The sequence below is a fragment of the Endozoicomonas sp. ALB115 genome (assembly GCF_049310245.1).
Classification (GTDB): domain Bacteria; phylum Pseudomonadota; class Gammaproteobacteria; order Pseudomonadales; family Endozoicomonadaceae; genus Endozoicomonas.
This window is the reverse complement of sequence record NZ_JBLYZG010000001.1, coordinates 172400-254394: the sequence shown is the minus strand read 5'-3', so window position 1 is coordinate 254394 and position 81995 is coordinate 172400. Positions and strand designations below refer to the sequence as shown.

General features: G+C 49.8%; 45 protein-coding genes (1 of these 45 cut by a window edge). 5 read left to right on the top strand and 40 right to left on the bottom strand.

The window, feature by feature from the left end:
* The 25 genes from ACO6VE_RS01020 to ACO6VE_RS00900 all read right to left on the bottom strand — a co-directional run.
* The coding region (locus ACO6VE_RS01020; protein WP_422459252.1) for a DUF1601 domain-containing protein at positions 1-2079 on the bottom strand (2079 nt) is incomplete at its 3' end.
* Positions 2080-2235: 156 nt separating this feature from the next.
* Positions 2236-4827: a DUF1601 domain-containing protein gene (locus ACO6VE_RS01015; RefSeq protein ID WP_422459250.1), complete on the bottom strand. Its 2592-nt coding sequence runs from the start codon at positions 4825-4827 to the stop codon at positions 2236-2238.
* 59 nt (positions 4828-4886) lie between these two features.
* Positions 4887-8447, bottom strand: coding sequence for a DUF1601 domain-containing protein (locus tag ACO6VE_RS01010; RefSeq protein ID WP_422459248.1), 3561 nt, complete (start codon positions 8445-8447; stop codon positions 4887-4889).
* Between the two features lie 85 nt (positions 8448-8532).
* Complete coding sequence (locus tag ACO6VE_RS01005) at positions 8533-11661, bottom strand: DUF1601 domain-containing protein (protein ID WP_422459246.1); 3129 nt, start codon at positions 11659-11661, stop codon at positions 8533-8535.
* Positions 11662-11766: 105 nt separating this feature from the next.
* On the bottom strand, positions 11767-14877 hold the full coding sequence (locus ACO6VE_RS01000) for a DUF1601 domain-containing protein (protein ID WP_422459244.1): 3111 nt from the start codon (positions 14875-14877) through the stop codon (positions 11767-11769).
* An 85-nt stretch (positions 14878-14962) separates the two neighbouring features.
* Positions 14963-16510 carry an RAP domain-containing protein gene (locus ACO6VE_RS00995; protein WP_422459242.1) on the bottom strand — a complete coding sequence of 516 codons (1548 nt, stop codon included), beginning with the start codon at positions 16508-16510 and terminating at the stop codon, positions 14963-14965.
* Positions 16511-16552: 42 nt separating this feature from the next.
* The gene (locus ACO6VE_RS00990) at positions 16553-19432 is read right to left on the bottom strand and encodes a DUF1601 domain-containing protein (RefSeq protein ID WP_422459240.1); all 2880 of its coding nucleotides are present in this window, start codon (positions 19430-19432) and stop codon (positions 16553-16555) included.
* Between the two features lie 101 nt (positions 19433-19533).
* Positions 19534-22260, bottom strand: coding sequence for a DUF1601 domain-containing protein (locus tag ACO6VE_RS00985; protein ID WP_422459238.1), 2727 nt, complete (start codon positions 22258-22260; stop codon positions 19534-19536).
* A 49-nt stretch (positions 22261-22309) separates the two neighbouring features.
* Entirely contained in the window at positions 22310-25579 is a 3270-nt protein-coding gene (locus tag ACO6VE_RS00980; protein ID WP_422459236.1) for a DUF1601 domain-containing protein, read from the bottom strand.
* Between the two features lie 234 nt (positions 25580-25813).
* Entirely contained in the window at positions 25814-28087 is a 2274-nt protein-coding gene (locus tag ACO6VE_RS00975; protein WP_422459234.1) for a DUF1601 domain-containing protein, read from the bottom strand.
* Positions 28009-28986, bottom strand: a complete 978-nt coding sequence (locus ACO6VE_RS00970) for a hypothetical protein (RefSeq protein ID WP_422459232.1) — start codon at positions 28984-28986, stop codon at positions 28009-28011. The genes ACO6VE_RS00975 and ACO6VE_RS00970 overlap by 79 nt, the downstream gene beginning before the upstream one ends.
* Before the next feature lie 145 nt (positions 28987-29131).
* A complete protein-coding gene (locus ACO6VE_RS00965) occupies positions 29132-30370 on the bottom strand; it encodes a hypothetical protein (RefSeq protein ID WP_422459230.1) in 1239 nt (412 codons plus the stop codon).
* 221 nt (positions 30371-30591) lie between these two features.
* Entirely contained in the window at positions 30592-33588 is a 2997-nt protein-coding gene (locus ACO6VE_RS00960; RefSeq protein WP_422459228.1) for a DUF1601 domain-containing protein, read from the bottom strand.
* A 112-nt stretch (positions 33589-33700) separates the two neighbouring features.
* On the bottom strand, positions 33701-36595 hold the full coding sequence (locus tag ACO6VE_RS00955; protein ID WP_422459226.1) for a DUF1601 domain-containing protein: 2895 nt from the start codon (positions 36593-36595) through the stop codon (positions 33701-33703).
* A gap of 242 nt (positions 36596-36837) precedes the next feature.
* On the bottom strand, positions 36838-37143 hold the full coding sequence (locus ACO6VE_RS00950; protein WP_422459224.1) for an RAP domain-containing protein: 306 nt from the start codon (positions 37141-37143) through the stop codon (positions 36838-36840).
* Positions 37133-38554, bottom strand: coding sequence for a hypothetical protein (locus tag ACO6VE_RS00945; protein ID WP_422459222.1), 1422 nt, complete (start codon positions 38552-38554; stop codon positions 37133-37135). Before ACO6VE_RS00945 ends, ACO6VE_RS00950 begins: the two co-directional genes overlap by 11 nt.
* A 112-nt stretch (positions 38555-38666) precedes the next feature.
* Positions 38667-42353, bottom strand: coding sequence for a DUF1601 domain-containing protein (locus ACO6VE_RS00940; RefSeq protein ID WP_422459220.1), 3687 nt, complete (start codon positions 42351-42353; stop codon positions 38667-38669).
* A gap of 237 nt (positions 42354-42590) precedes the next feature.
* Positions 42591-46013 (bottom strand): DUF1601 domain-containing protein, encoded by a 3423-nt coding sequence (locus ACO6VE_RS00935; protein WP_422459218.1) that lies wholly within the window; start codon positions 46011-46013, stop codon positions 42591-42593.
* A 226-nt stretch (positions 46014-46239) separates the two neighbouring features.
* The gene (locus tag ACO6VE_RS00930) at positions 46240-46404 is read right to left on the bottom strand and encodes a hypothetical protein (protein WP_422459216.1); all 165 of its coding nucleotides are present in this window, start codon (positions 46402-46404) and stop codon (positions 46240-46242) included.
* A gap of 186 nt (positions 46405-46590) precedes the next feature.
* Positions 46591-49479 (bottom strand): DUF1601 domain-containing protein, encoded by a 2889-nt coding sequence (locus ACO6VE_RS00925; protein ID WP_422444807.1) that lies wholly within the window; start codon positions 49477-49479, stop codon positions 46591-46593.
* A 115-nt stretch (positions 49480-49594) separates the two neighbouring features.
* Positions 49595-50728, bottom strand: a complete 1134-nt coding sequence (locus ACO6VE_RS00920; RefSeq protein WP_422444809.1) for an RAP domain-containing protein — start codon at positions 50726-50728, stop codon at positions 49595-49597.
* A gap of 39 nt (positions 50729-50767) precedes the next feature.
* Complete coding sequence (locus ACO6VE_RS00915; protein WP_422444811.1) at positions 50768-51562, bottom strand: hypothetical protein; 795 nt, start codon at positions 51560-51562, stop codon at positions 50768-50770.
* Positions 51563-51697: 135 nt separating this feature from the next.
* A complete protein-coding gene (locus ACO6VE_RS00910) occupies positions 51698-54292 on the bottom strand; it encodes a DUF1601 domain-containing protein (RefSeq protein ID WP_422444813.1) in 2595 nt (864 codons plus the stop codon).
* A 163-nt stretch (positions 54293-54455) separates the two neighbouring features.
* Positions 54456-55625: a DUF1601 domain-containing protein gene (locus ACO6VE_RS00905; RefSeq protein WP_422459214.1), complete on the bottom strand. Its 1170-nt coding sequence runs from the start codon at positions 55623-55625 to the stop codon at positions 54456-54458.
* A 163-nt stretch (positions 55626-55788) separates the two neighbouring features.
* Positions 55789-58956: a DUF1601 domain-containing protein gene (locus ACO6VE_RS00900; protein ID WP_422444847.1), complete on the bottom strand. Its 3168-nt coding sequence runs from the start codon at positions 58954-58956 to the stop codon at positions 55789-55791.
* Positions 58957-59203: 247 nt separating this feature from the next.
* Here ACO6VE_RS00900 and ACO6VE_RS00895 point away from each other — a divergent pair, with 247 nt between their 5' ends.
* Complete coding sequence (locus tag ACO6VE_RS00895) at positions 59204-59515, top strand: RNA recognition motif domain-containing protein (protein WP_269674327.1); 312 nt, start codon at positions 59204-59206, stop codon at positions 59513-59515.
* A 41-nt stretch (positions 59516-59556) separates the two neighbouring features.
* Here the strand turns inward: ACO6VE_RS00895 and ACO6VE_RS00890 are convergent, their stop codons facing one another.
* The 10 genes from ACO6VE_RS00890 to gloB all read right to left on the bottom strand — a co-directional run bounded on the left by ACO6VE_RS00890 (position 59557) and on the right by gloB (position 73009).
* Entirely contained in the window at positions 59557-60153 is a 597-nt protein-coding gene (locus ACO6VE_RS00890; RefSeq protein ID WP_422444849.1) for an RING finger domain-containing protein, read from the bottom strand.
* 47 nt (positions 60154-60200) lie between these two features.
* Complete coding sequence (locus tag ACO6VE_RS00885) at positions 60201-60524, bottom strand: hypothetical protein (RefSeq protein ID WP_422444851.1); 324 nt, start codon at positions 60522-60524, stop codon at positions 60201-60203.
* Positions 60525-60935: 411 nt separating this feature from the next.
* Entirely contained in the window at positions 60936-62549 is a 1614-nt protein-coding gene (locus tag ACO6VE_RS00880) for an ABC transporter ATP-binding protein (RefSeq protein ID WP_422444853.1), read from the bottom strand.
* Between the two features lie 16 nt (positions 62550-62565).
* On the bottom strand, positions 62566-63591 hold the full coding sequence (locus tag ACO6VE_RS00875; protein ID WP_101745792.1) for an ABC transporter permease: 1026 nt from the start codon (positions 63589-63591) through the stop codon (positions 62566-62568).
* Positions 63592-63597: 6 nt separating this feature from the next.
* On the bottom strand, positions 63598-64686 hold the full coding sequence (locus ACO6VE_RS00870) for a microcin C ABC transporter permease YejB (RefSeq protein WP_422459212.1): 1089 nt from the start codon (positions 64684-64686) through the stop codon (positions 63598-63600).
* Between the two features lie 12 nt (positions 64687-64698).
* Positions 64699-66684, bottom strand: coding sequence for an extracellular solute-binding protein (locus ACO6VE_RS00865; RefSeq protein WP_422459210.1), 1986 nt, complete (start codon positions 66682-66684; stop codon positions 64699-64701).
* Between the two features lie 119 nt (positions 66685-66803).
* Positions 66804-68606 (bottom strand): extracellular solute-binding protein, encoded by a 1803-nt coding sequence (locus ACO6VE_RS00860; RefSeq protein WP_422459208.1) that lies wholly within the window; start codon positions 68604-68606, stop codon positions 66804-66806.
* A gap of 28 nt (positions 68607-68634) precedes the next feature.
* Positions 68635-70377: an extracellular solute-binding protein gene (locus ACO6VE_RS00855; protein WP_422459206.1), complete on the bottom strand. Its 1743-nt coding sequence runs from the start codon at positions 70375-70377 to the stop codon at positions 68635-68637.
* A 181-nt stretch (positions 70378-70558) separates the two neighbouring features.
* A complete protein-coding gene (locus ACO6VE_RS00850) occupies positions 70559-72184 on the bottom strand; it encodes a LysM peptidoglycan-binding domain-containing protein (protein WP_422459204.1) in 1626 nt (541 codons plus the stop codon).
* A gap of 42 nt (positions 72185-72226) precedes the next feature.
* A complete protein-coding gene (gene gloB, locus ACO6VE_RS00845; RefSeq protein ID WP_422459202.1) occupies positions 72227-73009 on the bottom strand; it encodes a hydroxyacylglutathione hydrolase in 783 nt (260 codons plus the stop codon).
* A gap of 232 nt (positions 73010-73241) precedes the next feature.
* Here gloB and ACO6VE_RS00840 point away from each other — a divergent pair, with 232 nt between their 5' ends.
* The 4 genes from ACO6VE_RS00840 to nudC are packed head-to-tail and all read left to right on the top strand — an operon-like array spanning position 73242 to position 76125.
* The gene (locus ACO6VE_RS00840) at positions 73242-74066 is read left to right on the top strand and encodes a methyltransferase domain-containing protein (protein WP_422459200.1); all 825 of its coding nucleotides are present in this window, start codon (positions 73242-73244) and stop codon (positions 74064-74066) included.
* On the top strand, positions 74050-74490 hold the full coding sequence (rnhA, locus tag ACO6VE_RS00835; protein ID WP_101745800.1) for a ribonuclease HI: 441 nt from the start codon (positions 74050-74052) through the stop codon (positions 74488-74490). The genes ACO6VE_RS00840 and rnhA overlap by 17 nt, the downstream gene beginning before the upstream one ends.
* Before the next feature lie 35 nt (positions 74491-74525).
* A complete protein-coding gene (gene dnaQ, locus ACO6VE_RS00830) occupies positions 74526-75239 on the top strand; it encodes a DNA polymerase III subunit epsilon (protein WP_422459199.1) in 714 nt (237 codons plus the stop codon).
* Positions 75240-75291: 52 nt separating this feature from the next.
* On the top strand, positions 75292-76125 hold the full coding sequence (gene nudC / locus ACO6VE_RS00825) for an NAD(+) diphosphatase (protein ID WP_422459197.1): 834 nt from the start codon (positions 75292-75294) through the stop codon (positions 76123-76125).
* Positions 76126-76282: 157 nt separating this feature from the next.
* On the opposite strand, the gene ACO6VE_RS00820 is transcribed toward nudC, so the two are convergent.
* The 5 genes from ACO6VE_RS00820 to pilV all read right to left on the bottom strand — a co-directional run.
* The gene (locus tag ACO6VE_RS00820; RefSeq protein WP_422444874.1) at positions 76283-76678 is read right to left on the bottom strand and encodes a type IV pilin protein; all 396 of its coding nucleotides are present in this window, start codon (positions 76676-76678) and stop codon (positions 76283-76285) included.
* A gap of 23 nt (positions 76679-76701) precedes the next feature.
* On the bottom strand, positions 76702-80100 hold the full coding sequence (locus ACO6VE_RS00815; RefSeq protein WP_422459195.1) for a pilus assembly protein: 3399 nt from the start codon (positions 80098-80100) through the stop codon (positions 76702-76704).
* Positions 80101-80181: 81 nt separating this feature from the next.
* Positions 80182-80739 carry a hypothetical protein gene (locus ACO6VE_RS00810; protein WP_422459193.1) on the bottom strand — a complete coding sequence of 186 codons (558 nt, stop codon included), beginning with the start codon at positions 80737-80739 and terminating at the stop codon, positions 80182-80184.
* 6 nt (positions 80740-80745) lie between these two features.
* Positions 80746-81678 (bottom strand): PilW family protein, encoded by a 933-nt coding sequence (locus ACO6VE_RS00805; RefSeq protein WP_422444880.1) that lies wholly within the window; start codon positions 81676-81678, stop codon positions 80746-80748.
* A 27-nt stretch (positions 81679-81705) separates the two neighbouring features.
* Positions 81706-81995 carry the 3' portion of a type IV pilus modification protein PilV gene (gene pilV / locus ACO6VE_RS00800; protein ID WP_422444882.1) on the bottom strand. The gene runs 262 nt beyond the window's last position, so only the last 290 of its 552 coding nucleotides appear in the window; the start codon falls outside the window, past its right edge — the gene reads right to left on this strand; it ends in the stop codon at positions 81706-81708.

The window sequence follows — 81995 nt, the reverse complement described above, 5'->3', positions numbered from 1 at the left end:
CAGGTTGGCGATATGCTGAGGAATAAACTGGTCTTTCTGTGCGTTCACTTGGGGCAACAGCACGGCCACGGCCTCGTTAAGACCTGGTGTCCGCTCCAGCCCTTTGTCCACCAGTTTCGCCATGGCCCACAGCAGGTTAGCGATACCCTGTGGTTTAAAGTGAGCTTTCTGTGCCTTCACGTAGGACAACAGCGCGGCCAAGGCCCTTTTGAGCTCTGGTGTTGGCTCCTGCCCGTTGTCCACCAGTTTCGCCATGGCCCACAGCAGGTTGGCAATAGCCAGGGCATTAAACTGGTTTTTCTGTGCGTTCACGCGGGGTAACAGCGCGGCTACGGTCTCTTTGAGTTCTGGTGTCCGCTCCTGGACGTTGTCCATCAGTTTCACCATGGCCCACAGCAGGTTGGCAATACCCTGTGGTTTAAAGTGAGCTTTCTGTGCGTTCACGTGGGACAACAACGCGGCCAAGGCCCTTTTTAGCTCTGGTGTCGGCTCCTGCCCGTTGTCCACCAGTTTCGCCATGGCCCACAGCAGGTTGGCGATATGCTGAGGAATAAATTGGTCTTTGTATGCGTTCACGTGGGGCAGCAGCGCGGCCACAGCCTCTTTGAGCTCTGGTGTCGGCTCCTGCCCGTTGTCCACCAGTTTCGCCATGGCCCACAGCAGGTTGGCGATACCCTGTGGTTTAAAGTGAGCTTTCTGTGCGTTTACGTGGGACAACAGGGCGGCCACGGCCTCGTTGAGCTCTGGTGTCCGCTCTTGTCCAATGTCCACCAGTTTCGCTATGGCCCATAGCAGGCTGGCGATTTCCTGTGGTTTAAAGCAAGCTTTCTGTGTGTTTACGTGTGGCAACAGCGCAGCCACAGCCTCTTTGAGTTCTGGTGTCTGCTCCTGACCGTTGTCCACCAGTTTTGCCACGGCCCACAGCAGGTTGGCGATAGCCTGAGGAATAAATTGGTCTTTCTGGGCGTTCACGTGGGGCAACAGGGCGGCCACGGCCTCGTTGAGTTCTGGTGCCTGCTCCTGGCCGTTGTCCACCAGTTTCGCTATGGCCCACAGCAGGTTGGCGATACCCTGTGGTTTAAAGTTAGCTTTTTGTACGTTCACGTGGGGCAGCAGCACGGCTACGGCCTCGTTGAGCTCTGGTGTCCGCTTCTGCCCGTTGTCCGACAGTTTCGCGATGGCCCACAGCAGGTTGGCAATATTCTGGGTATTAAATTGGTTTTTCTGTGCGTTCACATGGGGCAACAGCGAAGCCACGGCCTCGTTCAGCTCTGGCGTCCGCTCCTGCCCGTTGTCCACCAGTTTCGCCATGGCCCACAGCAGGTTGGCGATTCCCTGGGCATTAAACTGGTCTTGCTGTGCGGCCACTTGGGGCAACAGCGCGGCCACGGTCTCGTTGAATTCTGGTGTCTGCTCCTGCCCGTTGTTCACCAGTTTCGCCATGGCCCACAGCAGGCTGGCGATTCCCAGGGCATCAATATCCCTGGATTCAGGTTTTTGGTTGCAGTTAAATATGATTGAATCAAATAGCGTTGACAATAAGTTAGCCTGAGTAAGTTTAACTCGCTCATCCATGGGTTTATGAAGTGTAAAAACACCCGCTGAAGTAAATGAGTGCAGTGTTGTCGTCAGGCTTCGCCAATTCCAGCTCCGTGCTGCAGTAAAATTTTGCAGCAAACGCATCAGCTGGCTTTGTTCTGTTCGATTTAACGGTCTTTTATACGCTGACGTGTATTTTTTAATTGAACTGGCATATAGGCTGTGATTTCTCCCATCATAGCGATGACCGAAACGATCCGATTTACTCAACAGATCATCCATTATTTCCTGTTTGATGAGGGCATTAAAATCTTGAGCAGGGCTTACTGAACGGCACTGTAGATGTTGAGAAGAGCGTGTGCCAGAAGAATGGTAAAATTCATTGCGGCCCGGTGCCGTGCGTGGGGAATTATCCCATGGTCTGACTGTGGCATGTCTATATCGCCCACGCCCTGAAGAAGGGGCATGGTTATTCGGTTGATTGTAATTATTACCTGATCTTGTGTATTTACCACTGATACCAGCTGATCTTCTATCCATAATTATATTTCATTAATTCATGAGAATATAAAAAGCAGACTGCGGTTCTGTTCAGAAGTTCATTTTGCTGAACGGTTTATAAACGCAAGTGGTTGGAGAAGAATAACTACTCTGGATTGTGACAACGGTTCCTGAGTCATGATGGCAGGGAGACGATTACTGGCTGTTTGTTCTCTTCTTTATTTGATCAATAAATGGTTTCATTAAATCCTGGTTCCAAAGCCTGTTAACCGGGATTTCAATGACCTCAAATCCTGATTTCTGCAGCAGTGCAATTTTAAGCAGCGTCGAACCCTTCCTGGTTTTGAAATCACCATTCACGTAATGAGACGATCCCTGAACTTCAATCACCATGTTGTGATCTGGCAGTAACAGGTCAACCGGAGGTAATGAGTTCAGACTCTTTTCTTCTTCAATCTTCAAAGAGGGCATGCATGATTGGAGTTGATTGCGGAAGTCGGCCTGATGTTTTGAAATGGTTGTCTGGTAATGGGGGTTGAACGGACACGCTCTGCCAAGCCAACTGGCGGCCATGGCAATGGTGGTTTGATCCTCTTCATTATCCGGTGATGTATTTTCCAGGCGAGTCAACAGGTCATCCATGTGCTTTTCAAGTACGTTATTTTTATTGGCATTGGAGTCTAGAGACAACCTGGCACAGCATACCAATACGCCCCAGAGAGACATCGATATATCTTGCCTGGAGAGCTGAGGGTTTTCACTGATTCGGTAGACAAGCGATTCGAACGTAGAGGTAACCACATTCAGCTCAACGAGTTCACCCAGTTTCGCTATGGCCCACAGCAGGCTGGCGATACCCTGTGGTGTAAAGTTAGCTTTCCGTGCGCTCACGTGGGTTAACAGCGCAGCCACGGCCGCTTTGAACTCTGGTGTCCACTCCTGACCGTTATCCACCAGTTTCGCCATGGCCCACAGCAGGTTGGCAATGCCATGGGCATTAAGTTGGTATTTTTGTACGTTCACGAGGGGCAACAGTGCGGCCACGGCCTGGTTGAGTTCTGGTGTCGACTCCTGCCCGTTGTTCACCAGTTTCGCCATGGCCCACAGCAGGTTGGCGATACCTTGTGGTTTAAAGGTTGCTCTCTGTGCATTCACGTGGGGCAACAGTGCGGCCACGGCCTCGTTGAGCTCTGGTGTTGACTCCAGCCCGTTGTCCACCAGTTTCGCTATGGCCCAAAGCAGGTTGGCGATATCCCGGGCATTAAATTGGTCTTTCTGTGCGTTCAAGTGGTGCAAAAGTGCAGCCACGGCCTCTTTGAACTCTGGTGTCGGATCCTGCCCGTTGTCCACCAGTTTTGCCATGGCCCACAGCAGGTTGGCGATACTTTGTGGTTTAAAGGTAGCTCTCCGTGCGTTCACGAGGGGCAACAGAGCGGCTAAGGCCTCTTTCAGCCCTGGTGTACGCTCCAGCCCGTTGTCCACCAGTTTCGCCATTGCCCACAGCAGGTTGGTAATGGCCTGGGCCTTAAATTGGTCTTTCTGTGCGCTCACGTGCAGCAACAACGCGGCCATGGCCTCGTTGAGCTCTGGTGTTCGCTTTTGCCCGTTGTCCACCAGTTTCGCCATGGCCCACAGCAGGTTGGTGATTTCCTGTGGTTTAAAGTTAGCTTTCTCTGGGTTCACTTGTGGCAACAGCACGGCCACGGCCTCGTTGAGCTGCGGTGTCCGCTCCAGCCCGTTGTCCACCAGTTTTGCTATGGCCCATAGCAGGTTGGCGATACCCTGTGGTGTAAAGTTAGCTTTCTGAGCATTCACTTGGGGCAACAGCGCGGCCACGGCCTTTTTGAGCCCTGGTGTCCGCTCCTGCCCGTTGTCAACCAGTTTCGCCATGGCCCACAGCAGGTTGGCTATACCCTGGACATTAAATTGGCCTTTCTGTGCGTCGACCTGGGGCAACAGCACGATCAGGGCCTCGTTGAGTCCTGTTGTTCGCTCCAGCCCGTTTTCCACCAGTTTCGCCATGGCCCACAGCAGGTTGGCGATATGCTGAGGAATAAATTGGTCTTTCTGTGCGTTCACGAGGGGAAACAAGGTGGCCATGGCCTCTTTAAACTCGGGTGTCTGCTTCTGCCCGTTGTCCACCAATTTCGCCAGGGCCCACAGCAGGTTGGCGATACCACGGGCATCAATATCCCGGCCTTCAGGCTTTTGGTTGCAGTTAAATATTATTGCATCAAGTAGCGTTGACAATAAGTGAGCTTGAGTAAGCTTCACATTCTCATCCATGGGTTTATGAAAGGCAAAAACACCCGCTGAAGTAAATGAATGAAGTGTTGTCGTCAGGCTTCGCCAGTTCCAGCTCCGTGTTGGGGTAAAGTTTTGCAGCATACGTATCAGCTGGCTTTGTTCCGCCCGGTTTAACGGTCTTTTAGCAACTGACGTGTATTTTCTAATTGAAAGGGCATATTGACTGTGATTTTTTCCATTATAGCGATGACCGAAACGATCCGATTTACTCACCAGATCATCCATTATTTCCTGTTTGATGAGGGCATTAAAATCTTGAGCAGGGGTTACTGAACGGCGCAGTGGGTGTTGAGAAGAGCGTGTGCCAGAAGAATGGTAAAATTCATTACGCCCCGGGGCATTGCGGGGATTATCCCACTGTCTGACTGTGGCATATCTATATCGCCCACGCCTTGCAGAAGGGGCATGGTCATTCGGTTGGTTGTAATCATTACCTGATCTTGTGTATTGACCACTGATACCAGCAGAACTTCTATCCATAATTATATTTCATTAATTCATGAAAATATAAAAAGCAGACTGCTGTTCTGCTCAGAAGTTCATTTTGCGTAAAAGTTTACTTGAGTCATGATGGGAGGCTGGCGATTACTGGCTGTTTGTTTTCTTCTTCTCTTCTTCTTTGCTGGGTTGGTTTGCTCTTCTAAATGTTCTTCGCCAGTCACGTATGCAGCATCTGCCCACCCTCTATTAAATGATACAGAGCCATGCTCCTGTGGGGGGATGCCTATTCTGATCTTTATTTGATCAATATAGGGTTTCATTAAATCGTTGTTCAAAAGCCGGTTAGCCGGGATTTCAATGACCTCAAATCCTGCTTTTTGCAGTAGTGCGGTTTTGAGCAGAGTCGAACCATTCCTGGTATTGAAATCACCACTCACGTAATGAGAGGGGCCCTGAACTTCAATCACAATGTTGTGATCTGGCAGAAGCAGGTCAACCGGAGGTAATGAGTTCAGACTCTTTTCTTCTTCAATCCTCAAAGATGGAATAGATGATTGGAGTTGATTGCGGAAGTCGGATTGACGTTTTGAAACGATTGTCTGGTAAGGGGGGGCGACCGGACACGCTCTGCCAAGCCAACTTGCGGCCATGATCATGATGGATCGATCATCTTCATTATCTGGCGATGTATTTTCCAGGCGAGTCAACAGGTCACCCATGTGCTTTTCAAGCAAGTTATTTTTATAGGTATTGGAGTATAGAGCCAACCTGGCACAGCATACCATGACTCCCCAGAGAGACATCGATATCCCTTCCTGAGAAAACTGAAGGTTCTCACTGATTCGATAGACGAGCGATTCGAATGCAGAGGTAGCCACGTTCAGCTCAACGAGTTCACCCAGTTTGGCCGTGGCCCATAGCAGGTTAGCGATTTCCTGTGGTTTAAAGTTAGCTTTTTGTGCGTTCACGAGGGGCAACAGCGCGACCACAGCCTCGTTGAGCCCTGGTGTCTGCTCCTGACCGTTATCCACCAGTTTCGCCATGGCCCAAATCAGGTTAGCGATTTCCTGTGATTTGAAGTTAGCTTTTTGTGCGTTCACGAGAGGCAGCAGCGCGACCACAGCCTCGTTGAGCTCTGGTGTCCGCTCCTGCCCGTTGTCCACCAGTTTCGCCATGGCCCACAGCAGGTTGGTGATTGCCTGTGGTGTAAAGTTAGCTTTTTGTGCGTTCACGAGAGGCAGCAGCGCGACCACAGCCTCGATGAGCTCTGGTGTCCGCTCCTGCGCGTTGTCCACCAGTTTCGCCATGGCCCACAGCAGGTTGGTGATTGCCTGTGGTGTAAAGTTAGCTTTCTGTGCGTTCATGTGGGGCAACAGCGCGGCCGTGGCCTCCACAAGCCCTGGTATCTTCTCCTGCGCGTTGTCCACCAGTTTCGCCATGGCCCACAGCAGGTTGGCAATGCCCTGGGTATTAAAGTGGTCTTTCTTTGCGTTCACGAGGGGCAACAGGGTAGCCACGGCCTCGTTGAGTTCTGGTGCCTGCTCCTGCCCGCTGTCCACCAGTTTCGCCATGGCCCACAGCAGGTTGGCAATGCCCTGGGTATTAAAGTGGTCTTTCCGTGCGTTCACGTGGGGCAACAGCGCGGCCACGGCCTCGTTGAGCTCTGGTGTCTGCTCATGCCCGTTGTCCACCAGTTTCGCCATGGCCCACAGCAGGTTGGTGATTTCCTGAGGTTTAAAGTGAGCTTTCTGTGCGTTCACGTGGCGCAACAGCGCGGTCACTGCTTCTTTGAGCTCTGGTGTTCGCTCCTGCCCTTTGTCTACCAGTTTCGCCATGGCCCACAGCAGGTTGGCGATATGCTGAGGAATAAATTGGTCTTTGTATGCGTTCACGTGGGGCAACAGCACGGCCACGGTCTCGTTAAGTTCTGGTGTCTGCTCCAGCCCGTTGTCCACCAGTTTCGCCATGGCCCACAGCAGGTTGGCGATACCCTGTGATTTAAAGTTAGCTTTCTGAGCGTTCACGTGGGGCAACAGCACGGCCACGGTCTCGTTAAGTTCTGGTGTCTGCTCCAGCCCGTTGTCCACCAGTTTCGCCATGGCCCACAGCAGGTTGACGATACCCTGTGGTTTAAAGTTAACTTTTTGTACGTTCACGAGGAGCAATAGGGCGGCCATGGCCTCGTCGAGCTCTGGTGTCTGCTCCTGCCCGTTCTCCATCAGTTTCGCCATGGCCCACAGCAGGTTGGCGATTTCCTGTGGTTTAAAGTTAGCTTTCTCTGGGTTCACTTGTGGCAACAGCACGGCCACGGCCTCGTTAAGATCTGTTGTCTGCTCCTGTCCGATGTCCACCAGTTTCGCCATGGCCCATAGCAGGTTGGCGATTTCCTGTGGTTTAAAGCAAGCTTTTTGTGTGTTTACGTGGGGCAACAGCGCAGCCACAGCCTCTTTGAGTTCTGGTGTCTGCTCCTGACCGTTGTCCACCAGTTTTGCCATGGCCCACAGCAGGTTGGCGATAGCCTGAGGAATAAATTGGTCTTTCTGTGCGTTCACGTGGGGCAACAGGGCGGCCACGGCCTTGTTGAGCCCTGGTGTCCGTTCCTGGCCGTTGTCCACCAGTTTCGCTATGGCCCACAGCAGGTTGGCGATTCCCTGTGGTCTAAAGTTAGTTTTCTGTGCGTTTACGTGGGGCAACAGCTCGGCCACGGCCTCTTTGAGTCCTGGTGTCTGCTCCTGCCCGTTGTCTACCAGTTTCGCCATGGCCCACAACAGGTTGGCTATACCCTGGGCATTAAATTGGTCTTTCTGTGCGTTCACGTAGGGCAACAGCGCGGCCACGGCCTCTTTGAGTCCTGGTGTCTGCTCCTGCCGGTTGTCCACCAGTTTCGCCATGGCCCACAACAGGTTGGTGATACCCTGGGCCTTAAATTGGTCTTTCTGTGCGTTCATGTGGGGTAACAGCGCGGCCACGGCCTCTTTGAGCTCTGCTGTCCGCTCCTGCCCGTTGTCCATCAGTTTCGCCATGGCCCACAACAGGTTGGCGACACCCTGGGCATCAATATCCCTGGCTTCAGGTTTTTGGTTGCACTTAAATATTATTGCATCAAGCAGTGTTGACAATAAGGCAGCTTGAGTGAGTTTAACATGCTCATTCATGGGTTGATGAGGGGTAAAAACACCTGCTGAAGTGAATGAATGAAATATTGTCGTCAGGCTTCGCCAACTCCAGCTCCGTGTTGCAGTAAAATTTTGCAGCAAACGCATCAGCTGGCTTTGTTCTGTTCGGTTTAACGGTCTTTTAGCAGCTGACGTGTATTTTTTAATTGAGCTGGCATATTGACTGTGATTTCTCCCATCATAGCGATGACCGAAACGATCCCATTTACTCACCAGACCATCCATTATTTCTGGTTTGATGAGGGCATTAAAATCTTGAGCAGAGTTTACTGAACGGTGCCTTAAATATTGAGAAGGGCGTGTGCCAGAAGAATGGTGAAATTCATTACATCCCGGGATAGAGCGGGGGTGACTATCACGCTTTCTGACTGTGGCATGTCTGTATTGCCCACGCCTTGAAGAAGCGACATGGCCATTCGGTTGGTTGTAACCGTTATCAGATCTTGTGTATTGATCACTGATACCAGCAGAACTTCTATCCATAATTATATTTCATTAATTCATGAAAATATGAAAAGCAGACTGCTGTTCTGTTCAGAAGTTCATTTTGCGGAAAAGTTTACTTGAGTCATGATGGGAAGAAGGCGATTACTGGCTGTTTGTTTTCTTCCTCTTTGCTGGATTGGTTTGCTCTTCCTAAATGTTCTTCGGCAGTCACGTATGCAGCATCTGCCCATGCGGTGTTAAGTGATACACAGCCATGACCCTGTGGCGGGATTTCCACTCTGGTCTTTATTTGATTAATGTAAAGTTTCATTGAATCCTGGCTCCTGAGCTGGTTAACCGGGATTTCAATGACCTCAAATCCTGATTTTTGCAACAGTGCAATTTTAAGCAGAGTCGAACCATTCCTGATTTTAAAATCATTACTTACGTAATGAGACGGTCCCTGAATTTCAATAACCATGTTGTGATCTGGCAGCAGCAGGTCAACGGGAGGCAATGAGTTCAGACACTTTTCTTCTTCAATCTTCAAAGAGGGCATGCATGATTGGAGTTGATCGCGGAAGTCGGATTGAAGTTTTGAAATGGTTGTCTGGTAATGGGGGATGATCGGACTTGCTCTCCCAAGCCAACTGGCGGCCATGGCAATGATGCGTTGATCCTTTGCATTGTCCGGGGATGTATTTTCCAGGCGAGTAAACAGGTCAACCATGTGCTTTTCAAGCATGTTATTTTTATTGGCATTGGAGTCTGGAGACAACCTGGCACAGCATACCATTATGCCCCAGAGAGACATAAATATATCTTGCTGAGAGAGCTGAAGGTTGTCACTTAATCTGCAGACAAGCGATTCAAACGTAGAAGTAACCACTTGTAGCTCAACGAGTTCACCCAGTTTCGCCATGGCCCACAGCAGGTTGGCGATTTCCTGTGGTCTAAAGTGGGCTTTTTGTGCGTTCACGTAGGGCAACAGCGCGGCCACAGCTTCTTTAAGCTCTGGTACCCACTCTCCGTTGTCCACCAGTTTTGCCATGGCCCAAAGCAGGTTGGCGACATTCTGGGTATTAAATTGGTTTTTCTGTGCGTTCACGTAGTGCAAAAGCGCGGCCACTGCCTCTTTGAGCTCTGGTGTCCACTCCTGCCCGTTGTCCACCAGTTTTGCTATGGCCCACAGCAGGTTGGCAATATGCTGAGGAATAAATTGGTCTTTCATTGCGTTCACGTGGGGTAACAGTTCGGCCACGGTCTCTATGAGCCCTTGTGTTCGCTCCAGTCCGCTGTCCACCAGTTTCGCCATGGCCCACAGCAGGTTGACGATACCCAGGGCAGTAAACTGCTCTTTCTGTGCGTTCACATGGGGCAACAGCGCGGCTACAGTCTTTTTAAGCGCCAGCGTCCGCTCCTGCCCTTTGTCTACCAGTTTCGCCATGGCCCACAGCAGGTTGGCAATGCTCCGGGCATTCAGTTGGTTTTTCTGTGCTTGCACGAGGGGCAGCAGTGCGGCCACGGTCTCTTTGAGCCCCGGTGTCCGCTCCAGTTCGTTGTCCACCAGTTTCGCCATGGCCCAAAACAGGTTGGCAATGCCCTGGGCATTAAGTTGGTTTTTCTGTGCGTTCACGTGGGACAACAGCGCGGCCAAGGCCCTTTTGAGCTCTGGTGTCGGCTCCAGCCCGTTGTCCACCAGTTTCGCCATGGCCCACAGCAGGTTGGTGATGTGCTGAGGAATAAATTGGTCTTTCTGTGCGTTCACATGGGGCAACAGGGCAGCCACGGCCTCGTTGAGCTCTGGTGTCGGCTCCTGCCCGTTGTCCACCAGTTTCGCCATGGCCCACAGCAGGTTGGCGATATGCTGAGGAATAAACTGGTCTTTCTGTGCGTTCACTTGGGGCAACAGCACGGCCACGGCCTCGCTGAACTCTGGTGTCGGCCCCTGCCCGTTGTCCATCAGTTTCGCCATAGCCCATAGCAGGCTGGCGATTTCCTGTGGTTTAAAGCAAGCTTTTTGTGTGTTTACGTGTGGCAATAGTGCAGCCACAGACTCTTTGAGTTCTGGTGTCCGCTCCTGCCCGTTGTCCACCAGTTTTGCCACGGCCCATAGCAGGTTGGCGATAGCCTGAGGAATAAATTGGTCTTTCTGTGCATTCACGTGAGGCAACAGGGCGGCCACGGCCTCATTGAGCCCTGGTGTCCGCTCCTGGCCGTTGTCCACCAGTTTCGCTATGGCCCACAGCAGGTTGGCGATACCCTGTGGTTTAAAGTCAGCTTTTTGTACGTACACGTGGGGCAGCAGCAAGGCTACGGCCTCGTTGAGCTCTGGTGCCCACTTCTGCCCGTTGTCCGACAGTTTCGCGATGGCCCACAGCATGTTGGCAATATTCTGGGTATTGAATTGGTCTTTCTGTGCGTTCACACGGGGCAACAGCGAAGCCACAGCCTCGTTGATCTCTGGCGTCCGCTCCTGCCCGATGTCCACCAGTTTCGCCATGGCCCACAGCAGGATGGCGATTCCCTGAGGAATAAATTGTTTTTTCTGTGCGTTCACATGGGGCAACAACACGGCCACGGCCTTTTTGAGCTCTGCTGTTCGCTCCTGCCCGTTGTCCACCAGTTTCGCCAGGGCCCACAACAGGTTGGCGATTCCCTGGGCATCAATATCCCTGGCTTCAGGTTTTTGGTTGCACTTAAATATTATTGCATCAAGCAGTGTCGACAATAAGGCAGCTTGAGTGAGTTTAACATGCTCATTCATGGGTTGATGAGGGGTAAAAACACCTGCTGAAGTGAATGAATGAAATATTGTCGTCAGGCTTCGCCAACTCCAGCTCCGTGTTGCAGTAAAATTTTGCAGCAAACGCATCAGCTGGCTTTGTTCAGCTCGATTTAACGGTCTTTTCGCAGCTGATGTGTATTTTTTAATTGAGCTGGCATATTGACTGTGTTTTTTCCCATCATAGCGATGACCGAAACGATCCGATTTACTCACCAGGTCATTCATTATTTCCTGTTTGATGAGGGTATTAAAATCTTGAGCACAGTTTACTGAACGGTGAATTAAATATTGAGAAGGGCGTGTGCCAGAAGAATGGTGAAATTCATTACATCCCGGGGTAGAGCGGGGGTGACTATCCCGCTGTCTGACTGTGGCATGTCTGTATCGCCCACGCCTTGAAGAAGGGGCATGGCCATTCGGTTGGTTGTAACCGTTATCTGATCTTGTGTATTGATCACTGATACCAGCAGAACTTCTATCCATAATTATATTTCATTAATTCATGAAAATATAAAAAGCAGACTGCTGTTCTGCCCAGAAGTTCATTGTGCGGAAAAGTTTACTTGAGTCATGATGGGAGGAAGGCGATTACTGGCTGTTTGTTTTCTTCCTCCTTGCCGGGTTGGTTTGCTCTTGTAAATGTTCTTCACCAGTCACGTATGCAGCGTCTTTCCACCCTCTTTTAGGTGATACAGCGTCATGACCCTGTGGCGGGATGCTTACCCTGATCTTTATTTGATCAATATAGGGTTTCATTAAATCTTTCTTCAAAAGCTGGTTAGTCGGGATTTCAATGACCTCAAATCCTGCTTTTTGCAACAGTGCGATTTTCAGCAGAGTCGAACCATTCCTGGTTTTGAAATCACCACCTACGTAATGACGCGGTCCCTGAACTTCAATCACCATGTTGTGATCGGGCAGAAGCAGGTCAACCGGAGGTAATGAGTTCAGACTCTTTTCTTCGTCAATCTTCAGAGATGGAATAGATGATTTGAGTTGATCACGGAAGTCGGCTTGGTTTTTTGAAATGATTGTCTGGTAATGGTGGACGACCGAACAGGTTCTGCCAAGCCAACTTGCAGCCATGGTAATGATGGATTGATCCTCTCCATTATCTGGCGATGTATTTTCCAGACGAATGAACAGGTCATCCATGTGTTTTTCAAATAGGTTATTTTTATTGGCATTAGAGTCCAGAAACAACCTGGCACAGCATACCATTAATGCCCAGAGAGACATCGATATCTCTTTCTGAGAAAACTGAAGCTTCTCACTGAGTCGATAGATGAGCGATTCGAACGTAGAGGTAACCACGTTCAGCTCAACGAGTTCACCCAGTTTCGCCATGGCCCAAAGCTGGTTAGCGATTTCCTGTGGTTTAAAGTGAGTTTTTTGTGCGTTCACAAGGGGCAACAGGGCGGCCACGGCCTCTTTGAGACCTGATGTCCGCTCCAGCCCGTTGTCCACCAGTTTCGCCATGGCCCACAGCAGGTTGGCGATACCCTGCGGTTTAAAGTTAGCTTTTTGTCCATTCACGAGGGGCATCAGTGCGGTCACGGCCTCGTTGAACCCTGGTGTCTGCTCCTGCCCGTTGTCTACCAGTTTCGCCATGGCCCACAGCAGGTTGGTGATATGCTGTGGTTTAAAGTTAGCTTTTGGTACGGTCACGCAGGGCAACAGCGCAGCTACAGCTTCGTTGAACTCTGGTGTCTGCTCCTGCCCGTTGTCCACCAGTTTCGCCATGGCCCACAGCAGGTTGGCGATATGCTGAGGACTAAACTGGTCTTTCTGTGCGTTCACGCGGGGCAACAGCGCGGCCACGGCCTTTTTGAACTCTGGTGTTTGCTCCTGCCCGTTATCTACCAGCTTCGCTATGGCCTGTAACAGGTTGGCGATACCCTGGGCAGTAAATTGGTCTTTCTGTGCATTCACGTGGGGCAACAGCGCGGCCACGGCCTTTTTGAACCCTGGTGCTTGCTCCTGCCCGTTATCTACCAGTTTCGCCATGGCCCACAGCAGGTTGGTGATATGCTGTGGTTTAAAGTTAGCTTTTGGTACGGTCACGCAGGGCAACAGCGCAGCTACAGCTTCGTTGAACTCTGGTGTCTGCTCGTAGCAGTTGTCCACCAGTTTCGCCATGGCCCACAGCAGGTTGGTGATTTCCTGAGGTTTAAAGTTAGCTCTCTGTGCGTTCACGTGGGGCAACAGCGTGGCTACGGTCTCGGTGAGATCTGGTGTCTGCTCCTGCCCTTTGTCCTCCAGTTTTGCCATGGCCCACAGCAGGTTGGCGATATGCTGAGGACTAAACTGGTCTTTCTGTGCGTTTACGTGGGGCAAAAGCGTGACCACGGCCTTGTTGAAATCTGGTGTCCGCTCCAGCCCGTTGTCCTCCAGTTTTGCCATGGCCCACAGCAGGTTGGCGATATGCTGAGGAATAAACCAGTCTTTCTGTGCGTTCACGTGGGGCAACAGCGCGGCCAGGGCCTCGTTGAACTCTGGTGTCAGTTCCTGCCCGTTGTCCACCAGTTTCGCCATGGCCCACAGCAGGTTAACGATACCCTGTGGTTTAAAGTTAGTTTTTTGTGCGTTCACAAGGGGCAACAGGGCGGCCACGGCCTCGTTGAGACCTGGTGTCCGCTCCTGCCCTTTGTCCACCAGTTTCGCCATGGCCCACATCTGGTTGGAGATTTCCTGGGCATTAAATTGGTTTTTCTGTGCGTTCACGTGGGGCAACAACACGGCCACAGTCTCTTTGAGCGCTGGTACCCACTTCCGATCGTTGTCCATCAGTTTCGCCATGGACCACAGCAGGCTAGTGATTTCCTGTGGTTTAAAGTCAGCTTTCTGTGCGTTCACGCTGGGCAACAGCGTGGACACGGTCTCGTTGAGCTCTGGTGTCCGCTCCTGCTCGATGTCCACCAGTTTCGCCATGGCCCACAGCAGGTTGGCGATTCCCTGAGGAATAAATTGTTTTTTCTGTGCGTTCACATGGGGCAACAACACGGCCACGGCCTCTTTGAGCTCTGGTATCGGGTTCTGCCCGCTGTCCACCAGTTTCGCCATGACCCACATCAGGTTGGCGGTTCCATGGGCATCAATATCCCTGGCGGGAGGTTTTTGCTTGCACTTGAATATTATTGCATCCAGTAGCGTCGATAATAAGGCAGCTTGAGTACGCCTGACACGCTCATCCATGGGTTTATGAGGGGTAAAAACCCCCGCTGAAGTCAATGAGTGCAGTGTTGTCGTCAGGCTTCGCCAATTCCAGCTCCGTGTTGCTGTGAAATTTTGCAGTAAACGCATCAGCTGGCTTTGTTCCGCTCGATTTAAAGGCCTTTTAGACGCTGACGTGTATTTTTTAATTGTACTGGCATATAGGCCGTGATCTCTCCCATCATAGCGATGACCGAAACGATCCGATTTACTCACCAGATCATCCATTATTTCCTGTTTGATGAGGGCATGAAAATTTTGAGCAGGGTGTACTGAACGGCGCAGTAGATGTTGAGAAGAGCGTGTGTCAGAAGAATGGTAAAATTCATTGCGACCCGGTGCAGTGCGGGTGGGATGATTCCATTGCCTGACTGTGGCATGTCGGTATCGCCCATGCCTTGAAGAAGGGGCACGGCCATTCGGTTGGTTGTAACCGTTATCTGATCTTGTGTATTGACCACTGATACCAGCATAACTTCTATCCATAATTATATTTCATTAATTCATGAAAATATAAAAAGCAGACTGCTGTTCTGCCCAGAAGTTCATTGTGCGGCAAAGTTTACTTGAGTCATGATGGGAGGAAGGCGATTACTGGCTGTTTGTTTTCTTCCTCTTTGCCGGGCTGGTTTGCTCTGCTAAATGTTCTTCGGTAGTTACGTATGCAGCACCTGCCCACGCTCTTTTTAAGTGATACAAAGCCATGCCCCTGTGGCGGGATGCCTAACCTGATCTTTATTTGATCAATACAGGGTTTCATTAAATCGTTGTTCAAAAGCTGGTTAGTCGGGATTTCAATGACCTCAAATCCTGCTTTTTGCAGCAGTGCGATTTTCAGCAGAGTCGAACCCTTCCTCGTTTTGAAATCACCACCCACGTAATGAGAGGGGCCCTGAACTTCAATCACCATGTTGTGATCTGGCAGAAGCAGGTCAACCGGAGGTAATGAGTTCAGACTTTTTTCCTCTTCGATCTTCAAAGATGGAATAGATGATCTTAGTTGATCGCGGAAGTCGACCTGGGTTTTTGAAATGTTTGTGTGGTAATGGCGAACGACCGGGCAGGCTCTGCCAAGCCAACTTGCGGCCATGAACATGATGGATTGATCCTCTTGATTATCTGGCGAGGTATTTTTCAGGCGAGTAAACAAGTCATCCATGTGCTTTTTAAACACATTATTTTTATTGCCATTGGAGTCTAGAGACAACCTGGCACAGCATACCATGACTCCCCAGAGAGACATCGATATCTCTTCCTGAGAAAACTGCAGGTACTTGTTGATTCGATAGACAAGCGATTCGAACGTAGAGGTAGCCAGGTTCAGCTCAATGAGTTCACCCAGTTTGGCCATGGCCCACAGCTGGTTGGCAATACCCTGGGCATTGAATTGGTATTTCTGTGCGTTCACGAGGGGCAACAGCGTGACCACAGCCTCGTTGAGCCCTGGTGTTTGCTCCTGCCCGTTATCCACCAGTTTTGCCATGGCCCACAGCAGGTTGGCGATTCCCTGGGCATCAATATCCCGGGCTTCAGGTTTTTCGATGTACTTCAATATTATTCCATCAAGTAGAACGCACAATAACGCAGTTTGAGTGAGCTGGACACGTTCCTCCATGGGATTATGGGGGGTAAAAACACCCGCTGAAGTCAATGAATGAAGTGTTGTTGTCAGGCTTCGCCAATTCCAACTCCGTGTTACTGTGAAATTTTGCAGCAAATGTATCAGCTGGCTTTGTTCCACTCGATGTAACGGTCTTTTAACAGCTGACGTGTATTTTTTAATTGAACTGGCATATCGACTGTGTGGTTTCCCATCATAGAAAGGAGCGTAACGATCCGTTTTACTCACCAGATCTGCCATTATTTCCTGTTTGATAAGCGCATTAAAATTCTGAGCGGGGATCACTGAACGGCACAGTAGATTTAGAGAAGGGTATGCGCCAGAGAAATGATAAAATTCATTATGCCCCGGGGTAGTGCGGGGTGGATTATCCCACCATTCGACTGTGCCCTGTCTATATTGCACGCGCCTTGAAGAAGCGTCATGGGTATCCGGTTGGTTGGCATGATTATCTGGTCTTGCGTATAAACCAAAGGTTCCAGCTGAGCTTCTATGCATATTTATATTTCATCAATTCATGAAAATATTAAAAGCAGACTGCTATTCTGTGCAGAAGTTCATTTTTCTGAAATGGTCTATCCTAGTCTTTATTTTATCAATACATAGTTGCATTAAATAATGGTTACAAAGTGTATTAGCCGGGATTTCAACGACCTCAAATCCTGCTTTTTGCAGTAGTGCGATTTTAAGCAGAGTCGAACCTTTCCTGGTTTTTAAATCACCGCGCACGTAATGGGACAGTCCCTGAACTTCAATCACAATGTTGTGATCTGGCAGTAGCAGGTCAACGGGAGGCAATGAGTTCAGGCTCTTTTCTTCTTCAATCTTCAAAGAGGGAATGCATGACTGGAGTTGATTGCGGAAGTCGGTTTGAGGTCTTGACCTGATGGTCTGGTAATGGGGGACGAACGAACACTGTCTCCCAAGCCAACTGGCGGCCATGGCAATGATGGATTGATCCTCTTCATTGTCTGTGGAGGTATTTTCCAGACGAGTAAACAGGTTATCCATGTGCTTTTCAAGTCCGTTATTTTTATTGGCATTGGAGGCCAGAGACAACCGGGCACAGCATACCATTACTCCCCAGAGTGACATCAATATATCTTGTTGAGAGAGCCGGGGGTTGTCACTGATTCGGTGGACAAGTGATTTGAACGTGGAGGTAAACAGGGGCAGCTCAACGAGCTCACCCAGCTTCGCCGTGGCCCACAGCAGGTTGGCGATTTCCTGTGGTTTAAAGTTGGTTTTCTGTGCATTCACGTAGGGCAACAGCGCAGCCACGGCTTCGTTGAGCTCAGCTGTCTGCTCCTGACTGTTGTCCACCAGTTTCGCCATGGCCCACAGCTGGTTGGCGATTTCCTGCGGTATAAAGTCAGCTTTCCGTGCGATCACGTGGGGCAACAGCGCGGCCACAGCCTCGTAGAACTCTGGTGTACACTCCTGCCCGTTATCCACCAGTTTCGCCATGGCCCACAGCAGGTTGGCGATTTCCTGTGGTTTAAAGCCAGCTTTCTGTGTAATCACGTGGGGCAACAGTGCGGCGACAGCCTCTTTAAACTCTGGTGTTTGCTCCTGCCCGTTATCCACCAGTTTCGCCAGAGCCCACAGCAGGTTGGCGATTTGCTGAGGAATAGGTTGGTCTTTCTGTGTTTTCACGTAGGGCAACAGCGCGGCCACGGCTTTGTTGAGCATTGGTATCTGCCCCGGGCCGTTGACAACCTTCGCCATGGCCCACAGCAGGTTGGCGATTTCCTGTGGTAAAAAGTCAGCTTTCCGTGCGATCACGTGGGGCAACAGCGCGGCCATTGCTTCGTTGAGCTCAGGTGTCCGCTCCTGGCCGTTGTCCGTCAGTTTCGCCATAGCCCACAGCAGGTTGGTGATACCCTGTAGTTTAAAGTTGGCTTTCTGTGCGTTCACGAGGTGCAACAACACGGCGACGGCCTCTTTGAACTCTGGCGTCAGTATTTGACCGTTGCCCACCAGTTTCGCCATGGCCCACAGCAGGTTAGCGATATGCTGAGGATTAAATTGGTCTTTCTGTACGTTCACGTGCGGCAACAGCGCGTGAACGACCGCGTTCAGCCCGGGTGTCCATTCCTGCCCGTTGTCCACCAGTTTCGCCACGACCCACAGCAGGTTGGCAATGCCCTGAGCATTAAATTGGCTTTTCTTTGCGTTCACTTGAGGCAACAGCACGGCCACGGCCTCTTTGAGCCCTTGTCTTTGCTCTTGACCGTTGTCCAGTAGTTTCGTCATTGCCCACAGCAGGCTGACGAGTTCCTGTGGCTTAAAGTTAGTTTTCTGTGCGTTTACGTGGGGTAACAGTGCGGCCACAGCCTGTTTGAGCCATGGTGTCTGTTGCTGCCCGTTGTCCACCAGTTTCGCCATGGCCCACAGCAGGTTGGCGATATGCTGAGGAATAAAATGGTCTTGCTGTGCGTTTATACAGGGCTGCAGAGCGGCCACGGCCTCGTTGAGCTCGGGTGTCCACTCCTGGCCGTTGTCCACCAGTTTCGCCACGGCCCACAGCAGGTTGGCGATATTCTGAGGACTCAACTGGTCTTTCTGGGCATTCACATGGGGCAACAGCGCGGCCACGGCCTTTTTGATCTCTGCTGTCTGCTCCTGACCGTTGTCCACCAGTTTTGCCATGGCCCACAGCAGGTTGGCGAGATGCTGAGGAATAAATTGGTCTTTCTTTACGCTCAGATGGGGCATCAGCGCAGCCACGGCCTGTTTGAGCTCTGGTGTCTGCTTCTGCCCGCTGTCCACCAGTTTCGCGATGGCCCATAGCAGGTTGGTGATTCCGATGGCATCAATATCCCTGGCTTGAGGTTTTTGATGGCACTTGAATATTAATACATCAAGAAGCGTTGACAATAAGGCAGTTTGAGTACGCTTAACACACTCATTCATAGGGTTATGAGGGGTAAAAATACCTGCTGAAGTCAATGAATGAAATGTTGTCGTCAGGCTTCGCCAATTCCAGCTTCGTTTTATGGTAAAATTTTGCAGAAAACGTATCAGCTGGCTTTGTTCTGCTCGATTTAACGGTCTTTTAACAGTTAACGTGTATTTTTTAATTGAACTGGCATATTGACCATGACACCTCCCATCATAGCGATGACCAAAACGTTCAGATTGACGCACCAGATTATCTATTATTTCCTGGTTGATGAGGGCGTAAAAACCCTGGGCCAGGTTTACTGAACGACACTGTAGATGTTGAGAAAGGCATACGGCAGTGGATCGGTAAAATTGATTACACCCCGGTGTAGTGCGTTGAGTATTATCCCACTGTCTGACTGTGGCGTGTCTGTATCGTCCACGCCTTGATGAAGCGGCACGGTCATCTTGTTGGTTGTGACCATTACCTGATCTTGCGTAATGACCACTGATACCAGCAGAGCTTTTATCCATAATTATATTTCATCAATTCATGAGAATATAAAAAGCAGACTTCGGTGCTGTTCAGAAGTTCATTTTGCTTAATCTGCCAAAGGATCACCTGTGGATACGGACTAAAGTCTGGAAGCTCCCTCCCTGGTCTTTATTTGATCAATACATGGTTTTATTGAATCCTGGTCCCAAACCGTGTTAGTAGGGATTTCAATGACCTCAAATCCTGCTTTCTTCAGCAGTGCGATTTTCAGCAGAGTCGAACCATTCCTGGTTTTGAAATCACCACTCACGTAATGAAACGGTCCCTGAATTTCAATAACAATGTTGTGATCTGGCAGTAGCAGGTCAACCGGAGGCAGCGAGTTCAGACACTTTTCTTCTTCAATTTTCAAAGAGGGAATGCATGATTTGAGTTGATCGCGGAATTCGGCTTGAGGTTGTGACATGGTGCGCAGGTAATGGGGGACGATCGGACACGTTCTCCCAAGCCAACTTGCGGCCAGGGCAATGATGGATTGTTCATCTTCATTGTTTGGGGCGGTATTTTCCAGACGAGTAAACAGATCATCTATGTACTTTTCAATCACGCTATTTTGATTGGCGTTGGAGATCAGGGACAACCTGGCACACCATACCATTACTCCCCATAGAGACATCAATATGTCTTGCTGAGAGAGCTGAGGGTTTTCACTGATTCGGTAGACAAGAGATTCGAATGTAGAAGTCACCATATTCAGCTCAAGGAGTTCACCCGGTTTCGCCATGGCCCACAGCAGATTGGCGATTTCCTGTGGATTAAAATGGGCTTTCAGTGCATTCACGAAGGGCAGCAGCGCGGCCATGGCCTCTTTCAACCTTGCTGTCTGCTCCTGCCCGTTGTCCGCCAGTTTCGCCGTGGCCCACAGCAGGTTGGCAATTTCCTGTGCGATAAAGTCAGCTTTCATGGCGTTCACGAGGGGCAATAGCACAGCCACGGCTTCGTTGAACTGCGCTGTCTGCTCCTGACCGTTGTCCACCAGTTTCGCTATGGCCCACAGCAGGTTGGCGATTTCCTGTGGTTTAAAGTCAGCTTTCTGTGCGATCACTTGGGGCAACAGCGCGGCTACAGCTTTGTAGAACTCTGGCGTCCACTCCTGTCCATTGTCCACCAGTTTCGCCATGGCCCACATCAAATTGGCGATATGCTGGGGAATAAATTGGTCTTTCTGTGCGTTCACGCAGGACAAAAGAGTGGCCACAGCCTCATTGAACTCTTGTGTCTTCTCCGGTCCGTTGTCCAACAGTTTCGCCAGGGCCCACAGCAGGTTGGCGACATGCTGAGGAATAAATTGGTCTTTCTGTGCCTTCACATAGGGCAACAGCGCAGTCATGGCTTCATTGAATTCGGGCACCCGCTCCTGCCCGTTGTCCGCCAGTTTCGCCATTGCCCACAGCAGGTTGGTGGTACCCTGTGGTTTAAAGTTAGCTTTCTGTACCTTCACATAGGGCAACAACGCGGTCACGGCTTCGTTGAGCTCGGGTGTCGGCTCCTGCCCGATGTCCGGCAGTTTCACCATAACCCAAAGCAGGTTGGCGATCCCCTGTGGTTTAAAGTTAGCTTTCTGTGCGTTCACGCAGGGCAACAACACGGCCACGGCTTCTTTGAATTCTGGTGTGCGCTTCAGGCCGTTGTCCACCAGTTTCACTATCGCCCACAGCAAGTTGGCGATGCCCTGGGGATTAAATTGGTCTTTCTGTGCGTTCACGTGGGGCAACAGCGCGTTCACGGCTGCATTGAACTCGGGCGTCCGTTTCTGGCCGTTGTCCGCCAGTTTCGCCATGGCCCACAGCAGGTTGGCGATGCGCTGGGCATTAAACTGGTCTTTCTGCGCATACACAAGAGGCAACAGCACGGCAACAGCCTCTTTGAGCCCTTGTGTTTGCCCTTGTCCGTTGTCCACCAGTTTCGCAATGGCCCAAAGCAGGTTGGTGATTTGCTGTAGGTTAAAGTCAGCTTTCTTTGCGTTCACCCGGTGCAACAGCGTGGCCACGGCCTCTTTGAGTCCTGGTATCCGCTCTTGCCCGTTGTCGACCAGTTTCGCCATGGACCACAACAGGTTGGTGATACCCTGTGGTTTAAAATTAGTTTTCAGTGCGTTTACGTGGGGCAACAGCGCGGCAACGGCTACGTTGAAATCTGTTGTTTGCGCCTGCCTGTTGTCCACCAGTTTTGCCATGGCCCATAGCAGGTTGGCGATTCCCATGTCATCAATATCCCTGGCTTGAGGTTTTTGGTTGCACTTGAATGTTATTGCATCAAGTAGCGTTGACAACAAGTGAGCTTGAGTAAGTTTAATACGCTCATCCATGGGTTTATGATGGGTAAACACGCCCGATGAAGTAAACGAATGAAATGTTGTCGTCAGGCTTCGCCAATTCCAGCTTCGTGTTGCGGTAAAATTTTGCAGCAAACGTATCAGCTGGCTTTGTTCAGCTCGATTTAACGGTCTTTTAGCAGCTGACGTGTATTTTTTAATTGAATTGGCATATTGCCCGTGATGTCTCCCATCATAGCGATGACCGAAATAATCCGATTTACTCACCAGATCATCCATTATTTCCTGTTTGATGAGGCCATTAAAATCTTGCGCAGGGTTTACTGAACGATGCTGTAGAGAAGAACATGCGCCAGAAGAATGGTAAAACTCGTTACGCTCCGGGGTAGAGCGGGGGGCATTATCCCACTGTCTGACTGTGGCATGTATATATCGTCCAAGCCTTGAAGAAGCGGCATGGTCATCTGGTTGGTTGTGACCATTACCTGGTCTTGCGTATTTACCACTGATACCAGCAGAGATTTTATGCATATATATTTCATTAATTCATGAGAATATAAAAAACAGACTGCTCTGCTGTTCAGAAGTTCATTTTATTGAAAATGTCTATCCTGGTCTTTATGTGATCAACACATAGTTTGATTAAATTCCGGTTCCAAAGCTGGTTAACCGGGATTTCAATGACCTCAAATCCTGCTTTTTGCAGCAGTGCGATTTTCAGCAGAGTCGAACCATTCCTGGTTGTGAAATCACCATTCACGTAATGAGTCGGTCCCTGAATTTCAATAACCATGTTGAGATCTGGCAGTAGCAGGTCAACCGGCGGTAATAGGTTCAGGCTCTTTTCTTGTACGATCTTCAAGGAGGGAATGTGTGATTGGAGCTGACCGCAGAAGTTAGTTTGAGGTGTTGACATGGTGGTCTGGTAATGGGGAACGACCGGACACTCTCTCCCAAGCCAACTTGCCGCCATGGCAATGATGGATAGATCCTCATCATTGTCTGGGGTGGCATTTTCCAGGCGAGTAAACAGGTCATCCATGTGCTGTTCAAGCACGTTATTTTTATTGGCAGTGGAGATCAGAGACAACCTGGCACAGCAAACCATTACTCCCCAGAGTGACATCAATATCGCTCGCTGAGAGAGTTGAGGGTTGTCGCTGATGCGGTAGACCAGCGATTCAAACATAGAGGAAACTGTGTTCAGGTTAATCAGTTCACCCAGTTTCGCCAGGGCCCACAGCAGATTGGCGATTTCCAGTGGTTTAAAGTTAGCTTTCTGTGCAATCGCGCTGGGCAACAGTGCGGCCACGGTCTCTATAAGATCTGGCGTCTGCTCCTGCCTGTTATCCACCAGTTTCACCATGGCCCACAGCAGGTTGGCAATACTCTGGGCATTAAACTGGTCTTTCTGTGCGTTCACGTGGGGCAGCAGCGCCGCCAGGGACTCGTTGAGCTCTGGTATCCACCCCTGCCCGCTGTCCACCAGTTTCGCCATGGCACACACCAGGATGGTGATTTCCGGTGGTTTAAAGTTAGCTTTCTGTCTGTTTACCAGGGGCAACAGCGCGGCCACAGCTTCTTTGAACGCTGGTGTCCACTCCTGCCCGTTGTCCACCAGTTTTACGATGGCCCACAGCAGGTTGGTGATTTCCTGTGGTTTAAAGTCAGCTTTCTGTGCAATTACGTGGAGCAACAGGGCAACCACTGGCTCTTTGAACTCTGGTGTCTGCTCCTGCCCGTTGTCCACCAGTTTTGCCATGGCCCACAGCAGGTTGGCGATATGCTGAGGAATAAATTGGTCTTTCAGTGCGTTCACGCGGGGAAACAGCGCGGCCACACCCTCGTTGAGTTCGGATGTTCGCTCCTGTCCATGCTCAACCAGTTTCGCCACGGCCCACAGCAGATTGACGATGCCTTGCGCATTAAATTGTTCTTTCTGTGCGTTCAAATGAGGCAACAGCGTGGCCACGGCGTCTTTAAGCCCTTGTGTTCGCTCCTGTCCGTTGTCCACCAGTTTCGCCATGGCCCACAGCAGGTTGCTGATTTGCTGTGGGGTAAGGTTGGCTTTCTGTGCGTTCACATGTGGCAATATTGTGGCTACAGCCTCTTTGAGCCCTGGTACCTGCTCTTGCCCGTTGTCCACCAGTTTCGCCATGGCCCACAGCAGGTTGGCGATACCCTGTGGTTTAAAGTTAGCTTTCTGAGCGTTTACGCAGGGCCACAGAGCGACCAGAGCCTCTTTCAGCCCCGGTATTTGCTCCTGCCTTTTCTCCACCAGTTTCGCCATGGCCCACAGTAGGTTGGCGATATCCTGCGGATTAAATTGGCCTTTCTGCGTGTTCACACAGGGCAACAGCGCGGACACGGCCTTGTTGAAAGCTGGTGTCTGCTCCTGGCTGTTGTCCACCAGTTTTGCAATGGCCCAGAGCAAGTTGGCGACTCCCCGCGGAAAAAATTGGTCTTTGTGTCTGTTCACGTTGGGCAACAGCGCAGCTATGGCCTCTTTCAGTCGAGGTGTCCGTTCCTGCCCGTTGTCCACCAGTTTCGCCATGGCCCACAGAAGGTTGGTGATTTCCTGCAGATTGAAGTTAGCTTTCTGTGCGTTCACCTGAGACAACACCGCGGCCACGGCCCTTTTGAGCTCTCGTGTTTGCTCCTGCCCGTTGTCCACCAGTTTTGCCATGGCCCACAGCAGATTGGCGATTTCCTGTCGTTTAAAGTTGGCTTTCTGTGCATTTACATTGGGCAACAGCGCAACCACGGCCTCTTTTAACTCTGGTGTCAGCCCCTGCTTGTTGTCCACAAGTTTTGCTATGGCCCACAGCAGGTTGGCGATATGTTGAGGAATAAATTGGTTTTTCTGAGCGTTCACGCAGGGCAGCAGGGCGGCCAGGGCCTTGTTGAGCTCTGGTATTCGCTCCAGTCCGTTGTCCACCAGTTTCGCCATGGCCCACAGAATGTTCGTAATATTCTGGCCAGTAAATTGGTTTTTCTGTGCGTTCAAACAGGGCAACAGCGAAGCAAGGGCCGCTTTGAACTCTGGTGTCTGTTCCTGCCCGTTGTCCACCAGTTTTGCCAGGGCCCAGAACAGGTTGGCAATATGCTGAGGAATAAATTGGTCTTTCTGTGCGCTCATCCAGGGTAACAGTGTGGCTACGGCCTCGTTGAACTCTGGTATCCAAGCCTGCCCGTTGCCCACCAGTTTCGCCATGGCCCACAACAGGTTGGCGATACCTCGGGCATCAATTTCCCTGGCTTGAGGCATTTGATTGCACTTGAATATTATGGCATCCAGTAGAGAGGACAATAAGGCCGTTTGAGTGAGCTGAACATGCTCATTCATTGGGTTATGAGGGGTAAAAACACCCGCTGAAGTCAATGAATGAATTGTTGTCGTCAGGCTTAGCCAATTCCAGCTGCGCGTTACGGTAAAATTTTGCAGCAAACGAATCAGCTGGCTTTGTTCCGCTGGATTTAACGGTCGTTTAGCTGCTGACGTGTATTTTTTAATTGAACTGGCATAGTAACCATGATCTCTCCCATCATAGCGATGGCCGAAGCGAGCCGATTTACTCACCAGACCAGCCATTATTTCCTGTTTGATAAGGGCATTAAAATCTTGGGCAGGGTTTACTGAACGGCTCTGTAGATATTGAGAAGAGCGTGCGCCAGAAGCACGGTAAAATTTATTACTCCCCGGAGTAGTGGGGCGGGGGTTATCCCACGGTCTGACTGCAGAATGTTTATATCGCCCACGCCTTGAAGAAGAGGCCTGGTCATCCGGGCGGTTATAACCATTAGCTGATCTTGCGTATTTACCACTGATACCAGCAGAGCTTCTATCCATAATTATATTTCATTGATTCATGAAAATATAAACAACAGACTGCTGTTCTGTTCAGAAGTTCATTTTGTTGAAATGGCCTATGAACGTAAACGAGTGGGGAAACCATCTACTTGCAAATCATCCGAGAGAAACAGTTACAACCTGTATTTTGGTTTGTCTGTTTGCTCCTCTAAATATTCTCAGGCAGTTAAATAACTGTGATCTGAGAGTTGCCATCTTTTATCGGCAGTCATGTTAGCCCAATCTGTCTCCCTCGCTGTTAAGTGATACAGTGCCCTGTCCCTTGAGCGGGACGTCTACCCTGGTTCTTATTTGATCAATGTATGGTTTCATTAAATCCGGTTTCCAAATTGTGTTAGCCGGGATTTCAATAACCTCAAATCCTGCCTTTTGCAGCAGTGCGATTTTCAGCATAGTCGCACCATTTCTGGTTTTGAAATCATCACTCACGTAATGAAACTGTCCCTGAACTTCAATAACGATGTTGTGATCCGGCAGAATCAGGTCAACCGGCGGTAAAGAGTTCAGACTCTTTTCTTCTTCAATCTTCAAAGAGGGAATGCATGATTGGAGTTGATCGCGGAAGTCGGTTTGAGGTTTTGACATGGTTGTCTGGTAATGAGGGGTGACCGGACACGCTCTCCCAAGCCAACTTGCGGCCATGGCAATGATGGATAGATCCTCTTCATTGTCTGTGGGTGTATTTTCCAGGCGAGTAAACAGGTGATCCATGTGCTGTTCAAGCACGTTATTTTTATAGGTATTGGAGGTCAGATACAACCGGGCACAGCAGACCATTACACCCCAGAGAGACATCGATATCTCTTGCTGTGAGAACTGAGGGTTGTCACTGATTCGGCGGACAAGCGATTCGAACGTAGAGGTAAGCACGTTCAGCTCAACGAGATTACCCAGTTTCGCCATGGCCATCAGCAGGTTGGCAATACCTTGTGGTTTAAAGTTAGCCTGCTGTGCGCTCACGCGGGGCAACAGCACGGCTACCGCCTCTTTGAGCCCTGATGTCTGTTCCTGCCCGTTGTCCACCAGTTTCGCCATGGCCCACAGCAGGTTGGCGATACCCTGAGGAATAAATGGGTCTTTATGTGCGTTTACCTGCGGCAATAGCGTGGCAATGGCCCCGTTGAGCGCTGGTGTCCGCTCCTGCCCGTTGTCTACCAGTTTCGCCATGGCCCACAGCAGGTTGGCGATTTCCTGTGCTTTGAAGTTAGCTTTCTGAGCGCTCACATGGGGCAATAACGTGGCCACAGTCTTGTTGAACTCTGGAGTTCGCCTCTGTCCGCTGTCCGTCAGTTTTGCCATGACCCAAAACAGGTTGGCGATTTCCTGTGGTTTAAAGTCAGCTTTCTGTGTGTTCACCCGGTGCAACAGCGCGGCCACGGCCTCGTCAAACTCTGGTGTCCGCTTCTGGCCTTTGTCCACCAGTTTCGCCATGGCCCAGAGCAGGTTGGCGATATGTTGAGGAATAAATTGGTCTTTCAGTGTCTTCACGGGGAGCAACAGCGCGGCTACGGCCTCGTTCAGCTTTGGTGTCCGGTTTTGTCCACTGTCCACCAGTTTCGCCATGGCCCAGAGCAGGTTGGCGATATGTTGAGGAATAAATTGGTCTTTCAGTGTCTTCACGGGGAGCAACAACGCGGCTACGGCCTTGTTCAGCTTTGGTGTCCGGTCTTGTCCACTGTCCACCAGTTTCGCCATGGCCCAGAGCAGGTTGGCGATACCCTGTGGTTTGAAATTAGCTTTTTGTACGATCACGCAGGTCAACAGCGCAGCCAGGGTTTTGTTGAACTCTGGTGTCTGCTCGTGCCCGTTGTCCGCCAGTTTCGCCATGGCCCATAGCAGGTTGGTGGTTTGCTGAGGTATAAATTGATCTTTCTGTACTTTCACGCAGGGCAAAAGCGCGGCCACGGCCTGGTTGAGTTCTGGTGTCTGCTCCTGCCCGTTGTCCACCAGTTTTGCCATGGCCCACAGCAGGTTGGAGATTCCCTGGGCATTAAACTGGTCGGTCTGTGCGTTCACGTTGGGCAACAGCGTGGCCACAGCTTTTTTAAGCCCCGGTGTCTGCTCCTGTCCGTTGTCCACCAGTTTCGCCACGGCCCACAGCAGGTTGACGATTTGCTGTGGTATAAATTGGTCTTTCCTTGCGTTCACGTAAGGCAGCAGACCGACCACAGTCTTGTTGAACTCTGGCATCTGCTCCTGCAGGTTGTCCACCAGTTTCGCCATGGCCCACAACAGGATGGTGAAATGTTGAGGTATAAATTGATCTTTCTTTGCGTTCACGTGGGGCAGCAGCGCGGCCACAGCTTTTTTAAGCCCCGGTGTCTGCTCCTGCCCGTTCTCCACCAGTTTCGCCACGGCCCACAGCAAGTTGGCGATTCCCTGGTCATTAAATTGGTTTTTATGTGCGTTCACGTGGGGCAGCAGCGCGGCCACAGCCTTTTTAAGCCCCGGTGTCTGTTCATGTCCGTTATCCACCAGTTTCGCCATGCCCACAGCAGGCTGGCGATATGCTGAGGATCAAATTGGTCTTTCTTTGGGTTCACTTGAGGCAACAGCGCGGCCACGGCCTCATTGAACTCGGGTGTCCGCTCCTGCCCGTTGTCCACCAGTTTCGCCATGGCCCACAGCAGGTTGGCGATACCCTGGGCATTAAATTGCTTTCTCTGTGCGATTACATGGGGTAACAGTGCGGCCATGGCCTCTTGGAACTCTGGTGTCCACTCCGGCCCGTTGTCCACCAGTTTCGCCATGGCCCACAGCAGGTTAGCGATTCCCTGGGAATCTATATCCCTGACTTCGGGTTTTTGGTTGCACTTGAATATGATTGCATCCAGTAGCGTGGACAATAAGGTCGTTTGAGTGAGCTGAACACGCCTATCCACGGGGCTATGAGGGGTAAATACACCCGCTGAAGTAAATGAATGAAGTGTTGTCGTCAGACTTCGCCAATGCCAACGTCGTGTTGCGGTAAATGTTTGCAGAAAATTTATTAACTGGCTTTGTTCAGCCCGATTTAACGGCCTTTTAGAAACTGACGTGTATTTTTTAATTGAATTGGCATATTGGCTGTGAGGTCTCCCATTATAGCGATCACCGAAACGATTCGATTTACTCACCAGACCAGCCATTATTTCGTGGTTGATTAGGGCATTAAAATTCTGAGCAGGGTTTACTGAACGGTGCAGTAGATAATGAGAAGAAGATGCGCCAGCAGAATGATAACATTCATTACGCCCGGGGGTAGTGCGGGTGGAATTATGCCATTGTTTGACGGTGGCATGTCTATACCGCCCGGACCTTGAAGAAGTGGTACAGTTTTCCGGTTGGTTATAATCATTACCCGGCCCTGCGTATTGACCACTGATGCCAGCAGAGGTTCTATACATAATTATATTTCATCAATTCATGAAAATATAAAAAGCAGACTGCTGTTCTGTTCAGAAGTTCATTTTACTGAAATATCTATAAAAGCGTGTTTGAGTAATGCAGAGTCCGACCATCAGCCGAGTGTGTCTTGGTGGCTGTCCAGATTCACCGGGAAGCTTCTGAACCATCCGTATCGTGGCGATAGACATGCCAGCAATTTAGCTCCAGGTTATGTTTTGCGACCTCATATTTGATGTTATCGAAGGATTTAATCCTCTCGTTCAGTGTCATGCTTTTAAGAGAACAATTGAAGATATAATCCGGCGTGTATTGCCAAGGTACTAAACCAATTTCCTGTTGACGATATTCTGTATTTATGGAGGTCAAAGATAGATAATGATCCCGCTGTGCAGGAAGTTTTGCCAGCAACTGGTTTAACCGGTAGATATCAGCGTTTTCTGCGTTCATTTCTGCGGCTTTTGCCTGGCGAAGGGGTTGTGTCTCAAGCTCCTCCAGCGTAGAGCTCTGCGCGAGCGCGTGGTAATGTTTGGTGTACACCAGCTCCGGGGGAATATATTGCTGGGGTGAGGATACGTCCGGGTCTTCGGTGATCAGGACAAAACAACCAGGGTTGTTTTTTATGAGTGTGGTGAGATAAAACTCAGTTTGCCCCTGGGCAATCTCTTTGCAAAGTTGCATTTCTTCCGAAGGCAAGCCGGTAAAAGCGTGTATCGCGGTAAATAAAGTGGTTGCAGGATTAGCGCCAGCAATTTCCTGAGCCGGAATTATGTTAATGGGCTGTGGATCGTCACAAAAAGTTCCATCGCAATTAGCGTAAGCATTTTTGATATCTACAGGAACTACTTTGATCCGGGGGTACAGCTCTTTGAGATAGTTTTGCATTAACAGGGATATTGCTCCGAAACCACAGCCAATATCAACAATGTATTCGATGTCGCTGTTTTTGCTTAAAAAATCAACCAGGAAGCTGAAGTTATGGAATTCTATATGGCTTTTGTATTCCTCTAGAGCCCAATCAACAAATGCTTGCGAAGCATCCAGTGTCATCAGTTGCTGGTTGCCAATCCGGACAGTTTTCGGTTGAGCCGTATCCGATACATTGGCATAGCTCACACAACAATTGCGCCGGGGATTATTATCCATGTGGGCTGCTACCCAGTAAATTTCAGGTGACGACGCAGAATGAGGGTTCAAGCCAGTAATGGTTCGGTTGGAAAGACTGGCGGGATGTTGTTCCTGAATTCCATCGCCGTCGGTTGTCAATTGTGGGGCGATGTTAAGTTTTTGCCCGACATGATCAGGTTGGTCAGGGAGAGTTTCTCTGGTAAATCCCTGTTGTGTCGTCGGAGCCTGTAAATTATCAGTGACCATACTTCTAATCATTACATTTCTCCTTGTTGATGAGTCATCAATAAGATCAAACAGTTTATTCAGCTTGAGCCTGTGCTTACTTATTAAGATCGAAGTACTGGTCATTAGTTCAATCCATCTACTTGAAAATCATTCGGAGCGAGACAAACAGTGTCTACCTGTATTCTGGTTTGTCTGTTTGCTCTTCTGAATGTTGTTTGACGATTGAGTAACGATTCTATTTGGTCAACTACTTACCTCTGTAACAAGATGTTGACCCTGGTCTTTATTTGATCAATACAGGGCTTTAATAAATCCCGGTTACAAAGCGTGTTAGTCGGAACTTCAATGACTTCAAATCCTGCTTTTTTCAGCAGTGCAATTTTAAGCAGAGTCGAACCCTTCCTGGTTTTGAAATCACTACTCACGTAATGAGTCGGTCCCTGAATTTCAATAACAATGTTGTGATCTGGCAGTAGCAGGTCAACCGGCGATAATGAGTTCAGGCTCTTTTCCTCTTCAATCTTCAAAGATGGCATGCATAATTGGAGTTGATTGCGAAAGTCGGCTTGAGGTTTTGAAATATTTGTCCGGTAATGGGGGACGACCGGGCAGGCTTTACCAAGCCAGCTTGCGGCCATGGCAATGATGCGTTGATCCTCTTCATTGTCCGGGGATGTATTTTTCAGGCGAGAAAAAAGTTCATCCATGTGTTTTTCAAGCACGTTATTTTTATTGGTATTGGAGTCTAGAGACAACCTCGCACAGCACACCATTACTCCCCAGAGAGACATCAATATCTCTTGTTGAGAAAACTGAGGGTTTTCACTGATTCGGTAGACAAGCGATTCGAACATAAATGTAACCACGTTCAGTTCAACGAACTCACCCAGGCTCGCCATGGCCCACAACAGGTTGGCGATACCCTGGGTATTAAATTGGTCTTTCTGTGCGTTCACATGGGGTAACAGCGCGGCCACGGCCTCTTTCATCTCTGGTGTCTGCTCCTGCCCGCTGTCCATCAGTTTCACCATGGCCCACAGCATGTTGGTGATACCCTGGGTACTAAACTGGCCTTTCTGTGCGTTCACGTGGGGCAACAGCGCGGCCACGGCCTCTTTGAACTCTGGTGTCCACTCCTGCCCGTTGTCCACCAGTTTCGCAATGGCCCACAACAGGTTGGCAATATGCTGGGCATTAAATTGGCCTTTCTGTGCGTTCACGAGGGGCAACAGCGCAACCACGGCCTCTTTGAACGCTGGTGTCTGCTTCTGCCTGTTGTTCACCAGTTTCGCCATGGCCCACAGCAGGATAGTGATTTGCTGAGGAAAAAATTGGTATTTCTGTGCTTTCACGTGGGGTAACAGGGCGGCCACTGCCTTTTTGAACGCTGATGTCTGCTCCTGTCCGTTGTCCACCAGTTTTGCCATGGCCCACAGCAGGTTGGCGACTTCCAGTGGTTTAAAGTTAGCTTTCTGTGCCAGCACGTGGGGCAACAGCGCGACCAGAGTCTCTCTGAACTCGGGTGTCTGCTCCTGCCCGTTGTCCGTCACTTTCGCCATGGCCCACAGCAGGTTGGCGATACTATGGGCATTAAATTGGTTTTTCTGTGCTTTCACGTGGGGCAACAACGCGGCCACAGCCTCGTTGAGTCCGGGTGCCCGTTCCTGCCCGTTGCCCACCAGCTTCGCCATGGCCCACAGCAGGTGGGTGATTTCCTGTGGTTTAAAGTCAGCTTTCTGTGCGATTACATGGGGCAACAGCGCGGCCACGGCCTCTTTGAGTTCTGGTGTCTGCTGCTGCCCGTTGTCCACCAGTTTCGCCATGGCCCACAACAGGTTGGCGATTTCCTGTGGTTTAAAGTCAGCTTTCTCCATGTTCACGTGGGATAACAGCGCGGTCACGGCCTCGTTGAGCTCGGGTGTCTGCTCCTGTCCGTTGTTTACCAGTTTCGCCATGGCCCACAGCAGGTTGGCGATTTCCTGTGGTTTAAAGTTAGCTTTCGGTGCGCTCACGTGGGGTAACAGCACAGCCACAGCCTCTTTGAACTCTGGTGTCTGCTTCTGCCCGTTATCCACCAGTTTCGCTGTGGCCCACAGCAGGTTGGCGATTCCCTGAGGAAGAAATTGGTCTTTCTGTGCTTTAACGTGGGGCAACAGCGCGGCCACCGCTTCTATAAGCTCTGGTGTCCACTCCCCGTTGTGCACCAGTTTCGCTGTGGCCCACAGCAGATTGACGATTTCCTGTGGTTTAAAGTTAGCTTCCTGTATGTTCCCGTGGGACAACAGTGCGGCCACGGCCTCTTTGAGCCCTGGTGTCTGCTCTGGCTTGTTGTACAGTAGTTTCGCCATAGCCCACACCAGGTTGGCGATTTCCTGTGGTTTAAAGTTAGCTTTCTGTGCGTTCACATGGGGCAACAGCGCGGCCACGGCCCCGTTGAACTCTGGCGTCCACTGTTGCCCACTGCCCACCAGTTTTGCCATTGCCCACAGCAGGTTGGTGATTTCCTGTGGTATAAAGTGAGCTTTCTCCGCGTGTAAGTGGGGCAACAGCGCAACCACGGCCTCTTTGAGTTCTGGTGTTAGCTCCTGCCCGTTGGCCACCAGTTTTGCCATGGCCCAGAGCATGTTGGTGATTTCCTGGGCTTCAATATCCCCGGCTTGAAGTTTTTTGCTGCACTTGAATATTATTGCATCAAGTATCGTTGATAATAAGGCTGCTTGAGTAAGCTTGACACGCTCATCCATGGGTTGATGAGGGGTAAAAACACCCGCTGAAGTCAATGAATGAAGTGTTGTCGTCAGGCTTCGCCAATTCCAACTCCGTGTTGCGGTAAAATTTTGCAGCAGTTGAATCAGCTGGCTTTGTTCAGCCTGATTTAACGGTCTTTTAGCAGCTAACGAGTATTTTTTAATTAAACTGGCATATTTCCCGTGATGTCTCCCATCATAGCGGTGACCGAAACGATTCGATTTACTCAGCAGATCATCCATTATTTCCTGTTTAATCAGGGCATTGAATTCTTGAGCAGGGTTTACTGAGCGGCATAGTAGATAATGAGAAGGACATGCGCCAGAAGAATTATAAAATTGATCACGACCGGAGGGCGTGCGGGGAGGATTATCCCATTGTCTGACTGTGGCATGTCTATATCGCCCGGGCCTTGAAGAAGCGGCATGGTTTTCCGGTTGGCTGTAATCATTACCTGGTCTTGCGTATTGACCACTGATGCCAGCAGAGGGTCTATGCATAATTATATTTCATCAATTCATGAAAATATAAAAGGCTGACTGCTGTGCTGTTCAGAAGTTCATTTTCCTGGAATGTGAACACGGTTCTGGAGTCATGATGCAAGGGAAGTGGTTAGTGCCTTTTTTTTCTTTTCCTTTTTCTTTTTTTTGGTTTGTCTGTGTGCTTTTCTGAATTTTCTTCGACGGTTAAATAACAGTGATCCGGGGATGGCTGCCCTTTATCGGCGGTAACGTTTGTCTCATCTGCCCATCCGCTGTTAAGTGATACACAGCCATGACCCTGTGGCGGGGTGTCCACCCTGGCCTTTATTTGGTTAATGCATAGTTTTATTGAATTCAGGCTGCTGAGCTGGTTAACCGGGATTTCAATGACCTCAAATCCTGATTTTTTCAGCAGTGCAATTTTAAGCAGAGTCGAACCATTCCTGATTTTAAAATCATTACTCAGGTAATGATACGGTCCCTGAATTTCAATCACCATGTTGTGATCTGGCAGTAGCAGGTCAACGGGAGGCAATGAGTTCAGACACTTTTCTTCTTCAATCTTCAAAGAGGGCATGCATGATTGGAGTTGATCGCGGAAGTCGGCTTGGTGTTTTGAAATGGTTGTCTGGTAATGGGGGATGATCGGACTCGCTCTCCCAAGCCAACTGGCGGCCATGGCCATGATGCGTTGATCCTTTTCATTGTCCGGGGATGTATTTTCCAGGCGAGTAAACAGGTCAACCATGTGCTTTTCAAGCATGTTACTTTTATTAGCATTGGAGTCCAGGGACAGCCTGGCACAGCATACCATTACGCCCCAGAGAGACATAAATATATCTTGCTGAGAGAGCTGAAGGTTGTCACTTAATCGGCAGACCAGCGATTCGAACGTAGAGGTAACCACGTGTAGCTCAACGAGTTCACCCAGTTTCGCCATGGCCCACAGAATGTTGGCGATATGCTGAGGATTAAATTGGTGTTTCTGTGGGGGCACGTGGGGCAACACTACGAACATAGCTTCTCTAAGCTCTGGCAACCACTCTCCGTTGTCCACCAGTTTTGCCATGGCCCAAATCATGTTGGCGATATCCTGGGTATTAAACTGGTTTTTCGGTGCGTTCACGTGGTGCAAAAGCGCGGCCACGGCCTCTTTGAGTTCTGGTGTCCACTCCTGCCCGTTGTCCACCAGTTTTGCCATGGCCCACAACAGGTTGGCAATATGCTGAGGAATAAATTGGTCTTTCTGTTTGTTCACGTGGGGTAGCAGTTCGGCCACGGTCTCCATGAGCCCTTGTGTTCGTTCCATTCCGTTGTCCACCAGTTTCGCCATGGCCCACAGCAGGTTGACATTGCCCTGAGCTTTAAATTGGTCCTTCTGTGCGTTCACGTGGGGCAACAGTGCGGCCACGGTCTCTTTGAACTCTGGTGTCTGCTCCTGCCCGTAGTCCACCAGTTTCGCCATGGCCCACAGCAGGTTGGCGATTTCCTGTGGTTTAAAGTTAGCTTTCTGTGCGTTCACGCGGGGCAACAGCGCAGCCACGGCCCCATGTAGCTCGCGTGTCCGCTCCTGCCCGTAGTCCACCAGTTTCGCCATGGCCCATAGCAGGTTGGTGATTTCCTGGGGGTTAAAGTTAGCTGTCAGTACGTTCACTTGGGGCAACAGCACAGTCACGGCCTTTATGAGCCCTGGTGTTTGCTCCTGCACGTTGTCCATCAGTTTCGCCATGGCCCACAGCACATTGGCGATTCCCTGGGCATTAAATTGGTTTTTCTGCGTGCTCACTTGGGGAAACAGCGCGGCCACAGCCTTTTTAAGCCCTGGTGTTTTTTCCTGCCCGTTGTCCACCAGTTTCGCCATGGTCCAAAGCAGGCTGGCAATATCATTGGCATTAAATTGAACTTTCTGTGTAATCACGTGGGGCAACAGCGCGGCCACGGCCTCGTTGAGCCCTGGTGTTCGCTCCTGTCCGTTGTCAACCAGTTTCGCCATGGCCCATAACAGGTTGGCGATTCCCTGAGTAGTAAGTTGGTCTTTCTGTTCGTGCACAAGGGGCAATAACGTGGCCACGGCCTTGTTGAGCCCCGGTGTTCGCTCCTGCCCGTGGTCTACAAGTTTCGCCATGGCCCACAGCAGGTTGACAATGTCCTGAGCTTTCAATCGGTCCTTCAGTGCGTTCACGTGGGGCAACAGCGCGGCCACGGCCTCTTTGAACTCTGGTGTCTGCTCCTGCCCGTAGTCCAGCAGTTTCGCCATGGCCCACAGCAGGATGGCAATGCCCTGAGGAATAAATTGGTCTTTCTTTGCATTCACATGTGGCAACAGCGCGGCCACGGCCTCTTTGAGCCCTGGTGTGTGCTCCTGCCCGTTGTCCACCAGTTTTGCTATTGCCCACAGCTGGTTGGAGATTCCCCGGGCATCAATGTCCCGGGCTTGAGGTTGTTGGTTGCACTTGAATATGATTGCATCAAGTAGCGTTGACAATAAGGCAACCTGAGTGTGCCTGACACGCTCATCCACGGGTTTATAAGGGGTAAAAACACCCGCTGAAGTCAATGCATGAAGTGTGGTCGTAAGGCTTCGCCAGCCCCAACGCCGTGTTACGGTAAAATTTTGCAGAAAATGCATCAGCTGGCTTTGTTCCGCTCGATTCAACCGTCTTTGGGCAGCTGATGTGTATCGTTTAATTGAATTGGCATACAGACCGTGATTTCTCCCATCATAGCGATGACCGAAATGATCCGATTTACTCAGCAAACCATCCATTATTTCCTGTTTGATGAGAGCACTGAAATCTTGAACAGGGTTTACTGAACGGCTCTGTAGATATTGAGAAGTGTGTGCGCCAGAAGAATGGTGAAATTCATTGCGCCCCTGGGTAGTGCGTGGGGGATTATTCCATTGTTTGACTGTGGCATGTTTATATCGCCCATGCCTTGAAGATCTGGGATGGTTATCCGGATGGTTGTAATTTTTATCGGATCTTGCGTATTGACCACTGATACCAGCAGAGGTTCTATGCATAATTATATTTCATCAATTCATGAAAATATAAAAAACAGACTGCTGTTCTGTTCAGAAGTTCATTTTGCCGGAATGTGTACACGGTTCCGGAGTCATGATGAAAGGGAAGTGGTTAGTGCCTTTTTTTTCTTTTCCTTTTCTGTTTTTTGGTTTGTCTGTTTGCTTTTCTTAATTTTCTTCAACGGCTAAGTAACAATGACTTGAAGATTGCCACTTTTTATCGGCGGTAACGTTTGTCTCCTCTACCGATCCGATGTCAGGTGATGCACAGCCATGCCCTGGGGCGGGATGTCCAACCTGGTCTTTATTTGATCAATGCATAGTTTCATTGAATTCTGGCTACAAAGCTGGTTAGCCGGGATTTCAATGACCTCAAATCCTGATCTTTGCAGCAGTGCTATTTTAAGCAAAGTCGAACCATTCCTGATTTTAAAATCATTACTTACGTAATGAGACGGCCCCTGAATTTCAACAACCATGTTGTGTTCTGACAGTAGCAGGTCAACGGGAGGCAATGAGTTCAGGCTTTTTTCTTGTTCAATCTTCAAAGAGGGCATGCATGATTGGAGTTGATCGCAAAAGTCGGCTTGAGGTTTTGAAATGGTTGTCTGGTAATAGGGAACGATCGGACACGCTCTCCCAAGCCAACTGGCGGCCATGGCAATGCATGGCAATGATGCGTTGATCCTTTTCATTGTCCGGGGATGTATTTTCCAGGCGAGTAAACAGGTCATCCATGTGCTTTTCAAGCACGTTATTTTTATTGGCATTGGGGGCCAGAGACAATCTGGCACAACATACCATTACTCCCCAGAGAGACATCAATATAAATTGTTGAGAGAGCTGAGGGTTGTCACTGAATCGGCAGAGCAACGATTCGAACGTAGAGGTAACCACGTGCAGCTCAACGAGTTCCCCCAGCTTCGCCATGGCCCACAGCAGGTTGGCGACTTGCTGAGGATCAAATTGGGCTTTCTGTGGGTTCACGTAGGGCAGCAGCGTGGCCACGGCTTCTTTAAGACCTGGTGTCCACTTTCCGTTTTCCACCAGTTTCGCCATGGCCCACAGCAGTTTGGCAATTGCCTGTGGTGTAAAGTTGGCTTTATTTGCGTACACGTGGGGCAACAGCGCGGCTACAGCTTTTTTAAGTCCTGGTGTCTGTTGCAGGCCCTTGTCCACCAGTTTCGCCATGGCCCACAGCAGGTTGGCGGTTTGCTGAGGAATAAAGTGGTCTTTCTGTGCATTCATGTGAGGCAACAGCACGGCCACGGCCTCTTTGAGTTCTGGTGTTTGCTCCTGCCTGTTGTCCACCAGTTTCGCCATGGCCCACAGCAGGTTGGCGATTCCCTGGGCACCAATATTCCTGGCTTCAGGTTTTTGGTTGCACTTGAATATTATTGTATCCAGTAGCATTGACAATAAGACAGCTTGAGTATGCTTAACACGCTCATCCATGGGTCTATGAGGGGTAAAAACACCCGCTGAAGTCAATGCATGAAGTGTTGTTGACAGGCTTCGCCAACTCCAACTCCGTGTTACTGTAAAATTTTGCAGCAAACGTATCAGCTGGGTTTGTTCCGCTTGATTTAACGGTCTTTTAGCAGCTGACGTGTATTTTTTAATTGAATTGGCATACAGACCGTGATTTCTCCCATCATAGCGATGACCGAAGCGATACGATTTATTCACCAGATCATCCATTATTTCCTGTTTAATGGGGGCGTTAAAATCTTGAGCAGGGTTTACTGAACGGCTCTGTAGATGTTGAGAAGGGCATACGCCAGAAGAACGGTAAAATTCCTTACGCCCCGGGGTAGTGCGGGGGGGATTATCCCACTTTCTGACTATATTCTGTCTATATTGTACGCGCCTTGAAGAAGTAGCATGGCCATCCGGCTGGTTGTAATCTTTATCGGATCTTGCGTATTTACCACTGATCCCAGCAGAGGTTCTGTGCATAATTATATTTCATTAATTCATGAAAATATAAACTACAGACTGCTGTTTTGTTCAGAAGTTCATTTTGTCGGAATGTGAACACGGTTCTTGAGTCATGATGAAAGGGAAGTGGTTAGTGCCTTTTTTTTCTTTTCCTTTTTCTGTTTTTTGGTTTGTCTGTTTGCCTTTCTGAATTTTCTTCAACGGCTAAGTAACAATGACCTGAAGATTGCCACTTTTTATCGGCGGTAACGTTTGTCTCCTCTATCGATCCGATGTCAGGTAATACACAGCCATGACCCTGTGGCGGTATGTCCACCCTGGCCTTTATTTGATCAATGCATTGTTTCATTGAATTCTGTCTCCAAAGCTGGTTAGCCGGGATTTCAATGACCTCAAATGCTGATTTTTTCAGCAGTGCTATTTTAAGCAGAGTTGAACCATTCCTGATTTTGAAATCATTACTTACGTAATGAGACGGTCCCTGAATTTCAATCACCATGTTGTGATCTGGCAGTAGCAGGTCAACGGGAGGCAATGAGTTCAGGCTCTTTTCCTGTTCAATCTTCAAAGAGGGCATGCGTGATTGGAGTTGATTGCGTAAGTTGGCTTGAGGTTTTGAAATAGTTGTCCGGTAATGGGGGATGATCGGACACGCTCTCCCCAACCAAATGGCAGCCATGGTAATGATTTGTTGATTCTTTTGATTGTCCGGGGATGTATTTTCCAGGCGAGTGGACAGGTCATCCATGTGCTTTTCAAGCACGTTATTTTTAATGGCATTGGGGGCCAGAGACAACCTGGCACAACATACCATTACTCCCCAGAGAGACATCACTATATCTTGCTGAGAGAGCTGAGGGTTGTCGCTGAATCGGCAGAGCAACGATTCGAATGTAGAGGTAACCACGTGCAGCTCAACGAGTTCACCCAGCTTCGCCATGGCCCACAGCAGGTTGGCGATTTGCTGAGGATCAAATTGAGCTTTCTGTGGGTTTACGCAGGGCAGCAGCGCGGCCACAGCTTCTTTAAGCCCTGGTGTCCACTCTCCGTTTTCCACCAGTTTTGCCATGGCCCACAGCAGGTTGGTGATTGCCTTTGGTGTAAAGTTGGCTGTATGTGCGTGCACGTGTGGTAACAGCGTGGCCACAGCTTTTTTAAGCCCTGATGTCTGTTGCTGGTCGTTGTCCACCAGTTTTGCCATGGCCCACAGCAGGTTGGCGATTTGCTGAGGATTAAATTGGTCATTCATTGCGTTCACGTGGGGCAACAGGCGGGCCACGGCCTCGATGAACTTTGGTGTCGGCTCCAGGCCGTTGTCCACCAGTTTCGCCATGGCCCACAGCAGGTTGGAGATATGCTGAGGAATAAATTGGTCTCTCAGTAGTTTTACGAGGGGTAACAGCGTGGCCATGGCCTCGTTGAGCCCTGATGCCTGCTCCTGTCCGTTGTCCACCAGTTTCGCTATGGCCCAGAGCAGGTTGGTAATATCCTGGGCATTGAATTGGTTTTTCTGTGCCTTCACGTGAGGCAACAGTGCGGCCACAGCTGTTTTAAGCCCTGGTGTCTGTTCCCGGCCGTTGTCCACCAGTTTCGCCATGGCCCACAGCAGGTTGGTGATTCCCTGGGCATTAAATTGGTCTGCCTGTGCGTTCACGTGGGGCAACAGTACGGCCACAGCTGTTTTAAGCCCTGGTGTCTGTTCCTGCCCGTTGTCCACCAGTTTCGCCATGGCCCACAACAGGTTGGCAATTTGCTGAGGAGTAAATTGGTCTCTGGTTGCGTTCACGTGGGACAACAGCTGGGCCACAGCCACGTTGAACTCTGGTGTCTGCTCCTGCCCGTTGTCCACCAGTTTCGCCATGGCCCACAACAGGATGGCGATATGCTGAGGAATAAACTGGTATTTCTGTGCGTTCACGTGGTGTAACAGGGCTCCCAGGGTCCCTTTGATCTCTGGTGTCCGTTCCTGCCCGTTGTCCACCAGTTTCGCCATGGCCCACAGCAGGTTGGAGATTCCCTGGGCATTAAATTGCTCTGTCTGTGCGTTCACGCGGGGCAACAGCGCGGCCACGGCCTGTTTGAGTTCTGGTGTCTGCTCCTGCCAGTTGTCCACCAGTTTCGCCATGGCCCACAGCAGGTTGACGATTTGCTTAGGTATAAATTGGTCTTTCCTTGCGTTCACATAAGGTAGCAGTCCGACCACAGTACTGTTGAATTCTGGCAACTGCTCCTGCCCGTTGTCCACCAGTTTAGCCATGGCCCACATCAGGATGGTGATATGTTGAGGTATAAATTGGTCTTTCTTTGCGTTCACGTGGGGTAACAGCGTGGCCACGGCCTCTATGAGCCCCGGTGTCTGCTCCTGCCCGTTGTCCACCAGTTTCGCCACGGCCCACAGCAAGTTGGCGATTCCCTGGGCATTAAATTGGTTTTTATGTGCGTTCACGTGGGGCAACAGCGCGGCCACAGCCTTTTTAAGCCCCGCTGTCTGTTCATGTCCGTTATCCACCAGTTTTGCCATGGCCCACAGCAGGCTGGCGATATGCTGAGAATCAAATTGGTCTTTCTGTGGGTTCACGTGGGGCAACAGTGCGGCCACGGCCTCATTGAACTCGGGTGTCAGCTTCTGCCCGTTGTCCACCAGTTTTGCCATGGCCCACAGCAGGTTGGCAATACCCTGTGGTTTAAAGTCAGTTTTCTGTGCGCTCACGCGGGGCAATAGCGCTGCTACGGCCTCGCTGAGATCTGTTGTCTGCTCCAGCCCGTTGTCCACCAGTTTCGCCATGGCCCATAGCAGGTTGATGATTCCCAGGGTATGAAGTTGGTCTTTCTGTTCGCGTACGATGGGCAACAACGCGGCCACAGCCTTTTTAAGCCCCGGTGTCTGTTCATGCCCGTTATCCACCAGTTTCGCCATGGCCCACAGCAGGTTGGCGATTCCCTGTGGATTAAAATTAGCTTTCTGTGCATTTACGTCGGGTAACAGCGCAGCCACGGCCTCTTTGAGCCCAGGTGTCTGCTCCTGGCCGTTGTCCACCAGTTTGGCCAAGGCCCACAGCACGTTGGCGATTCCCTGTGTTATAAAGTTAGATTTTTGTGCGCTTACGTGGGGTAACAGCGCAGTCACGGCCTCTTTGAGCCCTGGTGTCTGCTCGTGTCCGTTGTCCGCCAGTTTTGCCATGGCCCACAGCTGGTTGGCGATTCCCCAGGCATCAATATTACTGTCTTTTAGTCTTTGGTTGCCGTTAAATATTATTGCATCCAGTAGCGTTGACAATAAGGTAGCTTGAGTATGCTTAACACCCTCATCCATGGGGCTATGAGGGGTAAAAACACCCGCTGAAGTAAATGCATGAAGTGTTGTTGTCAGGCTTCGCCAATTCCAGCTCCGTGCTGCGGTAAAATTTTCCAGAAAACCTATCAGCTGGCTTTGTTCCGCCTGGTTTAACGGTCTTTTAGCAGCTGACGTGTATTGTTTGACTGAATTGGCATATAGACCGTGATTTCTCCCATCATAGCGATGACCGAAACGAGCCGATCTACTCAGCAAACCATCCATTATTTCCTGTTTGATGAGAGCATTAAAATCTTGAGCAGGGCTTACTGAACGGCTCTGTAGATATTGAGAAGTGTATGCACCAGAAGAATGGTAAAATCCATTATGCCTCGGTGTGGTGCGTGGGGGATTATGCCATCGTCTGACTGTGGCATCTCTATATCGCCCACGCCTTGAATATCCGGGATGGTCATTCGGCTGGTTGTAATCGTTATCGGATCTTGCGTATTTACCACTGATACCAGCAGAGCTTCTATCCATAATTACATTTCATCAATTCATGAAAATATAAAAAACAGACTGCTGTTCTGTTCAGAAGTTCATTTTGCTGAAATAGCGATAGACGTAACCGGTTGAGAGAGCACAACTACTCCTGATGTCAGCAATCCGTTATTTTCAAATCATCCGGAGGAAGATTGTTAGAACACATGGGTTCCACACCGGCATTCCTTTCCTGAAATGTGAAAACGGTTCTTGAGTCATGATGAAGGGAGAAGATTACTGGCTGTTTGTTCTCTTCCTTTTTCTACTTTTGGGATTGCATGCTTGCTCTTCTAAATGTTCTTCGGCGGTCAAGTCACAGTGATCTGCGGGCTGCCATCTTTTATCGGCGGTCACGTATGCCTCATCTGCCCAAGCTCTTTTAAGTGATCCAGAGCCATGCCCCCTCGGCGGGGTGTCTACTCTGGTCTTTATGTGATCAATATATCGTTTTATTGAATCCTGGTTATAAAGCTGGTTAACCGGGATTTCAATGACCTCAAATCCTGCTTTTTGCAGCAGTGCGATTTTAAGCAGAGTCGAACCATTCCTGGTGTTGAAATCGCCACTTACGTAATGGGACGGTCCCTGAACTTCAATAACCATCTTGTGATCTGGCAGTAGCAGGTCAACCGGCGGTAATGAGTTCAGACTCTTTTCTTCTTCAATCTTCAAAAAAGGAATACTTGATTGCAGTTGATTGCGGAAGTCGGATTGCGGTTTTGAAATGATGGTCTCGTAGTGGAGGATGATCGGGTACGCTCTGCCAAGCCAACTTGCGGCCATGGCAATGATGCGTTGATCCTCTTCATTGTCTGGGAAGGTATTTTCCAGGCGATTAAACAGGTCATCCATGTGTTTTTCAAGCACGTTATTATTGGTATTGGAGTCTAGAGATAACCTGGCACAGCAGACCATTACTCCCCAGATAGACATCAATATCGCTTGCTGAGAGAGCTGAGGGTTTTTACTGATTCGGCGGACAAGCGATTCGAACGTGGAGGTAACCACGTTCAGCTCAACGAGCTCGCCCAGTTTTGCCGTGGCCCACAGCAGGTTGGCGATATGCTGAGGAGTAAATTGGTCTTTCTGTGCGTTCACTTGGGGCAACAGCGCGGTCACGGCCTCGTTAAACCCTGGTGTCCGCTCCTGACCGTTGTCCACCAGTTTCGCCATGGCCCACAGCAGGTTGGCGATTTCCTGTGGTTTAAAGTTAGCTGTCTGTACGTTCACGTAGGGTAACAACGCGGCAACAGCCTCTTTGAGCCCTGATGTCCGCTCCTGTCCGTTGTCCACGAGTTTCGCCATGGCCCATAGCAGGATGGCGATATGCTGAGGAATAAATTGGTCTTTCTGTGAGTTCACGTGGGGTAACAGTACGGCCACGGCCTCGTTGAGCTCGGGTGTCTGCTCCTGGCCGTTGTCCACCAGTTTCGCCATGGCCCAAAGCAGGCTGGCGATTTCCTGTGATTTAAAGTTAGCTTTCTGTACGTTCACGAGGAGCAATAACGCGGCCACAGCCTCTTTGAGCTCTGGCGTCTGCTCCAGCCCGTTGTCTACCTGTTTCGCCATGGCCCACAGCAGGTTGGCGATTTCCTGTGGATTAAAGTTAGCTTTCTGTGCATTCACTTGGGGCAACAGCGCGGCTACGGCCTCGCTGAGCCCTGGTATCCACTCCTGGCCGTTGTCCACCAGTTTCGTCATGGCCCACAGCAGGTTGGCGATACCCTGAGCATTAAATTGGTCCTTCTGTGCGTTTATGTGGGGTAACAGTGCGGCCACGGCCTCGCTGAACTCTGGTGTCTGCTTCTGTCCGTTGTCCACCAGTTTCGCCATAGCCCACAGCAGGTTGACGATATGCTGAGGAATAAATTGGTCTTTCTGAGCGTTCACGTGGGGTAACAGCGCAGCCAGGGCCTCTTTGAGCCCTGATGTCCACTCTTGCCCATTGCTCACCAGTTTTGCCATGGCCCACAGCAGGTTGGCGATATGCTGTGGAATAAATTGGTCTTTGTGTGCGTTCACGTAGGGCAACAGCGCGGCCACGGCCTCGTTGAGCTCTGGTGTCCGCTCCTGCCCGTTGTCCACCAGTTTCGCCATGGCCCACAGCAGGTTGGCGATATGCTGAGGGATAAATTGGTCTTTCTGTGCGTTGATGCGGGGCAACAGCGCGGCCATGTTCTCGTTGAACTCTGGTGTCTGCTCCTGTCCGTTGTCCACCAGTTTCGCCATAGCCCATAGCAGGTTGGCGATACTCTGGGCATTAAATTGGTCTTTCTGTGCGTTCACGTAGCGCAAAAGCGCGGCCACGGCCTCTTCGAGTTCTGGTGTTCGCTCCTGCCCGTTGTCGACCAGTTTCGCCATGGCCCACAGCAGGTTGGCGATTTCCTGGGGTTTAAAGTTAGCTGTTTGTACGTTCACCTGGGGCAACAGAGCGGACACGGCCTTTTTGAGCTCTGGTGTCCGCTCCTGTCCGTTGTCTACCAGTTTCGCCATGGCCCATAGCAGGTTGGTGATTTCCTGTGGTTTAAAGTGAGCTTTCTGTGTGTTCACGTGGGGCAACAGCGCGGCCACGGCCTCGTTGAGCCCTGATGTCCGCTCCTGCCCGTTGTCCACAAGTTTCGCCATGGCCCACAGCAGGTTGACAATGCCCTGAGCATTAAATCGGTCCTTCTGTGCGTTCACGTGGGGCAACAGCGCTGCCACACCCTCTTTGAGCCCTGGTGTCCGCTCCTGTCCATTTCCCACAAGTTTCGCCATGGCCCACAGCAGGTTGGCAATGCCCTGAGCATTAAAGTGGTCCTGCTGTGCGTTCACTTGGGGCAACAGCGCGGCCACGGCCTCTTTGAGCTCTGGTGTCCGCTTCTGTCCGTTGTCCACCAGCTTTGCCATGGCCCACAGCAGGTTGACGATATGCTGAGGAATAAATTGGTCTTTCTGTGCGTTCACGTGGGGCAACAGCGCAGCCAGGGCCTTTTTGAGCCCTGATGTCCACTCTTGCCCATTGCTCACCAGTTTTGCCATGGCCCACAGCAGGTTGGCGATTCCCTGAGCATCAATATCCCTGGCTTCAGGTTTTTGATGGCACTTGAATACTATTGCATCAAGTAGCGTTGACAATAAGGCAGCTTGGGTAAGCTTTACACGCTCATCCATGGGTTTATGAGGGGTAAAAACACCCGCTGAAGTCAATGAATGAAGTGTTGTTGACAGGCTTCGCCAACTCCAGCTCCGTGTTGCTGTAAAATTTTGCAGAAAACTTATCAGCTTGCCTTGTTCCGCTTGATTTAGTGGTCTTTTAGCAGCTGACGTGTATTTTTTAATTGAACTGGCATATTGACTGTGATTTCTCCCATCATAGGAATGACCGAAACGACCAGATGTACTCACCAGACCAGCCATTATTTCTTGTTTGATGAGAGCATTAAAATCCTGGGCAGTGTTTACTGAACGGTACTGTAGATATTGAGAAGAGCGTGTGCCGGTAGAACAGTAAAATTCATTACGCCCTGTGGTAGACCGGGGGGGATTATCCCATTGTCTGACTGTGGCATGTCTATATCGCCCATGCCTTGAAGAAGCAGCATGGTCATTCGACTGATTGTAATTTTTATCGGATCTTGCGTGTTGACCACTGATACCAGCAGAGCTTCTATCCATAATTACATTTCATTAATTCATGGAAATATAAAAAACAGACTGCTGTTCGGTTCAGAAGTTCATTTTTTACTTTTTGGTTTGTCTCTTTGCTCTGCTGAATGTTTTTCGGCGGTTAAGTTACAGTGTTGCCATCCTTTATCGACAGTTATACATAGCTCATCTTTACCCCGCTTTTAAATAAGTGATACTGAGCCATGTCCCTCTAGGAGGCTGACCGAGAATAGGCTTATGTTATCATAAGCCTCAAATTTTGTAGAAAACGTATCAGCAGGCTTTGTTCCGCCTGGTTTAACGGTCTTTTAGCAGCTGACGTGTATTGTTTAATTGAATTGGCATACAGACAGTGATTTCTCCCATCATAGCGATGACCGACACGCTCCGATTGACTCACCAGGTCATCTATTATTTCCTGTTTGGTGAGAGCATTAAAATCTTGAGCAGGGTTTACTGAACGGCGCAGCAGATATTGAGAAGAGTATGCGGCAGAAGAAGGGTAAAATTCATTTCATTAATTCATGAAAATATAAAAAGCAGACTGCTGCTCTGTTCAGAAGTTCATACTGATGAAATATCCGGGTTAAGTAATTGATACAGAACCATGCCCTTGTGCCCGGATGTCTACCCTGGTCTTTATGCGATCAATACACAGTTTCATTGAATCCAGGTTCCAAAGCTGGTTAACCGGGATTTCAATGACCTCAAATCCTGATTTTTGCAGCAGGGCGATTTTAAGCAGAGTCGAACCATTCCTGGTGTTGAAATCACCACTCACGTAATGAGTTGGTCCCTGAATTTCAATAACCATGTTGTAATCCGGCAGTAGCAGGTCAACCGGAGGCAATGAGTTCAGACACTTTTCTTCTTCAATCTTCAAAGAGGGAATGCGTGATTGGAGTTGTTCGCGAAAGCCGGTTTGAGGTTGTGAAACGACTATCCGGTAATGGGGGGTAACCGGACAGGGTCTCCCGAGCCAACTTGCGGCCATGGCAATGACGCGTTTATCCTCATCATTGTCCGGGGATGTATTTTTCAGGCGAGTAAACAGGTCATCCATGTGCTTTTCAAACACATTATTTTTATTGGCATTAGAGACCAGAAACAACCTGGCACAGCATACCATTACTCCCCAGAGAGACATCAATATTGCCTTGAGAGAGACATGAGGGTTTTTACTGATTCGGTGGACAAGAGGCTCAAACGTGGCCATAGCCACGTTCAGCTCAACGAACTCACCCAGTTTCGCCATGGCCCACAGCAGGTTGGCGATATGCTGAGGAGTAAATTGGTCTTTCTGTGTGTTCACGAGGAGTAACAGAACGGCCACGGCCTTGTTGAACTCTGGTGTCTGCTCCTGCCCGTGTTCCACCAGTTTTGCCATGGCCCACAGCAGGTTGGCAATAGCCTGGGGATTAAAGTTAGCTTTTTGTGCGTTCACGAGGGGCAACAACGCGGCTACGACCTCATTGAATTCTGATGATCGCTCCTGTCCGTTATCCACCAGCTTCGCCAGGGCCCACAGCAGGTTGGCGATACCCTGTGGTTTAAAGTTAGCTTTCTGTGCGTTGACGTGGGGCAACAGCGCGGCTACGGCGTCTTTTAGCACTGAGGTCATGTCCTGCCCGTTGTCCATCAGTTTTGCCAGGGCCCATAGCAGGTTGGCGATACTATGGGCAGTAAAATAGTCTTTCTGTACGTTCACGCGGGGCAGCAGCGCAGCCACAGCCTTGTTGAGTTCTGGTGTACGCTTTTGCCCATTGTCAACCAGTTTGGCAATGGACCACATCAGGTTGACCATTTCCTGTGTTTTAAAGTTAGCTTTCTGTGCGTTCACGAGGGGCAACAGCGCGATCACAGCCTCTCCAAGCCCCGGTGTACGCTCCTGTTCGTTGTCTACCAGTTTCGCCATGGCCCAGAGCAGATTGACGATATGCTGAGGAATAAATTGGTCTCTCTGTGCGCTCACTTGGGGGAACAGCACGACCACGGCCTTATTGAGCGCAGGTGTTCGCTCCTGCTCATTGTCCACCAGTTTCGCTATGGCCCACAGCAGGTTGGCGATATGTTGAGGAATAAATTGGTCTTTATGTGCGCTCACGAGGGGCAGCAGCGCGACCACGGTCATTTTGAACTCTGGCGTCCGCTCCAGTCCGTTGTTCACCAGTTTTGCCATGGCCCACAGCAGATTGGCGATTTCCTGTTGAGTAAAGTTAGCTTTGCGCGCGTTCACGCGGGGCAATAGCGCGGCCAGAGCCTCTTCGAGTTCTGGTGTCCATTCCTGCCCGTTGTCCACCAGTTTCGCCATGGCCCACACCAGGTTGGCGATACCCTGGGCATCAAATTGGTCTTTCAGTGCGTTCACATGAGGCAACAGCGCAGCCAGGGCCTCGTTGAGTTCCGGTGTCTGCTTATGCCCGTTGTCCACCAGTTTCGCCATGGCCCACAGCAGGATGGCGATATCCCGTGGTTTGAAGTTATCTTTCGATGCATTTATGTGGGGTAACAGCGCAGCTAAAGCCTGTTTCAACGCTGGTGTCTGCTGCTGGCCGCCGTCCACCAGTTTGGCCATGGCCCAGAGTATGTTGGCGATTTCCTGTGGTTTAAAGTTAGCCTTCTGTGCGTTTACATGGGGCAACAGGGTAGCCAGGGCTTCTTTGAGTCCTGGTGTCTGCTTCTGCCCTTTGTCCGCCAGTTTCGCCATGGCCCACAGCAGATTGGCGACTTCCTGTGGATTAAAATTGGTTTTCCGGGCGTTTACAAGGGACAATAGCGCGGCCACGGCCTGTTTCAGCTCTGGTGTCTGATCCTGCCCCAAGTCCACCATTTTCGCCATGGCCCACAGCAGGTTGGTAATTCCCTGAGTATCAATATACCTGGCTTCAGATGTTTGATGGCACTTGAATATTATTGCATCAAATAGCGTTGACAATATGTTCGCTTGAGTAAGCCTGACGCGCTCATCCATGGGTCTATAAGTGGTAAAAACACCTGCTGAAGTCAATGAATGAAGTGTTGTCGACAGGCTTAGCCAATTCCAGCTGCGTACTGCGGTAAAGCGTTGCAGCAAACGTAGCAGCTGGCTTTGTTCAGCTCGATTTAACGGTCGTTTAACAGCTAATGCGTATTTTTTAATGGAACTGGCATATTGCCCGTGATTCCTCCCATCATAGCGATAACCAAAACGATCCGATTTTTTCAGCAGATCATCCATTATTTCCTGTTTAATGAGGGCATTAAAATCTGGAGCAGGGTGTACTGAACGGCACTGTAAATATTGAGAAGAGCGTGCGTCATAAGAATGGCAAGATTCGTTACGCCCCGGGGTAGTGCGGGAAGAATGAACCCGCCGTCTGACTGTACCCTGTCTGTATTGCCCATGCCTTGAAGAAGCGGCATGGTTATCCGGTTGGTGATATTCATTACCTGACCTTGCGTATTTACCACGGATACCAGCAGTGCTTCTATCCATAATTATATTTCATTAATTCATGAGAATATAAAAAGCAGACTGCGATTCTGTTCAGAAGTTCATTTTGCTCGAATGTGAAAATGGTTCAGGAACCATAATGAAAGGGAAGAGGTTATTACCTTTTTTTTCTCTTCCTTTTTCTTTTTGGTTTGCGTGTGTGCTGTTCTAAATGTTCTTCGGCCTTTAAGTAAGAGTGATCTGAGCATTGCCGTCCTTTATTGGCAGCAACGTTGGCCTCTTCTGTCCACCCGATGTTAAATGATACAGTGCCATGACCTTGTGCCGGGGTGTCTACCCTGGTCTTTATTTGATCAATACATCTATTCATTAAACCTTTGTTCCAAAACCCGTTAACCGGGATTTCAATGACCTCAAATCCTGATTTTCTCAGCAGTGCGATTTTAAGCAGAGTTGAACCATTCCGGGTTTTGAAGTCACCGCTGACGTAATGAGAGGGTCCCTGAACTTCAATAATAATGTTGTGATCTGGCAGTAGCAGATCAACCGGAGGTAATGAATGCAGACTCTTTTCTTCTTCAATCTTCAAAAAGGGAATGCGAGATTGGAGTTGATTGCGGAAGATGGTCTGATATTTTGAAGTGGTTGTCTGGTAATGAGGGGTGACCGGACATGGTTTTCCAAGCCAACATGCGGCCATGGCAAGGATGGATCGATCCTCTTCATTGACCGGGGATATATTTTCCAGGCGAGTAAACAGGTCATCCATATGCTTTTCAAGCACATAATTTCTATTGGTATTAGAGTCCAGAGCCAACCTGGCACAGCATACCATTACTCCCCAGAGAGACATCAATATGGCATGGTGAGAGAACTGAGGGTTGTAACTGATTTGGTAGACAAGGGATTCGAACGTAGAGGTAGCCATGTTCAGCACAACGAACTCACCGAGTTTGGCCATGGCCCACAGCAGGTTGGCGATTTCCTGTGGTTTAAAGTCAGCTTTCTTTGCGTTTACCAGGGACAGCAGCGAGGCCACGGCTTCGTTGATTTCTGGAGTCCGCTCCTGTCTGTTGTCCACCAGTTTCGCCATGGCCCACAGCAGGTTGGCGATAGCCTGGGCATTAAATTGGTCTTTCTGTATGTTCACCTGAGGCAACAGTGCGGCCACAGTTTCTTTGAGCCCTGGTGCCCACTCCTGCCCGTTGTCCACCAGTTTTGCCATGGCCCAGAGCAGATTGGCGATGCCCTGGGCATTAAATTGGTTCTTTTGTGCGTTAACGTGAGGCAACAGTGCGAACAGGGCCCCGTTGAACCCTGGTGTCCACTCTTACCCGTGGCCCACAAGTTTCGCCAAGGCCCACAGCAGGTTGGCGATATGCTGAGGAATAAACTGGTTTTTCTCTGAGTTCACGAGGGGTAACAGCGCTGCCACAGCTTCTTTGAGCCCTGGTGTCCATTGCTGCCCGTTGTCCACCAGTTTTGCCATGGCCCACAGCAGGTTGGCGATTCCCTGGGCATCAATATCCCATGCTTGAGGTTTTTGGTTGCACTTGAATGTGATTGTATCAAGTAGCGTTGACAATAAGACAGCTTGAGTAAGCTTAACGCGCTCACCCATGGGTTTATGAGGGGTAAAAACACCCGCTGAAGTAAATGAATAAAGTGTTGTCGTCAGGCTTCGCCAATTCCAGCTCTGGGTGACTGTAAAATGTTTTAGCAAACGTATCAGCTGGCTTTGTTCCGCTGGATTTAACGGTCTTTTTGACGCTGACGTGTATCTTTTAATTGAACTGGCATATTGCCCATGATTTCTCCCATCATAGCGGTGACCGAAATGATTCGATTTACTCACCAGATCATCCATTATTTCCTGTTTGGTGAGGGCGCTAAAATCTTCAGCAGGGTTTATTGAACGGTGTATTAGATATGGAGAGGGGCGTGCGCCAGACGAGTGGCAAAATTCATTGCGCCCCGGGGTAGTACGGGAGGAATGATCCCGTCGTCTGACTGTACCCTGTCTGTATTGCCCATGCCTTGAAGAAGCGGCATGATCATCCGGTCGGTTGTGATCATTGCTTGATCTTGCGTATTTACCGCTGATACCAGCAGTGCTTCTATCCATAATTATATTTCATCAATTCATGAGAATATAAAAAGCAGACTGCGGTTCTGTTCAGAAGTTAATTTTGCTGAAAAGTTTATAATTTTGCTTCCTTTTTCCATTTTCTGGCATCCTCGCTGCGGGCGCTATTCACGGTCAGCCTCCTAGCCTGGTCTTTATTTGATCAATACATAGTTTTATTGAATCCTGATTCCCAAGCATTTTAACCGGGATTTCAATGACCTCAAATCCTGATTTTTGCAGCAGTGCATTTTTCAGCAGAGTTGAACCATTCCTGGTTTTGAAATCACCACCCACGTAGTGGGACGATCCCTGAATCTCAATCACAATATTGTGATCTGGCAGTAGCAGGTCCACCGGAGGTAATGAGTTCAGACTCTTTTCTTCTTCAATCTTCAAAGAGGGAATACATGATTGGAGTTGATTGCGGAAGTCGGATTGAGTTTTTGAAATGATTGTCTGGTAATGGGGAACGACCGGACACGCTCTGCCAAGCCAGCTTGCGGCCATGGCAATGCTGCGTTGTTCCTCTTCATTATCCCGGGATGTATTTTGCAGGCGAGTAAACAGGTCATCCATGTGTTTTTCAAGCACGTGATGTTTATTGGCATGGGAGACCAGAGACAACCTGGCACAGCATACCATTACTCCCCAGAGAGACATCAATATCGCTTGCTGAGAGAGCTGAGAGTTTCCACTGATTTTGCAGACAAGCGTTTCGAGCGTGGATGTAACCACGTTCAGCTCAATGAGCTCACCCAGTTTCGCCAGTGCCCACATCAGGTTGGCAATATGCTGAGGAATAAAGTGGTCTTTCTGTGCGTTTACGTGGGGCAACAGCTCGGCCACGGCCTGCTTGAGCCCTGTTGTCTGCTCCTGCCCGTTGTCCACCAGTTTTGCCATGGCCCACATCAGGTTGGCGATTTCCTGCGGTTTAAAGTCAGCTTGCTGAACGTTCACGTGGAGTAACAGTGAGGCCAGAGCTTCTTTAAGAAGCTCTGGTGCCCACTCTCCGTTGTCCACCAGTTTCGCCATGGCCCACAGCAGGTTGGCAATACCCTGTGGTTTAAAGTTAGCTTTCTGTGCCTTCACGAGGGACAACAGCGCGCCCACGGCTGCTTTGAGCTCTGGTGTCTGCTCCTGCCCGTTCTCCACCAGTTTTGCCATGGCCCACAACAGGTTGGCGATACCCTGGGCATTAAATTGGTCTTTCTGTACGTTCACCTGGGGTAACAGCGCGGCCAGGGTCTCATTGAACTCTGGTATCCGCTCCTGCCCGCTTTCCACCAGTTTCGCCAAGGCCCACAGCAGGTTGGTGAAATTCTGAGGATTAAATTGGTCTTTCTGTGCGTTCATGCACGGTAACAGAGCAGCCACAGCCTCTTTGAGCCCTGGTGTCCGCGCCTGCCCATTCTCCACTAGCTTCGCTATGGCCCACAGCAGGCTGGCGATTTCCCGTGGTTTAAAGTCAGTTTGATGTAGTACGTTCACTTGGAGTAACAGTGAGGCCAGAGCTTCTTTAAGAAGCTCTGGTGTCCACTCCCCGTTGTCCACCAGTTTCGCCATGGCCCACAGCAGGTTGGCGATATGCTGAGGAAGAAACTGGTTTTTCTGTGCATTTACATGGGGCAACAGCGCGGCCACTGCTTCTTTGAGCTCTGGTGTCTGCTCCTGACCGTTGATCACCAGTTTCGCCATGGCCCACAGCAGGTTGGCGATGTGCTGTGGTTTAAAGTTACCTTTCTGCGCATTCACGCGGGGCAACAGCGTGGCCACGGCTTCGTTGAGCTCTGGTGTCTGCTCCAGCCCGGTGTCTATCAGTTTCGCCATAGCCCACAGCAGGTTGGCGATTTCTTGTGGGTTAAAGTTAGCTTTCTGTGCATTCACTTGGGGCCACAACGCAGCCAGGGCCTCTTTGAGCTCTGGTGTCCACTCTTGCCCGTTGTCCACCAGTTTCGCCATGGCCCACAGCAGGTTAGCGATATGCTGAGGAATAAATTGGTCTTTCTGTACGCTCACATGGGACAACAGCGCGGCCACGGCCTGTTTGAGCCCTGGTGTCAGCTCCTGCCCGTTGTCCAACAGTTTCGCGATGGCCCATAGCAGGTTGGCGATTCCCCTGGCATCAATATTCCTGGCTTCAGGTTTTTGGTTGCACTTAAATGTTATTGCATTAAGCAGGGTTGACAATAAGTGAGCTTGAGTAAGTTTAATACGCTCATTCATGGGTTTATGAAGGGTAAAAACACCTGCTGAAGTAAATGAATGAAGTGTGGTCGTCAGGCTTCGCCAATTCCAGCTCCGTGTTGCGGTGAAATTTTGCAGCAGACGTATCAGCTGGCTTTGTTCAGCTCGATTTAACGGTCTTTTAGCAGCTGACGTGTATTTTTTAATTGAACTGGCATATTGACCGTGATTTCTCCCATCATAGCGATGACCGAAATGATCTGATTTACTCACCAGATCATCCATTATTTCCTGTTTAATGAGGGCATTAAAATCTTGCGCAGGGTTTACTGAACGACGCTGTAGATGTTGAGAAGAGCATGCGGCAGAAGAATGGTAAAATTCATTACGCTTCGGGGTAGAGCGGGGGGGATTATCCCACTGTCTGACAGTACTCTGTCTATATTGAGCGCGCCTTGAAGAAGCAGCCCGGTTATCCGACTGGATGTCATCATTACCTGGTCTTGCGTATTTACCACTGATACCAGCAGAGCTTCTATCCATAATTATATTTCATCAATTCATGAAAATATAAAAAGCAGACTGCGGTTCTGTTCAGAAGTTCATTTTGCTTAAAAGTTTATAATTTTGCTTCCTTTTTCCATTTTCTGGCATCCTCGCTGCGGGCGCTATTCTCGGTCAGCCTCCTAGCCTGGTCTTTATTTGATCAATACATAGTTTTATTGAATCCTGATTGGAGTTGATTGCGGAAGTCGGATTGAGGTTTTGAAATGATTGTCTGGTAATGGGGGACGACCGGACATGCTCTGCCAAGCCAATTGGCGGCCATGGCAATGCTGCGTTGATCCTCTTCATTATATTGGGATGTATTTTGCACGCGAGTAAACAGGTCACCCATGTGCTTTTCAAGCACGTGATTTTTATTGGCATTGGCGACCAGAGACAACCTGGTACAACATACCATCACTCCCCAGAGGGACATCATTATCGTTTGCTGAGAGAACTGTGAGTTTTCACTGATGCAGACAAGCGTTTCAAACGTGGATGTAACCACATTCAGCTCAACGAGCTCACCCAGTTTCTCCAGGGCCCACATCAGGTTGGCGATATGCTGAGGAGTAAAGTGGTCTTTATGTGCTTTTACGTGGGGCAACAGCGCTGCCATGGCCTTTTTGAGCTCTGATATCAGCTCCTGCCCGTTGTCCACCAGTTTTGCCATGGCCCACAGCAGGTTGGCGATATGCTGAGGAGTAAACTGGTCTTTTTGTGCGTTCACGTAAGGTAATAGTACGGCCACAGCTTCTTTAAGCTTTGCTGTCCAATGCTCGTTGTCCATCAGTTTCGCCATGGCCCACAGCAGGTTGGTGATACCCTGTGGTTTAAAGTTAGCTTTCTGTGCCTTCACGAGGGACAACAGCGCGGCCACGGCTTCTTTGAGCCCTGATGTCTGCTCCTGCCCGTTCTCCACCAGTTTTGCCATGGCCCACAACAGGTTGGCGATACCCTGTGGTTGAAAGTTAGCTTTCTGTGCTTTCACGTGGGGCAACAGCGTGGTCACCGCCTTGTTGAGCGCCGGTGTCCACTCCTGCCCGTTGTCCACCAGCTTTGCCATGGCCCACAGCAGGTTGGCGATATGCTGAGGAATAAATTGGTCTGTCTGTTCGTGAATATGGGGCAACAACGCGGCCACTGTGTCGTTGAACTCTGGTGTCTGCTTCTGCCCGTTGTCCACCAGCTTCGCCATGGCCCAAAGAAGGTTGACGATTCCCCGGGCATCAATATCCCGGGCTTGGGATTTTTGGTGGCACTTGAATATTATTGCATCAAGCAGATTGGACAGTAAGGCAGCTTGAGTAAGCGTGACCTGCTTATCCATGGGATTATGGGGGGTAAAAACACCCGCTGAAGTCAATGAATTAATTGTTGTCGTCAGGCTTCGCCAACCCCATCGCCGTGTTATTGTAAAATTTTGCAGTAATCCTATCAGCTGGTTTTGTTCAGCCCGATTTAACGGTCTTTTAGCAGCTGACGTGTATTTTTTAATTGAATTGGTATACTGGTTGTTTTTTCTTTTTACTTTCTGGGTGGTCTCTTTGCTCTTGTGAATTTTCTTCGGCGGTTAAGTAACAGTAATCTGAGGGGTGCCAATCTTTATCGGCAGCAACGTATGCGTTATCTGTCCACCCTCTTTTAAGTGATACAGCGTCATGCCCGTGTACCGGGATGTGTATTCTGGACTTTATTTGTTCAATACGTCGTTTTATTAACCTTTTGTCCAAAAGCTCGTTAACCGGGATTTCAATAACCTCAAATCCTGCTTTTTGCAGCAGCGCAATTTTCAGCAGAGTCGAACCATTCCTGGTTTTGAAATCACCACTTACGTAATGAGCCGGTCCCTGAATTTCGATAACCATGTTGTGATCTGGCAGTAAGAGATCAACCGGAGGTAATGAGTTCAGACACTTTTCTTCTTCAATCTTCAAAGAGGGAATGGATGATTTGAGTTTATCGCGGAACTCGGCTTGAGGTCTTGACCTGGTTGTCTGGTAATCGAGGACGAACGGGCAGGGTTTCCCGAGCCACTTGGCGGCCATGGAAATGATGGTTTGATCCTCTTCATCATCCGGGGATGTATTTTCCAGACGAGAAAACAGGACAGCCAGATGTTTTTCAAGCACATCTTGTTTATTGACACTGGCCACCAAAGATAATCTGGCACAGGACACCATTACTCCCCAGAGAGATATCAATATCCCTTGCTGAGAGAGCGTCGGGTTGTTACTGATTCTCTGGACAAGAGATTCAAACGTAGAGGTAAACACGTTCAGCTCGATAAGCTCACCCAGTTTTGCCATGGCCCACAGCAGGTTGGCAATATGCATGGGAATAAATTGATCTTTCTGTTGGTTTACATAGGGTATCAGCGTGACCACGGCCTCTGTGAGCACTGATCTCGGCTCCTGTTTGTTGTCCACCAGTTTTGCCATGGCCCACAGCAGGTTGGCAATACCCAGTGGGTGAAGGTTAGCCTTTTGTGCGATCACGCAGGTCAACAGCGCGGCCACGGCTTCGTTGAACTCTGGTGTCTGCTCCTGCCTGTTGTCCAAAAGTTTGGCCATTGCCCACAGCAGGTTGGCGATATGCTGAGCTGTAAATTGGTCTTTCTGTGCGTTCACATGGGGCAACAGCACGGCCACGGCCTCATTGAGCTCTGGTGTCCGCTCCTGCCCGTTGTCCAACAGTTTCGCCATGGACCACAGCAGGTTGGCAATATGCTGAGGAATAAATTGGTCTTTCTGTGTGTTCACATGGGGCAACAGCACGGCCACGGCCTCGTTGAGTTCTGGTGTCCGCTCTTGCCCACTGCCGACCAGTTTCGCCATGGCCCACAACAGGTTGGCTATACCCTGGGCATTAAATTGATCTTTCTGTGCGTTCACGTGTGGCAACAGCGCGGCCAGGGCCTCGTTGAACACTGGTGTCAGCTCCAGCCCGTTGTCCAACAGTTTCGCCATGGCCCACAGCAGGTTGGTGATCCCCTGTGTTTTAAAGTGAGCTTTATGTGTGTTCACGTGGGGCAACAGCCTGGCCAAGGCCGCGTTGAGCCCTGGTGTCTGTTCCAGGCCGTTATCCACTAATTTTGCCAAGGCCCACAGCAGGTTGCTGATACCCTGGGCATTAAGTTGGTCTTTCTGAGCGTTTACGCAGGGCAAAAGTGCGGCCACCGTCTTTTTGAGTTCTGGTGTCTGCTCGTGGCCGTTGTCAACGAGTTTCGCCATGGCCCACAGCAGGTTGCTGATACCATGGGCATTGAATTGGTCTTTCTGTGCGTTCACGCAGGGCAACAGCGCGGCTAAGGTTTCTCTGAGCCTTGGCGACTGCTCCAGCCCATAGTCCAGCAGTTTCACCATGGCCCAGAGCAGACAGGCGACCTGGTTAGGAGTAAATTGGTCTTTCTGTGTGTTCACGAAAGGCAACAGCACGGCCACGGCCTGGTTGAGCTCTGGTTTCCGCTCCGGTCCGTTGTCCATCAGTTTCGCCATGACCCACAGTAGTATGGCGATTTCCTGGGTTTTAAAGTTGGCTTTCTGTGCGTTCACGTGGGGCAACAGAACGTCCACGGCCTCTATGAGGCCTGATGATTGCTCCAGCCCGTTGTCCACCAGTTTCGCCATGGCCCACAGCAGGTTGGCGATGTTCTGAGGAATAAATTGGTCTTTCTGTGCGTTCACCTGTGGCAACAGCTTGGCTACGGACTTTTTGAGTCGTGGTGATTGCTCCAGCCCGTTGTCCACCAGTTTTGCCATGGCCCACAACAGGTTGGCGATATGCTGAGGAATAAATTGGTCTTTCTGTTCGCTCACCTGAGGCAACAGCGCGGTTACGGCCTCTTTCAGCCCTGGTACCCACTCCAGGCCGTTGTCCCCCAGTTTCGCCATGGCCCATAGCAGGTTGGCGATTTCCTGTGGTTTAAATTGAGCTGTCTGTGCTTTCACGTGGGGCAATAGCGCAGCCGCGGCCTCTTTGAGCCCTGGTGTTCGTCCCTGCCCATTGTCCACCAGTTTTGCCATGGCCCACAGCAGGTTGGCGATTTCCTGGGTATCAATATCCCCGGATTCAGGTTGCAGATTGCAGTTAAATTTTATTGCATCAAATAGCGTTGACAATATGTTGGCTTGAGTAAGTTTAATACGTTCATCCATGGGGTTATGAAGGGTAAAAACACCGGCTGAAGTGAATGAATGAAGCGTTGTTGTCAGGCTTCGCCAATTCCAACTCCGGGTTGCGATAAAATTTTGCAGCAAACGTATCAGCTGGCTTTGTTCCGCTCGATTTAACGGTCTTTTAGCAGCTAACGTGTATTTTTTTATTGAACTGGCATATTGACCGTGATTTCTCCCATCATAGCGGTGACCGAAACGATTCGATTTACTCAACAGACCAGCCATTCTTTCCTGTTTGATGAGGTCATTGAAATCTTGAACAGGGTCTACTGAACGGCACTGCAGGTGTTGAGAAGGGCATACGGCAGAAGAACGGTAATATTTATGACGCCACGGTTTAGTGCGCGGGGTACTATCCCTCTGGCTGACCGTGGCATGTCTATACCGACCACGCCTTAAAGAAGCGGCATGGTCATCCGGTTGTCTGTAATCATTATCTGGTCTTGCGTATCTACCACTGATACCAGCAGAGCTTCTGTCCATAATTATATTTCATTAATTCATGAGAATATAAAAAAGCAGACTGCTGTTCTGTTCATAAGTTCATTTTAGTGAAATGTCTATAATTCCTGAATCCGTTAATGATCAACATGAATCTGCCGATAAGCAAGTGGACAACAACAGTGTGATATGACAATCTGATGATTGTTACATTTTGTTGATCTTGATGTTGATACTGCTTTTCTACGCAAGGACTTGCGTTCAACCTAGAGAAAAACCAGAGTTTTCCATGCAAAAAAGGACTTTATACATTGGTAACCTGGCGTATACCGCCGTTGAAGAAGACCTTGAACAGGCTTTCGAATCATTTGGTGTCATTGAAGATATCAAACTGATGAGGGATCGGGAGACTGGGCGCTCAAGGGGCTTTGCATTCATCACCTTTGAAAAAGAAACGGAAGCTGAAGCCGCCAGAACTATGGATGGCAAAGAAGTAGCCGGGCGGCCATTAAGAGTAAATGACGCTCGACAGAAGGAATCTGGTCAGCGAGATTCAGCCAAAAGACAACCAAGGTCTTTTAATAACAACTTTAACCGCTAAAGGTTTAATCTGAAAGTGCTTTAAGCTTTGCGGAAATGTGCTCACTTTTTTGCGCAATATGCTATACCAGTTGCGACACATCCTAGGGCAGCCCCCCAGATACAAACCGCAGCAGCAGAAGGAAACATTGCGTGATAAGGATAAGGAGCGGCGGCAGCTCGAGCTTGATCAACCATAGCCACCGTACAAGCCCCGGCAGCAGCCCCGGCGGCTGTGGCATAACGTAGGGGAACACCAGCAACAGCTGCAAGAGTCCCGATAGTAGCAGTGGGAAAAAACGTAGCAACCGCCGCAGCAGTGGCAACAACCTGGGACGGTTTAAAAAAACCATCACGAATTACGTTAAGGGCAGTGCCGATACCGGAGATGCTGAAATAATACAGAGCAGTTTTGCCAAAGATTGGGATAGCTTTTATCAAAATATTTACTGCCCGGTCATACAATGGGATACATTTTATCCGTTTTACTTCATCATCAGTTAATTGTTTTGTACATAACAGACAGTTCTTTTGGCCAGAACTTTCAATCCATCCCTGCATGCATGATCTACCAAAGGCATGTCCGCATGTTAGTTTGAAGGGGCTGCATTTTTCAGAATCATAACATATTAAACATGCAACATCGTCAACAGCATCCATATGAAAGCCTCACAGTTTCATCCTCAAATGCTGACATCTTTATCTGGTCACTCTCTTTCCTCATACGCCAAATGAGCCAGGGCAGCTCCCATGGCAGCCCCCCCGAGACAAACCGCAGTATCAGAAAGATTGAGCACGCCACAAGCAGCTGCAGTATGATTAAACGCAACCCCACCACAAGCCCCGGCAGCAGCCCCGGCAGCAGTAACAAAACCTATGGGGGCATCAGCAGCAGCCCCGAGAGCCCCGATAGCAGCCACAGGAATAAACACGGCAGTATTTGCAGCAATTGCAATCAATGAGGCAGGATTCAAGGACCCGTTAAGAACCACGCCAGCGGCAAAGCCTGCGTACAAACTACCGAGATACATTGAAGCAGTTCTGCCAAAGATTGGGATAGCTTTTATCGAAATATTTACCACTCGGTCATACAACGGGATATAGTTTATCTGTTCTACTTCATCATCAGTTAATTGTCTTGTACATATCAGGCAGTTTCTCTGGCCAGAACTTGCCATCCATCTCTGCATGCACGATCTGCCAAAAGTATGTCTACACGTTAGTTTGAAGGGGCTGCATTGTGCTGAATCGTGACAGATTAAACAGTCAACGCCGTCTGTAACACCCATATAAAAAAACTCACTGTTTCAATTTCTGACATCTGGTATTGTATCTGCTGACATCTGTATCTGGTTTTGGTTCCCTATGGGGACCGGGAACTATGAAGAGTACTCTTAAGGGGGTCCGCCTAAAATTCGGCCAATAAACAGGGAAGTCTATTCTCAGTCAGCCTCCTGAGCGCTTTTCTGTGATTCAAAAGCAGCACTGATTAACTCTCGTGTATAGGCTTCTACAGGCTGGTTAAAAATCTGTCGGGTAGTTCCCTGTTCGACAATCTTTCCCCCCTGCATCACGACAATTCGATGACTCATGGCTTTCACCACCGCCAGGTCGTGGCTGATAAAAATGTAACTGAGGTGGTATTTTTTCTGCAGGTTGCGCAGTAAATCGATGATCTGGGATTGAACGGTTCTGTCCAGCGCAGACGTTGGCTCGTCCAGCACCATCAGTCTGGGTTTCAGCACCAGAGCCCTGGCAATGGAGATACGCTGGCGCTGGCCGCCGGAAAACTCATGTGGGTAACGGTGACGATACTCCGGGTCAAGGCCCACATCCTCCAAGGCAGCGATGATCTGTTCATCACGATTGGCTTCAGTGGCCAGTTTATGAATATCAAGGCCTTCACCAACAATATCAGCAACCGTCATGCGTGGGCTGAGACTGCCAAAGGGATCCTGAAACACGATCTGCATTTCCCGTCGCAGTGGCCGGAACTGGTCCTGGTTCATCGTGTCGATACGGGTATCTTCAAACCTGATCAGGCCCTCTGACGTCTGCAGTTTCAACAGGGCCATGCCCAGGGTTGTTTTACCGGAACCGGACTCACCAACAATACCCAGGGTTTCGCCCTGGTGAATGGTGAGCGATAAATCAGTGACTGCCTTAACATGGCCTACGGTTTTTTTGAAAAAGCCTTTTTTGATCGGGAACCAGACTTTGATCTTTTCACCAGTGACCAGCGGCGTGGGGTGTTCGTTCAGTGGTTCAGGTTCTCCGTCAGGTTCGGCATTGAGCAGGTCGATGGTGTAGGGGTGTTGGGGCGCTGTGAACACGGATTCGGTGACGCCCTGCTCAACAATGTCACCGTTTTTCATCACGCAGATTCGATCCGACACATGGCGTATCAGATTAAGGTCGTGACTGATAAACAGAATGGCCATACCCAGTTTCTGCTGAAGGTCCGCCAGCAGACTGAGAATTTGTCGTTGCACGGTTACATCCAGGGCGGTGGTTGGTTCATCGGCAATCAGCAGTGTTGGTTCACAGGCGAGGGCCATGGCAATCATGGCCCGTTGTCGCTGTCCACCGGACAGCTCATGGGGATAGGCCTTTAAACGGTTCCTGGCATCACGGATACCCACCAGTTCCAGCAGTTCCAGTGTCTTAGCCGTTGCTTCTGAGTTTTGCAGGCCAAGGTGTATAGCCAGTACTTCGCCTATCTGCTTTTCGATGGTATGCAGTGGATTGAGCGCTGTCATCGGCTCCTGAAAGATCATACTGATCTTATGGCCACGAATTTTGCGCATTTGTGATTTGGACAAATCCAGCAGGGCCTCATCGGCAAACGCTATTGCACCAGAGCAATGGGCGTTTTCGGGAAGCAGTTGCAGGATGCTCAGGGCAGTGATGGACTTGCCGGATCCGGACTCTCCAACCAGGCCAACGGTTTCTCCGGCATTGACAGAGAACGACACACCTTTAACGGCTTCAACACGGTGCTCACCCTGTTGAAAACCAATCCGGAGATTGTTAATGGCCAATAATGGCTTATCCATAAATGTTCGGTTCTCTTTAATAGTATTTTCTCGGGTCCAACGCATCCCGGCACGCTTCACCGATAAACACCAGTAACGTGAGCATAATGGACATGACCAGAAATGCGGTAATTCCCAGCCAGGGTGCCTGAAGGTTGTTTTTGCCCTGAGCAATCAACTCACCAAGGGAAGGGGAGCCAGCCGGCAGGCCGAAACCCAGGAAATCAAGGGAGGTCAGGGTGGTAATGGCTCCGGTCAGAATAAAGGGCATAAACGTGACCGTGGCGATCATGGCATTGGGTAAAATATGGCGGAACATCAGACGCCCATTGGTCATCCCCAGGGCCCTGGCGGCCCGAACATACTCCAGGTTTCTGCCCCGGAGAAACTCGGCACGCACCACATCCACCAGTGCCATCCACTGGAATAACAGCATAATACCCAGCAGCCACCAGAACCCCGGCTCGACAAAACTGGCAAGGATGATCAACAGGTAGAGATTGGGCATGCCCGACCAGATTTCAATAAAACGCTGTCCGAATAAATCGATTTTGCCGCCGTAAAAGCCCTGCAGAGCGCCAACCGCAACACCGATGATGGTACTGAAAAAGGTCAGTGCCAAACCGAAAAGTACCGAAATGCGGAAGCCGTAAATCACCCGGGCCAGCACATCACGCCCCTGGTCATCGGTGCCCAGCCAGTTGTCAAGGGAAGGGTGGGCGGGGGCAATACGGGCGTAATTTATGGTGTCGTAACTGTAGCGAATGGGCGGCCAGAGCATCCATCCTTTGGGCTCGACCAGTTCTTGGGCAAATTCCTGTCGGTAGTCCATTTCCAGTTCAAACTCTCCGCCAAAGGTGGTTTCCGGATAGGTAACCAGGGTCGGGAAATAGGGGCTGCCATCGTACCAGAGCAGCAGCGGCTTATCGTTAGCCACCACCTCTGCCAGCAGGGTTATGACGAAGAGAATGCTGAATAGCCAGAGCGAAATATAGCCCCGGCGATTCTGCTTGAAATTCTGCCAGCGGCGCTGGTTGAGCGGATTAAGTTTGAACCTTGTCATTCCACGTCAGTCCCTGGCTTCGAAATCAATACGGGGGTCCACGACGACATAGGTGAGATCGCCGAGGAGTTTGATCAGCATACCCAGCAGGGTGAAGATATAAAGAGAGCCAAACACCACGGGATAATCCCGGTTGATGGCCGCTTCATAGCCAAGCAGTCCGAGCCCATCCAGAGAAAAAATGATTTCAATCAGCAAGGAGCTGGTAAACAGGATGCCAATTAATGCCGCAGGGAAGCCGGAAATCACCAGCAACATGGCATTACGGAAGATATGGCCGTACAGGACTTTACGGTCATCCAGTCCTTTGGCCCTTGCGGTTTGCACATACTGTTTATGGATTTCATCCAGGAATGAATTCTTGGTCAGCATGGTCAGTGTGGCAAAACCACTGATGACCATACAGATGATGGGCAGTATCATGTGCCAGATATAGTCCTGTATCTGACCCATAAAACTTAATTCCTCGAAGTTGTCCGATACCAGCCCTCGCAGTGGGAAAACGTTCCAGTAACTGCCTCCGGCAAACAGCACGATTAACAGAATGGCCAGAAGGAAGCTTGGAATCGCATAACCCGTGGTGATCACAGCGCTTGACCAGATATCGAACCGGCTGCCGTGTTTCAATGCCTTGCGAATACCCAGCGGAATGGAGATCAGGTAGATGATCAGGGTGCTCCACAGGCCCAGTGAAATCGAGACCGGCAGTTTCTCCTTAATCAGGTCCACTACTTTGGCATCGCGGAAAAACGAGTCGCCAAAATCAAAGGTCAGGTAGTTTTTGATCATCTGCACAAACCGCTCATGGGCTGGCTTATCAAAGCCGTACAGTTGCTCGATATCCTTGATCAGTTCCGGGTCAAGACCTCTGCGACCGCGATATTCACCGCTCTCATCCAGACTCATCTGTTGGACTTCGGCATTACCGGAGCCTCCGATTCGGCTGATGGCGTTGACTTCAAAACCCTCAAGTTTGGCAATCATCTGTTCCACCGGGCCGCCGGGGGCGGCCTGAATGATAACAAAGTTCACCAGCATGATTCCGAACAGGGTCGGGATCATCAGGGCAAGTCGGCGCAAAATATAGCTGCTCATGGAGGGTTCCTGTTAACGGTTTTTTCTGCGGCGATAAATCCAGACAGGAATAAGGCCCAGCAATATCAGTGCTGAGTATAACCATGAACGGTCGTTTTCAGCGTTACCGGCGGGTTCGCTGGCATCGCCAGTGTTCCGGGATGAATGGGTTGTTGCATCCGGTTGATTGTCGATCCACCAGGTATAAATGTCGGTACTGTACAAAGGTTCTGATTCTGGCCTGATTAATCGGCTGGAATGGGCGATTCGGTCATAAGGGTAGTACCACTGGGGAATCAGGTACTCACCCCACAACAGCACCCGGTCCAGCGCTTTTACTGCAGTGGTAAGCTCCTCTCTGCTGGTGGCATCAATCACATGGTCAATCATGGCATCCACTACCGGATCTTTGATTCCCATGTAGTTACGGCTGCCTTTGGTGTCTGCCGCTTTACTGCCCCAGAACCCCGTCTGCTCATTACCCGGAGAGGCCGATTGGCCATAGCCGGCAACGATCATGTCATAGTCAAAGTCACGAATACGGTTGATGTATTGGGAGATATCAACGGTTCGGATCTTCAGTTCAATACCCATTTGTTCCAGATTTTTCTTGAAAGGCAGCGCTACCCGCTCAAGAGAGGGTTGTCCGAGCAGTAACTCAACCTCCAGGGGTTGGCCATTGTTATTGACCAGCTTGTTGTTCTCAAGGGTCCACCCTGCTTTTTTCAATAGCCGCAGTGCTTTTTTCAGTTGCGGCCGGATATTGCCGGAACCATTAGTCACCGGAACGCTATAGGGTGTGGTAAAGAGTTCTGCCGGTAACTGCTTGCGCCAGGGCTCAAGGAGTTTCAGTTCATCCCCCTCAGGAATGCCGGTGGCTTCCATGCCTGAATTGCCAAAATAGCTCGTCGAACGAAGGTAGCTGTCATGGAAAAGGTTACGATTCAGCCATTCGAAATCCATGGCATAGCCCATGGCTTTTCGGACCAGGGGATCCTGCAGGAAGTCCCGTCGCAGGTTGAAGGCAAAGCCCTGGATAGGCGCAGGGTTTCGGGTAGGGATGGTGGCCAGAATCAGTTCGCCGTTGTGAACCGGGGGCACGTCGTAGGCAGTGGCCCAGTTTTTGGCAATATTTTCATAGCGCAGGTCATATTCGCCCGCTTTCAGTGCCTGCAGGGCGACATGTTCGTCCCGGTAGTAGTCGTAACTGACCTCATCAAAATTATATCGGCCCCTGTTAACGGGTAAATCTTTGGCCCAGTAATCCTTGACCCGCTGATAGGCAATGCTCCGGCCGCCATCAACACTTTTAACCTGATAGGGGCCACTGCCCAAAGGGATTTGGAGTGAGGCAGAGGAAAAATCATTCTCATCCAGTTCCCAGTGATGTTTCGGAAGAACAGGCAGCTCTGACAGAATAAAAGGCAGTTCAGGGTTATTGCTATGTTTGAATGTGAATTTGACCCGACGATCAGCAAGCACGGTGACGGTGTCCACATCGGAATAGTAACTGCGGTAGAAAGGGTGCCCGTGACGGGTCAGTAGTTCAAAGGTGTATTTTACATCGTCAGCAGTGATCCGCTGACCATCGTGGAAACGGGCGTCGGGGTTCAGGTTAAAGGTGATGCTGCTGTTATCAGGGGCTTTTTCTGCGGACTCGGCGATGAGTGGGTAGAGGGAAAAAGGCTCATCACGGCTCTGGGTCATCAATGTGTCATAAATAAGCGCGATACCGCTAACCGGGGTTCCTTTGTTGGTGTATGGATTGAGGCTGTCAAAGGTACCACTGGCAGCCATACGAATACTGCCGCCTTTGGGGGCCTCAGGATTGACATAATCAAAGTGCGTAAAGGGCTTGCTGCCATATTTCGCTTCACCGTGCAGCACCAGTGACGTTTTAGCGATGACCTCGTGCTCTGACCCGGTGGTATTTCCAGAGGCAGTGGCTGATGACCCGCTGGAATAAGAGAGAGTCACCCCAAGGGTCAGCGCTGCAAGTGTAAGATAACCAGAATTCATGACCATCATAAGCAACCGTTAGTGTTGAAAAATCTCTGTGCAGTCTTGTATATAAGTAATCGTTCTAATATAGACTGAACCATGGATGGTTGTTAAGTACCCGTCAGGCCGGACTTATATCAATATTCCCGCCACCAGGTACTTAAGCCATTGTCAAAAGGTGGGGCAAGCTCAGGGTGTTGCAGTCCTGGCCAGTAAACCATTGGCCAGTAGGGCAGGTACCATTGAGGAATGACCGCGTAGTGCCAGAGTACGATCCGATCAATGGCCCGGGTGTAAAGAGTCAGCTCTTCACGGGTTGTTGCCATGATGGCGTTATCAATCATACGGTCCAGCGAGTCGAGTTTAATGCCGGAAAGGTTTTGTCCCGCGTCACTGTCTGCGCTGGCGCTGCCCCAGAAATTTTTTAACTCGGTACCGGGGGTAATACCGGGGTAAAAGCCGTGAATGATCATATCAAAATCAAACGTGCGGAGACGATTGATGTACCGCGAGGCATCTACGGTATTGATGCTGGCGGCAATACCCAGTTCACTGAGATTACGAACGAATGGAATCACAAAGCGTTCATGTTCAGGGTCAGTCAGCAGAATCTCAAACTTCAGTGGTTGACCATGGGGATCAACAAGAGTTTTGTTGTTGTAGCGATAACCGGCTTCTTTCAGCCATTGGAAGGCCCGAGTCTTGTTATTTCGCCAGTTGCCTGAACCGTCTGTCTGAACCGGCTCCCAGCGGGCGGTAAACAACTTATCAGGAAGCTCATCCTGCCAGGGAGCCAGTAACGCCTTCTCTTTTTCAGAAGGAGGCCCATCAGCGGCGAGGTCTGAATTAGAGAAAAGACTGTAGGCCTGATAATACATACCAAAAAACAGGTGTTGATTCATCCAGTTGAAATCCAGCGCCTGGGAAATGGCTTTTCTGACTGTTCGGCTGGCAAAAACCGGTTTTCTCAGATTGAATACAAACGCTCGCATGCCCAGACTTTTGTTGTTTATTTTTTCCTGAATGAATTTTGCTTTGCCTGTCTGCGTTGGTTTATACGCCTGTGACCAGCTTCGGGGATTGGCATCAATACGGAGGTCGTACTCTCCTTTTTTAAAGGCCTCAAGGGCAATGCCATCATCCCGGTAGTAGTCGGTTCTGAGGAGATCAAAATTATGTCGACCTTTGTTGACGGCCAGGTCAGCTGCCCAATAATCCGTAACACGTTCATAGGTAACAAAGCGTCCGGGGCTGAACTCTTTTACCCGGAAAGGTCCACTGGACAGTGGGGGCTTCAGTGTCGCCTTGAAGAGATCACGCTCTGGCTGCTGCCAGTAGTGCGCTGGCAGCACCCTGAGTTGCGAGAGTCGAAGAATCAGACTTTTGGCTGGTGGCTCGGAAAAACTGAAACGAACGGACGTAGGCGATAGTGACTCGACATTCTCAATGATTCCATAAAGATGCCTGTAGTGAGGTGGGCCTCGTTTCTTCAGTGATTGAAAGGTATAGACAACATCTTCTGAGGTAATCGCGTGTCCATCATGAAACCGGGCATGGGGATTCAGATGGTATATGACCCATCGAAAATCCTCCGGATACTCAATTTGCCGGGCGATCAGGCCATAGACTGAATAGGGTTCATCACCGGCCTTGACCATCAACGGGTCATAAAGAAAGTAGCTGCCATCCGCCCAGTTGCCTTTTGGGGCAAACGTATTAAACGTATCAAAACTGCCGACAACGCCTTTTCTCAGGGTACCGCCTTTGGGGGCATTGGGGTTGGCATAGCCAAAGTGGGTAAAATTCTCAGGATATTGCAGCGAGTTATGAAAGCTCAGGCCATGGGCTTTGGTCGAATTGATACCAGCGGGGTTCGCGAAAGCATACACAGAGTAGATAAGACTGATAAATAGAAATCCATTTTTCAAAAAGTCAGTCATCCAGCGAGTTCCTTGCAATTAGCCACACTTATTGGTTTTTCTGATACCACCAGGTACTCAAATCCAGTGCATAGGGCGCAGGATTTTTCGGGTACTTCAGTTGCTGTTTGTGGACTATCAGCCAGTGGGGCTGGTACCACAGGGGCAGTACATAGTGGTTCCAGAGAATGATTCTATCCATGGATTTGACCAGCGTTAGCAGTTCCTCCCGGGAGTTGGCCCGGGGTATTTTCTCCGTCAGGCTATCAATGGATTTCAGCTTGATACCGGCAATATTTCTGGAGCCGTGCTGGTCAACGGTCGCTGAACCCCATAAGCTGGCCTGTTCTGTGCCGGGAGAGGGCGTGTGGGGAAAGGTGTACAGAACCATATCAAAGTCCTGGTTTCTGAGCCTTTCAACATATTGGGCAGCGTCTACGGTTCTTATATTCAGTCTGATCCCCATGCTTTCCAGTGTCTTTTGTACTGGAATAAAGATCCGTTCCTCTTCAGAAGAGGATAACAGGATTTCAAGCTCCAGCGGTTTGCCGTTCTGGTTCACCAGCTGGTTGTTGTTGATGGTCCAGCTGCTCTGCTTTAACAGCGATAGCGCTTTTCTTTTGCGATCCCGGCGGGTCATCCCGGGCTCATTCCCCGGTGGAGTCCATGCCTGATCCAATGCTTGTTTCGGAATTTCATGTTTCCATACTGAGAGCAATTCTGTTTCCTGTTCTGAAGGTTTTCCCGAAGCTCCCAGTTCTGTCCCGGCAAAAACGCTGTCTGCCCGATGGTACATACCATGGAATAGGTGTCGATTGATCCAGTCAAATTCGATGGCGTATCCCAGAGCTTCTCTGACCCCCGGCTCTGATAGAATCTCTCTTCTGGCGTTATAGGTGATGGTTAAGGTCTGCGGGTTATGATTGCTTAAAGATGTGCGAATTAATTGGTTTTTTTTCAGTGCTTCATCCCGTATCTGGTCGTGCCAGACGCGAGGGTCGCTGATGGTTTTGAGATCGTATTCTCCTTTCTGCAGTGCTTCTAAAAGGACATGGCTGTTTCGATAATATTCGTATTGAATGCGGTCAAAATTGTGTCTTCCCCGGTTAACGGGCAGATCTTTCCCCCAGTAGTTGTCGACCCTGGCAAAGGTTATTGAGCGGCCGGGCTCTATTTTAATCGGTTTATAGGGGCCACTGCTGACAGGAATCTCCATGCCGGGAGAAGAGAAATCACGGTTTGCCCAATAGTGTTTGGGAAGAATGGGCATTTGCCCCAGAATCAATGGCAGTTCCCGGTTATTGCTGTGCCTGAACACAAAAAGCACTCTGTGGCTGCTGGTGGCTTCTACCTTCTCGACATCCTGATAGAACTGTTTATAAAACGTTGACCCTTTTTCCCGGAGCAGGTCAAAACTGAACTTAACATCGTAAGCGGTGACGGGTTGACCATCATGGAATCGGGCCGCCGGGTTTATGGAAAAGGCTGCCCAGGTGTTATCAGGGGCAAGTTCTATACTCTCTGCAATCAGGCCATATTTGGTCAGGGGCTCATCCCAGGATCTGGCCAGTAACGTGTCATACATCATATAACTGCCAGCCGCGGCTGTGCCACGATCTATATAGGGTACAAGGCTGTCAAAATGACCAATAACGCCCTGTTTCAGCTCACCACCTTTTGGTGCATCGGGATTAACATAGTTAAAGTGCCGGAAGCTCTCAGCATACCCGGGCTCACCATAAAGGCTGATGGCGTGTCTTAGCCTGCTGTTCTGGTCGGCTGCAGATAGCATTGGACTGATACTCAAGACACAGATGATCAGCGGTGTTGTTAATCTGAAGACGGTAAACCCCATAGCCGTAATTCCGATGTCTGTTCTTAAAGACTTATCTTATTTTTGGGAGAGATGATCAAAGCTCAGGACCTTCCAGCAGAAAGCTATCAGGATAGCATCTGCCGGAAAGGTGGGGGAGTCAGAAGCTGCGGGTTACATTGACAAATAATGTGACCTGCTGGCCGGGGTGAATAAATTTGCCACTCATATCGCTGTTCCAATCTCTGATCTGGGCGACATTCACATTAAACTTTGAGGCAATTTTGGCCAGGGAGTCACCGGAACGGACTTTGTAGTGTACCTTTCTCACAACCGCATTTTGTGAATCCTGTTTCTTCCAGACCACCAGCTTCTGATTAATTCGCAGCGTATCTTTGGGAGACATATTGTTCCAACGAGCCAGCTCGTTAACACCAACCTCGTACTTTTGGGCAATCGTCCAGAAGCTGTCGCCAGACTTTACCAGGTACTCAACTTTGTAACGGCCATTCACCGAACGATCTTGCTTTGCTGCAAGGCGCTGGCTGGCACTGAGTGTGTAACTTTCTGCGGTTTTCGCGGCTACCGGGATCATCAGGCCCTGACCAATACGGATAATGGTTCCGCTGAGTTTATTGGCCTCGGTAATGACATTGACACTGGTCTGGTATTTCATGGCAATGGTGCTCAGGGTATCACCGGTACTGACTGTGTAGCGATCCCATTTTACCCGTTTCTCCGGCGGCAGGTTTGCCAGCTGAGTCCGGAAATGTTCAGCATGAGTGACTGGAACTACCAGGTGGTGAGGCCCCTCCGGTGGCGTTGACCAGCGGTTCAGCCCGGGGTTGAGTCGGTAGAGTTCTTCCAATTCGACCCCCGACAGTTTGGCTGCCTTGGCCATATCCAGCTGACCACTGGTATCTACCTTGGCGAAGTAGGGCTTATTGGGAATTTTGTTCAACTGGACGCCATGTTTGGATGGGTTTCGAACCACTTTACCAAGGGCGATCAGTTTCGGCACATAGGCCGTGGTTTCTCTGGGAAGGTCAAGTGCCCAGAAACGGGTAGATTTACCGAGCTTTTTGTTTTTCCGAACAGCCCGCTGTACCCGGCCGGGGCCAGAGTTAAACGCTGCCAGTGCCAGCTCCCAGTCGCCAAACCTGTTGTACAGGGTTTGCATATAGTCCAGTGCTGCACGGGTAGAATGTACCACATCCCGGCGACCGTCATACCACCAGTTCTGATGGAGGCCGTAGTGTTTACCCGTTGCCGGCATAAACTGCCAGAGCCCTGAAGCACCTGCATGAGAGTAAGCGAAAGGATCGAAGCTGCTCTCTACAATGGGCATCAGTGCCAGTTCCAGGGGAACATTTCTCGCTTCCGCTTCTTTGACAATAAAATAGAGATAGGGCTCTGAACGTTTGGAAATCTGGCTGAAGTAAGACTTGTGACGTTTATACCAGTTCAGTTCAGCCTGAATTCGCGGGTTATTCTGGTCAAGATCCATTGCCAGACCTGACTGAATGCGAACCCACAGGTCGTCGATGACCACCGGTTCTTTTTTTTCAGGCGTTATCTTCTCCGGTGTGGTGACCTCCGCTTTTTCCACAGAAGGCTTTTCAACAATAGGCCTGGTTTCTTTCTTGACCGTGGATGCCGAAGATGAGGGCGAGTTACTCACCAGCTGACAACCCGTCAGAAACAGCGAAAGGGCCAGCGTTGGCAGAGTCCGTCGGGGTGGGCCAAAAGTAAATCGCTGGCCTGTTAAGTAGGGGGCTTTGGTCATATATAGGGTTCTGAGTATTATCAGTTCATTATTTTACCACTATCAAAAATTATCCTTCCATGCTCGGATTACCCTTAGAACGTCGATGGGGCTGGCACTTGAGGACGGATCCCTGTCAGAGGCGGCTTGAATAACTTCCGGTTGATCTGATCTGAGGAACGGATTTGTGTCCAATTCCTTTCTCAGGGTTGAGGGCACGGTAGGCCGGTTTTCAGAGCGTAACTCAGCAACTTGCATAACCTGTTCCTGTAGCTTTCGGTTATTTGGCTCCACTGACCGGGCAAATTCAAGATTGGCCTGGGTGTATTCATGGGCACAGTAAATCCGTGTATGGCCAGGGAGTGAAGCCAGTCGGGACAGACTGCTGTACATCTGTTCTGCCGTCCCTTCAAATAATCGGCCGCAACCACCAACAAATAGAGTGTCTCCACAAAAAAGCGCTGGATTTTCATCCTCGCCGGAATCGGTAAAGTAAGCAATATGGTCCAGTGTGTGGCCGGGAGTGGCCAGAATTTTAAACTGGCAGGTGCTGAGCTCAACCGTATCATTATCACGCAAAGGGTGAGTGATTCCCTTGATGTCCGGGTTATCAGGACCGTAAACCGGAATATTTCTGTTGCGGGTCAGTTCAGCGACTCCGCCAATATGATCAAAGTGGTGGTGGGTAATGAGAATACCCACCAGATTGAGTTCATGATGATTCAGTGCCTGTTCAACTGGCCTGGCATCACCGGGATCAACCACAAAAACATCCCGGCTATCCGGTGAATGAAATATCCAGATGTAGTTGTCATTAAATGCGGGTATCGGAGATATAATCAGCATCGCCTTGAATGTCCTTTCTTTCATCCCTGTGATCATCGTTGATACTGCTGCACAGGGAAGATCAGTTTTGAGCCTGTATGTGCTATGAGGTTGTCCGGTTGAAGATGTTATAGCCGATATCTGCTGATGTCATAGAATAATATTTTCTGTATAAACTCGATCTTAACGAGGTTAACATGAACAGACCTGATGATGAAAAGTCTCTGGGATATTTATTGGTACAATAATTTGCATGATTCGACCATTTCAGAAAAGGACCAAAAGCAGTTTCTCTGACCGTATTGGAGGCTTGCGTCGCTGGCTGGATACCGACTCAGGAAGGTTACTGGTTGACTATGAAAAAAGTCTGCTGGAAAGAGAGTTAGGTACCATCTTTGGTTTCCATGCGGGGCAATACTCTGCCTCCTGGCATAAAGATCTGATGTTCAGCAGTCCGGTAAGAAGGCAGTTTATCCTCGGTTCCAGTCATCTTGCCGATTGCCCGAGACCACAGGTGATGGCTGATCCCCATTACTGGCCAGTGTTACCGGGAAGCCTGGATCTTGTTCTGTTGCAACACACGCTGGAAATTGTGGACAGCCCGCATCGCTTGCTCAGTGAGGCGGCGAATACCATTATACCGGACGGCAAGCTGATAATTATTGGCTTCAACCCCTACAGCATGACCAATATTGCCCGGTGGTGTGTACCAGGTCAGCGTCGTCTTCTCAGGGATGCTCACTTTATTCCGCCGTCACGGTTGAAAGACTGGCTTGCCCTGCTCAATTTCAATGTGGAAAGAATCGTTTATGGTGGCTATGTTCAACCGCTGAAACGTTTCTTTACCGGTTTGCGTGGTGATCTGATTGAACAAAGGCTGGAACAACTTCAGCTGCCGGTCGGTGGCTTTTATATGATGATTGCCACCCGCGAAACCCCCGGGCTGACCCCGGTAAGAAAGGTATGGTCCGATGTGCGCAGGCGTTTTGTCGGTCAGCCATTGACCCGCCCCAGTGCTGGTAGAACCAGTTCCGTTAAAGTAAACAAAGACTGGAGTTCTTTTGAGTCAGACAGTTGAAATTTTTACCGATGGTGCCTGTAAAGGAAACCCCGGGCCCGGTGGCTGGGGTGTGTTGCTCCGCTACGGCACTGTAGAGAAAGAGCTATTTGGCGGTGAGCCCGAAACCACCAATAACCGGATGGAACTTATGGCGGCGATAGAAGGGCTCAAGGCTCTGAAACGGCCCTGTTCAATTATTCTTACTACCGACTCCCAGTATGTCCGTAAAGGTATCACCGAATGGATGACCGGCTGGAAACGGAAAAACTGGAAAACAGCAGCGGGTCAGCCGGTGAAGAATCAGGATCTCTGGCAGCTGCTGGACCAACAGAATCAACGACACGATATCGACTGGCGATGGATCAAAGGCCATGCCGGTCATCGGGAAAATGAAATTGCTGACCGGCTGGCCTGTAAGGGTGCGGAAGCTTTCAAAAAGTAGACAGTCTTCTGGCCAATATTTGAGAACCGTTAACTATGCGACAGATCATTCTTGATACAGAAACCACCGGTATTGACCCTAAACAAGGGCACCGGGTTATTGAAATAGGCTGCGTGGAGATGATTGACCGGAAACTCACCGGTAACCATTACCATGCCTATATCAACCCGCAGCGGGTGGTAGAGCAGGAAGCCATCGAAGTTCACGGCATTACCAATGAGTTTCTGGCCGATAAGCCGGTGTTCAGTGCCATTGCCGATGAATTTCTCGAGTTTATTCGCGGAGCCGAGCTGGTTATTCATAACGCAGCGTTTGATGTTGGTTTTATCAACCATGAGTTTTCCCTGTTACGCCGGGGGTTCCCCAATGTAGAAGGCTGTTGTGGTGTGCTTGATACTCTGGCCCTTGCCAGAAAAAAACATCCGGGCCAGAAAAATAATCTGGATGCTTTATGTAAGCGGTATTTCATTGATAACTCTTCCCGAACCCTGCATGGCGCGTTGCTGGACTCTGAGATTCTGGCGGAAGTCTACCTTGCCATGACCGGCGGGCAGACGGCTCTTTCCCTTGGCAGCAGTGAGGATGGTGCTGGTGATTCGGAAGAGGGCAGTATTATCCGGCGACTGGCTGCAGGCAGGCCTGCGCTGCGAGTCATCTCTGTCAGTGATACTGAGTTGCAAAACCATCAACACAAGCTGGAACAGATTCAAAAACAGTCGGGTAACTGCCTGTGGCTTGCTAACGATTAGTTCATAATTTTAATGTGTCTTCAGGGTATGGAAAGGAATCAAGGAGTTTACTTTGCCACTGGATCATGATCTTACCGATGTGATGGATGTGAACTATTCACCTTTGCAAGGCCTGCAACCTGAACTGATTGGCCAGTGCTGGCTGGTACTGTTTGAAGGACAGGTTGTTTTAAATGACGAAAGCACCGGAGAAAACTTTCTCTGGTACAGTCTCGACAAGTTTCAGCTGGCAATCAAACAACAGGCGATAGTCACCGGCTATTTTCATGGCAAGGCAGCAGGGATTGTTGAACTCACAAGTCTCACCGTTGAAACAGGTACTATAAGCATCAGGGCCTTACTGTCTGAGTCAGACTCAACGGTTTATAGTTTCCTTAGCCATGGCCTGCAGATCCTGACTTCACGGAGGGAACATGCATTCTGTGGCTGTTGTGGTCATCAGATGCAGGAAAAAGTCGGAGAGTGGGCAATGGCTTGTGCCCAATGTGAGCACCATACCTATCCGAGGATTTCTCCCTGTGTCATTGTTCTTGTGACCCGGGGGGAGGAAATGCTTCTGGTTCGACATCATCGCCATGGTAAAGCGTCAACCATGCATACGCTGGTGGCGGGTTTTGTCGAGCCCGGGGAGAGTGCTGAAGAGGCTGTGCATCGTGAGGTACTTGAGGAAACAGGCCTTACGCTGGGCAAACTCCATTACTGTTTCAGTCAGAGCTGGCCCTTTCCCCATTCATTAATGATGGGGTTTCATGGGGAGTACACAAGTGGTGAAATTGTCCTCGAAGAAAAGGAACTCAGCTTTGGCGGCTGGTTTCATCGGGATAATCCGCCAGAGCTGCCACCGGGTTTTACTATAGCCAGAAAGCTGGTGGATTTATTTGTTTGATATTATCCAATCATATTTAAATACTTATAAGAAACCTGAAATATTTGTGGCAAAGTTAATCATTGAGAAAGAATGAAACGCCAGAAAGATCACCGAGAATAGCGGAGATCTTTGCCTAACAAGAGGGGATTTCAGACCAATTTCGATTTCTTTAGCCTTACCAATTACCGAACCTATTACCTAAAGAGTCGAGGACCAGGCCGCCATCAGGTACCTGACCTCCCTGTGGGGTTGCAATCAGCACAAAGCCGTCGGAACAGGCGAAAAAATCTCCGTTACCGCCACAGGCAGCACTGATTGAATACCAGCCATCGTCTGATATAAATGGATTGGCTCCCAGGCCAAGATTTCTTAAATCAGCGGTATATTGATGGTTATCAAGGAAAAACTGCTCCTGTCTTCCGGCAATGTCCAGCAGTGCTGTCTGTCCTTCGGCACGCCGACCATTCTGGATAGCGTTTTGGTAACTTGGCACAGCAATAGAGGCCAGTATGCCAACAATAACAACGGCGATAATTAGCTCGATAAGCGTAAAGCCTGAGGCTTTTCCCATGTTATTTTACTCCTGATGTATTGCTATTGTTCTATCCAGCCACTGCGATGCATACCGACTTCATTGACAGCACCGCTGTATCCGGTATTCAAATCGATCAGGTTCCTGTCTTTACCGAGGGGGACTCTGTCTTTATCGAGGGAGCCATTGTCTTTACCGAGGGAGAGAGTGTCTTTACCAAGGGAGACAATAGTGGCATCACCGGGCATCCCTACAACGGAAAATAAGGAAAACCGGTCATGTATCTCTTTATCATTATCATTGTCTACGTCCCGAATCGCCGAAGCAGTGTGAAGGTCCACCACATAAAAGCGGCTGGAACCGATACTGGGTGTGCAGATGTTGGCCCCCGGGGCAGAGGAGGGAGCGTAGGTGCTGTAGAGCAACTGACCGCTGTAAACATCGCCGGTGGTGGTTGTCTTTTCCCCCGAAGCGGAAAGGTTGATATACCAGCCGTTACTGCTATCCAGTAGCGACAAGCCATTAGCGGTTTGCTGATCAGTACCCTGCTGGATAAGGTTACGGCTGGCATCGTACAGACTGCTATGGGAAATAACGTTGGGTGGTGTTGTGCAGTCATTACAACTGCCAAAGCGGTTATAGAAAATATTGGTATCACGGATAACGTAGTAACGGTCAGTATTTGAAGTGGCCATGGGGTTGGCCCGGTTACCACTGCCCAGTACTACCGCATCATATGCACGTCCCCGGTAAGTGGTTCTCACCAGCTCCGGTTGGTACATAAAACGACGATCGTCGATACTATCCGGAGATGGGCGTATATCTGTCTCATCTGCCCCAAGCTCTGCCAGCTTGATCATGGACCACAGGGCAGTTTCAACATCGGGAGCATTGGCATCAGGATAAGCCTTACCGATATCGATTCTGAAAACATTGCCACCGGTATCTGCAAAGTAGACCCGGTCTGTAAGGCCGTCACCATTACTGTCCATGGGTGCGGGGGATGCCACCACACTCCATTTCAGATCACTGCTTTCGTACTGTATCGGGTTTGCTGTATCAATGGCGTCAGGGGCAGTAAACGATTGGATTAATGACCCTGACGAAGCGTCAACGAAGAACAGGCCCCGGCCATTTTGTGAATATTTCCTGACTTTATGAGAGTCACCCGCTGCGTCGATAAAATCTTCACCCTGGCGATCATCATCATTGGTTGAGTCATAACCGGCACCAAAGGCAAGAGCATATTTATAGTTGATTGAGCTGGTCGTTACCTTGCCTTCGGTGGTCGTCACCAACTCCCGATGGCCCGGTAAAATAACAGGTACCGGTGTTGACCAGCTTTGGCCAAGCTCGGTAAATCCGGGCATGGTATGGTCAATCCGCCAAAGCAGGGTAGGAGTGCCATCCGGATTGGAAACGTCAATGGCATAGTAACTGCTGCCACCCCGGCGCATGCCGAAATAGAGGATCATGCGATCACCATCGGTATGTTTGATATTGCCGTCTTTGTTATAGTCAAGGCGGATCACGCTTATCTGGCCATCAAGCCCGTAGGGGTGGCCTGCATCATCACGGTTTTCATAGAGCTTTGCTGCGTTACCGGCGGTTTCTCCGGCAAAGAATGACCAGTTCTCAACCACGTTATTCCCCTGATCCTCAATAAAATGCAGGACGCCATAGTTGGTGCCAAAAGCCAGTCGTATATCGGGATTATTTTCACTGTACTCAGTGCCGCTGCCATCAGTATCGCCATAATTCAGAGTTACTGGTCTTGAATGCAGAATATCACCCAGAACCCAGTCCAGCGTATTGCCACTGCTGTCCAGTCCTTTGACCCAGTTAATCAGATCTGTAGCGGTGAAGCTCTCATTACCGTCAAGATTAAAACGGCTCGTATCAATATTATCCAGTGAGCCAATTGACTCCTGATTTTGAGCATTAACCAAATTGGTATAAAACGTCCCCCTTGAGTTTAGAAGGGTTGCCCCTAATCCCCCACTGGCCACATCACTACCATCATCAACAGTTCCCCAATACGTGCTACGGCCATCGGCAATCCGATTGCTGCCATCATCCAGTGCCACATCACATCGCCGATCAATCACGGTACCTGGCACGTGATCATCCAAATCTGTACAGGCAGGACTTGAGTCATCCTTATAGATTTTCAATTTTTTCAGATTGCCTTTCCATCGAGCGGAGTCGGTTGGGAGGAACATGGCATAGTAAGCATTGTCCAGCGACTCAGTTCGCTTGAATGTATTTACGGCAACTGCAGGAGAAACGAAGGTGCTGGTTTGCTGGAGAATTTCTCCCAGGGCACCCTGGAATGCTGAAGCGATATCGTTTACGACCACACACCCGGTGTCAGCGTCTATATTGCTGCCAACGGTTGTATAGCAGACTCCGTTTCCTTTATCTGCGGTCTCGCGTAACAGAGGCTGATCTGTCGCAAAACCAATGGTGTAGGTAAATGCTTTTTGATTTCCGGTAGCAATATTACCATCAAGTCCACCAGGTCCTGGCTTTGCCAGATATTCGGCAAGCTTTGGCAGACAATTTTCACTTAACCCACCACTGTTATCAGCATAATTATCACAGCTGGTAATGGGTGTCAGGCCATCGATCAGCAACCGATTATCAGACTTGACTCTGCTATTTACCGCAAACTCAGCACTCGGCTCTCCATCGGTTACGTATATGATGTACAGGTTTTGACAGGGTTTAACCACTGGAATATCGCCATATTCACTGGTGGTTTTGTATCGGCTTCCAGGGATTTGTTCTACACTGGTGTCCCGGCTGCCGGTCAGTTGTCCTCGATATAATTCCCGCCCCATAAAAAAGTTAAGGACTTCGTAGTAGGCACCACAAAGAGGTGTTCCGCCTTCTGGATCAATATAATTCAGGTCATTCAGAATATGGCTGCTATCCGGACTTATTCGACGTCTGATATAGCCCCCTCTGCCCCGATCACGGCCATTCAGAAAAGCAGCAAGGCCGAAGTCTACTCCGGGGTTATTATTGATAAGATCGGTAATTGCATTAACTGCCAGGTTAATCCGGGTTCCGGGAGGTTGGAATTCAGTCTGATTATACCAGTTAAGGTAATTGCCAGGGCAGGTTGCGCCAACAACTGTTCCGGATGTTCCGAAAAAATAAACTGGAGTACATGGGCTGCCATCAACTAATAACTCGTAATTCCAGTAAATGGTGTAGCGGCTACTGGGGTTTCGGCTACCACCATAAGTAATTGATGGGTTATAGGGGCGTTTGGGGATAGAAGGGGCATCATAGTCCATACTCCCGGATGTATCTAACAAGATCATCACCTGGGGCCTGGCATTATTGTTAATATTGGCACCAGTAAACAGTTCCGTATCGTCAGCATGGGCAGCAAGTTGATACTGCAAAAGTACAGCGACAAGTGCCGCAGATTTAATGCCTTGTAAAATCACTCTATGCCACATTATACGACCAAATTTGTTATTCATGTTTATGTTAAAACCAGAACTTTCTGGTACGGCCCCTGGCTGTTTCTATGGGCTTGCCGTTGCCACTATATTGCCGACATTGACATTCCAATCCCCGGTTGCTGAACCACCCTGTTCACCCAGCATTACTTTATAGGTGTTCATGGCCAGGGAGGTGGCTATGCCTGACTGTGCACTGTTCGTTTGAATCTGGTAAAACTCAACGCTGTACTTACCAACGCCACTGGCATTCTCGCTGCGGGGTAACGTCTGGCTGGAAGCCTGATAGTGAATGCTTGGGCTGGGCGCTGTATTGTTGGCACCACAGGTATGTGCCAATTTCTCTGGCTCGTCCATGGTATCGTCAGGGTCGTATGGGTTATAGGGAGCCTGGTCCGCCCCACAGATGCCCCGGTCAAAACTGTCCATGCCCATAACAGCAATCTGGTTGAGCGTTGCCTGTGCCTGGTTGAACGTAATCAGCTTTATTTCCGCATTGGCGATCATGCGCGGTGACCGGCTGGACTGGTTTACCAGTGTGACAGCAATAGTGGTCAGCATCATCAGAAACAACAGGGAAACCATCAGAATCATACCGCCCTGTTTTGCTTTGAACTGTGTCATCCCCGGTCACCGATAGGTCTGGTTATAGAGAAAGATGGTGGTACTGGCTAAACGACGATTGCGGTTATCGCCATTGGGCTGAACAGTAATGTCGCCCATCTGGTAGGTGCGAAAATCTTCAAAGGCATTGATTTGATCGGTAGTGGCCAGCAGGTAAAGTTTGATGCTTTGTACGTCATTCCATTGTTGCTCTGTCCAGTTATTAGTGTTGGCCGGTGTTCCCTGATAGCGGTTTACCTGACCATCGCCATTATCATCAATGCCCAGAAATACGCGCATGGCTTCGATATTGTTGGCCAGTGTGGTTTCAACCAGGGCGTCATTGACAAGACGGGTCAGCCTCAGCTGATTATCCCGAAGATAAAACAGGCTGAACTGATATTCCCGAATCTCCTGGTCAGCGGAAATTAACGGGGCATTGGCAGAACGGAAAAGGTGGCCTTCCTGAGTATTGGCGACCAGGTAGTTGGTGTCTGCCACTGGATTGGTAACCACTTCGCCAATTGCTCCCCGGAACAGCAGCCAGTCAGAAGGGAGGCCATCATTGGCGGTATAGTCTCCGGGCTGCCCGGCAGCGCAGCCGAAAATATCGTTACTGGCCCGTCCGGCCATAAATGCGGGGGAAGGGGTCAGGGCTGCAGCAATGCCAGTGCAATCATCGCTAACCGCCAGGCCATTTTGATTGATGCTCTCTGGCGGCAAGCCATTGATATACCCTGCAGAGCGAAGGTCGCGGGAGATGATGGCCAGTGCTGTGCGGGCATTATCATTGAGAGTAATCATGGCACTGCTGTCACGCTGGGCGGTAAAGGTGTTGAGATAGAGAACGGCCACACCAGCCAGCAGAAATAGCGAAAGGGTGACAGCGACCATCAGTTCAACCAGGGTAAACCCCTGTTGTCTTTTATCACTGGCAATGGCCCGCGGGTTTTTTATCATGACTTTCCTCACATCCATGTACTGCACCTAACCGATGGTGGTTTGTATCACCATGACCCGACGAAGATCATTATCCACTGTGGAGCGATAGCCTGCATCTGCGTCTCCGCAGGTAACCGCTGCCCTGGTATCGGGGCGGGTAAATTTTCCCCGCCAGACAATCGTCAGGGTCACATCGGTATTATTGATGTTGATGCATGCCCGTGGTGAAATGAGACCACCTGCTCCTGTGTCTGCAGCAGTCTGCACCTCATTACCAAAGAGAGCCGCTCCCCACTGCCAGAGGTCAAAGGCGGCTGTTTGCGCGGGTGTACAGT

Coding starts and splice junctions, on each gene's coding strand:
- ACO6VE_RS01015 (WP_422459250.1), bottom strand. CDS start 4,827: ATGGATAGAAGTTCTGCTGGTATCAGTGGTCAATACACAAGATCAGGT.
- ACO6VE_RS01010 (WP_422459248.1), bottom strand. CDS start 8,447: ATGGATAGAAGTTCTGCTGGTATCAGTGATCAATACACAAGATCTGAT.
- ACO6VE_RS01005 (WP_422459246.1), bottom strand. CDS start 11,661: ATGGATAGAAGTTCTGCTGGTATCAGTGATCAATACACAAGATCAGAT.
- ACO6VE_RS01000 (WP_422459244.1), bottom strand. CDS start 14,877: ATGGATAGAAGTTATGCTGGTATCAGTGGTCAATACACAAGATCAGAT.
- ACO6VE_RS00995 (WP_422459242.1), bottom strand. CDS start 16,510: ATGCATAGAAGCTCAGCTGGAACCTTTGGTTTATACGCAAGACCAGAT.
- ACO6VE_RS00990 (WP_422459240.1), bottom strand. CDS start 19,432: ATGGATAAAAGCTCTGCTGGTATCAGTGGTCATTACGCAAGATCAGGT.
- ACO6VE_RS00985 (WP_422459238.1), bottom strand. CDS start 22,260: ATGCATAAAATCTCTGCTGGTATCAGTGGTAAATACGCAAGACCAGGT.
- ACO6VE_RS00980 (WP_422459236.1), bottom strand. CDS start 25,579: ATGGATAGAAGCTCTGCTGGTATCAGTGGTAAATACGCAAGATCAGCT.
- ACO6VE_RS00975 (WP_422459234.1), bottom strand. CDS start 28,087: ATGGCGAAACTGGTGGATAACGGACATGAACAGACACCGGGGCTTAAA.
- ACO6VE_RS00970 (WP_422459232.1), bottom strand. CDS start 28,986: ATGTATAGAACCTCTGCTGGCATCAGTGGTCAATACGCAGGGCCGGGT.
- ACO6VE_RS00965 (WP_422459230.1), bottom strand. CDS start 30,370: ATGATTAGAAGTATGGTCACTGATAATTTACAGGCTCCGACGACACAA.
- ACO6VE_RS00960 (WP_422459228.1), bottom strand. CDS start 33,588: ATGCATAGACCCTCTGCTGGCATCAGTGGTCAATACGCAAGACCAGGT.
- ACO6VE_RS00955 (WP_422459226.1), bottom strand. CDS start 36,595: ATGCATAGAACCTCTGCTGGTATCAGTGGTCAATACGCAAGATCCGAT.
- ACO6VE_RS00945 (WP_422459222.1), bottom strand. CDS start 38,554: ATGCACAGAACCTCTGCTGGGATCAGTGGTAAATACGCAAGATCCGAT.
- ACO6VE_RS00940 (WP_422459220.1), bottom strand. CDS start 42,353: ATGGATAGAAGCTCTGCTGGTATCAGTGGTAAATACGCAAGATCCGAT.
- ACO6VE_RS00935 (WP_422459218.1), bottom strand. CDS start 46,013: ATGGATAGAAGCTCTGCTGGTATCAGTGGTCAACACGCAAGATCCGAT.
- ACO6VE_RS00925 (WP_422444807.1), bottom strand. CDS start 49,479: ATGGATAGAAGCACTGCTGGTATCCGTGGTAAATACGCAAGGTCAGGT.
- ACO6VE_RS00915 (WP_422444811.1), bottom strand. CDS start 51,562: ATGGATAGAAGCACTGCTGGTATCAGCGGTAAATACGCAAGATCAAGC.
- ACO6VE_RS00910 (WP_422444813.1), bottom strand. CDS start 54,292: ATGGATAGAAGCTCTGCTGGTATCAGTGGTAAATACGCAAGACCAGGT.
- ACO6VE_RS00905 (WP_422459214.1), bottom strand. CDS start 55,625: ATGGATAAGCAGGTCACGCTTACTCAAGCTGCCTTACTGTCCAATCTG.
- ACO6VE_RS00900 (WP_422444847.1), bottom strand. CDS start 58,956: ATGGACAGAAGCTCTGCTGGTATCAGTGGTAGATACGCAAGACCAGAT.
- ACO6VE_RS00895 (WP_269674327.1), top strand. CDS start 59,204: ATGCAAAAAAGGACTTTATACATTGGTAACCTGGCGTATACCGCCGTT.
- ACO6VE_RS00890 (WP_422444849.1), bottom strand. CDS start 60,153: ATGGATGCTGTTGACGATGTTGCATGTTTAATATGTTATGATTCTGAA.
- ACO6VE_RS00885 (WP_422444851.1), bottom strand. CDS start 60,524: ATGTATCTCGGTAGTTTGTACGCAGGCTTTGCCGCTGGCGTGGTTCTT.
- ACO6VE_RS00880 (WP_422444853.1), bottom strand. CDS start 62,549: ATGGATAAGCCATTATTGGCCATTAACAATCTCCGGATTGGTTTTCAA.
- ACO6VE_RS00875 (WP_101745792.1), bottom strand. CDS start 63,591: ATGACAAGGTTCAAACTTAATCCGCTCAACCAGCGCCGCTGGCAGAAT.
- ACO6VE_RS00870 (WP_422459212.1), bottom strand. CDS start 64,686: ATGAGCAGCTATATTTTGCGCCGACTTGCCCTGATGATCCCGACCCTG.
- ACO6VE_RS00865 (WP_422459210.1), bottom strand. CDS start 66,684: ATGAATTCTGGTTATCTTACACTTGCAGCGCTGACCCTTGGGGTGACT.
- ACO6VE_RS00860 (WP_422459208.1), bottom strand. CDS start 68,606: ATGACTGACTTTTTGAAAAATGGATTTCTATTTATCAGTCTTATCTAC.
- ACO6VE_RS00855 (WP_422459206.1), bottom strand. CDS start 70,377: ATGCTATCTGCAGCCGACCAGAACAGCAGGCTAAGACACGCCATCAGC.
- ACO6VE_RS00850 (WP_422459204.1), bottom strand. CDS start 72,184: ATGACCAAAGCCCCCTACTTAACAGGCCAGCGATTTACTTTTGGCCCA.
- gloB (WP_422459202.1), bottom strand. CDS start 73,009: ATGCTGATTATATCTCCGATACCCGCATTTAATGACAACTACATCTGG.
- ACO6VE_RS00840 (WP_422459200.1), top strand. CDS start 73,242: ATGATTCGACCATTTCAGAAAAGGACCAAAAGCAGTTTCTCTGACCGT.
- dnaQ (WP_422459199.1), top strand. CDS start 74,526: ATGCGACAGATCATTCTTGATACAGAAACCACCGGTATTGACCCTAAA.
- ACO6VE_RS00820 (WP_422444874.1), bottom strand. CDS start 76,678: ATGGGAAAAGCCTCAGGCTTTACGCTTATCGAGCTAATTATCGCCGTT.
- ACO6VE_RS00810 (WP_422459193.1), bottom strand. CDS start 80,739: ATGACACAGTTCAAAGCAAAACAGGGCGGTATGATTCTGATGGTTTCC.
- ACO6VE_RS00805 (WP_422444880.1), bottom strand. CDS start 81,678: ATGATAAAAAACCCGCGGGCCATTGCCAGTGATAAAAGACAACAGGGG.